The organism is Bradyrhizobium sp. BR13661 (genome assembly GCF_029892425.1).
Lineage (GTDB): Bacteria > Pseudomonadota > Alphaproteobacteria > Rhizobiales > Xanthobacteraceae > Bradyrhizobium.
This window is the reverse complement of sequence record NZ_JARXWB010000004.1, coordinates 226,924-337,452: the sequence shown is the minus strand read 5'-3', so window position 1 is coordinate 337,452 and position 110,529 is coordinate 226,924. Positions and strand designations below refer to the sequence as shown.

The 110,529-nt window shown below is 63.8% G+C and carries 113 protein-coding genes and 4 tRNA genes (2 of these 117 cut by a window edge); 74 read left to right on the top strand and 43 right to left on the bottom strand.

The genetic code is table 11. The features are described 5' to 3' along the window. Positions 1-1,069, bottom strand: the 5' portion of a protein-coding gene (locus M2427_RS09295; RefSeq protein ID WP_280705948.1) for a lytic transglycosylase domain-containing protein. Its footprint begins 1,337 nt before the window's first position; only the first 1,069 of its 2,406 coding nucleotides appear in the window; its start codon is at positions 1,067-1,069; its stop codon lies off the left edge, out of view. 295 nt (positions 1,070-1,364) lie between these two features. Here M2427_RS09295 and dapA point away from each other — a divergent pair, with 295 nt between their 5' ends. From dapA to M2427_RS09275, 4 genes are all read left to right on the top strand, one after another. Continuing rightward, on the top strand, positions 1,365-2,255 hold the full coding sequence (gene dapA / locus M2427_RS09290; RefSeq protein WP_280705947.1) for a 4-hydroxy-tetrahydrodipicolinate synthase: 891 nt from the start codon (positions 1,365-1,367) through the stop codon (positions 2,253-2,255). 27 nt (positions 2,256-2,282) lie between these two features. Beyond that, complete coding sequence (gene mscL, locus M2427_RS09285; RefSeq protein ID WP_280705946.1) at positions 2,283-2,723, top strand: large conductance mechanosensitive channel protein MscL; 441 nt, start codon at positions 2,283-2,285, stop codon at positions 2,721-2,723. A gap of 69 nt (positions 2,724-2,792) precedes the next feature. Then, complete coding sequence (smpB, locus tag M2427_RS09280) at positions 2,793-3,266, top strand: SsrA-binding protein SmpB (RefSeq protein ID WP_027530006.1); 474 nt, start codon at positions 2,793-2,795, stop codon at positions 3,264-3,266. 19 nt (positions 3,267-3,285) lie between these two features. After that, on the top strand, positions 3,286-3,867 hold the full coding sequence (locus M2427_RS09275) for a peroxiredoxin (protein WP_280705945.1): 582 nt from the start codon (positions 3,286-3,288) through the stop codon (positions 3,865-3,867). On the opposite strand, the gene M2427_RS09270 is transcribed toward M2427_RS09275, so the two are convergent. Continuing rightward, complete coding sequence (locus M2427_RS09270; protein ID WP_280705944.1) at positions 3,864-4,538, bottom strand: uracil-DNA glycosylase; 675 nt, start codon at positions 4,536-4,538, stop codon at positions 3,864-3,866. The genes M2427_RS09275 and M2427_RS09270 overlap by 4 nt on opposite strands. Then, positions 4,519-5,163, bottom strand: coding sequence for an NYN domain-containing protein (locus M2427_RS09265; RefSeq protein WP_148773836.1), 645 nt, complete (start codon positions 5,161-5,163; stop codon positions 4,519-4,521). The genes M2427_RS09270 and M2427_RS09265 overlap by 20 nt, the downstream gene beginning before the upstream one ends. 327 nt (positions 5,164-5,490) lie before the next feature. On the opposite strand from M2427_RS09265, the gene rpoZ reads away from it, so the two are divergent. From rpoZ to parC, 11 genes are all read left to right on the top strand, one after another. Then, positions 5,491-5,883 (top strand): DNA-directed RNA polymerase subunit omega, encoded by a 393-nt coding sequence (rpoZ, locus tag M2427_RS09260; RefSeq protein ID WP_027522935.1) that lies wholly within the window; start codon positions 5,491-5,493, stop codon positions 5,881-5,883. 210 nt (positions 5,884-6,093) lie between these two features. Continuing rightward, on the top strand, positions 6,094-8,382 hold the full coding sequence (locus M2427_RS09255; RefSeq protein WP_280705943.1) for a bifunctional (p)ppGpp synthetase/guanosine-3',5'-bis(diphosphate) 3'-pyrophosphohydrolase: 2,289 nt from the start codon (positions 6,094-6,096) through the stop codon (positions 8,380-8,382). Between the two features lie 46 nt (positions 8,383-8,428). Further along, entirely contained in the window at positions 8,429-9,181 is a 753-nt protein-coding gene (locus tag M2427_RS09250) for a pyridoxine 5'-phosphate synthase (RefSeq protein WP_280705942.1), read from the top strand. Continuing rightward, positions 9,178-9,597 (top strand): holo-ACP synthase, encoded by a 420-nt coding sequence (gene acpS, locus M2427_RS09245; protein WP_280705941.1) that lies wholly within the window; start codon positions 9,178-9,180, stop codon positions 9,595-9,597. The genes M2427_RS09250 and acpS overlap by 4 nt, the downstream gene beginning before the upstream one ends. 249 nt (positions 9,598-9,846) lie before the next feature. Continuing rightward, on the top strand, positions 9,847-10,611 hold the full coding sequence (gene lepB / locus M2427_RS09240) for a signal peptidase I (protein WP_280705940.1): 765 nt from the start codon (positions 9,847-9,849) through the stop codon (positions 10,609-10,611). Next, complete coding sequence (rnc, locus tag M2427_RS09235; RefSeq protein WP_280705939.1) at positions 10,608-11,504, top strand: ribonuclease III; 897 nt, start codon at positions 10,608-10,610, stop codon at positions 11,502-11,504. Before lepB ends, rnc begins: the two co-directional genes overlap by 4 nt. Next, positions 11,494-12,420, top strand: coding sequence for a GTPase Era (gene era, locus M2427_RS09230; RefSeq protein ID WP_280705938.1), 927 nt, complete (start codon positions 11,494-11,496; stop codon positions 12,418-12,420). Before rnc ends, era begins: the two co-directional genes overlap by 11 nt. A 21-nt stretch (positions 12,421-12,441) precedes the next feature. Next, on the top strand, positions 12,442-12,822 hold the full coding sequence (locus M2427_RS09225; RefSeq protein WP_280705937.1) for a hypothetical protein: 381 nt from the start codon (positions 12,442-12,444) through the stop codon (positions 12,820-12,822). Between the two features lie 68 nt (positions 12,823-12,890). Next, entirely contained in the window at positions 12,891-13,643 is a 753-nt protein-coding gene (recO, locus tag M2427_RS09220; protein WP_280705936.1) for a DNA repair protein RecO, read from the top strand. 102 nt (positions 13,644-13,745) lie between these two features. Continuing rightward, the gene (locus M2427_RS09215; RefSeq protein ID WP_280705935.1) at positions 13,746-14,024 is read left to right on the top strand and encodes a hypothetical protein; all 279 of its coding nucleotides are present in this window, start codon (positions 13,746-13,748) and stop codon (positions 14,022-14,024) included. 60 nt (positions 14,025-14,084) lie between these two features. Continuing rightward, on the top strand, positions 14,085-16,343 hold the full coding sequence (parC, locus tag M2427_RS09210; RefSeq protein WP_280705933.1) for a DNA topoisomerase IV subunit A: 2,259 nt from the start codon (positions 14,085-14,087) through the stop codon (positions 16,341-16,343). 941 nt (positions 16,344-17,284) lie between these two features. Here parC and M2427_RS09205 read toward each other — a convergent pair. The 3 genes from M2427_RS09205 to M2427_RS09195 form a co-directional block, all read right to left on the bottom strand. Then, positions 17,285-17,677 carry a DUF3551 domain-containing protein gene (locus tag M2427_RS09205; protein WP_280705932.1) on the bottom strand — a complete coding sequence of 131 codons (393 nt, stop codon included), beginning with the start codon at positions 17,675-17,677 and terminating at the stop codon, positions 17,285-17,287. Between the two features lie 114 nt (positions 17,678-17,791). Next, entirely contained in the window at positions 17,792-19,177 is a 1,386-nt protein-coding gene (chrA, locus tag M2427_RS09200) for a chromate efflux transporter (protein ID WP_280705930.1), read from the bottom strand. Then, entirely contained in the window at positions 19,177-19,995 is an 819-nt protein-coding gene (locus M2427_RS09195; protein WP_280705929.1) for a chromate resistance protein ChrB domain-containing protein, read from the bottom strand. The genes chrA and M2427_RS09195 overlap by 1 nt, the downstream gene beginning before the upstream one ends. Positions 19,996-20,260: 265 nt before the next feature. Between M2427_RS09195 and M2427_RS09190 the strand changes: the two genes are divergently transcribed. Together M2427_RS09190 and M2427_RS09185 are read left to right on the top strand one after the other, a co-directional pair. Then, entirely contained in the window at positions 20,261-21,085 is an 825-nt protein-coding gene (locus M2427_RS09190) for an N-acyl homoserine lactonase family protein (protein ID WP_280706040.1), read from the top strand. An 83-nt stretch (positions 21,086-21,168) separates the two neighbouring features. Further along, positions 21,169-22,062, top strand: a complete 894-nt coding sequence (locus tag M2427_RS09185; protein WP_280705928.1) for a DMT family transporter — start codon at positions 21,169-21,171, stop codon at positions 22,060-22,062. Here M2427_RS09185 and M2427_RS09180 read toward each other — a convergent pair. Together M2427_RS09180 and M2427_RS09175 are read right to left on the bottom strand one after the other, a co-directional pair. After that, on the bottom strand, positions 22,043-22,234 hold the full coding sequence (locus tag M2427_RS09180; protein ID WP_280705927.1) for a hypothetical protein: 192 nt from the start codon (positions 22,232-22,234) through the stop codon (positions 22,043-22,045). The two genes, M2427_RS09185 and M2427_RS09180, sit on opposite strands and share 20 nt — an antisense overlap. 31 nt (positions 22,235-22,265) lie before the next feature. Further along, the gene (locus M2427_RS09175) at positions 22,266-23,423 is read right to left on the bottom strand and encodes an MFS transporter (RefSeq protein ID WP_280705926.1); all 1,158 of its coding nucleotides are present in this window, start codon (positions 23,421-23,423) and stop codon (positions 22,266-22,268) included. Between the two features lie 167 nt (positions 23,424-23,590). Between M2427_RS09175 and M2427_RS09170 the strand changes: the two genes are divergently transcribed. Next, positions 23,591-24,850, top strand: coding sequence for an adenylate/guanylate cyclase domain-containing protein (locus M2427_RS09170; protein WP_280705925.1), 1,260 nt, complete (start codon positions 23,591-23,593; stop codon positions 24,848-24,850). Here the strand turns inward: M2427_RS09170 and M2427_RS09165 are convergent. Next, positions 24,847-26,091, bottom strand: a complete 1,245-nt coding sequence (locus M2427_RS09165) for an MFS transporter (RefSeq protein ID WP_280705924.1) — start codon at positions 26,089-26,091, stop codon at positions 24,847-24,849. The genes M2427_RS09170 and M2427_RS09165 overlap by 4 nt on opposite strands. A gap of 171 nt (positions 26,092-26,262) precedes the next feature. On the opposite strand from M2427_RS09165, the gene M2427_RS09160 reads away from it, so the two are divergent. After that, positions 26,263-27,627, top strand: coding sequence for an Nramp family divalent metal transporter (locus M2427_RS09160; protein ID WP_280705923.1), 1,365 nt, complete (start codon positions 26,263-26,265; stop codon positions 27,625-27,627). Positions 27,628-27,632: 5 nt separating this feature from the next. Here M2427_RS09160 and M2427_RS09155 read toward each other — a convergent pair whose 3' ends face one another. The 3 genes from M2427_RS09155 to hemB form a co-directional block, all read right to left on the bottom strand. After that, positions 27,633-28,409: an arginyltransferase gene (locus M2427_RS09155; protein WP_280705922.1), complete on the bottom strand. Its 777-nt coding sequence runs from the start codon at positions 28,407-28,409 to the stop codon at positions 27,633-27,635. 102 nt (positions 28,410-28,511) lie between these two features. Next, entirely contained in the window at positions 28,512-29,051 is a 540-nt protein-coding gene (locus M2427_RS09150; RefSeq protein ID WP_280705921.1) for an RDD family protein, read from the bottom strand. A gap of 125 nt (positions 29,052-29,176) precedes the next feature. Next, complete coding sequence (gene hemB / locus M2427_RS09145; RefSeq protein WP_280705919.1) at positions 29,177-30,238, bottom strand: porphobilinogen synthase; 1,062 nt, start codon at positions 30,236-30,238, stop codon at positions 29,177-29,179. A gap of 124 nt (positions 30,239-30,362) precedes the next feature. Between hemB and M2427_RS09140 the strand changes: the two genes are divergently transcribed. From M2427_RS09140 to M2427_RS09075, 14 genes are all read left to right on the top strand, one after another. Then, positions 30,363-30,866, top strand: coding sequence for a DUF6163 family protein (locus M2427_RS09140; protein ID WP_280705918.1), 504 nt, complete (start codon positions 30,363-30,365; stop codon positions 30,864-30,866). Positions 30,867-31,390: 524 nt separating this feature from the next. Beyond that, a complete protein-coding gene (locus M2427_RS09135; protein WP_188099663.1) occupies positions 31,391-31,909 on the top strand; it encodes a MarR family winged helix-turn-helix transcriptional regulator in 519 nt (172 codons plus the stop codon). A 201-nt stretch (positions 31,910-32,110) separates the two neighbouring features. Beyond that, the gene (locus tag M2427_RS09130) at positions 32,111-32,347 is read left to right on the top strand and encodes a hypothetical protein (RefSeq protein ID WP_280705916.1); all 237 of its coding nucleotides are present in this window, start codon (positions 32,111-32,113) and stop codon (positions 32,345-32,347) included. A gap of 37 nt (positions 32,348-32,384) precedes the next feature. Beyond that, a complete protein-coding gene (locus tag M2427_RS09125; protein WP_280705915.1) occupies positions 32,385-32,606 on the top strand; it encodes a hypothetical protein in 222 nt (73 codons plus the stop codon). Positions 32,607-32,855: 249 nt separating this feature from the next. Then, on the top strand, positions 32,856-34,154 hold the full coding sequence (gene glyA / locus M2427_RS09120) for a serine hydroxymethyltransferase (RefSeq protein ID WP_280705914.1): 1,299 nt from the start codon (positions 32,856-32,858) through the stop codon (positions 34,152-34,154). Positions 34,155-34,183: 29 nt separating this feature from the next. Next, positions 34,184-34,666 carry a transcriptional regulator NrdR gene (nrdR, locus tag M2427_RS09115; protein WP_027529969.1) on the top strand — a complete coding sequence of 161 codons (483 nt, stop codon included), beginning with the start codon at positions 34,184-34,186 and terminating at the stop codon, positions 34,664-34,666. Then, positions 34,663-35,811 (top strand): bifunctional diaminohydroxyphosphoribosylaminopyrimidine deaminase/5-amino-6-(5-phosphoribosylamino)uracil reductase RibD, encoded by a 1,149-nt coding sequence (ribD, locus tag M2427_RS09110; RefSeq protein ID WP_280705913.1) that lies wholly within the window; start codon positions 34,663-34,665, stop codon positions 35,809-35,811. Before nrdR ends, ribD begins: the two co-directional genes overlap by 4 nt. A 1-nt stretch (position 35,812) precedes the next feature. Beyond that, positions 35,813-36,436: a riboflavin synthase gene (locus M2427_RS09105; RefSeq protein ID WP_280705912.1), complete on the top strand. Its 624-nt coding sequence runs from the start codon at positions 35,813-35,815 to the stop codon at positions 36,434-36,436. A 75-nt stretch (positions 36,437-36,511) separates the two neighbouring features. Continuing rightward, complete coding sequence (gene ribH / locus M2427_RS09100) at positions 36,512-37,003, top strand: 6,7-dimethyl-8-ribityllumazine synthase (protein WP_092228692.1); 492 nt, start codon at positions 36,512-36,514, stop codon at positions 37,001-37,003. Between the two features lie 3 nt (positions 37,004-37,006). After that, positions 37,007-37,516, top strand: a complete 510-nt coding sequence (gene nusB / locus M2427_RS09095) for a transcription antitermination factor NusB (protein WP_280705910.1) — start codon at positions 37,007-37,009, stop codon at positions 37,514-37,516. 168 nt (positions 37,517-37,684) lie between these two features. After that, positions 37,685-38,689, top strand: a complete 1,005-nt coding sequence (gene thiL, locus M2427_RS09090) for a thiamine-phosphate kinase (protein ID WP_280705909.1) — start codon at positions 37,685-37,687, stop codon at positions 38,687-38,689. Positions 38,690-38,762: 73 nt separating this feature from the next. After that, entirely contained in the window at positions 38,763-39,371 is a 609-nt protein-coding gene (locus M2427_RS09085; RefSeq protein WP_280705908.1) for a hypothetical protein, read from the top strand. A gap of 220 nt (positions 39,372-39,591) precedes the next feature. Then, positions 39,592-41,712, top strand: coding sequence for a sodium-translocating pyrophosphatase (locus M2427_RS09080; RefSeq protein WP_280705906.1), 2,121 nt, complete (start codon positions 39,592-39,594; stop codon positions 41,710-41,712). 101 nt (positions 41,713-41,813) lie between these two features. Then, positions 41,814-41,969: a hypothetical protein gene (locus M2427_RS09075; RefSeq protein ID WP_280705905.1), complete on the top strand. Its 156-nt coding sequence runs from the start codon at positions 41,814-41,816 to the stop codon at positions 41,967-41,969. Between the two features lie 39 nt (positions 41,970-42,008). On the opposite strand, the gene M2427_RS09070 is transcribed toward M2427_RS09075, so the two are convergent. Together M2427_RS09070 and M2427_RS09065 are read right to left on the bottom strand one after the other, a co-directional pair. Beyond that, the gene (locus M2427_RS09070; RefSeq protein WP_280705904.1) at positions 42,009-43,022 is read right to left on the bottom strand and encodes a tripartite tricarboxylate transporter substrate binding protein; all 1,014 of its coding nucleotides are present in this window, start codon (positions 43,020-43,022) and stop codon (positions 42,009-42,011) included. Between the two features lie 125 nt (positions 43,023-43,147). Then, positions 43,148-43,654: an outer membrane protein assembly factor BamE gene (locus M2427_RS09065; protein WP_280705903.1), complete on the bottom strand. Its 507-nt coding sequence runs from the start codon at positions 43,652-43,654 to the stop codon at positions 43,148-43,150. Between the two features lie 98 nt (positions 43,655-43,752). Between M2427_RS09065 and M2427_RS09060 the strand changes: the two genes are divergently transcribed. The 7 genes from M2427_RS09060 to M2427_RS09030 all read left to right on the top strand — a co-directional run bounded on the left by M2427_RS09060 (position 43,753) and on the right by M2427_RS09030 (position 48,485). Then, a complete protein-coding gene (locus tag M2427_RS09060) occupies positions 43,753-44,316 on the top strand; it encodes a ubiquinol-cytochrome C chaperone family protein (RefSeq protein WP_280705901.1) in 564 nt (187 codons plus the stop codon). Continuing rightward, positions 44,316-44,882 (top strand): DUF177 domain-containing protein, encoded by a 567-nt coding sequence (locus M2427_RS09055; RefSeq protein ID WP_280706039.1) that lies wholly within the window; start codon positions 44,316-44,318, stop codon positions 44,880-44,882. The genes M2427_RS09060 and M2427_RS09055 overlap by 1 nt, the downstream gene beginning before the upstream one ends. A 297-nt stretch (positions 44,883-45,179) precedes the next feature. Continuing rightward, positions 45,180-46,241 (top strand): phosphate acyltransferase PlsX, encoded by a 1,062-nt coding sequence (gene plsX, locus M2427_RS09050; RefSeq protein WP_280705900.1) that lies wholly within the window; start codon positions 45,180-45,182, stop codon positions 46,239-46,241. Beyond that, a complete protein-coding gene (locus M2427_RS09045; RefSeq protein WP_280705899.1) occupies positions 46,238-47,218 on the top strand; it encodes a beta-ketoacyl-ACP synthase III in 981 nt (326 codons plus the stop codon). The genes plsX and M2427_RS09045 overlap by 4 nt, the downstream gene beginning before the upstream one ends. A gap of 134 nt (positions 47,219-47,352) precedes the next feature. After that, entirely contained in the window at positions 47,353-47,694 is a 342-nt protein-coding gene (locus M2427_RS09040; RefSeq protein ID WP_206733146.1) for an integration host factor subunit alpha, read from the top strand. Between the two features lie 25 nt (positions 47,695-47,719). Then, on the top strand, positions 47,720-48,298 hold the full coding sequence (locus M2427_RS09035) for a MerR family transcriptional regulator (RefSeq protein ID WP_280705898.1): 579 nt from the start codon (positions 47,720-47,722) through the stop codon (positions 48,296-48,298). A 109-nt stretch (positions 48,299-48,407) separates the two neighbouring features. Further along, a tRNA-Pro gene (locus M2427_RS09030) sits at positions 48,408-48,485 on the top strand. Between the two features lie 88 nt (positions 48,486-48,573). Here the strand turns inward: M2427_RS09030 and M2427_RS09025 are convergent. Both M2427_RS09025 and M2427_RS09020 read right to left on the bottom strand, forming a co-directional pair. Then, a complete protein-coding gene (locus tag M2427_RS09025; RefSeq protein WP_280705897.1) occupies positions 48,574-48,789 on the bottom strand; it encodes a hypothetical protein in 216 nt (71 codons plus the stop codon). A gap of 213 nt (positions 48,790-49,002) precedes the next feature. Continuing rightward, positions 49,003-49,632, bottom strand: a complete 630-nt coding sequence (locus M2427_RS09020; RefSeq protein ID WP_280705896.1) for a TetR/AcrR family transcriptional regulator — start codon at positions 49,630-49,632, stop codon at positions 49,003-49,005. A 120-nt stretch (positions 49,633-49,752) separates the two neighbouring features. Between M2427_RS09020 and M2427_RS09015 the strand changes: the two genes are divergently transcribed. Continuing rightward, positions 49,753-50,727, top strand: coding sequence for an alpha/beta fold hydrolase (locus tag M2427_RS09015; protein WP_280705895.1), 975 nt, complete (start codon positions 49,753-49,755; stop codon positions 50,725-50,727). A 128-nt stretch (positions 50,728-50,855) separates the two neighbouring features. Here the strand turns inward: M2427_RS09015 and M2427_RS09010 are convergent, their stop codons facing one another. Next, the gene (locus M2427_RS09010; RefSeq protein WP_102667339.1) at positions 50,856-51,095 is read right to left on the bottom strand and encodes a hypothetical protein; all 240 of its coding nucleotides are present in this window, start codon (positions 51,093-51,095) and stop codon (positions 50,856-50,858) included. Positions 51,096-51,485: 390 nt separating this feature from the next. On the opposite strand from M2427_RS09010, the gene M2427_RS09005 reads away from it, so the two are divergent. Continuing rightward, positions 51,486-52,457 carry an SDR family NAD(P)-dependent oxidoreductase gene (locus M2427_RS09005; RefSeq protein ID WP_280705894.1) on the top strand — a complete coding sequence of 324 codons (972 nt, stop codon included), beginning with the start codon at positions 51,486-51,488 and terminating at the stop codon, positions 52,455-52,457. A gap of 5 nt (positions 52,458-52,462) precedes the next feature. On the opposite strand, the gene M2427_RS09000 is transcribed toward M2427_RS09005, so the two are convergent. Beyond that, positions 52,463-52,591: a hypothetical protein gene (locus M2427_RS09000; RefSeq protein WP_280705893.1), complete on the bottom strand. Its 129-nt coding sequence runs from the start codon at positions 52,589-52,591 to the stop codon at positions 52,463-52,465. Positions 52,592-52,716: 125 nt separating this feature from the next. On the opposite strand from M2427_RS09000, the gene M2427_RS08995 reads away from it, so the two are divergent. Next, positions 52,717-53,832 carry an alpha/beta hydrolase gene (locus tag M2427_RS08995; protein WP_280705892.1) on the top strand — a complete coding sequence of 372 codons (1,116 nt, stop codon included), beginning with the start codon at positions 52,717-52,719 and terminating at the stop codon, positions 53,830-53,832. A gap of 34 nt (positions 53,833-53,866) precedes the next feature. Here M2427_RS08995 and M2427_RS08990 read toward each other — a convergent pair whose 3' ends face one another. Continuing rightward, on the bottom strand, positions 53,867-54,373 hold the full coding sequence (locus tag M2427_RS08990; RefSeq protein ID WP_280705890.1) for a MarR family transcriptional regulator: 507 nt from the start codon (positions 54,371-54,373) through the stop codon (positions 53,867-53,869). Positions 54,374-54,787: 414 nt separating this feature from the next. Between M2427_RS08990 and M2427_RS08985 the strand changes: the two genes are divergently transcribed. Further along, positions 54,788-56,332, top strand: coding sequence for a porin (locus M2427_RS08985; protein ID WP_280705889.1), 1,545 nt, complete (start codon positions 54,788-54,790; stop codon positions 56,330-56,332). 280 nt (positions 56,333-56,612) lie between these two features. Here M2427_RS08985 and M2427_RS08980 read toward each other — a convergent pair whose 3' ends face one another. From M2427_RS08980 to M2427_RS08970, 3 genes are all read right to left on the bottom strand, one after another. Beyond that, positions 56,613-57,101 carry a GcrA family cell cycle regulator gene (locus M2427_RS08980; protein ID WP_280705887.1) on the bottom strand — a complete coding sequence of 163 codons (489 nt, stop codon included), beginning with the start codon at positions 57,099-57,101 and terminating at the stop codon, positions 56,613-56,615. 69 nt (positions 57,102-57,170) lie between these two features. Then, entirely contained in the window at positions 57,171-57,368 is a 198-nt protein-coding gene (locus M2427_RS08975) for a hypothetical protein (protein ID WP_007603456.1), read from the bottom strand. A 200-nt stretch (positions 57,369-57,568) separates the two neighbouring features. Continuing rightward, a complete protein-coding gene (locus M2427_RS08970) occupies positions 57,569-58,510 on the bottom strand; it encodes an acetamidase/formamidase family protein (protein ID WP_280705886.1) in 942 nt (313 codons plus the stop codon). Positions 58,511-58,685: 175 nt separating this feature from the next. Here M2427_RS08970 and M2427_RS08965 point away from each other — a divergent pair, with 175 nt between their 5' ends. The 4 genes from M2427_RS08965 to M2427_RS08950 all read left to right on the top strand — a co-directional run bounded on the left by M2427_RS08965 (position 58,686) and on the right by M2427_RS08950 (position 62,691). Then, positions 58,686-59,453, top strand: a complete 768-nt coding sequence (locus M2427_RS08965) for a YdcF family protein (protein WP_280705885.1) — start codon at positions 58,686-58,688, stop codon at positions 59,451-59,453. Positions 59,454-59,542: 89 nt separating this feature from the next. Next, a complete protein-coding gene (locus M2427_RS08960; protein ID WP_280705884.1) occupies positions 59,543-60,322 on the top strand; it encodes a DUF169 domain-containing protein in 780 nt (259 codons plus the stop codon). A gap of 9 nt (positions 60,323-60,331) precedes the next feature. After that, entirely contained in the window at positions 60,332-61,510 is a 1,179-nt protein-coding gene (locus M2427_RS08955) for a saccharopine dehydrogenase NADP-binding domain-containing protein (protein ID WP_280705883.1), read from the top strand. Between the two features lie 5 nt (positions 61,511-61,515). Next, the gene (locus M2427_RS08950; protein WP_280706038.1) at positions 61,516-62,691 is read left to right on the top strand and encodes a saccharopine dehydrogenase NADP-binding domain-containing protein; all 1,176 of its coding nucleotides are present in this window, start codon (positions 61,516-61,518) and stop codon (positions 62,689-62,691) included. 46 nt (positions 62,692-62,737) lie between these two features. On the opposite strand, the gene M2427_RS08945 is transcribed toward M2427_RS08950, so the two are convergent. Next, positions 62,738-63,934: an FAD-dependent monooxygenase gene (locus tag M2427_RS08945; protein ID WP_280705881.1), complete on the bottom strand. Its 1,197-nt coding sequence runs from the start codon at positions 63,932-63,934 to the stop codon at positions 62,738-62,740. 148 nt (positions 63,935-64,082) lie between these two features. Here M2427_RS08945 and M2427_RS08940 point away from each other — a divergent pair, with 148 nt between their 5' ends. Next, positions 64,083-64,550, top strand: a complete 468-nt coding sequence (locus M2427_RS08940; RefSeq protein WP_280705880.1) for a MarR family transcriptional regulator — start codon at positions 64,083-64,085, stop codon at positions 64,548-64,550. Here M2427_RS08940 and M2427_RS08935 read toward each other — a convergent pair. The 3 genes from M2427_RS08935 to M2427_RS08925 all read right to left on the bottom strand — a co-directional run bounded on the left by M2427_RS08935 (position 64,528) and on the right by M2427_RS08925 (position 68,648). Further along, positions 64,528-65,775, bottom strand: a complete 1,248-nt coding sequence (locus M2427_RS08935; protein WP_280705878.1) for an O-antigen ligase family protein — start codon at positions 65,773-65,775, stop codon at positions 64,528-64,530. The two genes, M2427_RS08940 and M2427_RS08935, sit on opposite strands and share 23 nt — an antisense overlap. A 72-nt stretch (positions 65,776-65,847) precedes the next feature. Further along, positions 65,848-67,395: an undecaprenyl-phosphate glucose phosphotransferase gene (locus tag M2427_RS08930; protein ID WP_280705877.1), complete on the bottom strand. Its 1,548-nt coding sequence runs from the start codon at positions 67,393-67,395 to the stop codon at positions 65,848-65,850. A gap of 119 nt (positions 67,396-67,514) precedes the next feature. Further along, the gene (locus M2427_RS08925; protein WP_280705876.1) at positions 67,515-68,648 is read right to left on the bottom strand and encodes a glycosyltransferase family 4 protein; all 1,134 of its coding nucleotides are present in this window, start codon (positions 68,646-68,648) and stop codon (positions 67,515-67,517) included. A 194-nt stretch (positions 68,649-68,842) separates the two neighbouring features. Here M2427_RS08925 and M2427_RS08920 point away from each other — a divergent pair, with 194 nt between their 5' ends. Beyond that, a complete protein-coding gene (locus M2427_RS08920) occupies positions 68,843-71,062 on the top strand; it encodes an exopolysaccharide transport family protein (RefSeq protein ID WP_280705875.1) in 2,220 nt (739 codons plus the stop codon). A gap of 47 nt (positions 71,063-71,109) precedes the next feature. Here M2427_RS08920 and M2427_RS08915 read toward each other — a convergent pair whose 3' ends face one another. Then, positions 71,110-72,291, bottom strand: coding sequence for a GNAT family N-acetyltransferase (locus M2427_RS08915; RefSeq protein ID WP_280705873.1), 1,182 nt, complete (start codon positions 72,289-72,291; stop codon positions 71,110-71,112). Positions 72,292-72,421: 130 nt separating this feature from the next. On the opposite strand from M2427_RS08915, the gene M2427_RS08910 reads away from it, so the two are divergent. Further along, on the top strand, positions 72,422-73,465 hold the full coding sequence (locus M2427_RS08910; protein WP_280705872.1) for a polysaccharide deacetylase family protein: 1,044 nt from the start codon (positions 72,422-72,424) through the stop codon (positions 73,463-73,465). Between the two features lie 3 nt (positions 73,466-73,468). Here M2427_RS08910 and M2427_RS08905 read toward each other — a convergent pair whose 3' ends face one another. Next, positions 73,469-73,690, bottom strand: a complete 222-nt coding sequence (locus M2427_RS08905) for a DUF2842 domain-containing protein (RefSeq protein WP_280705870.1) — start codon at positions 73,688-73,690, stop codon at positions 73,469-73,471. A 103-nt stretch (positions 73,691-73,793) separates the two neighbouring features. On the opposite strand from M2427_RS08905, the gene M2427_RS08900 reads away from it, so the two are divergent. After that, positions 73,794-74,867 carry a COX15/CtaA family protein gene (locus M2427_RS08900; protein WP_280705869.1) on the top strand — a complete coding sequence of 358 codons (1,074 nt, stop codon included), beginning with the start codon at positions 73,794-73,796 and terminating at the stop codon, positions 74,865-74,867. 18 nt (positions 74,868-74,885) lie between these two features. Here M2427_RS08900 and M2427_RS08895 read toward each other — a convergent pair whose 3' ends face one another. The 4 genes from M2427_RS08895 to M2427_RS08880 all read right to left on the bottom strand — a co-directional run bounded on the left by M2427_RS08895 (position 74,886) and on the right by M2427_RS08880 (position 78,266). Continuing rightward, complete coding sequence (locus tag M2427_RS08895) at positions 74,886-75,218, bottom strand: hypothetical protein (RefSeq protein WP_280705867.1); 333 nt, start codon at positions 75,216-75,218, stop codon at positions 74,886-74,888. 118 nt (positions 75,219-75,336) lie between these two features. Further along, the gene (locus M2427_RS08890) at positions 75,337-76,617 is read right to left on the bottom strand and encodes an O-acetylhomoserine aminocarboxypropyltransferase (protein ID WP_280705866.1); all 1,281 of its coding nucleotides are present in this window, start codon (positions 76,615-76,617) and stop codon (positions 75,337-75,339) included. 137 nt (positions 76,618-76,754) lie between these two features. Then, entirely contained in the window at positions 76,755-77,339 is a 585-nt protein-coding gene (locus M2427_RS08885; protein WP_280706037.1) for a CoA-binding protein, read from the bottom strand. 102 nt (positions 77,340-77,441) lie between these two features. Continuing rightward, positions 77,442-78,266 carry an enoyl-CoA hydratase gene (locus M2427_RS08880; RefSeq protein WP_280705865.1) on the bottom strand — a complete coding sequence of 275 codons (825 nt, stop codon included), beginning with the start codon at positions 78,264-78,266 and terminating at the stop codon, positions 77,442-77,444. Between the two features lie 86 nt (positions 78,267-78,352). Here M2427_RS08880 and M2427_RS08875 point away from each other — a divergent pair, with 86 nt between their 5' ends. The 6 genes from M2427_RS08875 to M2427_RS08850 all read left to right on the top strand — a co-directional run bounded on the left by M2427_RS08875 (position 78,353) and on the right by M2427_RS08850 (position 82,025). After that, positions 78,353-78,781, top strand: coding sequence for a PaaI family thioesterase (locus M2427_RS08875; protein WP_280705864.1), 429 nt, complete (start codon positions 78,353-78,355; stop codon positions 78,779-78,781). Positions 78,782-78,939: 158 nt separating this feature from the next. Then, positions 78,940-79,404, top strand: a complete 465-nt coding sequence (gene rplM, locus M2427_RS08870; RefSeq protein ID WP_008137961.1) for a 50S ribosomal protein L13 — start codon at positions 78,940-78,942, stop codon at positions 79,402-79,404. A gap of 1 nt (position 79,405) precedes the next feature. Then, positions 79,406-79,885 carry a 30S ribosomal protein S9 gene (gene rpsI, locus M2427_RS08865; RefSeq protein ID WP_008547917.1) on the top strand — a complete coding sequence of 160 codons (480 nt, stop codon included), beginning with the start codon at positions 79,406-79,408 and terminating at the stop codon, positions 79,883-79,885. Between the two features lie 229 nt (positions 79,886-80,114). After that, positions 80,115-81,335: a GGDEF domain-containing protein gene (locus M2427_RS08860; RefSeq protein ID WP_280705863.1), complete on the top strand. Its 1,221-nt coding sequence runs from the start codon at positions 80,115-80,117 to the stop codon at positions 81,333-81,335. Between the two features lie 57 nt (positions 81,336-81,392). Further along, a complete protein-coding gene (locus M2427_RS08855; protein ID WP_280705862.1) occupies positions 81,393-81,629 on the top strand; it encodes a hypothetical protein in 237 nt (78 codons plus the stop codon). Between the two features lie 99 nt (positions 81,630-81,728). Next, the gene (locus M2427_RS08850) at positions 81,729-82,025 is read left to right on the top strand and encodes an antibiotic biosynthesis monooxygenase (RefSeq protein WP_280705861.1); all 297 of its coding nucleotides are present in this window, start codon (positions 81,729-81,731) and stop codon (positions 82,023-82,025) included. Between the two features lie 115 nt (positions 82,026-82,140). On the opposite strand, the gene M2427_RS08845 is transcribed toward M2427_RS08850, so the two are convergent. Next, a complete protein-coding gene (locus tag M2427_RS08845; RefSeq protein WP_280705860.1) occupies positions 82,141-83,271 on the bottom strand; it encodes an AI-2E family transporter in 1,131 nt (376 codons plus the stop codon). Between the two features lie 244 nt (positions 83,272-83,515). Between M2427_RS08845 and M2427_RS08840 the strand changes: the two genes are divergently transcribed. Then, positions 83,516-84,289 carry a gamma-glutamyl-gamma-aminobutyrate hydrolase family protein gene (locus M2427_RS08840; protein ID WP_280705859.1) on the top strand — a complete coding sequence of 258 codons (774 nt, stop codon included), beginning with the start codon at positions 83,516-83,518 and terminating at the stop codon, positions 84,287-84,289. Positions 84,290-84,477: 188 nt separating this feature from the next. Next, positions 84,478-84,930 (top strand): hypothetical protein, encoded by a 453-nt coding sequence (locus M2427_RS08835; protein ID WP_348521918.1) that lies wholly within the window; start codon positions 84,478-84,480, stop codon positions 84,928-84,930. 193 nt (positions 84,931-85,123) lie between these two features. Here the strand turns inward: M2427_RS08835 and glnA are convergent, their stop codons facing one another. Together glnA and M2427_RS08825 are read right to left on the bottom strand one after the other, a co-directional pair. Continuing rightward, positions 85,124-86,533 carry a type I glutamate--ammonia ligase gene (gene glnA / locus M2427_RS08830; RefSeq protein WP_280705856.1) on the bottom strand — a complete coding sequence of 470 codons (1,410 nt, stop codon included), beginning with the start codon at positions 86,531-86,533 and terminating at the stop codon, positions 85,124-85,126. Between the two features lie 151 nt (positions 86,534-86,684). Next, on the bottom strand, positions 86,685-87,023 hold the full coding sequence (locus tag M2427_RS08825; RefSeq protein WP_007603495.1) for a P-II family nitrogen regulator: 339 nt from the start codon (positions 87,021-87,023) through the stop codon (positions 86,685-86,687). A 378-nt stretch (positions 87,024-87,401) separates the two neighbouring features. Between M2427_RS08825 and M2427_RS08820 the strand changes: the two genes are divergently transcribed. Both M2427_RS08820 and M2427_RS08815 read left to right on the top strand, forming a co-directional pair. Further along, positions 87,402-88,901 (top strand): NAD(P)H-hydrate dehydratase, encoded by a 1,500-nt coding sequence (locus M2427_RS08820; protein WP_280705855.1) that lies wholly within the window; start codon positions 87,402-87,404, stop codon positions 88,899-88,901. After that, the gene (locus tag M2427_RS08815; protein ID WP_280705854.1) at positions 88,901-89,344 is read left to right on the top strand and encodes a GNAT family N-acetyltransferase; all 444 of its coding nucleotides are present in this window, start codon (positions 88,901-88,903) and stop codon (positions 89,342-89,344) included. The genes M2427_RS08820 and M2427_RS08815 overlap by 1 nt, the downstream gene beginning before the upstream one ends. A gap of 1 nt (position 89,345) precedes the next feature. On the opposite strand, the gene M2427_RS08810 is transcribed toward M2427_RS08815, so the two are convergent. Then, the gene (locus tag M2427_RS08810; RefSeq protein ID WP_280705853.1) at positions 89,346-90,662 is read right to left on the bottom strand and encodes a multicopper oxidase domain-containing protein; all 1,317 of its coding nucleotides are present in this window, start codon (positions 90,660-90,662) and stop codon (positions 89,346-89,348) included. A 155-nt stretch (positions 90,663-90,817) separates the two neighbouring features. Here M2427_RS08810 and M2427_RS08805 point away from each other — a divergent pair. From M2427_RS08805 to M2427_RS08770, 8 genes are all read left to right on the top strand, one after another. Further along, positions 90,818-90,902, top strand: a tRNA-Leu gene (locus M2427_RS08805). A gap of 183 nt (positions 90,903-91,085) precedes the next feature. Further along, positions 91,086-92,444: a trigger factor gene (gene tig / locus M2427_RS08800; RefSeq protein WP_280705852.1), complete on the top strand. Its 1,359-nt coding sequence runs from the start codon at positions 91,086-91,088 to the stop codon at positions 92,442-92,444. 308 nt (positions 92,445-92,752) lie between these two features. Continuing rightward, a complete protein-coding gene (locus M2427_RS08795; protein WP_280705851.1) occupies positions 92,753-93,388 on the top strand; it encodes an ATP-dependent Clp protease proteolytic subunit in 636 nt (211 codons plus the stop codon). Positions 93,389-93,836: 448 nt separating this feature from the next. Further along, a complete protein-coding gene (gene clpX, locus M2427_RS08790; protein WP_280705850.1) occupies positions 93,837-95,108 on the top strand; it encodes an ATP-dependent Clp protease ATP-binding subunit ClpX in 1,272 nt (423 codons plus the stop codon). Between the two features lie 324 nt (positions 95,109-95,432). Further along, positions 95,433-97,856 carry an endopeptidase La gene (lon, locus tag M2427_RS08785; RefSeq protein ID WP_280705849.1) on the top strand — a complete coding sequence of 808 codons (2,424 nt, stop codon included), beginning with the start codon at positions 95,433-95,435 and terminating at the stop codon, positions 97,854-97,856. Between the two features lie 70 nt (positions 97,857-97,926). Continuing rightward, positions 97,927-98,331, top strand: a complete 405-nt coding sequence (locus M2427_RS08780) for a GFA family protein (RefSeq protein ID WP_280705848.1) — start codon at positions 97,927-97,929, stop codon at positions 98,329-98,331. A 64-nt stretch (positions 98,332-98,395) separates the two neighbouring features. Next, a tRNA-Val gene (locus M2427_RS08775) sits at positions 98,396-98,472 on the top strand. 127 nt (positions 98,473-98,599) lie between these two features. Beyond that, positions 98,600-99,460: a methyltransferase domain-containing protein gene (locus M2427_RS08770; RefSeq protein WP_280705847.1), complete on the top strand. Its 861-nt coding sequence runs from the start codon at positions 98,600-98,602 to the stop codon at positions 99,458-99,460. Here M2427_RS08770 and M2427_RS08765 read toward each other — a convergent pair. Beyond that, the gene (locus M2427_RS08765) at positions 99,457-100,440 is read right to left on the bottom strand and encodes a cation diffusion facilitator family transporter (RefSeq protein WP_280705845.1); all 984 of its coding nucleotides are present in this window, start codon (positions 100,438-100,440) and stop codon (positions 99,457-99,459) included. The two genes, M2427_RS08770 and M2427_RS08765, sit on opposite strands and share 4 nt — an antisense overlap. A gap of 670 nt (positions 100,441-101,110) precedes the next feature. Here M2427_RS08765 and M2427_RS08760 point away from each other — a divergent pair. Continuing rightward, positions 101,111-102,091 (top strand): glycosyltransferase family 2 protein, encoded by a 981-nt coding sequence (locus M2427_RS08760; protein WP_280705844.1) that lies wholly within the window; start codon positions 101,111-101,113, stop codon positions 102,089-102,091. After that, positions 102,088-102,873, top strand: a complete 786-nt coding sequence (locus tag M2427_RS08755) for a ChbG/HpnK family deacetylase (protein WP_280705843.1) — start codon at positions 102,088-102,090, stop codon at positions 102,871-102,873. Before M2427_RS08760 ends, M2427_RS08755 begins: the two co-directional genes overlap by 4 nt. A 24-nt stretch (positions 102,874-102,897) precedes the next feature. Here the strand turns inward: M2427_RS08755 and pepT are convergent, their stop codons facing one another. The 3 genes from pepT to M2427_RS08740 form a co-directional block, all read right to left on the bottom strand. Beyond that, complete coding sequence (pepT, locus tag M2427_RS08750; RefSeq protein ID WP_280705842.1) at positions 102,898-104,145, bottom strand: peptidase T; 1,248 nt, start codon at positions 104,143-104,145, stop codon at positions 102,898-102,900. Between the two features lie 132 nt (positions 104,146-104,277). Continuing rightward, positions 104,278-104,607, bottom strand: coding sequence for an HU family DNA-binding protein (locus tag M2427_RS08745; protein ID WP_280705841.1), 330 nt, complete (start codon positions 104,605-104,607; stop codon positions 104,278-104,280). A 244-nt stretch (positions 104,608-104,851) separates the two neighbouring features. Continuing rightward, positions 104,852-104,928: transfer RNA gene (locus M2427_RS08740), tRNA-Asp, on the bottom strand. A gap of 201 nt (positions 104,929-105,129) precedes the next feature. Here M2427_RS08740 and M2427_RS08735 point away from each other — a divergent pair. Further along, entirely contained in the window at positions 105,130-107,355 is a 2,226-nt protein-coding gene (locus M2427_RS08735) for a tetratricopeptide repeat protein (protein WP_280705840.1), read from the top strand. Between the two features lie 95 nt (positions 107,356-107,450). Here M2427_RS08735 and M2427_RS08730 read toward each other — a convergent pair whose 3' ends face one another. Continuing rightward, positions 107,451-107,654: a hypothetical protein gene (locus M2427_RS08730; RefSeq protein ID WP_280705839.1), complete on the bottom strand. Its 204-nt coding sequence runs from the start codon at positions 107,652-107,654 to the stop codon at positions 107,451-107,453. A 217-nt stretch (positions 107,655-107,871) separates the two neighbouring features. Between M2427_RS08730 and M2427_RS08725 the strand changes: the two genes are divergently transcribed. Then, positions 107,872-108,780 (top strand): alpha/beta hydrolase, encoded by a 909-nt coding sequence (locus tag M2427_RS08725; RefSeq protein WP_280705838.1) that lies wholly within the window; start codon positions 107,872-107,874, stop codon positions 108,778-108,780. Positions 108,781-108,786: 6 nt separating this feature from the next. Here the strand turns inward: M2427_RS08725 and M2427_RS08720 are convergent, their stop codons facing one another. After that, positions 108,787-110,079, bottom strand: a complete 1,293-nt coding sequence (locus tag M2427_RS08720) for an MFS transporter (protein ID WP_348521917.1) — start codon at positions 110,077-110,079, stop codon at positions 108,787-108,789. 155 nt (positions 110,080-110,234) lie between these two features. Continuing rightward, positions 110,235-110,529 carry the end of an aromatic ring-hydroxylating dioxygenase subunit alpha gene (locus tag M2427_RS08715; RefSeq protein ID WP_280705836.1) on the bottom strand. The gene runs 896 nt beyond the window's last position, so 295 of the gene's 1,191 nt are visible here — the last part of the coding sequence; its start codon lies beyond the right edge, outside the window; its stop codon occupies positions 110,235-110,237.

Sequence of the window (110,529 nt, the reverse complement as noted above, 5' to 3'; positions counted from 1 at the left end):
CCTTGGCAAGCGCGACATAGCCAGCGCCGAGACGCCTTGCGGCGCGCATGGCCGCCTCGGTCTCGCTGCCATAGAGCAGCGCGTCCATCCGAGCCTTCTGGTCGCCCGGCGTCAGCAGCGCGCCGAACTGGTCGAGCGCGTTGTTCTCGGTGTCCTCCGACATCGGATCGCTGCGCCAGGCTTCGCGGACCAGCCGCTCGGCATTGGCGCGGTCGCCGCGCGCCAGCATCGCTTTGGCGAGCACGAAGCGGCCTTTCGCCGAAACGGGGGATTCGTTCTCGAACCACGACCAGCCAACGGAATCGTCGCGCCTGTCGTCCCACATCGCAGCTTCAAGCCGCCGGCGCAGGAAAGTTTGCGACGGCCAGCTCGGATTGGCGGAGAGGAAGGCGCGATAGCGTTCGACGCTCGCGCCATTGTCCTCGCTGCGCAGGATGATCCATTCCGCGAGTTTTCGCGCGACCGGATCCGAAATCGAAGCCGCGTAGCTGCTGGCATCGCCCGCCTTGCGCTTGCGCACGAGCTCGATGACGTTTTCGAGCGTGTCCTTGTCGGCTTGCGACGTCGAGGAGGTCGCGGCGACCGCGGCCGGCGTGACCGGCTTGATCGGCGCGGCATGCTGGCGGGTCGCTGGCGCCAGCATGGGCGCTGCACCAGGTCTGGCGGAGGCGGGGGCCGAGACGGTGGGCTTGATGGTGGCTGTCACGGCCGGCGCCGCCTGGCGGACTGACGTGTTCGCGGCTGGCCTCGATTTTGGTGCGGCAGCTGCGGCTGCGGGCTTCGATTTGTCCTTCGCAGTGTCCTTGCCGGCGGATTTCTTTGCGGCGTCCTTGGCGGGAGCGGCAGCTGCTCCCTTGCTTGCGCCCTTTGCCGTGTCCTTGGTGGTGTCCTTGGCCGATCCCTTCGTCGCGTCCTTCGCGGGCTGTTTCGCGGCCGGCTTTGCAGTTCCCTTCGTCGCCGGCTTTGCACTCCCCTTGGCAGGGTCCTTCGCCGTGTCGTCGGACGTCTCATTGGACTTGGCCAGGGCGACCTTGGCCAGGGCGACGCAGCCAATGGACAGGCCGGCCATCAGGCAAATGGCCAGACCGGCGGATCGCCACGCTGCGCGAGGAATAGAGGTCACGGCGGTTCGTCGCCCCGAATCAGTCAATTGGCTCAAGACCTATCTGTACAAGATCTGGCTGTATTTGATTGAATATGCGGACAAAATACCAACAGCCGCTTACCTTCGCCGGGTTTGCACCACCACCGCGGCAAAATCGCGGCTTAAACGGTGCGTCACACGGATGCAGGCCTTTTACGGGCGGGTGAGACCCGATATGAAAGGGGCTTGCTCTAAAACTCGCCGCGTACGGAGGAAGTCCATGGCAGCCAAGACGAAATTCCGGGGGTCGTTCACCGCCTTGGTCACGCCGTTCAAGAATGGCTCGCTGGACGAGGCGGCGTTCCGCTCCCTGGTCAACTGGCAGATCTCCGAGGGCACCAACGGCCTGGTCCCGGTCGGCACCACCGGCGAGAGCCCGACGCTCTCCCACGACGAGCACAAGAAGGTCGTCGAATGGTGCATCGAGGAGGCCAAGGGCCGTGTGCCCGTGATCGCCGGCGCCGGCTCCAATTCGACCAAGGAGGCGGTTGAGCTTGCCCAACACGCCGAGAAGGCGGGCGCCAATGCCGTGCTGGTGGTGACGCCTTACTACAACAAGCCGACCCAGGAAGGCCTGTACCAGCACTTCAAGGCGATCAACGATGCGATCGGGATTCCGATCATCATCTACAACATCCCGCCTCGCTCAGTGATCGACATGTCGGTCGACACCATGAAGCGGCTGTGGGAGCTGAAGAACATCGCCGGCGTCAAGGACGCCACCGCCAGCATGGTGCGCGTGTCGCAGCAGCGCGCCGCGATGGGCGAGGACTTCAACCAGCTCTCCGGCGAGGACGCCACCATCATCGGCTACATGGCGCATGGCGGCCATGGCTGCATCTCGGTGACCTCGAATGTCGCACCGCGCCTGTGCTCGGAGTTCCACGCCGCTTGGGCGAAGGGCGACACCAAGGCGGCGCTCGCGATCCACGACAAGCTGATGCCGCTGCACAACAACCTCTTCATCGAGAGCAACCCGGCGCCGATCAAGTACGCGATGTCGCTGCTCGGCAAGCTCGACGAGACGCTGCGGCTGCCGATGGTGCCGGTCTCGGCGCCGACCCGCGTTGCCGTGCGCGACGCGATGGTGCACGCTGGCCTGATCAATTGATGCGTTAGCCGATCGGGGAGGCCTTTCATGAGCGTCGACGAAAAGGGCAGGCGGATGCTCACGGAGTTCCGCGATTTCGCCATGAAGGGCAATGTCGTCGATCTCGCGGTCGGCGTCATCATTGGTGCGGCCTTCGGCGCCATCGTCACGTCGCTGGTCGGTGACATCATCATGCCGATCATTGGCGCTGCGACCGGCGGCCTCGACTTCTCGAACTACTTCGCCCCCTTGTCGAAGGCGGTGACCGCCACCAACTTAGCGGATGCGAAAAAGCAAGGCGCCGTACTTGCTTACGGTAGCTTTCTGACGCTGACGATCAACTTCGTCATCGTCGCCTTCGTGTTGTTCCTGGTGATCCGTGCCATGAACACGCTGAAGCGCAAGGAAGAGGCCAAGCCCGCGGAGCCGCCGAAGCCGTCGGCAGAGGTCGTTCTGCTCACCGAGATCCGCGATCTCCTCAAGAAGTGACGCGCGCGCTTCATCCAAACTGTTAGCTTAGCATCTCGATCAGGTTTTTCTGCCAGGTTTTTGAAGGTCATGGCCGATAAGAACGAACGTCCTATCAAGGTCATGGCGGAAAATCGCAAGGCCCGCTTCAACTATGCGATCGAGGATACGATCGAGGCGGGCATTGCGCTGACCGGCACCGAGGTGAAGTCGATCCGCAACGGCAAGAGCACCATTGCGGAGTCCTATGCCGATTCCAAGGACGGCGAGATCTGGCTGATCAACGCCACGATCCCGGAATACCTCCAGGGCAACCGCTTCAACCACGAGCCCAAGCGGCCGCGCAAGCTGCTGCTGCATCGCCGGCAGATCAACAAGCTGATGGGCGCGGTCGACCGCGAGGGCATGACGTTGATCCCGCTCAAGCTCTATTTCAACGAGCGCGGGCGGGCCAAGCTGCAGCTCGCAGTCGCGAAGGGCAAGAAGCTGCACGACAAGCGTGAGACCGAGAAGAAGCGCGACTGGAGCCGGGAGAAGGGCCGCCTGATGCGGGCGAGAGGATAGGACCAAGAGGAACGACGGGATGACCCAGAAGAACCTGCTCGAGGTCGATTGGAGCCAGATTCCCGCACCCGTTGACGACGGCGGCGCTGCGCATCTCAAGGGCCTGATGCTGCCTGCGGTCAGCCTGCTTGCGACTGACGATACGTCGGTGAATCTCTCCGCCCTCTCGGGCCGCACCGTCGTCTTTGCCTATCCCCGCACCGGCGAGCCCGGCAAAATCGGGCTGGTCGACGATTGGGACATGATCCCTGGCGCTCGCGGCTGCACGCCACAGACCTGCGCCTTCCGTGATCTGTTCGCAGAGTTGAAGGCGGCCGGTGCTTCCCACGTGTTCGGCCTTTCGACCCAGAGCAACGAATACCAGACCGAGATGGCGTCACGGCTGCATCTACCGTTCCCGGTGCTCTCTGACGAGAAGCTTGCGTTCACGCGCGCGCTCAATCTGCCGACCATGGAGGTCGCAGGCCTGACGCTGATCAAGCGCCTCGCGCTGATCGTCGACGATTCCAGGATCACCCGCGTGTTCTATCCAGTGTTCCCACCTGACCGGAACGCCGGCGACGTGCTGGACTGGCTGAAGGCCAATCCGGTCCGGGCCTAATCGAGGTCGGCCTTCACCTTCGCGAACACTCTGCGGAACATATCGGCCGTCAGCACGCCCGTGTTGGTGTTGTAGCGGGAGCAGTGATAGCTGTCGTAGAGCTTGAACGCGCCGGCCTGATGCACGGCGCCGTGGCCGAAAGGCGCCTGCGAGGCCTTCAGCTTCAGCGGCTTGAGCACGCTGTCGTGCGCAATCCGTCCGAGCGCGATGATCGCGCGCAGCTTCGGCATCGTTTCGAGATTGGCGACCAGGAACTGACGGCAGGTGTTGATCTCGACCGGCAGCGGCTTGTTCTGCGGCGGAACGCAATGCACGGCATTGGCGATCCGGCAGTCGACCAGCTTCAGGCCGTCGTCGGGACGCGCCTGGTAATTGCCTCTGGCAAAGCCGTATTCGAGCAGCGTGGCGTAGAGCAGGTCACCGGCATAGTCGCCGGTGAAGGGCCGGCCCGTCCGGTTGGCGCCCTGCATCCCCGGCGCGAGACCAACGATCAGCAGACGGGCCGTGATGTCGCCGAAAGGCGCAACCGGAGCATTGTGCCACAGCGGCTCGCGCGCGCGGTTCGCCTCGCGAAAGGCGACCAGGCGCGGACAGAGCGGGCAGTCACGATCGGGGACGAGCGCGGCGAGCTGGCGGCTTGACTGGGCCGCCTCACTCCTCGAAGTCGTCATCGCCCCTCGGCGCCATCGTGGTCGCGCGCTGGAGGAACTGCGGAGCGTGGTGGCGGGCCTCGCGCTCGCCGCGATCGCGCGGGGCGGGGCGCTCGGACGGATCGCGACCCAGCTTGGACTGCAATTCGACGAGGTCGGTGAAGACGTCGGCCTGGCGGCGCAGCTCATCGGCGATCATCGGTGGCTGGCTGGCGATCGTGGAGATCACGGTGACTCGCACGCCGCGGCGCTGCACGGCCTCGACCAGCGAGCGGAAGTCGCCGTCACCCGAGAACAGCACCATCTGGTCGATGTGCTCCGCGAGCTCCATCGCGTCCACGGCAAGCTCGATGTCCATGTTGCCCTTGACCTTGCGGCGGCCGGAGGCGTCGATGAACTCCTTGGTTGCCTTGGTGACCACGGTGTAGCCGTTGTAGTCGAGCCAGTCGATCAGGGGGCGGATCGAGGAATATTCCTGATCCTCGATGATCGCCGTGTAGTAGAACGCCCGCAGCAGCGTCCCGCGGCTCTGAAATTCCTTCAGAAGGCGCTTGTAGTCGATGTCGAAGCCGAGAGTTTTCGCCGTTGCGTAAAGATTGGCCCCGTCGATGAAGAGCGCGATCTTGTTGGTAGGGGAAGGTGACATTCAGTTGCTCGCGTAGTGTTCGTGAAAATTCGTTTATTGTTGGCGCGGCGACAGCAAGCCGCGCAGTTCAATTTGCTGCCGAAACCCGTCGAAACCGCAAATCCGGAGAAGTCGGGGCAATCAAGGTATAGTTATGGCGGCCGTGCATACACCCGGCGCTGCCCTTCATGGCAGCCCGGAAAACCACCCATCCCAACCCCAATGTGGGGGTAGCAGAGCCGTTTGGCGAGGCCAAATCACAAATTGGCCTTGCGAAATTGCCCCGGCCCCTATAACTAGCCCCGATCATCCACATATTTCGTCCCACCCACAACGGAGCGACAGTTCATGGCTCGCGTCACCGTAGAAGATTGTATCGACAAGGTCGACAACCGGTTTGACCTGGTCCTGCTGGCCGCCCACCGTGCCCGCATGATTTCGTCCGGTTCGCAACTAACGGTTGATCGCGATAACGACAAGAACCCTGTTGTATCCCTGCGCGAAATTGCCGACCAGACCATTTCGCCGGAGGATCTCCGGGAAGAGCTGGTGCACTCGCTCCAGAAGTTCGTCGAGGTGGACGAGCCCGAGCCGGACACCGTGCCGCTGATCGGTTCTGCCGGCGCCAGCGTCGATGCGGACGATACCGAAGTTGCCGTGGAACGCATGACCGAAGAGGAGCTCCTGAAGGGCCTCGAAGGCCTCGCGCCGCCGGAAGAGCAGCCCGAGGAGGACGAGTAATCGTCTTACTCGCGATCGTCGAATTCTTGTGATCTTATCAAAGGCCCGAACCCGCGTTCGGGCCTTTGCTTTTGTTGGTGTTTTCGTGGTTACCATAGCGTTGCCGGTTCGCGCCGCAAGCCTGTCAGTGAATTGATCGGCCGCGTCAGCGATCGGGGCTTAAGATGTATACAACGAGCTCTTTCGAGGTTCGTTTGAAGGCAGGACGGCATGGTGTATCGACGCCGCAGACCCACGCAGATGCAGGCCGCAACCGAATCGGTTGCCGTGGCCCCGACTGCTCCGGTGGCACGGCCAGCGAAGCCGCGTGCGCGGATGATGCGTCAGTATGACCTCGTCGAGCGCGTGCGATCCTACAATCCGAACACCAACGAAGACCTGCTGAACCGCGCCTATGTCTACGCCATGAAGGCGCACGGCTCGCAGACCCGCGCCTCCGGCGATCCCTATTTCTCGCACCCACTCGAAGTCGCAGCGATTCTCACCGATTTGAAGCTCGACGACGCCACCATCGTCGCCGCGCTGCTGCACGACACGATCGAGGACACCGAGGCGACGCGGGCCGAGATCGACCAGATTTTCGGCCCCGAGATCGGCGCGCTGGTCGAAGGCCTGACCAAGCTGAAGCGGCTGGAGCTGGTGTCGCGCGAGGCCAAGCAGGCCGAGAACCTGCGCAAATTGTTGCTGGCCATTGCCGACGATGTCCGCGTGCTGCTGGTCAAGCTCGCCGACCGCCTGCACAATATGCGCACGCTCGACTTCGTGCCGACCGAATCGCGGCGGCGCATTGCCGAGGAGACGCTCGACATCTACGCGCCACTGGCCGGGCGGATGGGCATGCAGGAGATGCGCGAGGAGCTGGAGGATCTGTCCTTCCGGACCCTCGATCCCGAAGCCTATTCGGTGGTGATGCAGCGGCTCGATGCGCTTGCCGAGCGCAACCGCAACCTCATCGGCGAGATCGAGGACCAGCTCTCCAACAATCTGCGCCACCGAGGTCTCGGCGCGCGGGTCTATGGTCGCCGCAAGAAGCCGTTTTCGATCTGGACCAAGATGGAACGCAAGTCGGTCGGCTTCGAGCAGCTGTCCGACATTTTCGGCTTCCGCGTGGTCGTCAATGACATTGAGGCTTGCTATCGCGCGCTCGGCATCGTCCACACCACTTGGCCGGTCGTGCCGGGGCGCTTCAAGGACTACATCTCGACGCCGAAGCAAAACGACTATCGCTCGATCCACACCACCGTGATCGGCCCTGGCAACCAGCGTGTCGAGCTGCAGATCCGCACCGAGGCGATGGACCAGATCGCCGAGCGCGGCATCGCCGCGCATGTCTTCTACAAGGAAGGCGTGGGCTCGCCGACCGAATTCCTCAAGCGCGAGTCGAACGCCTTCGCTTGGCTGCGCCATACCATCGGCATCCTCTCGGAGAGCGCCAACCCCGAAGAATTCCTCGAGCATACCAAGCTCGAGCTGTTCCACGACCAGGTGTTCTGCTTCACCCCGAAAGGCAAGCTGATCGCGCTGCCGCGCCATGCCAATGTGATCGACTTCGCCTATGCCGTGCATACCGACGTCGGCAACAGCGCAGTCGGCTGCAAGATCAACGGCAAGTTCGCGCCGCTGTCCTCGGAGCTGCAGAACGGCGACGAGGTCGAGGTTCTGACCTCGGAAGCGCAGTCGGCTCCGCCCTCGGCCTGGGAGACGCTCGCGGTCACCGGAAAGGCGCGCGCTGCGATCCGCCGCGCCACGCGCACCGCCGTGCGCGACCAATATGTCGGCCTCGGCCGGCGCATCGTCGAGCGCCTGTTCGAGCGCGCCAAGATCGAATATGCCGACGACAAGCTGAAGGGCGCGCTGCCGCGACTTGCGCGCACCTCGATCGAGGACGTCATGGCGGCGGTGGGGCGCGGCGAGATCAAGGCCTCGCACGTCGCGCGCGCGATGTATCCCGACTACAAGGAAGAGCGCGTCGCGCGCTACGGGGTCAAGAAGGGGGGCCTCGCGGCCAAGCTCAAGGAGAAGCCTCCGGAGCCGTCGCGCAGCCCCGTCGCGATCCCGATCGGCGGCAACAATTCCGGCCTGCCGGTGAAGTTCGCGCCGAACGGCGGTGCCGTGCCGGGCGATCGCATCGTCGGCATCATCACGCCGGGCGAGGGGATCACGATCTATCCGATCCAGTCGCCGGCGCTGAAGGATTTCGAGGAGGAGCCGGAACGCTGGCTCGACGTGCGTTGGGACATCGAGGATTCCGCCCCGCAGCGCTTCCCGGCGCGCATCAAGGTCGAGAACGTCAACGAGCCCGGCGCGCTGGCGCAGATCGCGACCGTGATCGCCGAGCATGACGGCAATATCGACAATATCAGCATGCAGCGCCGCTCGCCCGACTTCACGGAGACGACGATCGATCTCGAAGTCTACGATCTCAAGCATTTGAGCGCGATCCTGGCCCAGCTGCGCGCGAAGGCAGTCGTCGCCAAAGTCGAACGTGTTAATGGATAGGCGTCCTTCGTCCCCGCCTGTCCCTCCGATCTCGTGAGTTTCTTAAATGCCCGCTTCTCCGCTCCGCCTCGGCGTCAACATCGACCACGTCGCGACCGTCCGTAACGCCCGCGGCGGCCGCCATCCCGATCCGGTCCGCGCCGCGCTGCTGGCGATCGAGGCCGGCGCCGACGGCATCACCGCGCATTTACGCGAAGACCGCCGGCACATCCGCGACGAGGACATGGCGCGGCTGAAGGCAGAGATCTCCAAGCCGCTGAATTTCGAGATGGCGGCGACCGGCGACATGATGCGTATCTCGCTCGCGACCAGGCCGCATGCGGTGTGCCTGGTGCCGGAGCGGCGGCAGGAGGTGACGACCGAGGGCGGGCTGGACGTGGTCGGCCAGCATAATGCGCTCGCGCCCTATATCGCGCGGCTGAACGATGCCGGCATCCGCGTCTCGCTGTTCATTGCCGCGGACCCCGCGCAGATCGAGATGGCGGCGCGGCTGCGCGCGCCCGTGATCGAGATCCACACCGGTGCCTGGTGCGACGCCGTCACCGACGGCCATGCCGACAAGGCCGAGGCCGAATGGCAGCGGATCGTGGCCGGAGTGAAGGTCGCCAAGGACGCAGGTCTCGAGGTCCATGCCGGGCACGGCCTCGACTACGCGACCGCGGAGAAGATCGCTGGCTTGCCTGAAATCATGGAGCTCAACATCGGTTACTACATGATCGGCGAGGCGCTCTTTGTTGGTCTCGCCGAGACCGTGCGCAGGATGCGCGCCGCGATGGATCGCGGCCGGAGCCGGGCATGATCATCGGCATCGGCTCCGACCTGATCGACATCACGCGCGTGGCCAAGGTGATCGAACGCCACGGCGAGCGCTTCCTGGACCGCATCTTCACCGAGGCCGAGCGGGCTAAGGCGGAGCGGCGTGCCAAAAACGAGAAAATGGTCGTGGCGACCTACGCCAAGCGCTTTGCCGCCAAGGAGGCCTGCTCCAAGGCGCTCGGCACCGGCATCAGGCAGGGCGTCTGGTGGCGCGACATGGGGGTGGTCAACCTGCCCGGAGGTCGGCCATCGATGCGGCTGACGGGCGGGGCGCTGGCCCGGCTCCAGGCCCTGACGCCGGCGGGATCCGAGGCCCAGATCGATCTGTCGATCACCGACGACTGGCCATTGGCGCAGGCCTTCGTGATCATTTCCGCGGTGCCGATTGCCAGGCTCTGACCGCCTGATGGTTATTTTATAATTCTCATTGAAAATCAATGTCTTATTTGTTTTTGATGTGATCCTTGATTGCGTGGCCGGCGACAACCGTCTAAAAGTCCGCGAACGCAAATCAGGCTGGGCGAATTCGGCTTTACGCCGGAATTGGCCCTCACTATCAGAATCAGGACAATCTCCTTGGGCCGCGAACCGGTGGGCCGTTCGCGGGAGGAGGGCGCTCTGTGACCGCCGGCCGGAATTGAGAGAGCAATGAGCGTGACTTCAGGAACCAAAACTGAGAGCGGCGTCGGCGAGACGGTCCGGGTCGTGATCCACGCTCTCCTGATCGCGCTGGTGATCCGCACCTTCCTGTTCCAGCCCTTCAACATCCCGTCGGGCTCGATGAAGGCGACACTGCTGGTCGGCGATTACCTGTTCGTCTCGAAATATTCCTACGGCTACAGCCACTACTCGATCCCGTTCTCGCCGCCGCTGTTCTCGGGACGGATCTGGGGCTCGGATCCGAACCGTGGCGATATCGTCGTATTCCGCCTGCCGAAGGAGGACTCGACCGACTACATCAAGCGCGTGATCGGCCTTCCCGGTGACCATATCCAGATGAAGGATGGTCTGCTCTACATCAACGACACCCCGGTCGAGCGCCAGCGCATGAGCGAGTTCGTCGGTGAAGATCCGTGCGGCTCCGAAGGCGGCGGCATCTCGCGGGTGAAGCGCTGGAAGGAAACGCTGCCGAACGGCGTCTCCTACGAGACGCTCGATTGCGCCGACAACGGCTACATGGACAACACAAACGTCTACACCGTGCCGCCCGGCCATTTCTTCATGATGGGTGACAACCGCGACAACTCAACCGACAGCCGCTTCCTCGGCCAGGTCGGCTACGTGCCGCAGGAGAATTTGATCGGCCGCGCGCAGATGATCTTCTTCTCCATCGGCGAAGGCGAGCAGGCCTGGATGTTCTGGCGCTGGCCGTGGTCGGTGCGCTGGACGCGCTTCTTCAAAATCGTCCGATGAAAGACGAAGCCAAGGACATCGCGACCCAATCGATCGAGGCGCAAGCCGCTCCCGAGGGCGAAGCTGCAACCAAGACGCTTGCGCCCAAGTCTCCTGAATCCAAGTCTCCTGAATCCAAGTCTCCTGAGGCCAAGGCGCCTGCAAAGAAGAAGCGGACGCGGAGCAGCAAGGCCAAGGACAAGGCGAAGGCAGCCGCAGACGCGAACGCAGCGCTCGAGGCGCGTATCGGCCACAGCTTCACCGACCCGAACCTGCTGATGCAGGCGATCACGCATGTCTCGGCGTTGAAGTCCGGGCGCAAGCGCGGCGACAGCTATCAGCGGCTGGAATTCCTGGGGGACCACGTGCTCGGGCTCGTCGTCTCCGACATGCTCTATCACGCCTTCCCGAACGCCGATGAGGGCGAGCTGTCCAAGCGCCTTGCCGAACTCGTGCGCAAGGAGAGCTGCGCCGACGTCGCCAAGTCGCTCGGTCTGCTCGACGACATCAAGCTCGGCTCGGTCGGCTCCAGCGCCGACGCCCGCTTGCGCAAGTCGATCCTCGGCGACATTTGCGAAGCTGTGATCGGCGCGATCTTCCTCGACGGCGGTCATGCCGCGGCGGACGAGTTCGTCAAGCGCAACTGGACCGAGCGCATGCACAAGCCGCGGCGGCCTTTGCGCGATCCCAAGACCGTGCTGCAGGAATGGGCGCAGGGCAAGGGACTGCCGACGCCTGTCTATCGCGAGGTCGAGCGCACCGGTCCGCATCACGATCCGCAATTCCGTGTCGCCGTGGATCTGCCGGGGCTGGCGCCGGCTGAAGGCATCGGCGGCAGCAAGCGCGCGGCGGAGAAGGTCGCGGCCTCCGTCATGATCGAGCGCGAAGGCGTTGGTGGCGGCAATGATGGCTGAAACAAGCGGCGAGACGCCTGCCGCGACGCGCTGCGGCTTCGTAGCGCTGATCGGCGCGCCGAACGTCGGCAAGTCCACGCTGGTCAATGCGCTGGTCGGGGCCAAGGTCACGATCGTCTCGCGCAAGGTGCAGACCACGCGCGCGCTGATCCGCGGCATCGTCATTGAGAACAACGCGCAGATCATCCTGGTCGACACGCCCGGGATCTTCCTGCCCAAGCGGCGGCTCGACCGCGCCATGGTCTCGACCGCCTGGAGCGGAGCGCATGACGCCGATCTCGTCTGCGTGCTGCTCGATGCCAAGACCGGCATCGACGAGGAGGCCGAGGCCATCCTGGCCAAGGCCGCCAGCGTCAATCACGACAAGATCCTGGTCATCAACAAGGTCGACCTGGTCCAGCGCGAGAAGCTTCTGGCGCTTGCGCAGGCCGCCAACGAGCGCATGAAGTTCGCGAGAACCTTCATGATCGCGGCGATCTCGGGCGACGGCGTCGACGACATCCGCACGACGCTTGCCGAGATGGTGCCGCCGGGGCCGTATCTTTACCCTGAAGACCAGATGTCGGACGCGCCGATGCGGCAGCTGGCCGCCGAAATCACGCGCGAGAAGATCTATCAGAAGCTGCACCAGGAACTGCCCTACCAGTCCACGGTCGAGACCGACAAGTGGGAGGAGCGCAAGGACAAGTCGGTGCGCATCGAGCAGACGATCTTCGTCGAGCGCGAGAGCCAGCGCAAGATCGTGCTCGGCAAGGGCGGCGCCACCATCAAGTCGATCGGCGCGGACTCGCGGAAGGAGCTGATGCAGATCCTGGATGCGCCGGTGCATCTGTTCCTGTTCGTCAAGGTGCGCGAGAATTGGGGTGACGATCCCGATCGCTACCGCGAGATGGGCCTGGAATTTCCCAAAGAATAAGCAAGAACAGATCGGCCACTGATGAGCGTGCCCCGCAACGTCCAGCGCTTCGAAGCGCTGCTCTATGCCTCGCTGATGCTGGACTCCCTGTCGGTGGCGGTGCAAGACCGCACGCCTACCGTCGAGACGACCGAACAGATGATCATGACGACGACGCTGCTCGCCGGCGGAATGATCCTGCTGATGGTCTATTTCGTCCGGCTGGCCGCGCGCTGGCGCAAGAACTGGCCGCGCTGGGTGCTGGCGGCAGCGCTGGTGCTGTCCGTGATTTCGCTCGCCCAGATCCTCGGCGAGCGGGGCCTCGAGCTCGACAGCGCCATCGAGATCGTCTCGTGCGTGCTGACGGCGTTCGGGCTGTATTTCTCGTTTACCGGCGACGCGAAGGGCTGGTTCAACGCGTGACGATCAAATTGGTGGGCACGCTGCGCTTTGCCCACTCTACGGCGGTCGAAATGCGATAAGCTTCTGCGATGGAATGGACCGACGAAGGCATCGTCCTGGGCGTGCGGCGGCATGGCGAGAGCAGCGCCATCGTCGAGCTGTTGACGCGCCAGCACGGCCGGCATCTCGGCCTCGTGCGCGGCGGGGCGAGCTCGCGGCTGCGGCCGCTCTTGCAGCCCGGCAACAGCGTCAGCGCGGTGTGGCGGGCGCGACTCGACGAGCATCTTGGTACCTACGCGATCGAAGGTCTGAAGCTGCGTGCCGCGACACTGCTGGGATCGTCCCACGGCGTCTACGGCGTTACCCATCTGGCGTCGATCGCGCGGCTGCTGCCCGAGCGTGATCCGCACGAGGAGATGTTTTCGCTGCTCGAGCATTCGCTGGATGATTTCGACGACATCGGCAGTGCCGCCGTGCACCTCATTCATTTCGAGCTGGCCATGCTCTCCGAGCTCGGCTTCGGCCTCGCGCTCGAAAATTGCGCGGTGACCGGGGAGACCACCGACCTGATCTATGTCTCGCCCAAATCGGGCGGCGCGGTGTCGCGCGGCGCGGGCGAGCCGTGGCGCGACCGGCTGCTGCGGTTGCCGCCGTTCCTGCGCCATGGCGAGGCCGCGCATGACCTCACCGACGAGGATCTCCAGGACGGCTTTCGACTCACCGGCCTGTTCCTGCTGCGCCATGTGCTGGAACCACGCGGACAGGCCCATTCGGACGCGCGGGCTGGCTTCATCAATGCCCTGACTCGGCAGCAGGCCAAGGCAGCGCTTCCGGCGCCATGAGCCGATCGCGCTGCTGCATTGCCTGAAAAATCGGGCTACCCCTCGGAACGAAATTTGCCTGTCCGCGTTGGCCGGGCAGGTTCCACAACGGGGACAGCCCAAATGTTGATCAGGGGTTTTGCGCTGACCGCGGCGCTGCTCGCTTTTGCGCCTGACGCGATGGCCGGTGAGCCGCAACCTGGCGTGTTTCGCCGGGCCTCCTGCACATTGGTGAGGTACTATGTGGCGAAATATTCCGCTGCGGCCGCAGAGACATGGGCGCGGTCCCACGGCGCAACCGATGCCGAGATCGAGGCCGCGCGCCGCTGCGTCGCCAACACGCCGGCGCCGGCTCCGGCCAAGGTCCAGCCGACCGTGACGGCAGGCTGGGCAGGGCAATAGAAGCCCACAAGGAACCAATCCATCCTTGCCCGATTCGCTTCCACGGTTTAACCGGGCGGCATGGGAAAACGAATCGTTCCGCCGGAAGAACCGGCCGAAATTCACGAGGTGCCGCTGCGGGAAGCGCTGGAAGAGCGCTACCTCGCGTATGCGCTCTCCACCATCATGCATCGCGCGCTGCCCGATGCGCGCGACGGCCTGAAGCCGGTGCACCGGCGCATCCTCTACGGCATGCGCCTGCTCCGGCTCGACCCCGGCACGGCCTTCAAAAAATCCGCCAAGATCGTCGGCGACGTGATGGGCTCGTTCCATCCGCACGGCGACCAGGCCATCTACGACGCCATGGTGCGCCTCGCGCAGGACTTCTCCTCGCGCTATCCGCTGGTCGACGGCCAGGGCAACTTTGGCAATATCGACGGCGATAACCCCGCCGCCTACCGCTACACCGAAGCGCGCATGACCGATGTCGCGCGGCTTCTGCTCGAGGGCATCGACGAGGACGGCGTCGAGTTCCGCGCCAATTACGACGGCCAGTCGAAAGAGCCGGTCGTGCTGCCCGGCGGCTTCCCGAACCTGCTCGCCAACGGCGCTCAGGGCATCGCGGTCGGCATGGCGACCTCGATCCCGCCGCACAATGCCGCCGAGCTGTGCGAGGCCGCGCTGCACCTCATCGAGAAGCCCGACGCGAAGTCGAAGGCGCTGATGAAGTGGGTCAAGGGCCCGGATTTCCCGACCGGCGGCATCTGCGTCGATTCCAAGCAGGCCATCGCCGAAGCCTACACGACCGGCCGCGGTTCGTTCCGCGTTCGCGCCAGATGGGAACAGGAAGAGGGCAACCGCGGCACCTGGGCCGTCGTCGTCACCGAGATCCCCTTCCTGGTGCAGAAGTCGCGCCTGATCGAGAAGGTCGCCGAACTGCTCGACCAGAAGAAGCTGCCGCTGGTCGGCGACATCAGGGACGAATCGGCCGAAGACGTCCGCATCGTCATCGAGCCGAAGTCGAAGAACGTCGATCCGGCGCTGATGATGGAATCGCTGTTCCGGCTGACCGAGCTCGAAAACAAGATTCCGCTGAACCTGAACGTGCTGATCAAGGGCCGCATCCCGAAGGTTGTGGGGCTCGCGGAGTGCCTGCGCGAATGGCTCGACCATCTGCGCGACGTGCTGATCCGCCGCAGCAATTATCGCAAGGCGCAAATCGAGGGCCGGCTCGAGGTGCTTGGCGGCTATCTGATCGCCTTCCTGAATATCGACGAGGTGATCCGGATCATCCGCACCGAGGACGAACCGAAGCCGGTTCTGATGAAGGCATTCAAGCTGACCGAGGTGCAGGCCGAAGCCATCCTGGACATGCGCCTGCGCCGCTTGCGCAAGCTCGAAGAGATGGAAATCCGCACCGAGGACAAGAGCCTCCGTGCCGAGCTCAAGGGCATCAATGCGGTGCTCGCCTCCGAGCCCGAGCAGTGGAAGAAGGTCGCCGAGCAGGTCGGCAAGGTCCGCGACATGTTCGGGCCGAAGACGCCGCTCGGCAAGCGCCGCACCACCTTTGCCGACGCGCCCGAGCACGATCTCGCCGCGATGGAGGAAGCCCTCGTCGAGCGCGAGCCGGTGACGGTGGTCGTCTCCGACAAGGGCTGGATCCGCACCATGAAGGGTCATGTCGAGGATCTCTCGGGCCTGGCCTTCAAGCAGGACGACAAGCTCGGCATTGCCTTCTTCGCGGAGACGACCTCGAAGCTCTTGCTGTTCGCGACCAACGGAAAATTCTTCTCGATCGACGTGGCGAAGCTCCCAGGCGGCCGCGGCCACGGCGAGCCGATCCGCCAGTTCATCGATCTCGAGCCGGAGGCCGCGCCGGTGACGCTGTTTGTCAACAAGGGCGGTCGCAAATTCCTGGTCGCCAGCCACGAGGGCCAGGGTTTTGTCGTCAACGAGGACGATTGCGTCGGCACCACCAAGAAGGGCAAGCAGGTCCTCAATGTCGACATGCCGAACGAGGCGCGCACGGTCACCGAGGTGATCGGTGACACCGTTGCGGTTATCGGCGAGAACCGCAAGATGCTGATCTTCCCGCTCGACCAGGTGCCGGAGATGGCCCGCGGTCGCGGCGTTCGCTTGCAGAAGTACAAGGACGGCGGTCTCTCCGACGTCACTGTCTTCGAGGCAAAGGCGGGTCTGACCTGGAAGGACTCTGCGGGGCGCGAATTCTCCGCGACCATGAAGGAGCTTGCCGAATGGCAAGGCACCCGCGCCGATGCCGGCCGCCTGCCGCCGAAGGGTTTCCCGAAGTCGAACAAATTCGGCAATGTGATCGGGTAGCGCTTTCTTGTCCCGGACGCGCTGCAACGCCCTTGCGTTGCTGCGCCGAGCCGGGACCGCATGCCACGCGGATTGCTCGGAGAGATGGCCCAGGCTCAGCAGCGCACGGTCTACCGGACGATGCGTCGCATCGCCGGGGTGACGCTGCGCTGCGTCCGGGGCACAGGTCAGGGTGTGGCGCACACATATTCCAACTCGGCAATGACGGGACGTGTGGCACGGCCATCGGTCTCCAATTCTCATTTCAAACAGCGCCCGAGCGTCCGCCTTCTCGCGGCGCATCTCGCCCGAGTTTTGCCTTTCGCTTCGCGCCTTCGCAAAGACGAGGGCGCAGGGAAGGCCGGGCGCCGGCTGGCACCCGCAGGTCCGTGCGCCATGGAAATGCACACGGGGTGGACCACAGGTGTTGCCGGATCGCCCGGCCTTCCCTGCGCGATGGTTTTAACGTGTCCTTCGTGCTCTCCCCGGGGAGCGATGCACTATTGCCCCCGTCGCCCTGCAGATCACTGATGCGCGTGTCCGGTTGGACCAAGCGCATCACCACAGGACTTGACGCACAGGCTCCGGGCGTCAGGACCACACGACTTGTTCGTCCGCGCACGTCTTCGCTGGAACTCCGGGCGCTGGCGTGTGCTCACGCTCGAAACCATGCAAAGACGCTGTCAGCGTCGTGTCGTACGCGCGACGACGATTGCTCACGGCCAAGCCGCCCTGCAACGCCAACCGCGCCCGACGCCGTCGCGTCCATCGCGCCCCAACCCGCAGTTCGTGACGATCGCGATCCGCCCCTTGTCTTGGGTCAGGGTGTTTCTCTTGTACGATAAATCCGAATTTCGGTAAAGTGGAATATTTTTGGCAAGGGGGCTTGACGCGTGAGGTCGCTCCGCTCGCCGCTGTTTTGCCCGACGGCACGCGCGCGATCACGATCGGCCCATCATCCGTTACATGTATTGTCTCGTGCTTTGGAGAAATCGTTCTTTCTCGCCCGGTGCGTAACCCTGGGAAGCTCCATAGTAAGGTTCATTGAATTGATTGTACGGCGCAGCGCGGTAGCGGGTCGGCGGCTTTGGTGGTGTGTATGTTTGCCGTGAGTGACGCCGATTGTTCCCTCCGGCCGTCGCTCCGGCGTAATAAGGGTTGAGGACGCACATCTGACCGTTGGCCGACGCCCTGCATTGGTCCATCGTCGTATAGCTGCACCGATAGTATGGACTGGTTCCGCGAGAGACGACGTTCAAGCAAACGGGAAAAGCCGGATCGTATCTCTGAGCCCGGGCGTGCCCCGCTGTTAAGGCGATACTCACGGTCAAAATCGTCAAAGCCCATTTGCGCATTGGGGCTTCCTCCAAGTCGGTACTCCAAGTCGGTACTCCAGGTCGGTCCGACACACCGGTGGCACTCCGACCGTTGGCAGTATTGATCCACGTCAATGCTCGCGGAATTCCGCCCTAGATCACCCCGACCATCCGCAGCGCCACGCCGGCGGCGCAGCTCCCGCCGAGCACCGTCAGCATGCCGAGCTTGAAGCGGAAGATCGCGGTGGCGGCCGCGATCGACAGCACGAGCGCGGGAAGATCAACGCTCTTCACGACGGGCATATCGAAATCCAGCGGGAAGGCGTGCACTGGCACGGTCTCGCGGAATAGCGTGTGCAGCGCGAACCAGATCGAGAGGTTGAGGATGACGCCGACGACGGCGGCGGTGATGGCACTGAGCGCACCAGAGAGCCCGGTGTTGCCGCGCAGGCGCTCGATATAGGGGCCGCCGACGAAGATCCAGAGGAAGCAGGGCGTGAACGTGACCCAGGTCGCGAGGAGCCCGCCGAGCGTTGCCGCCAGCATCGGCGGCAGGCCGCTTGCGTCGCGATAGGCCGCCATGAACCCCACGAACTGCAGCACCATGATCAGCGGGCCCGGCGTGGTCTCGGCCATGCCGAGGCCGTCGAGCATCTCGTGCGGCTTGAGCCAGTGATAATGCTCGACCGCCTGCTGGGCCACATAGGCCAGCACCGCGTAGGCGCCGCCGAAGGTGACCAGTGCCATCTTGGTGAAGAACAGAGCGATCTGGCTGAAGACGCTGGCCTGTCCAAGGACAATCAGCAACGTAACCACCGGCACGAGCCAGAGCGAAAGCCAGAGCGCGGCGGTGCGGATCGCACGCGCGGTATTGGGACGCACGTGCTCGGGCACGGCTTCGCCAAGCATGCTGTCGATTGCAGCGCCACTGCCGCCATGGCCGTGGCCGGCGGGCGCGAATTCGGGCCGGCCGGCCCTTGCGCCGGCATAACCGATTACGCCGGCGGCGATGATGATGATCGGGAAGGGGACGGCGAAGAAGAAGATTGCGACGAAGGCGATCGCGGCGAGCGCGATCATGACGCGGTTCTTCAGCGCGCGCTTGCCGACGCGGAAGACGGCCTCGATGACGATGGCGAGCACCGCGGCCTTCAGCCCGAAGAACAGTGCCTCGACGAAGCTGACATTGCCGAAAGCCGCGTAGATATAGCTCAGGCCCATGATGGCGATGATGCCGGGCAGGATGAACAGCCCGCCCGCCATCAACCCGCCGGCGGTGCGATGCATCAGCCAGCCGATATAGGTCGCCAGCTGCTGCGCCTCAGGTCCAGGCAAGAGCATGCAGTAATTCAGCGCATGCAAAAAGCGGCCCTCGGAGATCCAGTTCTTCTCTTCGACCAGGATGCGGTGCATCACCGCAATCTGGCCCGCAGGCCCGCCGAAGCTCAAGCACGCGACGCGCAGCCAGACACGGAAGGCCTCAGTGAAGCTGATGCCGTGACCGGCATCAGCTCCTGCTTGGCTATTACGGATGTCCATCACGCCTTTACCTTGTTGGTTGGCCAGTTGTGGGTCTCGCCGGTGGCGTCCCGGCACCAACGATAAAAGGCATCATAGAGCAGCATGCCGGCCTCGAGTTGTTGGAGGTCGTCATCGTACATGCGGGACAATCCGAGCGAGGCTGCAAGCAGGCCGGGCGCCTCAGGCGCGAGGTCCGGCCGCGCCGTGTCGGCTCCGCGCACCAGCGTAGCCAGCCGCAGCAGCGCCGGCGTCGCAATGCCGAACTCCTCGATCATGACGTCGAAGGTGCAGAGCTCGCCGCGGTGGCTCCAGAACACGTTCTCGATGTCGAAGGGCGCGGCCGTGAAGCGCTCGCCGACGGCGACCACTTCGGATGGCGCGACAAACAAGAACACCGCAGCGGGATCGACGAAGCGGCGGATCAGCCAGGGACAGGCGATACGGTCGACTTTCGGCCGCGCCCGCGTCACCCAGGCGGTGCGCCCCCTGGCATCGCGCGGCGGGAGCTTGCGGGTGTCGAGCAGCGGCAGCTTCGCTTCCTTCCACCCCTCGAAGCCACCATCGAGCGTCTCGGCCTCCACGCCGAGCTGGCGGAGCCAGGCCGCCGTGCCCTGTGCGAGCTTGCCGCCGCGCAGGCAGGAGACGATGGCGGAGCGGCCGGCAAATTGGCCGCCCCAGTCCGCAACCGCCTCGTGGCTGAACCTGATAAAGCCGGGGATCAGCCGCCGGTCTGCGGCAAAATCCTCCTCCGTCCGCACATCGATCAGGACAGGAGCATTGGCCGTGCCGATCAGGCGCGACAATTTATCGGATGATATGGTCGTGAATGTAGACATGATGCGTCCTCGAAAAACGGGGGACGCGATACTTGGGCATGTCGCCTCGTGGGGAGATCGCTCGATCCCCATAAGCTCATTACAGCGAAACCGCGCCGGCCTGTCAATCAAAGGTTTCGCCGGCAAGGCGCGTTAGAAAGATATGCTGCTACGGCCTATAGTGAGTGGAAGTGGAATTCTGCGGCAGGGGCGGGGTTGATCCTCGGTCGCCGCAAGGAGGCGCTGCAAGGAGGGACCAGGGATGACATCCAGGATCATGCCGACGATCATGTCTAAATTCACGCTCGCTCTCACCGCCGCGGCACTGGTGTTGTCCTCCCAATCTGTATCCGCGCAGAAGCCGGGTGTCGAAAGGCTTTACATCATGAATTGCGGAGAGGGCGTCGCCGGCGACATCGGGCGCTGGTCGCCCGGGGTGAATGAAGGCAAGTCGATGGATTTTGTCGACACCTGCTATCTCATCAAGCACAGCCAGGGCTGGTTCCTGTGGGACACCGGCATTCCCGACGCCGTGGCCGCGATGCCGAACGGGCTTGCGCCTGCCGACCCCAAGGCGGTGAGCTGGAAGCGGCCGAAGACTCTCGCCGCGCAACTCGAGCAGATCGGCGTGAAGCCCGCTGACGTCAAGGCGATGGGTGTCTCGCACACGCACCCCGATCACATCGGCAATGTCGAGATGTTCCCGCAGGCGACGCTCTACGTGCAGAAGGCCGAATATGACTGGCCCGGTGCCAACAACGAGCCGCGCTTCAAGCCTTCGCATCCGGTCGAGCTGCTCGCAGGCGACAAGGACGTGTTCGGCGACGGCAGCATCACCATCCTCTCGACGCCCGGTCATACGCCGGGACACCAGTCGCTGATGGTGCGGCTGCCGAGGACCCGCGTGGTGTTGCTCTCAGGCGATGCCGCGCACTTCAGGGACAATTACGACAACCGCCGCGTCCCCGTGAACAATGTCAGCAAGGAGCAGTCGATCGCCTCGATGCAGAAGATCGCCGACACCATTTCAAAGGAAGAGGCGCAGTTCTGGATCAACCACGACAAGGCCCAGCGCGACACCCAGAAGCTGTCGCCGGAGTTCTATGACTAGCTTTCGCCGGATCCCTCTTGCCATCATGGTGGCAGCAGGGATGTGCTAGGCGCCGCCAAAGGCGCCGATCAGGGAGGCGAAGCGTGGGGGAGTGGCTCGGGGTCGCGATCGCGCTGGCGTCGAGCAGCATCGGCGGCACCGCCGCGGCAATCACCCGCTATCTCGTCGCCTGCGCTGATCCGGTCATGCTTGCAATCCTGCGTTGGGGGATCGGTTTCCTCTGCCTGCTGCCATGCGCGCTGCTGCTGCGCGTGCGCTGGCCGCAGTGGTCGGACTGGCCGGCCGTGATGACGCTCGGCATCTGCTTCTTCGGCCTGTTCTTCATCCTCTACAATATCGCGGTGTCCTACACGACCGCCGCGCGTGCCAGTCTCGCGCTGGCGACGCTGCCGCTCCACACCATGGTGGTCGGTGCGATCCTTGGTGTGGAACGGCTGACGATGCGCAAGATTACGGGCGTCGGCATTGCCGTGCTCGGCGTGGCGGCGGCGCTTGCTGTGGGCCTCGCACAGAGCCCGCCCGGATCCTGGCGCGGCGAGCTGATCATGACCGGCGCCGTGTTCTGCATGGCGTTCTACAACGTGCTATCGCGACCGCTGATGCAACGTTCCAGCGCGCTGGGCTTTCTCACGGTCGGAATGGGCGCGGGCGCCGCGGTACTGATGCTCGTGGGTCTTGCGAAGGGCAGCTTCGCCGCGCTCGCGCACTTCACGACGGCGCAGTGGATTGCTGGCATCTATCTCGGCGCCGGCGGCGGTGCGCTCGCCTTCATCTTCTGGGTCATGGCGCTGGCCCGCGCGACGCCGACCAGAGTGGCAAACACGATGACCGTCAATCCGATCGCGGCCACCTTGCTGGCGGCGCTGTTGATTGGCGAGCCGATCACGCCAAATCTCCTGATTGGGCTGGTGGCCGTGTTCGCCGGCATCTGGATCGCGACCAGCCAGCCGAAACGGCTTAGCTCTTCGGTGCGCTGACCGCCGGCGGGCTTGCCTCCGGCGTCTTCTTCGGCTTCAGCGAGCCGGCATAGAACGAGACCAGCCACACCAGCAGCACGGCGAGGAGATACACGCCCCAGGCCTGCGGCGGCGTCATGGCCCAGCGCAGGAGGCCTTTGAATGTGCGGGGCGGGGGGCTGTTGTCGGTCATGCCGCGCTTGTGCGCGAAAGCAGCGGCGCGGTCAATCCGGCCGCTTTTCGGCGCGGATCAGGAACAGCGCGGCCAGCGCCGACAGGCTCAGCGCGGACGAGACCATCAGCACCTTGGCGCCCATCACGTCGATCAGCAGGCCGAAGGCCAGCGGCGCGATCGCCTGCGCCATGCGTGCCGGCGCGCCGATGATGCCGAGGCGGTAACCAAAATCCTTCGGGCCGAAGATCGCGAGCGGCAGCGTCCCGCGGGCAATCGTCAGGATGCCGTTGCCGGAGCCGTGCAGAAGCGCGAAGGCGGTCGCGGCCGGCGCGCCGAAGATCGCGACGACGGCCGCGCCAATCGGGTGGGTGACGCAGGCAAGCCGTGTCGACCACAGCGGATGGAAGCGGCTCAGGACGCTCGCCTCGAGGATGCGCGCGATCACCTGGGCCGGGCCGATCAGCGCACCCGCCGCGATGGCCTCGATATGGCTCGCGCCCGTGGCTTCGAGGATGCGCGGGAAGTGCACCGCCATCGCGCCGGTGACGGTCCAGACCGCAGCGAAGACGAACGCCAGCAGGATCATGGTGCGGTCGAGCGGGACGTGCGGCTTCTCGGCCGTTGCCGCAGCCTGCTTGGCGCCCTTGATCGAAGGCAGCATGAAGAAATTGAGGGGCAGGCCGATCAGGATGTTGGCGGCTGCCCAGGCGAAACACGTATCGCGCCAGCCGATATGGGCGAGCCCCCAGGCGGTGAGCGGCCAGCCGACAGTCGAGGCGAAGCCAGCCATCAGCGTGATGCCGGTGATGGGCCTGCGCGCCTCTGTGCCATAGATGCGGCCGAGCGCGGCGAAGGCGGCGTCGTAGAGCCCCATCGCCATGCCGATGCCAAGCACGAACCAGGCGAAGGTCATCACAGCCACCGACTGCGCAAGGCCGAGCAAGACGAGGCCTGCCGCGATGGTCAGGTTCGAGGCCGACAGCACCTGCCGCCCGCCGACGAGATCGATCTGCCGGCCGATGCGCGGCCCCAGCATCGCGGAGATCACGAGCGAGGCCGAGAACGCGCCAAAGATCCAATTGGTGGAGATGCCGAGGTCGTGCGCCATCGGATCCGCAAGCAGGGCCGGCAAATAATAGCTGGAGGCCCAGGCCAGGGTCTGCGTGGTGCCGAGCGCCAGGATGATCGGAAGCTGGCGCCGGCTCATATCGCAAGATTTCTCGTCGTCGATGTCATCATTTGCATTTGCGGCCCGAGGCGAGAGCGCGTCAACAGCGTCCGCGACATATTCGATCTGCCATAGGCGGGAGCCTTGGTTTGCACACGGTCTGCGTGTGGCCTTTCGTTCGTCACGAATGCACGCCATAATGGCGTATGCAACTCACCTCCCGCCTTGCGCTGATGAACTGGCTGGCCGGCCAGGGCCTCACCGGTCTTCCCGAACCCGAACTCTTGCGCGGCTTCTGTGAGCGCTGCCGCGCCGAAGGGCTGGAACTCTCGCGCGGCCTCGTGGTCATCGACACGCTACATCCAATCTACGAGGGCCGCGCCTTCCGCTGGAGCGACACGCCGACCAACGAGAGCGACGTCCTCGAATACGGCTCGACGGCGGAGGGCGATGCGGCCAAGAACTGGCGCCGCTCGGTGTTCTATCATCTGCTCGAGCACGGCCACGACGAGATGGTGATCGATCTCGCCGACGCGCCCTCGCTCGATTTCTCGCAGATCGGCGAGCTCGCCGAAAACGGTCACCGTCATTTCCTGGCCTTCGTGCACCGCTTCGGCGAGAGCGGAGCGCTCGGGCAGATGGATTGCCTCTACTCCTGCTGGACGACGCGGCGCGACGACGGCTTTACCGAAGCCGAGCTCGCGGCCCTGCGCGATCTCGTACCGGTGCTGGGGCTCGCGATCAAATCGGCGCAGCAGGTCGATATCGTGCGGACGCTGGGGCGGGTCTATCTCGGACGTGATGCCTCCGAGCAGGTCCTGCGCGGGCGCATCACGCGCGGCGTCACCGAGCGCATCAACGCCGTGCTGTGGTATTCGGATTTGCGCGGCTCGACCGGGATCAGCGAGAGCATCGGCCCGGATGAGATCATCCCATTCCTCAACGATTATGCCCAGGCCGTGATCGACGCGATCTATGATGCCGGCGGCGACGTGCTGAAGCTGATCGGCGACGGCGTGCTTGCGATGTTCTGGGGCGAGGACATGGCGGCCGCACGCCGTGCCGCGCTGCGCGCCGAGCACCTGTTCCGCCACAACGTCGCGGCGCTGAATGCACGCCGAGCCGCGGAGGGCCGTCCGACCACGTCGGCCTATATCGGCCTCCATGTCGGCGAGGTCTTTTACGGCAATATCGGCAGCGAGGACCGGCTCGATTTCACTGTGGTGGGCCCGACCGTCAACGAGGTCAGCCGCATCGCCTCGATGAGCCGCTCGGTCGATCGCGAGCTGCTGGCCTCGGCCGAGTTCTACAAGGGCCTGGATGCCGCCGGCCGCCGCTATCTCGTCTCCACCGGTCGCTACGCGCTCCGCGGCATCGGCCGCGCGCAGGATCTCTACACACTCGATCCCGAGGTTGACGCGAGCGAGCCGGTGACGGGGAGCTACGAGCGGTATCTGGCGAATTAGGCCCGCGCGGTCGCGCTGTCGTCCACCATGGCCGGCTGCCGGTCCAGCGCCACCGCCGGCGACAACCAGATCACCAGCGCCTGCACGCCGAACACGGCGGCGGCGAGATAGAGGCACGCTTCCGCGCTCCAGACGCCGCCGACGACGGCGCCCAGCGCCGAGCCGAGCGGGCGGGCGCCGTAGCTCATGATGTTGATGGCGGAGACGCGGCCGAGCAAGCGCGGCGGCGTGACCGACTGGCGCAACGTCGTGGTCGAGATCACCCACAGGATCGGGCCGACGCCGAGCAGAAAGAAGCTCAAGGCCGCAAGCCAGGGCGAGGGCACCAGCACCGTCAGCGCCATCACCAGGGCGGCGACGAAGCCTGTCACGGGGCCGAGGCCGACCACGGTGCCGAAGGCGACGCGCTTCATCACGCGGGTTGCGAACAGCGCGCCGATCACCATGCCGACGCCGTACATCGTGAGCACCGTGCCGACGCCGGCCGCGGTCAGGCCGAGATGGCGCACGGCGTAGGGCACGAATACGGCGATCTGCAGGAACCAGCCGGTGTTGAAGATGAATTGGGTGACGAACACCGGTCGGAGCAGCGGATGATGAAACACAAAGGCCGCGCCTTCGCGGATATCCTGGAATGGATGACGGCGCGGGACTGGTGCACGCGAAGGCTCGTAGAGGCCGGAGAGCAGCACCACGGCGGCCGCCGAGAGCGCCGCCGCAAAGCCGAAGGCTGGGCTTGCGCCCCACCAGCCGACCAGCGCGCCGCCGACCGCAGGACCGCTGGCGAAGGCGATGGTGCGCGCCAGTTCGATCCTGGCGTTCGCGGCCGGCAGCAGCTCCGCAGCTACCAGCGAGGGCACCAGCGCCGGCGCGGCCACGCTGTAGACGACGGTGCCGCACACGGCGGCAAAGCCGAGCAGCGCGAGCAGCGGCAGATTGAGCGCGCCGAGCGCCAGCAGCAGCACGATCGCCGCAAGCGCCACCGCTCGCAGCGCCTCGGCACCGGCCATCAGCGAACGGCGGGAAATGCGGTCGGCGAGCAGGCCGGCCGGAATCGCGAACAGAACGAAGGGCAGGCTGAGCGCGGTCTGGAGCACGCCGGTCTGGCCTTCCGCCACGCCCAGCGTCAGCACCGCGACGATGGGCGCGGCCGCCAGCGCGATCTGCTCGGCCGATTGCGCCGCGAGGTTGGACCAGGCGAGGCGGTTGAAGGTGTCGGGAAGGCGAGGGGCATTTGACATGGCGCATTTCCTGCAAAGTCTTGATGGCGCCAGTATCCGCCTCCGACGCGGGTCAAACCCACCCGCTTCCCGACAGGGTCGGGCAAACCCGGAGCGGGCTGTGGGAACCAACGCGCCTAGATGCAGTTGCAAATGAGTTGCAATAAGAATCGACTCCGGTATTCTGACGGCATGGATGCCCGATCGCCCGATCTGACCCAGGACCTGGCCCAAGATGCTGCTGGCTGGCGCACCGACGCGCCGGCCACCAAGAGCCTCGCCGAGGTGAATGCCACCGTCGCCGTCCCCGCGGCGGGGGCGTGGTGGCGGCGGCTGCTCGCCTTTGTCGGCCCCGGCTACATGGTCTCGGTCGGCTACATGGACCCCGGCAATTGGGCGACGGACCTCGCCGGTGGATCGAAGTTTGGCTACACGCTGCTCTCGGTCATCCTGCTCTCAAACCTGATGGCGATCCTGCTGCAGTCGCTGGCGGCACGGCTCGGCATCGTCACCGACCGCGATCTCGCGCAGGCCTGCCGCGCGACCTACTCGCCGGCAGTGAATTTCCTGCTCTGGCTCGCTTGCGAGGCGGCGATCATCGCCTGCGATCTCGCCGAGGTCATCGGCACCGCGATCGCGCTGAAACTCCTTTTCGGGATCCCCCTGATCGGCGGTGCGCTGATCGCCGCGCTCGACGCTTTCCTGCTCCTCGTGTTGATGAACCGCGGCTTCCGCTTCCTCGAAGCCTTCGTCATGGCGCTGCTGGCGGTGATCGCGGTGTGCTTCGCGGTCCAGATCGTGGCCGCGGCGCCGCCCGTTGCCGACGTGCTGCATGGCTTTGCGCCGAAGAGCGAGATCTTCACCAATCCGGAGATGCTCTACATCGCGATCGGCATCATCGGTGCGACCGTGATGCCGCATAATCTCTATCTGCATTCCTCGATCGTGCAGACGCGCGCCTATGCGCGTAACGACGAGGGCCGTCGCGAGGCGATCAAATGGGCGACGACGGACTCCACCATTGCGTTAATGCTGGCGCTGTTCATCAATGCCGCGATCCTCGTCGTGGCTGCGGCGACGTTCCACACCAGCGGCCATTCGGACGTTGCCGAGATCAGCCAGGCGTTTGAGCTGCTCTCGCCGCTGCTCGGTCTCGGCATCGCCTCGACATTGTTCGCGGTGGCGCTGCTGGCCTCGGGCCTGAATTCGACGGTGACCGCAACGCTCGCCGGCCAGATCGTGATGGAAGGCTTTCTCGACCTGCGCCTGCCGAGTTGGGCGCGACGCCTGCTCACGCGCGGCATCGCCATCATTCCCGTCATCATCGTCACCGCAATCTACGGCGAGCGCGGCACGGCGGATTTACTGGTATTCAGCCAGGTCGTGCTGTCGATGCAGCTGCCCTTCGCCGTGATCCCGCTGGTGCGTTTCGTGTCGGATCGCCGCAAGATGGGGCAGTTCGCGATATCAACGTCAATCGCCGCGATCGCGTGGATCGTCGCGGGCGTGATCGTGATTTTGAACGTGAAGCTGCTAGTGGATATGCTGTTCGGGTGAGCGATCTAATCCTGCGGCTCGGACGCCGTATCCCCTTGCGCGTCGATGCGCAGCCAGCCTGAGGGCGCGAGGCGCTGCTGCGGCAGGAAGCGGGCCTTGTAGTCCATCTTCTTCGAGCCTTCGATCCAGTAGCCGAGATAGACGTAGGGCAGTCCCTGCCGGCGGGCGCGCGCGATGTGGTCGAGGATCATGAAGGTGCCCATCGAGCGCGAGACTTGGCTCGGCTCGAAGAACGAGTAGACCATCGACAGGCCGTCGCTGAGGACGTCAGTCAGCGCCACCGCGATCAGCTCCTCGCCGCGGCCGGTGAGGCCGCTGTCGGGCCCGCGCTTGCGGTACTCGATGATACGGGTCTCGACATGGCTGTCCTCGACCATCATGGCGTAATCGAGCACGGTCATGTCGGCCATGCCGCCATGGCGGTGGCGGGCGTCGAGATAGGCGCGGAACACCGAATATTGCTCTGATGTCGGCACGGCGCTGCGCTGCTCGCCGACGATGTCGGAATTACGGGCCATCACCTTGCGGAAGTTGCGCGACGGGCGGAACTCGTTGGCGACGACCCGGACCGAAACGCAGGCCCGGCACTGGTCGCAGGCGGGACGGTAGGCGATCGACTGGCTGCGGCGGAAGCCGCCATGGGTCAGGAGGTCGTTGAGATCGCCAGCGCGCTCACCCACGAGGTGCGTGAACACCTTGCGCTCATGCCGGCCCGGCAGATACGGGCAGGGGGACGGCGCCGTGAGGTAAAATTGTGGGGTGTCGCGCGAGTGCTGGGTCAAGGGACGTCGTGGGCCTCCGAAGTGGGTATCAGCATCGCGCTACGAAAGCCCCCGGTCAATCGCTTCGGTTAGTCTAGCGGATCCGCGTTAGTAGGTCCTTGATCACCAGGTTCTGGCTGTCTGAGCGACGGGCGCGCGAACGGAATTGTTGATCACCACCGTTCCCAGCACGAAATCGTGCAGCAGGCGCCGGCGGCCGTTGAACAGGCCGACCAGCACGACGAAGGGCGACAGGAACGAGACCGTCACCCAGAACAGCACCGCATGGGTGGCGCCGAGGACGAAGTAGCCCGGCGCGCCGTACCAGGTGCGCAGCTCCAGATCCATGATCCGCATCCCGATCGTCGCCGACGAGGGCCCGCCGATGCAAGCGCCGTAATAGACGATGGCCCAGATCACGGAGGCCGGCCAAGCTAGCCAGAACAGTGCCCAGCCGATGCCGAGCGTCACGACGCCGAACAGTGCGATGAAGATGTAGCCGAGGATGACGGGCACGGACATCACGACCATGTCGATCAGGAACGCAAACGCCCGCCGCGTCGCGACACCGCGGAACAGTTCCGGATGCAGATAGGGATCGTAGGCGTGTGGCTGAGCGCCGCCGTCATTGCGCCAGGCATTGCCTTGGTCCGAATAAGACATCGTTCCGTCCTCCAACGGGAAAACCCTCGTGGCAGGACATGGGAACAGGCTCTTCCCCTGCCAAGGGCGCAGTGGGATTAACAAGCCAAAATATTCCGGCGATTCGGGGGCGGGGAGGCGCCAACCTACCCCAAAGCGCGCAGTTTCTCCGCGGCCTTCGGCGCGAAATAGCTGAGCACACCATCCGCGCCGGCGCGCTTGAACGCGAGCAGGCTTTCCATCATGGCGCGGTCGCCATCGAGCCAGCCATTGTTGGCGGCGGCCGCAATCATCGCGTATTCGCCGGAGACTTGATAGGCGAAGGTCGGCATCGCAAACGTGTCCTTCACGCGGCGGACCACGTCGAGATAGGGCATGCCGGGCTTCACCATCACCATGTCGGCGCCTTCGGCGATGTCGAGCTCGACCTCGCGCAACGCCTCGTCGGTGTTGGCGCTGTCCATCTGATAGGTGCGCTTGTCGCCGGTCAGCGTCTTGGCCGAGCCGATGGCATCGCGGAACGGGCCGTAGAAGGCGGAGGCGTATTTGGCCGCATAGGCCATGATCTGCACGTCGAGCAGGCCCGAGCGATCCAGCCCCTCGCGGATCGCGGCGACGCGGCCGTCCATCATGTCGGAGGGCGCGATGATGTCGCAGCCGGCTTCCGCCTGCACCAGCGCCTGGCGCACCAGCACGGCAACCGTCTCGTCGTTCAAAATCTTGCCGTCGGAGATCAGACCGTCATGACCATGGCTGGTGAAAGGATCGAGCGCGACGTCGCAGAGCACGCCGATCTCCGGAAACTCCTTCTTGATCGCGCGCACCGCCTGGCAGACCAGATTGTTCGGATTGGTCGCTTCCGAGCCTTCCTCGTCGCGCAAGGACGGATCGGTGTAGGGAAACAGCGCCAGGCAGGGGATGGTCAGCTTCATCGCGCGCTCGGCCTCGCGCACGGCCTGGTCGACGCTGAGGCGGTCGACGCCGGGCATCGAGGCGATCTGCTCGCGCTTGTTGTTGCCGTCGATCAGGAACAGCGGCCAGATCAGATCGTCGGTGGTGAGCACGTTCTCGCGCACCATGCGCCGGGCCCATTCGGCCTTGCGGTTGCGGCGCGGACGGATGGTCAGGTCGAGGGCAGGGGAGGCCGTCGTGCCATCCCGGCGCGAAACCTCGCGCAACTCGATCGGACGTCCGTATTTGATCGCCATTACTGTTCTCCAGGCTGGAATTATTCTTATACCAGCTCGCATGGTTCCCGTCACCGCGGCTTGACCTCCCGCAAGGGAGGGGCTGCCGATTGATTTTGCGGGGCGAAACAGCCAGAAGGGGGCCATGTCCGAACTCTCCACCCGCGATGCGGCCCGCGATGGCGCCAATGCCAGGGACGCCGTCAGAGACGGCACCCGAGACAGCGCGCTGTCGGTGGCCGCGATCTCGTCGGAGCGGCCCGAGTCCGACGACAATGTCTGGACGCGGCGCCTGGTGCTGTTCCTGCGGGTGATGGCGCTGCTGTCGATCCTCAAGGGCCTCTATCACTGGGCGCAGGTGACGGGCTTCGTCGGCGGCGAGGACGAGGCTTTCGAGAACCAGTCGATGGCCTGGCAGGCCTCGACCATCTACTTCGCGGTGATCGAGCTGGTCGCTGCCGTCGGCCTGTGGCTGGCGACGCCTTGGGGCGCGGTGGTGTGGCTCACGACCGTGGTCTCGATGGCGGTGATCGAGCTGATGTTCCCGGGCATCTACGGTGGCAGCCTGATCGTCGTCGCGATCGAAGCGATCATGCTCGCGGCCTATCTCGCGCTCGCCTGGATGGCCGCGCGCGAACGGCCGCCGTAGGGTTGCAAACTCTCGTGCCCCGGACGCAACGCAACGCGGCCCTGGCGATGCGGAGCATCGTCCAGTGCGGCGTGATGCGTTGCAGAGCCGGGGCCCATCTCTCCGCGATCTCGCTTGTGGCCCTGAGTCCCGGCTCTGCGCTTCGCTTGTCCGGGACACGAAAGCGGTTACGTGGCTTGCGCGCTTGGTTGACCACTGGTTGCCTCAAATTCGAGGTAACTTTTCATTGACCTAGCGCTTTCCGCCACAGCTCTTACGCGCGGGTTTCGAAACGGGGCGGGGCTGTTCTGGAATGTGACAGAACGCGCGGACGGAGGGTGAACAGGACCTTGCGACGGTCAACAGACGGTTGCGAAAAGTGCTTGTGGCACAGGCTTAATCCGCAATTCACTGTCTTAAATTCATGATCTCTTTATTCTCTTATTTAAGCCGATCTTCAAACGGCCCCCTTAAGTTGGACCTATCAGACGGAACACAAGTTGCGTCGAATAAGTGTCGATAAAAACGACAACAGGGGAAGTGTCATGATGAAAGCCGTCGCAACTGCGGCAGATGCCGCAGAGCGCGTTTCCGGCCCGCAGGGCTCGGTGCAGTCGCTCTATCTGGAAGCATTGACTCTTGTGGAGCGGCTGCATCGCCGGCTCCTCGACGTGATCAAGGACGAGTTCGATCGTCGTGGCCGCGCCGACATCAATTCCGTGCAGGCACTCCTGCTCTATAACATCGGCGACAAGGAGCTGACCGCGGGCGAGCTGCGCACGCGCGGTTACTATCTCGGCTCCAACGTCTCCTACAATCTGAAGAAGCTCGTCGAGCTCGGCTTCCTCGACCATCAGCGCTCGCGCGTTGATCGCCGCTCGGTGCGCATTCGCCTGACCCCGCAGGGCCAGGAAGTTCGCCGCATCGTCGACAGCCTCTACCAGAAGCACGTCAAGACCGTTGAACAAGTCGGCGGCATCTCGGGCGAGGAGTTCTCGACCCTGAACAAGTCGCTGCACCGTCTCGAGCGGTTCTGGACCGACCAGATCCTGTATCGCCTCTGAGTTCTAAAAGGGATTTTGGCCAAGCCGGCCCACAACAAGACCGGCAAGCCTCTCCCTGACGTGCCTGACTTCCCCAAGCGCGCCGGCCCGGCTTGCCCCGGACCGGTGCGTTTTGACGTCTTTTTGCACTTGCGAAAAAATGGCCTGACAGGCGGAACCGGTTCTTCGCGTCGCAGTTGTCTCTCCGGATCGGAGGACGCGATGCTGGTCGAGCGCGGGATGCAGGCAATGAACGTCGAGCTCGTGAGCGATGCCTATGCCATCGCTGCGAATTATCTTCGCCGCTCCGGCGCGATCCCCGACACGCTCGTCACCAACGAACGCTTGCTCGGGATCATCGTCAAGCTGCTCCAGCACGGCGAATTCAACAAGATCAGGCTCGCCAACAGGGCGATCACGCGCTTCGAGGCGCAGTCCGGAGCGCGGGCGGTTGCCTGATCGAGCCTTCCAAAATTCTGAAAAATCAGAGGGTGCCATGGAAGCTGCCATCGACCGCATCATGAAGACCTATGACCTGCTCGCCAACCGCACGGCAGCGGCGAGCGAGGAGGCGCGGGAAAAGGTGACAAACTACCTCAATACCCTGATGGAAGCCGGCGAGAAGGATCCCCACAGGTTGACGGTCTGCGGCCTGACCTATCTGCGCCAGCTCGATGGCAGCATCGACCCCGTGAAGGCGGGGTACACCGGGCTGTAAGGGCCGGTGCCGGAGCGCCATTTAGGGTCCGAAGCGGCCCTTTAAGGTTGACCGGATCGGAGGCGGTTTCGGAGAGCCGTCTTCCTGCAAAATCCTTCAATTCCCACCATATCTTGCATAAATATCAGGCCCGACCCGCAAATGCTTGGCCGGGGACGGGCGATGTGGTAGATCGCGCATGCTTCCGACCGCCACACCAGACCCGCCCGTAGCCCGCCAAAAGGCTGCGGCGGTGGAGATATTCGCAAGATGACCCTCGCCAAAACAGCCAATGCGCCCGATTCGTTTTTCACCGCTTCGCTCGAGCAGGCCGACCCGGAAATCGCCGTCGCCATCAAGGGCGAGCTCGGCCGGCAACGCCATGAAGTCGAGCTAATCGCCTCCGAGAACATCGTTAGCCGGGCCGTGCTGGAAGCGCAGGGTTCGGTGATGACCAACAAGTACGCAGAGGGTTATCCGGGCGCGCGCTACTACGGCGGTTGTGAGTGGGTCGACGTCGCCGAGAACCTCGCGATCGATCGCGCCAAGAAGCTGTTCGGCGCCAACTTCGCCAACGTGCAGCCGAATTCGGGCAGCCAGATGAACCAGGCGGTGTTCCTGGCGCTACTGCAGCCCGGCGACACGTTCATGGGTCTGGATCTTGCGGCCGGCGGCCATCTTACCCACGGCTCGCCCGTCAACATGAGCGGCAAGTGGTTCAAGGCTGCGCACTACACCGTGCGTCGTGAGGACCAGCTCATCGACATGGACGCGGTCGCCAAGCAGGCCGAAGAGGTCAGGCCGAAGCTGATCGTGGCCGGCGGCTCGGCCTATTCGCGCGCCTGGGATTTCAAGCGTTTTCGCGAGATCGCGGACTCGGTCGGCGCGTATCTCTTGGTCGACATGGCACACTTCGCCGGTCTCGTTGCCGGCGGCGTGCATGCCTCGCCGGTACCGTATGCCCACATCACCACGACGACCACGCACAAGTCGCTGCGCGGCCCGCGCGGTGGCCTCATGCTGTGGAATGACGAGGCGCTGACCAAGAAGTTCAACTCGGCGATCTTCCCGGGCCTGCAGGGTGGCCCGTTGATGCATGTGATCGCGGCGAAGGCGGTTGCCTTCGGCGAGGCGCTGCGTCCGGACTTCAAGATCTATGCGAAAAACGTGGTCGAAAACGCCAAGGCGCTGGCCGCGGCGATGAAGAGCCATGGCTTTGATATTGTCTCGGGCGGCACCGATAACCATCTGATGCTCGTTGACCTCCGGCCGAAGGGCCTGAAGGGCAACGCCTCGGAGAAAGCGCTGGTTCGCGCCGCCATCACCTGCAACAAGAACGGTATTCCCTTCGACCCTGAGTCGCCGTTCGTCACCTCCGGTATTCGTCTGGGCACGCCGGCGGCGACGACCCGCGGCTTCGGCGTCGCCGAATTCCAGCAGGTCGGCGGCATGATCGCCGAGGTCCTCAATGCGATCGCGCAATCGTCCGACGGCAAGGCGCCGCTGGTGGAAGCTGCGATCAAGGAACGGGTCAAGGCGCTCACCGACCGGTTCCCGATCTATCAGTAAGGTCCAGGAAAACTGGCTAAGGTCAACGGATGCGCTGCCCGAACTGCAATAGTCTCGATACGCAGGTGAAGGACTCGCGTCCGACCGAGGATTCATCCGTCATTCGCAGGCGGCGCGTGTGCGTCGCCTGCGAATTCCGTTTTACCACCTTCGAACGCGTACAGTTGCGCGAGCTCACGGTGATCAAGCGCAACGGCCGCCGCGTGCCGTTCGATCGCGACAAGCTGATGCGTTCGGTCTCGATCTCCTTGCGCAAGCGCCCGGTCGAGCCGGAGCGGGTGGAGAAGATGGTCTCCACCATCGTGCGCGAGCTGGAGACCGGCGGTGAGGCCGAAATCTCATCGGAGGTGATCGGCGAGACCGTGATGGAGCATCTGCGCACGCTCGACGACGTCGCCTATGTGCGCTTCGCCTCCGTCTATCGCAATTTCCGCGAGGCCAAGGATTTCGCCGATGTGCTCGGCGAGCTCTCCGGTGAGGAGGAAGCGCGGCTCGCCGCGATCCGCAAATGATCTTCCGTATCCTGGAAGATCAGTTCGCCGCGAGGATCCGCGAGTCCAAAGATGCCGATCGCCGCTTCATGCAGCTGGCGCTGGCGCTCGGCCGGCGCGGGCTGGGCCGCGTTTGGCCCAATCCGGCTGTCGGTGCCGTCATCGTCAAGGACGGCGTCATCGTCGGCCGCGGCTGGACGCAGCCAGGGGGACGACCGCACGCGGAGCGGGAGGCGCTGCGGCGTGCAGGCGAGGCGGCGCGCGGCGCCACGCTCTACGTCACGCTCGAGCCCTGCTCGCATTTCGGCAAGTCACCGCCGTGTGCCGATGCGGTGATCGCGGCGGGCATCACACGCGTGGTGGCGGCGATCGAGGATCCCAATCCTGAGGTGGCGGGGCAGGGCCATGCGCGCCTGCGCGCCGCCGGCATCGTGGTGGATGTGGGCCTCTGCGCGGCGGAAGCCGCGTTCGATCACGCCGGCCATTTCCGCCGTATCAGGGACAAGCGCCCGCATGTGATCCTGAAGCTCGCGGTCTCACCCGACGGAAAGATTGGTGCGGCCGGCGGCAAGCCGCAGGCGATCACCGGCGAAGCTGTGCGCGACCGCGTGCATCTCCTGCGCGCGCAGTGCGACGCTATCCTGGTTGGCATCGGCACGGTGCTGGCAGACGATCCACAGCTCAATTGCCGCCTGCCGGGCATGGAAGCGCGTTCTCCGTTGCGCGTTATTCTCGACGAGAATTTGCGGATTTCCGCGTCCAGCCAGCTTGTTCGTTCTGCGCGCGAGACGCCGCTCTGGGTGATCGGCTCCAAGCTTGCGGAAGCGGCGGCCGCGACCCGCCTTGGCGCGGCCGGTGCGCAAATCATGCGCATGCCGCCGAACGGTGCAGCCGGGCTCGATCTTCCGGCCGTGCTGCATGCGCTGGCCGAGAAGGGCATCACGCGGCTGATGGTCGAGGGCGGCAGTCGCGTTGCGGCATCGTTCGTGTCCGACGACCTCGTCGACGAGATCTGGCTGTTCCGCGGAGCGGAAGAAGTGGGTCCCGGCGGCGTCGATGCGCTCGATGCATTGTCCCTGTCAATAATCACGCAGTCGCAGGCCTACAAGGTTCATGCTAGCGAGACCTTCGGCAAAGATACTCTCACCATCTACGAGCGCGCCTAACATGTTCACCGGCATTGTCACCGATATCGGCGAGATCGTCAGCTTCACGCCTGTGGCGCCGGGGCAACTGCACCGTCTGCGCATCGCTTGCAGCTACGATCAGGCCACCATCGCCGACGGCGCTTCGATCGCCAACAACGGCGTATGCCTCACCGTGGTCGCCTCCGGCGTCGCCGACGGCAAAGATTCCAAGCAAAGGACCTGGTTCGACGTCGATGCTGCCGCCGAGACGCTGGCGCTGACGACGGCGAAGCACTGGAAGCTGGGCACCAAGCTCAACCTCGAGCGTGCGCTCAAGATCGGTGATGAGCTTGGCGGCCACATCGTCGCCGGCCATGCCGACGGCATTGCGACCATCGTCAGCCGCGAGGATCTGCCCGACATGGCGCGGTTCGAACTCTCGACCACGCGCGAACTGGCGCGCTTTATTGCCACCAAGGGCTCGATCACGCTCGATGGTGTGTCGCTTACGGTCAATACTGTGAAGGACACGACCTTTTCGGTGCTGATCATCCCGCACACGCTGACGGCGACGACGATCGGCGGCTGGAAGGCGGGCTCTGAGGTCAATATCGAGGTCGATCTGATGGCCCGCTATGCGGCGCGGCTGACGGAAATGAAGTGACTGCCTGTTTGAACTTGGCTTGCCGGCTCACGGCGACTACATACGGCCCGACCCCAGAATGGACGGATTTAGACGATGGCTGACGCACGGCGTGCACCCCTGAAGGACCAGACCGACATTTCCGGCGCGCGTGCGCTGGTCGTCGAGGCGCGGTTCTATGATGACCTCCAGGATGCACTTCTGGACGGCGCGGTCACTGAACTGAAGGCGGCGGGCCTGACCCATGACGTCATCACGGTTCCCGGCGCGCTGGAGATCCCGGCGGCGGTCGCGATCGCAGTCGATGCGGCTGCGGCGAACGGCAAGCCCTACGATGCGGTGATCGCGCTTGGCTGCGTGATCCGCGGCGACACCATTCATTTCGAGATCGTCTCGCAGGAATCCTCGCGTGCGCTGATGGACCTCGCGGTCGCGCGCAAGCTGCCGCTCGGCAACGGTATTCTCACCGTCAACAATGAGGACCAGGCCTGGGCGCGGGCGCGCGCCAGCGAGCTCAACAAGGGCGGCGATGCTGCGCGCGCGGCGCTTGCGATGCTGCGCATCAAACGTCGCCTGGCGCGGGCCTGAGCCATGTCTGATTCCAAGAAAACGGCTGACACCAGGAAGCCGGCGGCGGCAGAGAAGAAAGCGAACCGGCGCGGTGCGGCGAGGCTCGCGGCCGTGCAGGCGCTGTATCAGATGGACATCGCGGGCGCCGGCATCAACGACATCTTCGCGGAGTTCGAAAGCCACTGGCTGGGCAATGAGGTCGAAGGCGATACTTACCTGCCGGCTGAAGCCGCGTTCTTCCGCGACGTCGTCTCGGGCGTCGTGCGCGACCAGAAGAAGCTCGATCCCTTGATCGACGAGGCGCTCTCGAAGGGCTGGCCGCTCAAGCGGATCGAGGCGATCCTGCGCGCGGTGTTGCGGGCGGGGGCCTATGAGCTGCAGCATCGCAAGGACGTTCCGGGCCGCGTCGTCGTGTCCGAATATGTCGATGTCGCCAATGCCTTCGTCGACCGCGAGGAGACCGGCATGGTCAACGCCGTGCTCGACCAGATTGGCCGCCAGTTTCGCGGTGACGAGTTCGGGCGGGGGTAGGTAGCGCGAGGGCGGTGAATTGATGCGATGCAGCTGCCCCATACTCCGCTGTCATGCCCCGCGAAGGCGGGGCATCCAGTACGCCGGGGCCTATCGATTTTACATGACTGTCTCTGGAATACTGGATCGCCCGGTCAAGCCGGGCGATGACAGTTGTGTGTGGGGTTGATGCCGGTGGCCGCCCCGCAAAATCTCTCCGCCGAAGATTCCCTCATCGCGCGCTATTTCAAGCCGCTGGCGACTGATCCCGGTGCGTTCGCCCTGGTGGATGATGCGGCTGTGCTGTCCTCGTCAGGCGACGACATCGTCGTCACCACCGATGCCGTGGTCGAGGGCGTGCATTATCTTGCCACCGATCCCCCCGACACCATCGCGCGCAAGGCACTGCGGGTGAACCTGTCCGATCTTGCCGCCAAGGGTGCTGCGGCCGCCGGCTTCTTGCTTACGCTGGCACTGCGCAGCAAGGAGGATGCCTGGCTCGGGCCGTTTGCGGATGCGCTCGGCGAGGACGCCAGGAGCTTCGGCTGCCCGTTGCTCGGCGGCGACACGGTGTCGACGCCGGGGCCGCAGATGATCTCGATCACCGCGTTCGGCCGCGTGCCCAAGGGTCGGATGGTCGGTCGCACCGGCGCGCGGCCGGGCGACCTGATCCTGGTCACCGGAACGATCGGCGATGCCGCGATCGGCCTCGACGTGCTGACCGGCGGCGCGGCGGCTGCGGCACTCGCGTCAGAACCGGCTGCGAGGGATGCCCTCGTCTCGCGTTATCGGATCCCGCAGCCGCGCAATGTGCTGACGCAGGCCGTGCGTGACCACGCGACGGCGGCGATGGACGTCTCCGACGGGCTCGCCGGCGACCTGACCAAACTCTGTGCAGCTTCCGGCGTCTCGGCCTCTGTTGATGTGGCGCGTGTGCCGCTGTCAGCCGCGGCGGCCGGCCTGATCGCGCGCAAGGTCATTTGCGTTGAGACGCTGCTTGCCGGGGGCGACGACTACGAAGTGCTGTGCACGGTTCCGCCGGCGCAAAGCGGTGCGCTGATTGCGGCCGGGCAGGCGGCAGGCGTTGCCGTCACGGCGATCGGCACGATTGTCGCGGGCCATCAGCGGCCGCGCTTCCTGGACAGGCAGGGCCAGGAACTCGCCTTGAAGCGTCTTTCCTACAGTCATTTCTAAGGCCGCAATCCTCGCGCCAGCCAATAATTGTATCGCATCCATTGGTGCAACAGCAGCGTAGGGGTGCGATTCGATGAATGCGGCCGCTTCGGGTTTGAGCGAGGCGCTCGCCGCTTCAGGACGGGAGTGCGGCGGCTGCACGCTTTGCTGCAAAGTCTACAACGTCGTCGCTTTCGGCAAGCCCGCGGGCAAATGGTGCTCGCATTGCAAGCCAGGTCGAGGCTGCAAGATCCACGACAATCTGCCTGCCGAGTGCGCGGCGTTCGATTGTCTCTGGAAGACCATGCCGGCATTGCCGATGCATTGGAAGCCCGATCAGGCGAAGATGGTGCTGACCGTGCATCCCCAGACCAACAACATCCAGGTCGTGGTCGATCCCGGACAGCCGTCGGCATGGACCCGGCCGCCTTATCACGGTCAGTTGCGCTTGCTGGCGAAGAGCAACATGGCCAAAGGCCATCTGGTGATTGTGTTCGTCGGCGAATTGGCGACGCTGATCCTGCCCGACCAGGATGTGCAGCTGGGCGTCCTCACGCTCGATCAGGTCGTTTCGGTAACGCTGGAGACGGGCCCCGGTGGCACCGCCTACGAGGTCCAGGTCCTCAACCGGCGCGCCACGGCCGACGGACAGACCTTGGAAGTGGCATCGACGTCCCGTCATGCCGTGAGGTCAGCCGCTTAAGAGGCCGCGGACCGGGGCGTTCGGGATTAGGTCTAAATACTTGCCCAGATCGGCTTTTCCCGCCTCATCCGGCGTTGCACCCTCAATTTGATTTTGGCAAGGTTGCGACCGACTAAGGCCGCTTGGGGGCGGCCTTGTTCAAAATCAAGGCGCCGCACCGCAATACAGATAACAAAAGGCGCCGGGGGTACGTACATCAAGGATCTGAGGCAAAAATCAAATGACAGCATTATGGTTGATAGTGCTCTGCGGAGTGCTTTCCGTCGTCTACGCGATTTGGGCGACGTCTTCGGTGTTGAGTGCGGATGCGGGGTCACCGCGCATGCAGGAGATCGCAGGAGCTGTGCGTGAAGGCGCACAGGCCTATCTCCGGCGCCAGTACACCACGATCGGTATCGTCGGCATCGTCATCTTCGTGCTGCTTGTCTATTTCCTTGGGCTTTATGTCGCGATCGGTTTTGCCATCGGCGCCATCCTGTCGGGGGCGGCCGGCTTCATCGGCATGAATGTCTCGGTTCGCGCCAATGTGCGCACCGCCCAGGCCGCGACGACGTCGCTCGCCGGCGGCCTCGAACTCGCCTTCAAGGCGGGCGCGATCACCGGCATGCTGGTGGCGGGTCTCGCACTGCTCGGTGTGACGCTGTACTTCGGCTTCCTGGTGCATTCGCTGAAGCTCGCGCCTGACAGCCGTACCGTCATCGACGCCATGGTGGCGCTCGGTTTCGGCGCCTCGCTGATCTCGATCTTCGCCCGTCTCGGCGGCGGCATCTTCACCAAGGGTGCGGACGTCGGCGGCGATCTCGTCGGCAAGGTCGAGGCGGGTATCCCCGAGGATGATCCGCGCAACCCTGCCACCATCGCCGACAACGTCGGTGACAACGTCGGTGACTGTGCCGGCATGGCCGCCGACCTGTTCGAGACCTACGCGGTGACTGCGGTCGCCACCATGGTGTTAGCTGCGATCTTCTTCGCCAAGACGCCGATCCTCTCCAACATGATGACGCTGCCGCTCGCCATCGGCGGCATCTGCATCATCACCTCGATCATCGGCACATTCTTCGTGAAGCTCGGGCCGAGCCAGTCGATCATGGGCGCGCTCTACAAGGGCCTGATCGCAACCGGCGTCCTGTCGCTGATCGGCATCGCCGGCGTGATCTACTATCTGATCGGCTTCGGCAAGCTCGACGGCGTCGACTATACCGGCATGTCGCTGTTCGAATGCGGCATCGTGGGCCTCGTCGTCACCGCGCTGATCATCTGGATCACGGAATACTACACCGGCACCGACTATCGTCCGGTGAAGTCGATCGCGCAGGCGTCGGTCACCGGTCACGGCACCAACGTGATCCAGGGCCTCGCCGTCTCGATGGAAGCGACCGCGCTGCCCGCGATCGTCATCATCGCCGGCATCCTGGTCACCTACAGCCTTGCCGGCTTGTTCGGCATCGCGATCGCGACCGCTACCATGCTGGCGCTGGCCGGCATGGTCGTCGCGCTCGACGCCTTCGGCCCGGTGACTGATAACGCCGGCGGCATCGCCGAAATGGCGGGCCTGCCCAAGGAGGTGCGCAAGTCGACCGACGCGCTCGACGCGGTCGGCAACACCACCAAGGCGGTGACCAAGGGTTACGCGATCGGCTCCGCCGGTCTCGGTGCTCTGGTGCTGTTCGCGGCCTACAACCAGGACCTCAAGTTCTTCGTTGCGGACAGCGCGCACCACGCCTATTTCGCCGGCGTCAATCCGGATTTCTCGCTGAACAATCCATACGTCGTGGTCGGCCTGCTGTTCGGCGGCCTCTTGCCGTATCTGTTTGGTGCGATGGGCATGACGGCCGTGGGCCGTGCGGCCGGTGCGATCGTCGAGGAGGTGCGGCGTCAATTCCGCGAGAAGCCGGGCATTATGCAGGGCACCGACAAGCCTGATTACGGCAAGGCGGTCGACCTGCTCACCCGCGCGGCCATCAAGGAGATGATCATCCCCTCGCTGCTCCCGGTGCTGTCGCCGATCGTGGTCTACTTCCTGATCTACGCGATCGCCGGCGGCGGCGCGGCCGGCAAGTCCGCGGCATTCTCCGCGGTGGGCGCGATGCTGCTCGGAGTGATCGTGACGGGCCTGTTCGTCGCGATCTCCATGACCTCGGGCGGCGGCGCCTGGGACAATGCCAAGAAGTACATCGAGGACGGTCACTTCGGCGGCAAGGGCTCTGACGCCCACAAAGCGGCCGTGACCGGCGACACCGTCGGCGATCCTTACAAGGACACGGCGGGCCCCGCGGTGAACCCGATGATCAAGATCACCAACATCGTGGCTCTGCTGCTGCTGGCGATCCTGGCGCACTGAGCCCGATGGCTTGAAAGAGAAAACCCCGCGGTGCGAGCCGCGGGGTTTTTGTTTGGCAAGAACCTCGTTCGCTGCATGCGAACAAACACGGAGATCAATCCATGTCGCTCTCATCCGCCCGGAATTATGCACTCCGCGCCGCCAAGTCGCAGGACCAGAAGGAGGCCGCAGAATTGTTATCCAAGGCCATCTTGGAGCTCGCCCTGGCGATCGAGACCACCGAAGCCAAGGTCAAGAAGATCAACAAGTCGTCCTAGGCGCGATGCAATTTTGATGGACCGGACGCTCTCACAGCGTCATTGCACGTCCATCTGCAGCCCTTCCTTCTGGATGATGCCGGCGAACTTCTTCGTTTCGGCGTCCACGAAGTCGGAGAATTGCTGCGGCGTGCCGTAGTCGGCGCGCGCGCCCATGGCGGCGATGTTCTTTCTGATGTCGTCGCGCTCCAGCATCGCCTTGACCTGGAGGTTGAGTGCGTCGAGCACGGGGGCGGGGACGCCCTTCGGCAGGAACACCGAGAACCACGACGACACGTCGAAATTCGCAAGCTCGGGCGCGCTCTCGCGCATGGTCGGCAGGTTCGGTGCGAGCTCGCTGCGCTCAGTGGTGGTGACGCAGAGGCCGTTGAGCGTGCCGTTCTGCACTTGGGGCAGGCTCGGATAGAGATTGTCGAACAGGATCTGGATGTCGCCGGCGAGCGCGGCCTGAAGCGCGGGTCCGGCGCCGCGGAACGGGATATGTGTCATCTTCAGCCCGGTGAGCTGCAGGAACCACGCGCCGGTGAGATGAGGGCTCTGGCCGACGCCTGATGAGGCGTAGCTGAGCTTGTCCGGATTGGCCTTGAGAAAGGCGATCAGTTCGGCGACCGACTTGATGCCGGTCTTCGGATGCGCCGACACGATGTTCGGAATCCGGATCATGTTGGTCACCGGCTGGAGCTGGTCCGGCCTGTAGGTGAGATTCTTGAAGATGCTGTAGGCGATCGCGTTCGGACCGGGATTGCCGATCAGGATGGTGTGGCCGTCAGCCTTGGCGCGAACCACCTCGGCGGTCCCGATCGTGCCGCCGCCGCCCGAGCGATTCTCGACCACCGCTGTCTGGCCCCAGGCGGATTGGAGATGAGCCGCGAGCAGCCGCCCCATCACGTCGGTCGATCCGCCCGCTGCAGCCGGCACGATGATGCGGATGTTCTCGGTCGGTTTCCAGTCTGCAAGGCTCGATCGCGGCAGGATGGCTGCGGCGGTCAGGCCAGCGGCTCCCGCAAGCACGCGACGACGCGACAACAACTTGGTCTCAGATGTCTTGAGCACGAATCCACTCCCAGCTTTTGTTTTGAAGAGAGCGTAGGGAACCCGATCCACAACGGCAAGTCGCGCGCGACCGCAAGCGCCGCGCAGAGAGCGGCACGACGCCGCAGGCCGAAATGATCCCAATCTCAGTTGAAGCTGAGCAGCTTGAACAGCGGCGCGAGGTAGCTCATCTCCTGACCCGACGTCGGCGTGGTCCGGCTGATGGAGTCGAAGATCTTGCCGTCCTGGAGGCCGTAATTCGCAAGCCGGCGCACGCGCCGGTTCTTGTCGAAATAGATGGCGATGACGCGCTGGTCGACCACCTTCTGGTTCATGAAAGCGACCACACGCTCCGAGCGCTGCGAGATGTAGTAAAACACTTCACCGTCCAGCGTCGCGACCGTGGAGGGGGTGCCCATCACGATCAGCACCTGGTCCTGGCTCGCACCGATCGGAATTTGCTCGAGTGCGCCGGGCGGCAGGATATAGCCCTTCTGGAACTGCTCACCGGTGCAGCCCGCGAGCGCAGCGCCAACCAAAGTCGCGGCGGCGAGCATGCGCAGGCCGCGCCAACGCGAATTCAGGCCGCGCCAGCGTGCATGAAGGCCGCGCCGCTCGTTTGCGCGCAGGCCGGTCTGGTTCGTTTTCGTCATAGCGGAACTGATTCCGTCCCCTTGCGTCGCGCGAGGCGCTGAAGTACCGGGCGGGGCGTCTTAATGCAACTCACGCGCGCCCGCTTGCGGAAACCACAATGCTTTGGCCGTTCAATCACTTCAGGAAACCCCGGCTAACCCCGGCCGGCACCATTGAAGCCATCTATGGCATGATCGTGACGCAGGCGCGAGAACCCATATTTTACCGGGACTTGGGCGTGCCGGATACCGTTAACGGCCGTTTCGACCTGTTGCTGCTGCACCTCTGGCTGTTGCTGCGGCGGCTCAGGACTGTCGCCCAGGGCGGGACGGAGCTGGCGCAGGCCCTGTTCGACCGCTTCTGCGAGGACATGGACGACAATCTGCGCGAGATGGGGGTGGGCGACCAGACCGTCCCGAAGCGTATGCGGGCCTTCGGCGAGGCCTTTTATGGCCGGGTCCAAGCTTACGACCAAGCTTGCGACCAGGCGACCGAGACAGGCGCAGAAGCGCTGGCGCAGGCGATCTGCAAGAATATCTTGAATGGCACCGGGATCGACCAGGCGCGACGGCTCGCTGCCTATGCGGTGGCGGCGGATGCCGAGCTCGGCCAGACCGGCGATGCCGCGCTGCTGCGCGGAGTTTTCAGGTTCCCCGCACCGCTTCGGGAGGATGAGACATGATGAATCGACCGATGACCGGACCGGATCCCTGGCGCTCGCCTGTCATAGTGGCGCAAATTCCCGATACGGGGCTGCACCGTCAGCTCGAAGCCTCGCCTGCCGAGCGTCGGGCGATGGCCGATCTCGCAGGCCTGCGCGACATCCTGTCGGCTCATGCCGACTTCGACGTTGAGCCGAAGAGCGGCGGCCGGATCCAGGTCACGGGCCGCGTCCGGGCTAGGGTCGGCCAGACCTGCGTCGTCACACTCGATCCGATCGAGAGCGAGATCGACGAGGAGGTCGATCTGACCTTTGCGCCCGAGGCAGAAACCCGGCGGCTCGAGGACCTGATCGAGGAAGGCCGGGACGACGAGGAGCCGGCGGAGGTCGCCGATCCGCCGGAGGCCATCGTCAACGGACTGATCGACCTCGGCCGGATTGCGACCGATGCGCTGTTTCTGGCGATCGACCCTTACCCCCGCAAACCAGGTGTCGTGTTCAAGGCAGAGGTCACCGCACCCGGCCCCGAAGACCATCCCTTCGCCGCGCTGAAGGCGCTCCAGGACAACAAGAAGAAGGGCAAATAGCCCGGCATTCCCCGTAAGACCGCTGTGTTGCGCGGAGTGAGGTCTTTGCCGGGCTGGTTTGACAATTTGTCATATCCTTTTGATTTTCTTGTCATTTCTTCAGATTTAAATGCCGGCCGAAGGATCGCCCTTAATCCAAAAGGCTGGGGGCAAGAGGTTGTTTCGGGATAACAAAACGCTATTGTCCGCCCCGGTTCGGGTGCGGCGTGGCGCTTGGCCGGTCGTTCATATCCATGACGACCCATTCCGCGGCCCCGCTGATCGACGACCGCGCCAGACCAGGTTTCCGGGATTTTGATGCCAAGCAAGGTTCGTATCGCGCTTGACGCCATGGGGGGCGACGTCGGCGCCCCAGTCGTCGTTCCAGGCGCGGCCATCTCGCTCGGCAGGCATCCCAAGACCGAGTTTCTGCTGGTGGGGGATCGCGCCAGGATCGAGCCCGAGCTCGATCGTTATCCCGCGCTCAAGGTCGCTTCGAAGATCCTCCATACCGACGTTGCGGTCAGCGGTTCGGACAAGCCAAGCCAGGCGCTGCGCCGCGGCCGCAAGACCTCCTCGATGTGGCTTGCCATCGACGCAGTGAAGAAGGGCGAGGCGGATGTGGCCGTCTCGGCCGGCAACACCGGCGCGCTGATGGCGATGGCGCGCTTCCATCTGCGCACGCTGCCCGGTATCGATCGCCCCGCGATCACGGCGGTGTGGCCGACCATGCGGGGCTCCTCCGTCGTGCTCGATCTGGGTGCCACGATCGGCGGCGATGCACGCCATCTGGTGGCGCTCGCGGTGATGGGGGCGGCCATGGCGAGCGTGGTGTTCGACAAGAAGCGCCCGACGGTCGGCCTGCTCAACATCGGGACCGAGGAGATCAAGGGGCATGAGGAGATCCGCGAGGCCGGCGAGATCCTGCGCACGATGAACCTCCCGGAACTCGATTATGTCGGCTTCGTCGAAGGCGACGGCATCGGCAAGGGAATGGCCGACGTGATCGTGACCGAGGGGTATAGCGGCAACATCGCGTTGAAGGCCGCCGAGGGAACCGCGCGCCAGATGGCGGACTTGCTCCGCAACGAGATCCAGCGGAGCTGGCTGTCCAGGATTGGTTATCTGTTTGCCCGCAATGCCTTCCAGGCCTTGCGTGACAAAATGGATCCGAACAAGTCGAACGGCGGCGTGCTGCTCGGGCTGAACGGGCTGGTGGTCAAGAGCCACGGCGGAATTAATGCCGAAGGCTTTGCCTATGCGATCGATGTTGGCTATGAGATGGCCAAGTTCGATCTTCTGAACAAGATCAATCAGATGCTCAACCGCGATGGGGGTGCGCTCGGTTCAGTGCCAACCGCGCCGGAGGATGTTTCGTGACCAAGATTCGTTCGGTCGTGCTGGGCTGCGGCTCCTATTTGCCGGAGCAGGTGGTGACCAATGCTCAGTTGGCGGCGCGCATCGACACCTCCGACGAGTGGATCGTGCAGCGGACCGGCATTCGCGAGCGGCACATCGCGGCCGAGGGCGAGTTCACGTCGCATCTTGCGATCAAGGCGGCGCAGGCCGCGCTCACCGACGCGGGGCTCGACGCGCAGTCGATCGACCTGATCGTACTGGCGACCTCGACGCCGGACAACACGTTCCCCGCAACCGCGGTCGCCGTGCAGCACGCCCTCGGCATCAATCACGGCGCGGCGTTCGACCTGCAGGCCGTGTGCTCGGGCTTCGTGTTTGCACTCGCGACCGCCGACAATTTCCTGCGCACCGGCGCCTTCAAGCGCGCTCTGGTGATTGGCGCCGAGACCTTCTCGCGCATCCTCGACTGGAACGACCGCGGCACCTGCGTGCTGTTCGGCGACGGCGCCGGCGCGGTCGTGCTGGAGGCGCAGGAGCAGCCGGGCCAGGCCGCCACCGACCGTGGCATCGTGACCACGCATCTGCGCTCCGACGGCCGTCACAAAGCCAAGCTGTTCGTCGACGGCGGGCCGTCCTCGACCCAGACGGTCGGTCACCTGCGCATGGAAGGCCGCGAAGTCTTCAAGCATGCTGTCGGGATGATTACCGACGTCATCGTCGACGCGTTCGAGGCGACCGGCTTGAATGCCGACCGTATCGACTGGTTCGTACCGCACCAGGCCAACAAGCGAATCATCGACGCCTCAGCCCACAAGCTCCACATCGCGCCGGAAAAGGTGGTGCTGACGGTGGACCGTCACGGCAACACCTCGGCCGCCTCGATTCCTTTGGCGCTGTCGGTGGCGCGCAAGGATGGCCGCATCAAGCGCGGCGACATGGTTCTCCTGGAAGCGATGGGCGGAGGCTTCACCTGGGGCTCCGCGCTCGTGCGCTGGTAGAGCCACATCAGATAAAAATTTGCCGGAATCAGCTGCTGATATCAATGCTTCTGCATTGATGAGCGCTGTTGACCGCCGTATCGTAACCTCCTAATTTCAGACAACAATTGTTCGCCGTGATGTGGGGCAGGGCGATGACCGATCAAAGTAAAACCGTAACGCGTGTGGATCTCTGTGAGGCCGTCTACCAGAAGGTGGGACTGTCGCGCACGGAATCGTCCGCCTTCGTGGAACTCGTGCTCAAGGAGATCACCGACTGCCTCGAAAAGGGCGAGACGGTGAAGCTGTCCTCGTTCGGGTCCTTCATGGTCCGCAAGAAGGGTCAGCGCATCGGCCGTAATCCGAAGACCGGCACCGAGGTGCCGATCTCGCCGCGCCGGGTGATGGTGTTCAAGCCGTCGGCGATCCTGAAGCAGCGGATCAATGGCCAGCATCGGGCCAATGGCGACGCCAGCAAGGCGCAACCCGAGGCGTAATCGCCCAACGGATAAGGATTGGCATTTGGACAAGGCGCCGGATGCGTTCCGAACCATCAGCGAAGTAGCGCAGGAACTCGACATTCCGCAGCACGTGCTGCGGTTCTGGGAGACCCGCTTCTCGCAGATCAAGCCGATGAAGCGCAGCGGCGGCCGCCGTTATTACCGCCCCGACGACGTCGATCTGCTCAAGGGCATCCGCCGGCTGCTCTACGGGGAGGGCTACACCATCCGCGGGGTGCAGCGGATCCTGAAAGAGCACGGCGTCAAATCGGTGCAGGGCCTGGCCGACGGGTCGGCCGCGGTTTCGTTCGGGGCGATCGAGGACGCCATCGGCGCGAGCCTGATCGAGCCGGACGAGGAGCCGCCGATCAAGGGCGTCGCCGATGCCGACGATGACGACTACCAGGGTGATGAGGAAGAGGGCATCGACTTCCGTTTCACCGAGGTCGATGACGAGGACATCCTCACGACCTTCCGCAAGGGCGGCACCTCCGCCGCGCCGGCCGGCCCCAGCGCACTGGACCGGGAACGGCTGGAACGGGTGCTCGGTGACCTCGTCGCCTGCAAGACCATGCTGGAACAGGCGCTGAAGGACGGCTGAGGCGCCATTTCGTCGGCTTTGCGGTCCTTGCAGGGGCTTTGGGCGCAGACACCAAAATGGTGCGGCTCGCCTTGCGCAAAGCGGCGATCCTAGCTAATGGAACGACGTTCGGAGCGTGGCGCAGCCCGGTTAGCGCACTAGTCTGGGAGACTAGGGGTCGGAGGTTCAAATCCTCTCGCTCCGACCATTTTCTTCAGAAATCGACCAATCGTTTGCATGCGCGGATCAGCGGGCGGTCTCCTGTCCTCTGAACAATCCGTGTTAGTGGCTGGCGATCAGCAGCGGCTGCGCGGACATTGCTCGTCCGCGGGAGCCTTGCCGCGGACCCAGGTCGGAACGGCGAAGGCCAGTTGATATTGCCCCATCGTGTCCACGAAAGAGGCTTGCGCGATCTCCAGGCGCTTGGATAGCCCGCTGGTATTCAGGTCCAGGGCCGCGTCGAGGGCCAAAAGGGACATCGAGACGCATGCAATCGTCACTGCGATGGCCATCGCCTTCCATTCTGGTGATTTAATCATCTGATTTACTCATGTATTTACCTGCCCGGATAGATAGGGCTTCCGCGCAGGATTCAACCCCCGTGCGGTTCGCGCACGCGTTCTTGAAGTGCGACAGTTCTGCAACGAAGCGACGCGTGTCGTCGCGAATCGATCGGTGATCTGATTCGCGACGTCCAGCCACGAGGCCAGGTCCGATGGCGAACGCTACGCTGGAGCCCGCAGATATCCGACCACCATGCGCGTCGTCTCGTCCACCAGCGTCCTGACCATCTTGTCCGGCAGTATCTCGGCCTGGTTCAGCACCACATTGTGCGCGACGGCCTCGATTGCGCTGACGCAGATGAAGGTCGCGACATCGAGGTCGATCCTGCGCATCTCCTTGCGGCGGCTGTCGAGATAGGCGCGCACGAGGGCGTGGACCTCGCGGTTGAAGGCTTCGACGTCGAGTTTGCGCGCGCGGGGGATCTGCTCGGCGAGCACGCGATGCAGTTTGGGGTTGATGCGATGCGCCTCGATCGCGACGGTGACGAGGCGGCGCACGGCCTTCTCGATCGGCATGTCGGCGAGTTCGGTGAGCGTCGCGCGCACGATACCCATGATCTCCTCGTTGTGACGATCGATCACGGCGGCGACGAGCGCCTCCTTGCCGGGAAAATACTGGTAGAGCGAGCCGACACTGACGCCGGCGATTTCGGCAATCCGGTTGGTGCTGGTCCTCTCGAAGCCTTCCTTGACCAGAATGCGAGCAGTTGCCTCGACCAGTGCGTCGACCGTGGCGCGGGACCGCTCCTGCGAGGCGTTTTTTCGGGGTGTTGTGGGTGATCTGCGGGCCACGGCCTTGTGATCCGAATGCGAGTAGGAAAAGCGAGCGAATGCTCACATTATATCGGAAAGTGGCGACGGGTCAGCAAGCCTCTTGTCGCCGCCTCGAACGAGTCGGATGGGGATGTGGCCATGAGCGTTGCCAGGATCGTGTCGGCTTTTCAGTTTTGTCCGCTCGGCTGCGCGGTCGGAGCAAAGGCGTCGACCGATCCCGCGCCGAGCTTGCAGAGCCGCCTCTTCAACGTGCTGCTGCGCCAGCTGCCATACAAGGAGCAGCTTGCCTCGGCCGAGGCCGTGCAGGCGCATGTGCAGAGGCTTGCCTCGCAGCCGGCCTCGTTCGAGCCGGCGGGCCTCGGCCACGGGGTCGAGGCGGTGCTGACGAAGATGGGCGGATGGCCGGTCTATTACACGGCGCCGTCATCCGGGCACGAAGGCTGCAACCACGTGATGTTCCTCCATGGCGGTGGCTACATCAACGAGATCGTGCCCGCGCATTGGCGCTTTGTCGGACAGATGACGCGCCAGGCAGGCGTCGTCTGCGTCGTGCCGATCTATCCGCTGGCGCCGCGCGCGACCGCGAAGGACGTCGTGCCGGCGACGGCCGAGCTGCTGCGGATGTTGCTCGAGGATGCCGGGCAGGCCAAGGTGACGGTGGTCGGCAATTCCGCCGGCGCGGGCCTTGCTCTCGCTGCATGCCAATGGCTGCGCGATCATGGCCATCGGCAACCCAACCGGCTGGTGCTGATTTCGCCGGCGGCTGATGCGTCGGTCAGCCGTCCCGAGCAGGTGGAGATCGCACCGCGCGATCCGATCCAGGACATTCCGGGGATCCTCGAGGCGGGACGGCTCTATGCCGGCGACCTCGATGTCGGCCATCCCTTCGTCAGTCCACTCAACGGCGCTTTCCGTTCGCTCGCCCCGATGACGATCTTTTCGGGAACGCGCGATCTGCTCTACCCCGATAGCGTCGATCTCGCAGCGCGCGCGAGGGGCGCGGGCGTGCCTGTCGAACTGCATCTGTGGCGAGAGCAGCCGCACAATTACGCGCTGATGCCGACGCCGGAAGGACGACGCGCCCGCGCGATGATTTTGGGTGCGGTGGCTTAACGAGAGACCGTGATCGCTGTCACAGAGTGTGCGCAGCTCATGAGAGTCCCTGCGCTGATGGTGCCCGCGCGGAGGGACACATAGCGGCCCCCGGGGCGTCTCCTCGATATCAGTAGTTTTGCGGGGCCTTAGGCGTGGCCCTTGATCTCGTAGTGGCCCGGCACGCATTTGTAGCGCTCGAGGCGCCAATTCGCGTGATAGATCGGATGTTCATCCATCCATTTGGCGAGCGGAGCCTGTGCGCCGACGGCACATGCCATCATCGACATGTCGGGCGTCATGTTGCTGTCGGTCACGATCTCCTCGACACAGCTGCCTGAGGCAGCAGCGCCGAGCCGGCAGAGTACGGCAACGACGGTTATGAACATTCCAGTCACCTCATCGGTAGTTTCGACCACGAGGAGGATGCAAGCCGAGTGCCACAGCCTGTGTCGGAAACGACACGCTGGCTGGGCCTGCTCGCCCCAGTGCCCCATTTGATGATTCGGATTGTAAAAAAATTGCCACTAAACCGAAGCCGGACAAATACGGGGAACCCGATTGGCCGCCGACCTGTGGCGGCAGCGCCACTGTGGCGGGGCAGCCATGCGCAAGCGACGACGGAATAATCCGCGCGTCGAAATAAGCAGCGCTGGTCGCAGCCGTCGCGTCGATCTGCTTTTGCGCTTGGATGCGGCGCTGCTACATTTTGCGCGCGTCGCATGCGCGGCGCGCCAATGACGAAGAAACAGGCCGACGAGGGGAGGGGCTGAAGTCCCATGAAGGAATTTGCTGGAAAGATCGCCGTCATCACCGGTGGCGGCACGGGCATGGGGCGCGAGCTCGCCCGGCAGCTCGTTGCCGAGGGCTGCAATGTTGCGATGTGCGACATTTCGGAAGCCGCGATGGCCGAGACCAAGCGGCTCTGCGAGGTCGAGAAACTGCCGCAGGGCCTGCGTGTCACGACCCATGTCGCCGACGTCTCGATCGAGGATCATCTCAAGCGCTTTCGCGACGAGCTAGCCGAGCAGCAGAAGACCGACAGGATCCATTTGCTGTTCAACAATGCCGGCATCGGCGGTGGTGGCAGCCTGTTCACTAACACGCGCGAGCAGTGGGAGCGCACCTTCAATATCTGCTGGGGCGGCGTCTATCTCGGCGTCCGTACCTTCCTGCCGATGCTGGTTGCGGCGGACGAAGCCCACATCATCAATACCGCCAGCGTCAACGGCTTCTGGGCCTCGATCGGCATGGGCAATGCGCACACCGCCTACAGCTCGGCGAAGTTCGCGGTGAAGGGATTCACCGAAGCCCTGATCAACGATCTCCGTCTGCATGCGCCACATGTCAAATGCTCGGTGGTGATGCCCGGCCACATCGGTACCTCGATCGTCTCAAATTCACGCAAGGTGCAGAGCGGTGACGGATCGGAGCGCCTCAGCGCCGACGAGGTCGTGCTGACGCGCAAGCGCATGGTCGCGGCCGGCGTGCCAGATGCTGACAACATGTCGGACGAGCAGATTCAGGGTGTTTTCGCGGAGCGCGCCCGCAGCTTCCTGGAGGATGCGCCGACGACCGCCGCACAAGCCGCCAGAATCATCCTCGACGGTGTGAAGGCGGAGCGTTGGCGTATCCTGGTCGGCGAGGATGCCAGGCTGCTCGACGAGCGCGTGCGCGCGACGCCGGAGCAGGCTTATGACAGGGCCTTCTACGAAACTTTTGCCCAGGAAGCCGGCTGGCGGCTTGGCTGAGACTGTCAATAACCGCGCGCGTAAGTAGGTATGATGGCCATCATCGCAAGAGGTGTGATGGCCATTTGCTCAGAAAATTTTACCTGCTGCCGGCGCGCGCTCGCCCCCTCATGACGATACGGAATGTCAAGCATGCGCGATATTCCCGCGTTCAAGCGATGGTGATCTCAAACATCTCTCATTTGAAGCACGCCAGCTTGGTCGGTGGACTGAAATAGTTTAGCAATCAGGGGTAACGCCACGATCAAGCGTAGCTCCAATGATACCCGCATCGCTCTCCGACGACTTCATCCTCTGCCCGGAGAGAGAGGATATCTCCGCCGAATTCACCCGGCTGCTCACCGCGGCGCAGGAGGGTGGCGCTACCATCGCCGAATGCCTGATGATTGCGCGGCAGCTGAAGCGCGGCGATGAGCAGTCCTGGCATCGCGAGTGGAAGAAGCTGGCGCAGGCCAATCGGCAGCGCGCCGAGGCGGCTTTCGCGGAAGGCCATATGGTCACTGCACAGCGCAACTGGCTGCGCGCGATGAATTACTACAGTGCGGCCGCAATGCCGCTCGATTCCGCCGACGAGCGCCGCTGGGTCGCCGTGCTGGCGATGCAGGAATGCGCCCGCCGTTTCCTCAAAGCGCGCGGCCCGGCCGGCGAGGTCGTGACGATCCCGTGGGTCGAAGGACACTCGCTGCAGGGCTACTTCCTGCCTGCACCTGCGACGAACGGTCGCGCTCCGACCGTGATCTGCATCGGCGAGCCCGGACATCGCAAAGAAGAATTCCTGGTCAAGCTCGCTCCGCATGCGCGTGAGCGCGGATTTGCGATGCTGGCGCTCGATCTGTTCGGCGACGAGCGTGACGACTACATGGACGTGCTGTTGCAGCGTCGGGATATCGAGAGCTCGATCGCCAGCGTCATGGACTACCTGGAGCTGCGCAGCGACGTCGATTTTGATCGTGTTGCGATCGTGGCCGATGGGTGGGGCTCATCTTTCGTTGCCCGCGCGGTGTTGCAGGAGCCGCGGTTTGCTGCGGCCGTCTGCGATGGCGGTCTGTGGGATCTGCACGAGCGGTCGTTTTTCGCCAGCCGTTTCGCCATGAAGGATCTCAGCATTGTCCCGGTACCGCATGCTCCCCTGATGGCATCGAGCGCCGAATGCCCGGTGCTGATCACGCTGGGTGAGGAGGGGTGGCTCGAGGCCGACCGGGCGCAACAGATCGTGCAGAAATCCCGGCTGGGCAGCTCGGACATCGTGCTGAAGGTGTTCACCGCAGCGGAAACCGGCGCGGCGCAGGCGCATGCCGACAATCCGAGCCTTGCCAACGAATACATCTTCGACTGGCTCGAATCGCAGCTCGGCGCCGCCAGCAAGCGGATCTGAGTGCGGCCGCCGGGCCGAGAAGCGGAGCTGCGCCTCAGAAGTCGAGCGAGACCCTGACGCAGGCCTTTTCCAGCCGGTTTTTCAGCGTCGCGAGCTTGGTGGTGAACTCTGCCAGCTCGTTCTCGTCGAACTCCTGGAAAACGAATTCGCGAATCGTCTTGTACTGCTCGTTGAGGCTCGCGATGTGCTTCTGCGTCTTCTCGACGAGCGACAGTCGCACCACGCGGGCATCGGTCGGTGAGGGGCGGCGGCGCAACAGGCCTTTCTTCTCCAGCAGCTTGGACTGGGTGGTGACGAAGGACGGGTCGACGTGAAGCAGCTTGGAGACCACGTTGATGGGCACGCCATCATCCTTGTCGAGGTCGGAAATCGCCATCAGGATCAGCCATTGCGGCCCGCTGATGCCGAGCGTCCTGGCCCAGAACTGACGCAGCTCCTCCAGATACATGTTGATCGACGATATCTCCCAGGTAAACCGCCTGATGATATCGAGATTGCCGGCGGGGCGGAGGCGCGCCCCTTCTTTCCTCGTCGCTGACACAGCGTCACTCCCGGAAGCTGATTCATTCTGGCCAGTGTTTGTGGCGGGCATAGTCCACGCAAGTCTGCCCTGACGCAAGTGCAGAGCAGGGTAATTGTGTCACGGAAATTACAAATATGATCCGGTCAGCTTTTGGGGCGCTCCGGGGGCAGTGTTGCTCCGCAGACACAGGGTTAGTGAAACCACAAAGCTGATCTAATAAACTATTTTGATTAACGGAACGGCGCAGGCATATTGGTCCGTGACGGTGGGGGGTTCTCGATCGTCCCGTTGCAGGTGGTTCGCTCACGTCCCTCGCGTCTCAAGCGGGTGTGTCCGAAAACGCGAAGCGGCCGAGCGGATTTGATGAAGAGACGGGGATCTGGGGGGCCTTACGGTCCGGTCTCCGTAAAATGAACAACTTGGAGGTTTTCAATGAAAGTGGTGAAGAGCCTTTTGCTCGGCACTGCGGCGGGTCTGATCGCCGTCGGTGGAGCTCAGGCGGCTGATCTTCCGGTCAAGGCGAAGGCGGTCGAATACGTGAAGATCTGCTCCCTGTACGGAGCTGGTTTCTACTACATGCCGGGCACCGACACCTGTATCAAGCTGGGTGGCTACATCCGTGCGGACGCGATTCTCGGCGGCGCCGGCGACTATGGTTTCAATCAGAGCGCGAGCTCTGTGAACGGTGGGTCGAACAACCGTCTGACCAACTACTATTACAGCCGCGCTCGTCTCGACCTCAACATCGATACGCGCACGGCCACGGAATACGGCGTTGTCCGCACCTATGCTGACATGACGTTCACCTACAATACGGCAGACGTCACCGGCAGCAGCCCGGCGTCGGTCACCTCCAGTGCGCCTTCGCTCGGTCTCTACCACGCGTTCATCCAGTTCGCCGGCTTCACCATGGGCCGCACGGTCTCGATCTTCGACGCTCCGTGGCAGAGCTATCCAGCTGGCGGTCCCGATACCATTCCGGGCGGCAGCAATCACACCAACGGTATCAACCAGTTTGCCTATACTGCTGACTTCGGCCAGGGCATCACGGGTTCGATCGCGTTGGAAGAGGAGACGACGGCGTCGAACGGCCAGTCGAACCTGTGGAACGTCACCGGCTTCACGGCGTCCAGCTCCGTTAACGGCGCAGGTGCCATCGTGACGACGTCTGCGGCTGCGAACGCTGCTGCCGCGCTCATTCAGGGCAACTACGGCGTCCAGGCTTGGGGTGGAACGCGCGTCCCCGATATCACCGGCGCGGTCCGCGTTGACCAGGCTTGGGGTCTGGCCCAGATCTCGGTTGCGGCGCATGACCTCCATCCTGGCTACTTCGGTACGACCGAAGCCACCGGTCATCCGTCGGACAAGTGGGGTTGGGCAGTCCAGGGTTCGTTGTCGATCAAGAACATCCCGACCGGCGCGGGTGACTCGATCAACCTGCAGGCCGTCTACACGGATGGTGCGACCCGCTACAACTTCCAGAGCCTGTTCCCGCAGAGCTTCTTCATGTACAGCGGTAGCAGCTCGGCGTACCAGAGTGTCGGCTTCGCCGGTCTTGCTGACGGCGTCTTCGGTGGCGGCAACGGCATCGATACCGTCAAGACCTGGGGCGTCCGCGGTGGCTACACCCACAACTGGAGCCCGAACTGGGCGAGCGCCATCTACGGTGGTTACGCTTCGCTGAGCTACGGCTCGACGGGCAAGACCCTGATCTGCGCCAACTTCGCGACGATCGCCGTGGCCGGTTCGACCTGTAACCCGGACTTCAACTTCGGCGTCCTCGGTGTCAACACCGTGTGGACCCCGGTCAAGAACCTGGCGTTCACCGCTGACGTGAGCTGGTCGCGCCTGGACCAGAAGTACTCTGGCGCCATCACTGCTCCGGCGGTTTCCACCGCCGCCAAGCCGGGCGCTGTGTACGAGCTGAAGGACCAGAACTCGGTCACCATGATGCTGCGCGCTCAGCGCAACTTCTGATCATCGATCGCGTCAATCGATCGGAGAACCTCGGCGGGCAACCGCCGGGGCTTTTTTCTGGAGAAACGCTGATTCCCTGAATCAGAAATCTCCTACGCGGGCGACGAAGACGAGCTATGCAATTCGATCGCCATCAATCTTATTTACTTACCTGAGTTGATCAGCTATATAGCTGCTCAGCCGGTTTCGAAAAGTCACGGCTCTTAGCTTCACGCTAAGCCTCCAGAAACCTCCGGTAGTGCCCTGCCGGAGGTTTTTCGTTGTGGGGAGGCGCGCGGCTTCAGCCGCGCATGACTCGCGCGCGGGAGTTCGGCCGATATGCGAGGCGGCTGTGGCCGGCGCAATAGGGCTGGCCATCGTGCGCGGCATTGCCGCAGAAGCAAAAATCCTCCGCGCCCGGCGTCGAGATCGGCCAGCGGCAGCGGTTTTCATCGAGCTCCAGCAGCGAGCAGCGATTGGCTTGGTCGATCGGGCCGGTCACCACGGGCGCGTCCACTTCGCCGTAGATCGTGGCGAGCATTTCAAATTGCAGCCGGGGCACCGCTTTTGGCGCGCGCGGGGGGGAAACCCTGTTCAGATTTCGATCTTGGAGCCTGCGCTCGTCGACCGAGCGGCCGCGGGTGAGATTCAATCGCGACAGCTTGCCGATCACGGCGTTGCGGCTGACGCCAATGTCGGCGGCAATCTCGCGGCAGGACAGGCCTGCGGCGAAGTGCTGTTTCAGAAGTTCAATTCGTTCGTTGGTCCAGGTCGGAGAGAGAATAGGCATTTGTAACGGTCCCAGGTTGCGACATCTGGCCATCAGCAGCTCGAGATCCGCCCGCTTCTCGCTCGGTGCTCACGTCCTGCCATTGTCGCGAATCGACAAAAGTCCGTCCTTGATGGCGAGACGGATACCTTCCTCGATCAAGGTACGTGCGACGCCGGGAACGCTGGTGCCGTGGGTGCCCTGTCTCACCAGTTTTTCGAGATAGGTGATGGTCGAGAGCGCCAAGGTTACGGGAATGCGGTCAGTCTCGGCTTTTTCGGTGGCCATGGCCCGAACGCTAGCCTCTTACTCAGGTACATAAAAGTAACGATTAAGACTCTATTTAGGTTCGGGGCAGGAAGTCAAATCCGGGGTTTTGCGGTGGCAGAGCGCATTGGAATCGCTGCGAAAAATTGGCACGTGCCGGCGCGCCGCGCGAAATGCCGGGCAGCGGCGTGGCGTCAGCGCTTAGGAGGTATGGGCCCGGCTTAGCCGTGCACGATCGTCTTTTCGATCATGCAATGAATGCCCTTGGAGCCGTTGACGGTCTGGGTCACCCGCAAATCGGCCGCGAGGCTGCACAGCATATAGGCATCCTCGCGCGACAGGCCTCTGATCTCGCCGAGCAGCACGATCATGTCGCGCAGCGCCCGCACCGCGCATTGGTCGAGATCGGGGTCCATCGCCATGGTCATGTAGTGCGTCGGCGTCTCAGCGCGGGGATAGGCGAAACGCAAATCCTTGCGCAGCGTCAGGCGGAAGCGGCCCTGGAGCGCGGTTTCGATCGCGGTGACGCAGACCTCGCCGTCGCCCTGCGCGCCATGGCCGTCGCCGCAAGAGAACATCGCGCCCGGGACGAACACCGGCAGATAGAGTGTCGCGCCGGCGCCGAGCTCCTTGTTGTCGAGATTGCCGCCCATCGCGCGCGGAACGAGCGAGGTAATGCGCCCCCAGGCCGCTGGCGGCGAGACGCCCATCACGCCGAAGAAGGGCTTGAGCGGCAGGTCGAGGCCCCAGGGCATCCGGCCGACCATCCGCGCCCGATCCAGCGGGATGTTGAGGAGGCGCGTTTCGTGGAAATCGTCAGGCAGGGTGCCCGACAGCGGCTTGATCAGATTCCAGCCCCAATCCTGCCGAAGTCGGATGTCGATGATATCGACCTGGAGTACGTCGCCAGGTTCGGCGCCGTCGACGGCGACCGGGCCCGTCAGGATGTGGCCGGGCAGCATGCGCTCGTTTTTGGCATGAACCTCGAACAATTCGGGCGGAATGTGAAACTTGCTGCGGTCGGGCAGCATGTCAGGGCCGCCGCTGATGGTATCGACAGTCACTTCATCGCCGCTGGCGATGGTGAGCACGGGCTTGAGCGCGGCTTCGAAGAAGCCCCAATGGCAGGTCTCGGGGCTTGAATGCAGGTGATGGTGGGTCATTTGCAGTGTCCGTCCGGTTTCATCGGATCTTGCTACGCCCGGGCTTGACCCGGCAATCGATCCTCTTCCAAGAAGATTTCTGAAGATAGGCGGGCAGGTCAACCCCGCTCATGTACGATGATTTTCAGCGAGGTCTGTCCTGTTCTTCATTCTTTCCAAGACACTTGGCGCCGCGGTGCTGCCGGTCAATCTTCTGGTCGAACTCGGGATCATTTCGGTCTTGCTGATGGCAACGCGCTTTGCCGGGCTTGGCCGGAAGCTGGCCGCGACCACGCTGGTGCTGCTCGCGCTCGCCGCCTTTTCGCCGCTGGGCGAACTCTTGCTCTATCCGCTGGAGTCGCGATTTCCCCCGTGGGATCCGTCGCGTGGTGCGCCCGACGGCATCGTCGTGCTGGGTGGCTCCGTCGATACCGATCTGTCGGCGGCGCACAACACGCCTGTCGTGCCACACGCGGCCGATCGGCTGTTCGCAACCGCGGAGCTCGCGCGAAAATATCCGAATGCGCGCGTCGTCTTTACTGGCGGCTCGGCGAACCTGGTCTCTGATAACGCCAAGGAGGCCGATTATTCCGCGCCGATCCTGGAGAATTCGGGTGTCCGCAAGGATCGCCTGATCCTGGAACGGGAGTCGCGGAACACATACGAGAATGCGATGTTCACGAAGCAACTTGTGTCGCCCAAGCCGGGCGAGCGATGGCTGCTGGTCACGTCGGCTTTCCACATGCCGCGCTCGATGGGAATCTTCCGCAAGGCGGGTTTCGACGTCGAGGCCTATCCCGTGGACTGGCGCATGGGTGGGCGCGCGGATCTCTTCACGTTCACCAATATGAGTCTGGATGGGCTCGGCCGAACGGATGTCGCCGTGCGCGAATGGATCGGCCTCGTGGCTTATCGCCTGGCGGGCCGGACCAGCGATTTGCTTCCAGGCCCCGCCAAGGACTAGAAGAAGTCCCGCCAAGGACTAGAAGTCCCGCAAGGACGAGAAACAATCACCAAGATGATCGGCGCATGATCGCCGGCGCGGAGGACGCCATGCAGCAGAGTGCGGAGACAATCGACCTTGCCGGCCTCGTCGCCGATCTCAACAATCTGCTGCGGCTGAAGACCACGGTCATCGGCATGAAGCTGTTCGCGCGCGCCGAAGACATGGAGGCGATCCCGAAGATCCGGCGACCGAACGCCATCCATACCACCGACCAGATCGTCAGCATGGCTTCCCGTCTGGGGTGGACCGTCGGCATCACCGGCGACGACCTCGTCGGCGCGCAGTGCCGCGCGGTGATTGGCCTTAGCCCCCACGACGAGAAATGGCTCGCGGGCGAAAACTATGTCGGGGTCTGGCATGGCACCGCCGAGGATGCACGCAAGCGCCAGGAGGCACTGGACGTGGTTCCGTTCGGCCAGTATCAGGCGCTGGCCGTGAGCCCGCTTGCGAGCGGCAGGCTTGACCCTCCCGATATCTGCCTCGTCTACGCGACACCGGGACAGATGATCATCCTGATCAACGGGCTGCAATATACCGGCTACAAGAAATTCGAATGGGGCGTGGTCGGGGAGACCGCTTGCGCGGATTCCTGGGGGCGCGCGCTGAAATCAGGCGAGCCCAGCCTGTCCTTGCCATGCTATGCCGAACGGCGCTATGGCGGCGTGCCGGACGAGGAAATGCTGATGGCGCTCAAGCCGCATCATCTCGCCAAGGCAATTGAGGGCATGAAGGCGCTGGCCAAGAACGGTCTGCGCTATCCGATCCCGCCCTACGGGATTCAAAGCGACGTCCGTGCCGGCATGGGCGTGAGTTACGCGAAGAAGTAAAGGCCAGTCATGAGCTCTGCGAAATTCGACATCGTCGTCTACGGCGCGACCGGTTTCACCGGCCAACTCGTTGCCGAATATCTGGCGGCACACTACAAGCACGACAAGCAGCTCAAATGGGCGATGGCGGGCCGCAGCCTCGACAAGCTCAAATCCGTGCGCGATGCGATCGGCGCGCCGGCGGACACGCCGCTCATCGTTGCCGATGCGTCCGACGCCGCCTCGCTGAAGGCGATGGCGGAGCAGACCATGTCGATCATCACGACGGTCGGTCCGTATCAGCTCTACGGAGAGGAACTGCTGGCGGCCTGCGTTGCGACCGGCACCGATTATTTCGATCTTTGCGGCGAGCCGATCTGGATGCGGCAAATGATCGACAAGTATGAGGCTGGCGCAAAGGATAGCGGCGCGCGCATCGTATTCTCTTGCGGCTTTGACTCCGTGCCGTTCGAGCTCGGCACGTTCTTTGTGCAGGAAGAGGCCAAGCGCGTGTTCGGCGCACCGGCTGCGCGGGTGAAGGGCCGCGTGCGTGATATGCGCGGCACGCTTTCGGGCGGCACCGCAGCGAGCGCCAAGGCAACCTTCGACGCGGTTGCCAAGGACATCAGCCTCGTCGCGATCCTGAACGATCCGTTCGCGCTGACGCCGGGCTTTACCGGTCCGAAGCAGCCGAGGGGTAACAAGCCGCTGATCGAGGAGGATCTGAATTCCTGGGCCGCGCCGTTCATGATGGCGCTGATCAACACCCGCAACGTTCATCGCGCCAACATGCTGATGGGCTTTCCCTACGGCCAGGACTTCGTCTATGACGAGATGGTTCTGACCGGTCCCGGGGAGAAGGGCGAGGCCAACGCCAAGCGCGTGATGGCGGCGAATGCGGAGAAGACCGGCCCAAGCGCCCCGAAGCCGGGCGAGGGGCCGTCTAAGGAGGAGCGCGAGAACGGGCTCTTCAACTTGCTCTATGTCGCGATCGCGCCCGATGGCCGCATGGTTCGCGCCGGCGTCACCGGCGACCGCGATCCCGGCTACGGCTCGACCTCGAAGATGATCTCCGAATGCGCGATCTGCATGCTGCGCGACACGACCGATGTCGCTGCCGGCTTCTGGACTCCGGGCGCAGCGATGCAGCACAAGCTGATCAAGCGGCTGCGGGACAATGCGGGATTGACGTTCGACGTGGAAGCGTGAGGTCCGTGATCTCGAAGTTCGACATCGTCGTCTACGGCGCAACCGGATACACCGGCCAGCTCGTCGCCGAATATCTCGCTGCGAACTACGTTGGTGACGGGGCGCCGACATGGGCGCTGGCGGGACGCAGCAGAGACAGGCTTGCGTCCGTTCGCGAGGCGATCGGCGCACCCGCCGATACACCTCTCATCGTTGCGGACGCCGCCGATCCGGCGTCGCTGCGGGCGATGGTTGCTCAAGCCAAGCTGGTCGTCACCACGGTCGGTCCATATCAGCTTTACGGGTCTGATCTGCTCGCCGCCTGCGTCGCCGATGGCACCGACTACATGGATCTCTGCGGCGAGCCGATCTGGCTGAAGCAGATGATCGAAAGGCATGAGGCGGACGCCAAGGCGAGCGGCGCGCGCATCATGTTCTCCTGCGGCTTCGATTCCATGCCGTTCGAGCTCGGTGCGTTCTTCGTGCAGGAGGAAGCTCGCCGCGTGTTCGGCGCGCCGGCTCCCCGCGTCAAGGGCCGCGTCCGCGACCTCAGCTGGAAGTTCTCGGGCGGCACCTCGGCGAGCGCGCGGGTCACCTTCGAAGCGGTGGCGCAGGATCTCAGCCTGGTGTCGATCCTCAAGGATCCCTTTGCCCTCACGCCGGGCTTCGAAGGGCCGAAACAGCCGCGCGGAAACAAGCCTGTTTTCGAGGAAGACCTGCAATCATGGTCGGCCCCGTTCGCGATGGCGACGCTGAACACACGCAATGTCCATCGCTCCAACATGCTGATGGGATTCCCTTATGGCCCGGATTTCGTCTATGACGAGATGGTGCTGACGGGGCCGGGCGACGTAGGGCAGGCCAACGCCAGACTTGTCATGGCGACCAACAGCGAAAAGACCGGCCCCAAGGCACTTCGACCCGGCGAAGGGCCGTCGAAGGAAGAGCGCGAGAACGGTCGTTACGATCTGCTCTATGTCGCGATCGCACCCGACGGCCGTCAGGTTCGCGCAGCAGTGAAGGGCGATCTCGATCCCGGCTATGCGTCAACGGCCAAGATGATCTCCGAATGTGCGATCTGCTTGCTGCGCGATACGCCCGATGTTCCGGCTGGTCTGTGGACGCCGGGCGCAGCGATGCAGCACAAACTGATCAAGCGGTTGATCGATCATGCCGGGCTGAGGTTTGAGGTGGAGGGCTAGGCGCTTTCTTCGCCTCGCTGCGCTTGCGAGAGAGGGGGAGAGAAAGTTACGCCGCCCTCGCATCATACGCGTACATGAAATCCATGCTCTTTGCGCCCAGCGGCAAGAGCCATTTGATCATCTGATTGCGAATGAACGCGCCGGCGGCGCTGAGTTCGCGCTTGTTGTTGCCGTTGCGGCGGGCGAGGGCGACGATCTTCTCGGCGCGGGGACGGCGCTCGGCCTCGAAGGCCTGGAAGGTGGCGCCGAGCTCCTGCCTCACTTGCATCAGGCGGGCGAGCCGCATTGCATCTTCGAGTGCGAGCGAGGCGCCCTGGCCGGCATGGGGGCTGGTCGCATGCGCGGCATCGCCGATCAGCAGTGAGCGCTTGCGCGACCAGGTCGGCAGGGTCGCGACGTCGAGCGTGTCGGTGACGACGATGTTCTCGGCCGCCTCGATGATAGCGGGGATCGGATCGTGCCAACCGTGATGAAAGCCGCGCAGATGCTGCTTCAGCGTCTGCTGGTCGAGGGCACGGAACATGGCGGCATCCATGCCGTGCGCCGGTTGCGTGCTCCACCACATCGCGCCGTCCTTCGGGTCCGGGCTGCAATAGCCGTAGCCGAAAAAGCCGCTCTGCCCGAACGTTGTCTCGACATTCCAGCCGGTCGCCCGGCCATTGAGGACTGCGTGGGGCACGAAGCCGCCGAACCCGATCAGGCCGGTGTTGAAGGGCTTTGGCCCATCCGGCACCACCTGACGCCGCGTAACCGAATGCACGCCGTCCGCGCCGATCAGGAAATCGCCCTCGGCGGTGGTGCCGTCGGCGAAATAGGCGATAATAGGCTGATCGCCGCGGTCCTCGATCTTGATCAGGCGCTTGTCGAAATACAGCGAGACGCAGGCGCACCAGGCCTTGTCGACCAACATCTCGTTCAGCGTGCCGCGGCAGACATTGACCGCGGGCTGGCCAAAGCGTCGCGCCATGTCGCGATTGATCGAGCCGAGCCGTCGGCCTTCTTGCGAGTAGAAGTCGAACGATTCCGCGATCGAGCCGCGGCTGATCAGCTCGCCGGCGAGCCCGATCTCGTCCATGACATGCATGCCGTTCGGCGCGATCTGGAGGCCGCCGCCGATGCCCTTGGAGTAGGGCCAGGCTTCGTAGATTGCCGATTCGATGCCGGCGCGGCGCAGCAGGATCGCGGCGACGGGCCCGGCGATGCCGGCGCCGATGATCAGGGCCTTGCGGGGACGATGAGACATTGGCTTGCTCCCGACGTTTCCGTGGTGCTAGGAGGAATTAAGGTCGGTAAATCTCTTAGTTACTAAGATATATATCGACTAAGATATGGGGCCGAGCTTGTCAAGGACGAAAGCGCGCATTGCGTTATTGGGTGAACTGGAAGAGTCGATGCGCCGGTCCTCCGCGCAGGGCGTGCTCTACGGACAAACCGTCGCGAACGTGGCTGGAATTGCCAATTCCGATCTCGAATGCATGGACATCCTCTATCTCGAGGGACGCGTGACCGCGGGCCGGCTTGCCGAGGTCACGGGGCTCACGACGGGCGCCATCACAGGGGTGGTCGACCGGCTCGAGAAAGCCGGGCTCGTGCGCCGCGAGCGGGACGAGACCGATCGCCGCAAGGTCTTCATCGCCGTCGTGCCGGAGGCCGCCATGAAGATCGGCCAGCTCTACGTGCCGATGCAGCAGGCGATGGAGAAGGTCTTCAGCACCTATACCGATGAGGAGCTGCGCCTGCTGCTGCGCTTCGCCAATGAGGGCTACAAGAGCATCCTTGCTGCGACCGCGACGCTGAAGGGGCTGCTCGACACACCGCCGGAGAAGCGGCCCGACCTCAAGCTGAAGAAGCGTCGTTAGTCTTGTAGGCCTGTGCGGCCGCGATCATGCCCCACATCGCGCCCAGCATCATCCAGAAGTGGCGCCAGTGGTCGGTGTCGATCACGAAGCTCTCGCCAACGGTGCCGACGAAGGCCGAGAACACTGCCAGATAAGCGCGCTGCCAGGGCACGCGGACGAAGATGTGACGGAAGCCCGTGATCACGGTGGTGAAGACCAGCGCGGGATAGCACACGCCGGAGAGCCAGCCGCCGGACATGAAGGCGTTCAAGTAGGAATTGTGGGTGTCTTCGGGGAAGAAGCGGTGGAATTGCAGCGGGCCGATGCCGAATGGCAGGTCGAGCGCCATTTCCGCACCCAGGATGTGCCGGCCGAAACGGCCGAAGCGGCCCTCGTCATAGCTCTGGTCGAAGCTTGCGCGCTGCTTGAACATCTCGGCGATGGAATCGAATGACAGCAGCACCGCGATCAGCGCAAGGCCCAGCACCACCGCGACGATGGCCATGATGATGATGCGCGAGCGCTGCGCATTGGTGCGGCTGGTCAGCACCATCAGCGCCAGCATGAAAGCCGAGGTCAGGAGCAGTCCGCCCCACGCGGCGCGGGAGAAGGCGAGCAGGATCGCCAGCGACATGATGCCGAAGGCGATGACATTGCGAGACGCCTTGAGCAGTTTGTCCGAGACGACGCTCTGGAGCGCAAACAGTGCCGGCAGGATCAGGAAGGCGCCGAGCACGTTCGGGTCCTTGAACGTGCCGCGTGCGCGCTCGTAGAGCGTCAGCAGATCGTGGCCGCCGGGAACGAGGTTGAAATAGCCTGATATGGCCGAGAGTGATGCGATCATGGCGCCGACCACAAGGCCGCGGCGCAGCATGTCCAGCCGCGCGGCCGTGTCCTCCGAGGTGACCATGGCGAAGAAAACCACGGTCACGGCCATGTACCAGGAGGTCGCGATCCAGCTCACGACCTCGGACTGTGCATACAGCGGGATCGCGCTGATGGTGTAGCCGAAATTGAGCAGGACCAGGGCCAGCACCAGCGGCATCAGCACGAGCCTGAGCCGCAGGCCTGTCGCGAAGAACGTCACGGTGGCGAGCAGCGTCGCGATCTCGTAGGGGCTCGGCTCGATGAAGACGATCGCGCCGGACGCGCCGACCAGCCACACCAGCGCGCGCTGAAGGGCCAGCACGCCGGGCGCAGCCGGTGCGGCTGCGGTCATTTCCCCGGCTGTCGCCGCATACGCCATCAGGCACTCACGCTATCGGTACGCCACAAACACTCTGTCATGGACCCGGCCTTTCCGGGGCATGACCACAGCTCAATACGCGTTCTCGTTCTTGGTCAGCAGCGAGATCGGCGTCTTCAGGAGAATGAAGAGATCGAACAGCACCGACCAGTTCTCGATGTAGTAGAGGTCGAACTCGACGCGCTTCTGGATCTTCTCTTCATTGTCGATCTCGCCGCGCCAGCCGTTGATCTGGGCCCAGCCGGTGATGCCGGGCTTGACGCGGTGGCGCGCGAAATAGCCGTCGACGGCCTCGTCGAACAGGCGGCTCTGGAGCTTGCCCTGCACCGCGTGCGGGCGCGGGCCGACCAGGGAGAGATTGCCGGACAACACCACGTTGAAAAGCTGCGGCAGCTCGTCGAGGCTGGTCTTGCGGATGAAGCGGCCGACGCGGGTGACGCGCGGATCGTTCTTGGTCACGACCTTCGACGCCGTCGGGTCGGCCTGGTGGTGATACATCGAGCGGAATTTGTAGACGTCGATGCGCTCATTGTTGAAGCCGAACCGCTTCTGGCGGAACAGGACCGGGCCGGGGCTGTCGAGCCTGACCGCGAGCGCCACCAGCGCCATCACCGGAAGCGCCGCAAGCAATGCCAGGCCGCCGACGAGGCGGTCGAACAGCCATTTCATGACCAGATCCCAGTCGGTGATCGGCGCTTCGAACACGTCGAGCGTCGGCACCTCGCCGAGATAGGAATAGGAGCGGGGACGGAAGCGCAGCTTGTTGGTGTGCGCCGAGAGGCGGATGTCGACCGGCAGCACCCAGAGCTTTTTCAGCATCTCCAGGATGCGCGTCTCGGCCGAGATCGGCAGCGCGAACAGCACGAGATCGACCCGGGTGCGGCGGGCGAATTCGACGATGTCGTCGACCTTGCCGAGCTTGCGCGCGCCGGCGCAGGTGTCGAGCGCGCGGCTGTCATTGCGGTCGTCGAACACGCCGAGCACGTGGATGTCGGAATCCGCCTGCGCCTTCAACGCCTCGACCAGCTCCTCGCCGTTGCGGTCGGAGCCGACGATGATGGTGCGGCGGTCAAGCCGGCCCTGGCGCGCCCAGCTGCGCACCAGCGAGCGCAGGACGAGACGCTCCGCAATCAGCGCGGCAAGGCCGAGGAAGTAGAAGGCGGCAAGCCACAGCCGCGACAGCTCGCTGCCGAACTTGGCAAAGAAAGAGATGCCGATGAACATCAGGAAGACGAACGACCAGGACGAGATCATCCGCGTCATCTGACGAAGCTGACCGCGGAAAAGCTGAACCTGGTAGATGTCGGCCGCCTGAAAACAGACCACGGCAGCGACCGCGACGGCGACGATCTCGGCAGGATAAGCCCAGCTGAAGCCGGACATCGGCATGACATAGCCGACATAGAGCGCGACGCCGACGAAGCTCAGCAGCGCGAAATCGAGGGCGCGCACGGCGCCGGCGATCACGATCGGCGAATAGGCGCGGGCAACTTTCTGGTTGACGACTTCGAGCGCGGCCGGAGTGAGGCGACGGCGGCGTTCGACAAAGGACTGGTCAGTCGCCTGGGCCGCGGCGCTGGTCGCGGCATCGAGCATCGAGCGTGCGTTGAGCGTTTCCACGGGCGTCCACGTCCATTCCAAAGACCCGCGACGCAGTAATGCGTTCCGGGCAAAGCATCCCCTGGTCGCCTGGAGTATCGGACAAATCGGAAGATTCTCTAAAGCAGGCGGAGAAATAGTTAATGATTGGCAAATGCGTCGCGGTAGCCGGCGAGCACGCCGTCGACCATCGCCTGCTGGGAGAAATGCGCCGAGATGCGCTCGCGCAAGGCGGATGCGCGCTGCGCGGTTCCCTGCGGGTTGTCGAGCGCGGCCGCGATCGCCTCGGCCATGGCTTCGGCGTTGCTGGCTGTGAACAGCGCCGGGCTCTCGCTGCCGAAAATCTCGGGAATGCCGCCGACGCGTGCCGCGATCATGGGGATGCCGGCGGCGCCGGCCTCGATCACGACATAGGGCATGGAATCGCCGCGCGAGGGGACGACCAGCAGTCGTCCCTTGGAGAAGCCGTAGCGCGCCTTGACGTGGCCGATGAAGCGGATCGCGCGCGTCAGGCCGAGCCGCTCGACCTGCGCCTTCAGCGTGGCTGTCTCCTCGCCATCACCACCGAGCGTCAGCGTGACCTTCTTGCCGCTCTCATGCAGCCGGGCCACCGCATCGACCAGAAGATCTGCGCCCTTGATGTGCCTGAACTCGCCGACATAGGCGAGATCGGTCGCGTCATCGGCGATGATAACAGGCTCGAACTCCTCCGGTGTCACACCATTGAAGACGCAATGCACGACGCCCTTTGGGGTGCCGACGATGCGCTGGTAGGTGTCGCGGGCAAAGGCGCTCTCGAACAGGAACAGATCCGTCGAGCCCATTAGCGTGCGTTCGAGACGGGCGTAAAATTCGCCCTTCAATGTGTGCAGCGGATAATGCAGCGAGCCGCCATGCGGGGTGTAGATGCGGATGCTGTCGTTGGAACGCCGTCGCATGCGGACGAAGGCCCCGGCTTTGGCGCCGTGGCCGTGCATGACGTCGGGTTTGAGTCGGCCGATCAGGCGCTGCATCCGCAGCCACACCAGAAAATCATCCGGCGAGGGCTCGCGGCGGATCGCGAGCCGGTGCACGCCGAGCTTCAGGCGCGGTGCAAGCTCCGCCAGCGCCTTTTCGGCGCGCTCACCGCCGGTGAGGCTGTCGGCGAGAATGCCGACATGGTGACCGCGATCGACCTGGCCGTTGGCGAGGTCCAGGATGTGGCGGAAGATACCGCCGACCGGCGCGCGCACCGCATGCAGAATTCGAAGCGGCTGGTCAGGAGAGGGGGGCATGATCAAAACCAGCGCTCGACGCCAACAAAGCTCTCGAAATATCAAGATGAATTAAGGGGCCTCGTGGTTAACAAACGGTGACGAGGCTGCGTGCGTCGCTCGCAAGTTGTCTCGATTAACCCAGCGGCAACCTTAATGGAGTGTAATCGGCTCCATTGAGGTACACGAGTGGCGTTGCCCTGCGGGAGTGTTCGATGCGTTTAGCGTTCTGGCGTGCCGGCAAGGACAAGGCCGTCGTCGAGCGGGCCGTTTCGAAGGCCATACCCGGGGCAAAGCCGGGGGGCGACGCCAGGCCCGCGCCCGATGCCGCGAAGCCGGCGTCAGCCGAATCAGGTGACATCGACCTCCATGCGCTCGGCGGCGCGCTTGCGCGCAAGCGCGGCTGGATCATCGTGCCGACTGTGTTGGCGCTCGTCGCGTCCGTCGCCATCGTCAACCTCATCACCCCGCGCTACAAATCCGAGTCGCGCATCCTGATCGATGGCCGCGAGAACGTCTTCCTGCGCCCGAGCAGTGATCGCAGCACCGAGGAACGGCAGGCGCTCGACCCCGAGGCCGTCACCAGCCAGGTCCAGCTCGTGCTGTCGCGCGATCTTGCGCGTGAGATCATCAAGAAGAACAAGCTGGCGGAACGGCCGGAATTCGATCCGGTTCTGCAAGGCATTTCGCCGCTGAAGTCGCTCGCAGCGCTGGTCGGCATCGGCCGGGACCCGTTCTCGATGACGCCGGAAGAGCGTGTGCTTGACGCTTATTATGATCGCCTCCAGGCTTACGCCGTCGACAAGTCGCGCGTCATCGTGGTCGAGTTCCAGTCGCAGGATCCCGAGCTTGCCGTCCGTGTCGCCAACTCGATTGCTGACGGCTATCTCGTGCTCCAACAGAATGCGCGCCAGGATCAGGCGCGCAACGCCAGTCAGTGGCTGTCGGGCGAAATCGAAAATCTGCGCAAGAAGGTTTCCGAGGCCGAAGCCAAGGTCGAAGATTTCCGTTCGAAATCGTCGCTTTTCGTCGGCACCAACAATACGACGCTGTCAAACCAGCAGATGGGCGAGGTCAACACCCAGCTCAACAATGCGCGTGCGCTGAAGGCCGATGCGGAATCCAAGGCGCGGCTGATCAAGGAGATGCTTCAGAGCGGCAAGCCGATCGAGGCATCCGAGGTCGTCAACTCCGAGTTGATGCGGCGCCTGTCGGAGCAGCGGGTAACGCTGCGCGCACAGCTCGCCGAACAGTCGTCCACGCTGCTCGGCAATCATCCGCGCATCAAGGAATTGAAGGCGCAGCTCGGCGACCTCGACAATCAGATCCGCGACGAGGCGGCCAAGATCTCGCGCTCGCTGGAAAACGATGCGCGGATCGCCGGCGGCCGGGTCGACGGCCTGACCACGAGCCTCGAACAGCTCAAGAGGCAGGCGACCTCGACCAACGGCCAGGACGTGCAGCTTCGCGCGCTGGAGCGAGAAGCCAAGGCGCAGCGCGACCTGCTCGAGACCTATCTTGGCAAGTACCGCGAAGCCAGCACGCGCGAGAGTATCGATTCCGCGCCGGCTGAGGGTCGCATCATCTCGCGCGCCATCGTCTCCAACATGCCCGCCTATCCGAAGAAGCTGCCGATCGTGCTGATCGCGACGCTGGCGACGCTGCTGCTGTCGTCCGGTCTCGTCGTCACCGGCGAGCTGCTGCGCCAGACCGCGCCGCGCGCCGTCGCCACGCTCGCGCCCGCGGCGGTTCGCCGCGCGCCTGCGGTTGACGAGGCGGAGATGGATCCGGCGCCGCTCCAGCCGGGCATCACGGCCGATGCCGATGTCAGCGCGCTCGCCGAGATCGGGCAGCTGGCCGAGAGCCTGAGGGCAGCCGGGGCCAACGCGAAAAAGGTCACCGTCCTCGGTACCGCCTCGGGTGAGGCCATCACGCTTTCAGCGTTGACGCTGGCCCGGCATCTGGCGCGCGACGCGCGCGTCGTGGTGATCGATCTCGCCGCATCCTCGCCGACCTTTGCTGCCGTCTCTGTCGACGCTTCGGCGCCGGGCCTTGCCGAATTGATGCAGGGGCAGGCTTCGTTTGCGCAGGTCATCACCCGCGACAAGCTCTCGCGGCTGCATCTGGTCATGGCCGGCCGTCCCGGCTTCGACCACAGCCTGCTGCAGTCGCCGCGCGTGACGCTTGCGGTCGACGCCCTGTTGCGCGCTTACGACTATGTGGTGCTCGACGCCGGCACCGCTTCCGAGCTGCCGGCCGATCTCTTGACGGCGAATGCCCGCGCCGTCGTGGTTCCCGATGCCTCGATGGATACCGATGCGCGCACGCTGATGTGCGAGCAGCTCAAAGCCGTCGGCTTCAGCGACGTGACGATGCTGGCCCGGCCGGTGCAGACGTCGGATGCCGCTGAGACGCCGCGCGTGGCGGCGGCGTAGGTCCGAGAGAAGGCGGCTCCCAGGCGATAGAGTTAGAGCCGGGTCTGCTACCCGAACGCCTGCCGCAACCTGCGCGCCAGGTCGAACAACATCTGGTTCTGCTTCACCAGGCGCTTGCCGCGGTTCAGCGAGGACATCGCCATCGCAACGAGCCTGCCGCGTGAGGTCAGCGGCACGAAGCTGTCGAAAATGTCCTCGTCGCTCTTGCAGAACATGCGCTTGTAGTCGTCCGAGCCGATGCCGAGGTCGAGTGCGTGGTAGCCGCGCTCGCCGCAGCGGTCGATAATGTAGCGCATCAGGATCAGGCCCGGGCTATAGCGGGCGTGCTCGGACAGCGTGTAGGTGTTGAACATCATCGAGAAGCGCTGACCGTCGGCGACGCCGGCGAAGATCGCGATCACTTCATCGTCGCACTCGAGCGCATGGATGTCGATGACACGGCCTTCGCCACGCGGAGCATGGCAGGCGCTGCGGATGAATTGCTCGACGCCGGGGTCGGCAAATACGTTCGGCAGCTTCTGCTCGGCCATCCTTGCCGGCTTGATGCGGAAGAACCAGTCGAGCAGGCGCGTAACGTCCGCCTCCGTTGTGGCAAGGTGATAGCGGTAACCGGAGAGCGCCTGGAGCTTCTTCTCCTTGCTCTTCAGCCGGCGGCGGAACGAATTGGTGATCCGGGATGCCGGCGGCCCGCCCGGCTCCATCACGAGCAGCGGGCAGCCGTTAATGGGGCTCTGCTGCGACAAGAGAGCGAATGGGTTCTGCTGATCGTGCCAGCGCTTCGGCTGCTGAGTCAGAGCGAGGACGTCCACCTGATCGCGCAGCGGTGCAAACAGCGCATCGAGATCGGCGGCAACGACTTGTGCCGCGAACTCGGCATTCCACAAGCCCATGTTGAACGTGGTGTGCTTGCCGCCCATGAAACAAGCCGTACGCACGCCGTGGCCTTGGCGCAGTGCGAGCGGAAGCAGGGTGAGGGGATTGTGCTCGGTGTCACGGGCGATCACGACGAAGGGGCGGGCGCCTTCGTGGCTTCCGACCAGCCGCTGCCAGGGGCTCAATAAATCGAACCGCTGATAGGGGGTGGAAAGATGGCCGGGCTCTTCGAAAGCGCGCCAGACTGCCTCGGCCTGGCCGAGATCAGTGACGACCTCGACATGCGCGATGCGGCTCGCTTTCGACCGCGCTGGCGATTCTGCCGTCGGGCTTTGCATCGCCGCAGCCATGGTCATTCGCGAAACCTGTCGAGAAAGCTGAAAAATACCCAGTTCGGCCTGTGGCCGACCTTTGCAAACAAATGTCAACAAAGGGTAATGACAGTGGCCGACGGTACGGGCTGCCGGCGAGCGCGAAGGTGGGATATTGGCATCCGACGACAGATGGCTGGAGCGGTTGCGGCTCGAACTGGCATGGTTCAGCGGCCAGCCCTTGCTGCGCAGCCGCGGTGCAGGCGCGATCCTGCACCTTCAGCACGTGCGTCCTCGCCGGAGCGGTGCATTCCAGCCGCTGCGCGAACACGAGGTCACGCCACAATTTCTCGACCGTGCCATTCGCGCCCTCAAGCGCTGGAACTATGACTTTCTCGGCATGGACGAGGTCTGCCGGCGCGCCGTGACACTGCCGGAGAAGCGGCGCTTCGTTGCGCTCACCTTCGACGGCGCATCCAAGGACCTCATCAGCTTTGCCTTTCCGGTGCTGGCGCGCCACGCCGTGCCGTTCACGCTCTACGTTCCCACCGCGTTTCCCGATGGCGTCGGCGAAGCGTGGTGGCTCGGGCTGGAGCAGGTGATCGCGCGCGAGAGCCGGATCAGCCTGATGATGGGCGACAAGGAACAGCGCTTCACCGTGACCGGTATCGCCGAGAAGCAGGCATTGTTTTCGCATCTCGAGGGCTGGCTGCGTTCGCTCTCGCCGGCGGATCTGTCGGTTGCGATCGCCGATCTCTGCACACGTTATCGCATCGATCTCGCCGCCCTCTCGCGCGAGGCATCGATGGACTGGGAGGATCTGGCCAGGCTCGCTGCGGATCCACGGGTGACGATCGGCAGCGCGACCGTGAACTATCCCGTTCTCGCCAACATGAAGGACCCGGCCGCGCTGCGCGAGATGACGATGGGCAAGGCGGTCGCGGAAGCATCGTTCCGCCGCGAGATCCGACATCTGGCGTTTCCGTTCGGCGACCGCGCTTCGTTTCGACGCAACCATGTCGTGATGGCGGAGGAGGCCGGCTTTGTCAGCGCCGTCTCGACGATCCCGGGAATCGTGGATTCGGAAGGGCGGACCAATCTGCGCGCGTTGCCGCGGATTTCCTGGGACGGCAGGGTGCGCTCGCTGCGCATGCTGCGGGTGCTGGTGTCGGGAGTTGCCTTCGCGCCGGTGAAACCGACGGGCAGCGCTACGAGCTAGAGGCTACGAACCGGATTTGGCGCGATCAGGCCGCTGCATCCAGCTCACGATTGGCATTGCCGGCAGCACCCAGCCCATTCCAACCACCACGTAATAGATTGCCTGCCGCCATCCGGACTCGGCGATCCATGGCATCTGCGCCGCCGCCATGCCGAGCAGCGCCCAGACGGTGGCCAGCATCAGGAGCAGGATGGCGCCGAGGAACTTGCGTGTGCAGATCGTCATAGCGGGGACTTGCGGCTTTCGCGTAACTTGCGCTGCGGGAGCGGGGGACTATAAGGGGCACGCAGTCCGGTTCAAGCCTTCAAGTCCTGGTTTTGCCTCTGAAATGACGACGATTTCCGCCCCGACCAACCCGCATCGCGCCGTGCGCTGGTGGCTGATCACCGTGGCCGGCCTGATCGCGCTGATGGTGCTGGTCGGCGGCGCGACACGACTGACGGAATCCGGTCTCTCGATCGTCGAGTGGAAGCCGGTCACCGGCAGCCTGCCGCCTATGTCGGAGGCGCAATGGTCGGATGCCTTCGAGGCCTACAAGAAGATCCCGCAATATCGCGAGCTCAACGCCGGGATGTCGCTCTCCGAGTTCAAGCAGATCTTCTGGTGGGAATGGAGCCATCGGCTGCTCGGCCGTTTCATCGGCGTCGCCTATCTGCTGCCGTTCCTGTTCTTCCTGTGGCGCCGCGGTCTGTCCGGTGAATTGAAGCGGCGGCTGTGGCTGCTGTTCGCGCTCGGCGGCCTCCAGGGGGCGGTTGGCTGGTGGATGGTGGCATCCGGGCTCTCAGAGCGGGTCGAGGTGTCGCAATATCGGCTGGCCACGCATCTGGTGCTGGCGCTGCTGATCTTTGCCGGCATCGTCTGGACGGTGCGACGGCTTGCTGATCGGCCGCAGCTTGCAGTCCCAGTGCGATTGCGGCTCACGAGCGCCATACTGGTGGTCGTGACCTTCATTCAGATCTATTTCGGTGCGCTGGTCGCAGGCCTGCGCGCGGGACGCGCCTACAACACCTGGCCGCAGATCGACGGGGCGTTCATTCCATCCGCAGAGCGGCTATGGTTTGAGACGCCGTGGTGGCGCAACATGTTCGACAATGTGCTGACGGTGCAGTTCGAGCACCGCATGGCGGCTTACTTGCTGTTCACGCTGGCGGCCCTGCACGCATTCGATGCGGTGCGCACGCGGGCCGGCTCTGCAGCGAGCGGTGCGCTGTGGCTGCTCGCGGCCGTGAGCCTGCAGGCGGTGCTCGGCATTCTGACGCTGCTGAACCAGGTGCCGATCGATCTCGCACTGTCGCACCAGGCCGTTGCGATCGTCGTGCTGGTGTTGGCGGTGATGCAGGCGGAACGGCTGGCGTCGCGGCAATCGACTGAGGCGCAATTGCTTGCGGTCCCGGTCGGCTGATCACTCTCAGCCCGGCGATCAGCAATATCCATAGATGCCGCACGAGTAGGGCAGGCGCCAGAAATAATCGACCTGCTTCCCGCCATAATACGAGCCCTGATAGTCGTAGTCCCAGGGACGCCCGTAATAGCCTGGCAGCGTGTGCGAGCCCGGCAACAGCGGCGTTCCGGGCAGATTGCTGATGTAGCTGCCGACGCCGTCGGCCGGCGAGATCAGCGCATCCGGATCGGTCTCGACATAGACCTTTGGTGGAGCTGTGGCCCGTCGCTTCGGATGAGCAGGCAGATCGGCGGCAATTGCGGCTGAAACCGTCAGCGTTGCCGCAAGGGCAGGTACCATCCAGCGCAGCATCATCGGCTCCGAATCAAAGGTGATCCAGTGATGATGTATGGAGCACGTATGGTTAATGACTGTTAACCGGCGCAGTCGTTCCGGGGCGGTTTTGCGCACCGCCCCGGAACGAGAGCAGTTACGCGCTCAGCGCCTGCTCCAGGTCCGCGATCAGGTCTTCCTTGTCCTCGATGCCGACCGAGAGCCGCACCACGTCGGGGCCGGCGCCGGACTTCACCTTGGCCGCGTCGTCGAGCTGACTGTGCGTGGTCGAGGCCGGGTGAATGACGAGCGAGCGGGTGTCGCCGACATTGGCGAGGTGCGAGAACAGCTGCAGCTTCGACACCAAATTGACGCCGGCGTCATAGCCGCCCTTCAGGCTGAAGGTGAACACGGCACCCGCGCCCTTCGGCGCATATTTGCGCGCGAGCTGGTTGTACCTGTCACTGGCAAGGCCCGCATAGCTTACCGAGGCCACCGCGGGATGGCCGGCGAGGAATTCGGCGACCGCCTTGGCGTTGTCGCAGTGCTTCTGCATGCGCAGCGGCAGCGTCTCGATGCCGGTGAGGATCATGAAGGCATTGAACGGCGACAGCGCCGGTCCGAGGTCGCGCAGGCCCAGCACACGGCAGGCGATCGCAAAAGCGAAATTGCCAAAGGTCTCCTGGAGCCGGATGCCGTGATATTCCGGCCGCGGCTCCGACAGCATCGGATATTTGCCGCCGGTCGACCAATCGAAGGTGCCGGCGTCGACGATGATGCCGCCGAGCGAATTGCCGTGACCGCCGAGGAACTTCGTCAGCGAGTGCACCACGATGTCGGCACCGTGGTCGATCGGACGGATCAGATAGGGCGATGCCAGGGTATTGTCGACGATCAGCGGCACGCCGGCCTTGCTCGCTACCGTCGAGATCGCCTCGATGTCGGTGATGCTGCCGGCGGGATTGGCAATGGACTCGATGAAGATCGCCTTCGTGCGCGGCGTCACCGCGCGCTCGAAGCTTGCGACGTCATCGGGATCGGCCCACACCACGTTCCAGCCAAAACTCTTGAACGCATGCGTGAACTGGTTGATCGAGCCGCCATAGAGTTTTCGGGCGGCGATGAACTCGTCGCCGGGCTGCAGCAATTGCTGCAGCACCACGACCTGTGCCGCATGGCCAGAGGCCACCGCAAGCGCGGCGGTGCCGCCTTCAAGCGCGGCGACGCGCTCTTCCAGCACCGCGTTGGTCGGGTTGCCGATGCGGGTATAAATGTTGCCGAACGCCTGCAGGCCGAACAGCGAGGCGGCGTGGTCGGCATCGTTGAAGACGAAGGATGTCGTTTGATAAATCGGAGTCGCGCGCGCACCGGTGGTTGGATCGGGCTGTGCACCGGCATGCACGGCGAGGGTCGAAAATCCCGGAAGGCGATCGCTCATTGAGGCGTCCTGTTCTTGTGGTCTGAAATCGCGCGGCATGCTGATCGGCGCCGTGCCCGGCGTCAAGCTGCGGCTTCACATCGTAACGGTCATGCTACCGATTGACGCGTCCGCGAAACAAATCCTTCGCAAATGCGTCAGCTTTGCTCGCTCTTGTTTTTGGCTGCGCGATTGGAGGCTGCGGTGTCGCCGCCGCCGACACTCATCCGATCGAGGGATAGACGCATGCCCTGCGTCGGCGCCGGTGCGCGCTTGGAGCTGAGCGTGCGCGAGTTGACGCCCATCCAGGAGATTTCGGACGATAACCGGCCATATTCGATCTTCGGGCAGCGGTTCATCACGACCTTGATACCGGCTGCCTCGGCCTTTTCCGCAGCCGCATCGTCACGCGCGCCAAGCTGCATCCAGATCACCTTCGGCAACGGATCGAGCAGGAGGGCTTCCTCGACGACGGGCATGATGTGGCTGGAGTTGCGGAAAATGTCGATCATGTCGACGGGACGTCCGATGTCGCGCAGCGAGGCGACGAAGGGCTTGCCGAGCAGGTCCTTGCCGACATGGCCGGGATTGACCGGGATCATGTCGTAGCCGCGCTGCGCCAGATATTTGAACGCGAAGTAGCTCGGCCGCACATTGACCGGCGAGGCGCCGACCATCGCGATCGACTTCACGCTGTTGAGGATGCCGCGGATGTAATTGTCGGGATAGGCGTCGTGATTCATGTGATCCTTCATTCGTCATTCCGGGGCGATGCGAAGCATCGAACCCGGAATCTCGAGATTCCGGGTCGGCTCTTCGAGCCGCCCGGAATGACGGTGTGACAACTACTCATCCCGCCATGTCGGCGTGCGCTTCTCGATGAAGGCGCCGATGCCTTCCTCGGCGTCGCGGGCCATCATGTTCTCGGTCATCACCTCTGCCGCATAGCGATAGGCATCGGCAAGGCTCATCTCGGCCTGGCGGTAGAACGCCTCCTTGCCGAGCTTGACCGTGTAGGCCGATTTGAGCGCGACCTGTTGCGCCAGCGCAATCGCGGAGTCGCGTTCGGTACCGGCGGGGACCACGCGATTGACGAGGCCGATCTCGCGGGCGCGCGCGGCCGGGACCGGCTCGCCCGTCAGCAGCATCTCCATCGCCTGCTTGCGTGGCACGTTGCGCGACAGCGCCACCATTGGCGTCGAGCAGAAAAGGCCGATGTCGACACCGGGCGTGGCGAAACTCGCCGTATCAGATGCAATCGCAAGATCGCAGCTCGCGACGAGCTGGCAGCCGGCCGCGGTCGCGATGCCCTGGACGGCTGCGACCACGGGCTTGGGCAGATGCACGATCGCCTGCATCATCGCGCTGCAGGCATTCATGGTCTCGGCGAAGAAGGCGCGGCCGCGATCGGGGTCGGCACGGCGCGCGGTCAGTTCCTTCATGTCGTGCCCGGCCGAGAAGGCGGGACCATTGGCCGCGATCACGACGCCGCGGACGGCGTTGTCGTTGCCGATGTCATCGAGCTCGGCGTGCAGGGTCGCGATCATCGCCGTCGACAGGCTGTTGCGCGCCGCCGGCCGGTTGAGGGTCAGGACCGCGATGGGGCCGACTATTTCGCGCAGCAGAATTGGCTGATGCGGGGAGGGGGCGCGGGCGGCCTGGGTGGACATTGCGGCGTTTCCGGTTGGATTATTGCGATTGGATGATGCAGATAGCCTAATGTAACAGGGGACGTGAAGCGAGGGTGGGGAACGGCATGGCGACAGCGAAAATGAGCGTGGCGGAGCTCGAGCAGTTTCTCCGCGACGAATTTCCCCAGGCCTTCAGCGGCGACGACATCACGATCGAGAGCGCGGATGGCCAGACCTGCCTTCTGCGCCAGCACTATAGCGAACGGATGCTGCGACCGGGTGGAACCGTGTCCGGTCCGACGCTGATGGCACTCGCCGATTTCGCCATGTACGTGGTGCTGCTGTCGGCGATCGGGCCGATCGGGCTCGCGGTGACCACCAATCTCAACATCAACTTCCTGCGCAAGGGCCAGCCGGGGCAGGACGTGCTGGCGGAGGCCCGGCTGCTCAAGCTTGGCAAGCGCCTTGCGGTTGGGGAGGTGAACCTGTTGTCCGGGACTTCACCCGATCCCATTGCCCATGTCACTTCGACCTATTCCATTCCAAATGTTTGAGCTTTTCGCAGGTAATATCGCACCATAATTTTAAGTTATTGATTTTGCTTTATTAATTTCATTCGCCGGGCATTGACCGTCGCGCGTCTCTTCTCTAGAAACCCGCCCAGTCCGGTGCGGTGTTCGCGCCGATATCTCCCGTCCACGGAAACTCCGATATGAAAACCTTTTCGGCAAAGCCGGCTGAGGTGACGAAGAAGTGGGTGCTGATCGACGCCAAGGGTCTGGTCGTCGGCCGTCTCGCCACCATCGTCGCCATGCGTCTGCGCGGCAAGCACCTCCCGACCTACACCCCGCACGTTGATTGCGGCGACAACGTCATCATCATCAACGCCCAGCATGCGGTCCTCACCGGCCGCAAGCGCGAGCAGAAAACCTACTACAAGCACACCGGTTACGTCGGCCACGTCAAGGAGCGCACTGCGCGCCAGATCCTCGAGGGCAAGCATCCCGAGCGCGTGCTCGAGAAGGCCGTCGAGCGCATGATCCCGCGTGGTCCGCTCGGTCGCGTCCAGATGGGTAACCTCCGTGTTTACGGCGGCGCCGATCATCCGCACGAGGCCCAGACGCCCGAGAAGATCGACATCGCGAAGTTGAACCGCAAGAACACGAGGGCCGCATAACATGGCCGAATCCATCCAGTCGCTCGACCAGCTCTCGCAGCTCAAGACCGCAGCGGCGCCCGATGCGCCCAAGCACGAGAAGAAGGTCGACAAGTTCAACCGCGCCTACGCCACCGGCAAGCGCAAGGACGCGGTCGCCCGCGTCTGGATCAAGCCGGGCGCCGGCAAGGTCACCGTCAACTCGCGTGAGGTCGAGGTCTATTTCGCCCGTCCGGTGCTGCGCATGATGATCGAGCAGCCGTTCTCGGTGGCCGCCCGTTCCGGCCAGTACGACGTGATCTGCACCGTCGCCGGCGGCGGTCTGTCCGGTCAGGCTGGCGCCGTGCGTCACGGCATCTCCAAGGCTCTGACCTACTTCGAGCCCGAGCTGCGCAGCGTGCTCAAGAAGGGCGGCTTCCTGACCCGCGACTCCCGCGTGGTCGAGCGCAAGAAGTACGGCAAGGCCAAGGCCCGCCGGTCCTTCCAGTTCTCGAAGCGTTAATCGCTTCGGTCACATTCGCCGCGAAAGCGGCTTCAATGAGATGCAAAAAGGCGCTGATTTCAGCGCCTTTTTTGTTGTTCGTTTGTGCGCAAATTGAACGCGTGTTTCCCGAAAACTTGGGGCCGCGTGAAAACCTGAATGGAACTCGCCGGACATAGCGTCGCATCTGGAAGGGCGCGCAAATCGGATGTGCCGATCGCGTAACTGCTATGTTTAGAAGGGGGCCGACATGATGTCGCTCGATAGCATCACGCTCTATTTGGTCGCCACGATGATCGCCGCTTTGCTCGGCGCCATGATGGTGTTTTTCGGCAAGCAGGAGAACAGCCCCGCGCTGAAATGGTGGGGCACCGCCTATCTGCTCGGCGCGGCTTCCGTCGCGCTGTGGACCGCGACCGGCGACAAGCTCGGCCAGCATCTTTACCTCGCGCTCAATGCCGTCGGCTTCGTCGCCTGCGGCATGGTGTGGAACGCGGCGCGCGTCTTCCACGGCCGCAAGCCGAACTGGCCGGGTCTCGTGCTCGGCGCGCTCGCCTGGGTCGCGGCCGCGACGCTGCTCGATCCCACAGCGTCGATGCTGCGCATGCTCATCGGCGCCGGCATCGTCTCGATCTATGCGGCGCTGACCGCGAGCGAGCTCTGGGTCGAACGGCGCAAGAGCCTGCAACGGCGCTGGCCCGCTTTCGTCGTGCCTGTCATGCACGGCTGTGTGCTGATGCTGCCGATCCTGCTCGGCAGCTTCCTGCGTCCGAACGATTCCGGCTTCTCCGGGAGCGTCTGGGTCACCGTATTCGCGGTCGAGCTCGTGCTCTACGCCGTCGGCACCGTGTTCGTGATCTTCATGCTGGTGTCCGAGCGCACCGTCACCGCGCATCGCACCGCTGCGTCGACCGATCCCTTGACCGGCATGCTCAACCGCCGCGGCTTCTCGGAAGCCTGCGCGCGGATGATCGAGCGCGAGGCCAAGGGTGGCCGCCCGGTCACGGTGATGATCTTCGACATCGACCATTTCAAGTCGATCAACGACCGCTTCGGCCATCCCGCCGGCGACGAAATGCTGAAATTGTTCTCGGCCGTGGTCGTCAACAATCTCCGCATCTCGGACCTTTCGGGTCGCATCGGCGGTGAGGAATTTGCGGCACTTCTGCCCTGCGCGCTGGAGGAAGGCGTGCTGGTCGCCGAGCGCGTGCGCGAGGCCTTCGAGACGTCAGGCGTGGTGGTCGATGGTGGTGCGGTCGACACCACCGTCAGCATTGGCGTTGCGGGCGGCCCCGCCGGCACCGAGCTCGAGGTGCTGCTCGCCTCGGCCGACACGGCGCTCTACCAGGCCAAGCGCGGCGGCCGAAACCGCGTCGAGGCGGCGGAGGAGCTGCCGCTATCGCTGGAGAACTGGCGCCGCCAGAGCGCCGCGCGGATCGGTGTACCAAAGACGCAGCCGGCGACCGCCTGAGATGGATTGTGTTTGCGGTAATCGTCTGTTTACCATTCGGTTCCTACCATTGCGGTCATGGAATCGATCCGTCGACAGAACCCGCAAGCTGCCCTGATGTCGCTCGAAGCCGCAGCGAGCTCGGCACGCGGTGGTTTCGCCTGTCTGTTCTCGACTGCGGACGAATACGAGACGGCGCTCATCGCCGAGCGTCGCGCACAGGGGCGCTACACGCAGGCCCGCAGCTTCTGGCCGGTCGCATTGTTCATCGGTTGCACGATGATCGTCCTCGGCACCGCGCTGCTATTTGCCTGAGAGCGGCGCATTTTCGGCCGGGCAGGGCGCCGTTTCGGCGCCTTTTTCTTTGGCCCCGGCTGCGGTAGATACGGCCACCAAACAAAAGGGGTGGAAACGATGATCACCGAGATCGCGCAAATCGACGTCAAGCCGGGCAGCGAGAAGGATTTTGAGGCCGCCGTCGCCAGGGCCAAGGCCGCCTTCGGCCGCTCCAAGGGCTTTCACGGTTTTGAGCTGCACAAGTCGATCGAGAAGCCGCAGCGCTACCGGCTGATGGTCAAGTGGGCCACGCTGGAGAACCACACCGTCGATTTCCGCGGCTCCGAGAATTTTACCGAATGGCGCGGCCTCGTCGGCCAGTACTTTGCCTCGCCGCCCGAGGTCGAGCACACCGAGACCGTGCTGACGACCTGATCGAGGTCACTCCGCCTCTGTTGTTTGAGCATGATCTTCGCGCAAATGCGTTCCGCTGATGTCGCGAGGGAAAACCACTGCGCACTTTGCGCTAACGCGGCCCTTCGGGTCCGGATCATGCTGCCAGGGGCGGCGCCTCATACGTCTTGAAGTGGTCGATCATGACCTTGGCGATGGCGACGAGGGGCAGCGCCAGCGCGAGGCCCCAGATTCCGAAGACGACGCCGAGCAGGATCTGGAACGCGAACAGCGTCCCCGGCGGGATGTCCAGCGCCTGGCGCTGGAGGAGCGGCGTCAGCACATAGCTCTCCATCGCATGCACGCCGAGGAACAGGATCAGTGCCGATAGCGCCGGGATCCAGCCCGAGGCGAGGCTCGCCAGCACCACGACGACGCCGGCGATGATGGCGCCGACGGTCGGGATGAAGGCGAGCAGCCCGGCCTGGATCCCCAGGATGAACGAGCCGGGGATGCCGATGATGGCAAGCCCGATCCAGGTGACGAGGCCGACCGCGATCATCACGATCATCTGGGCGATCAGCCAGCGCTCCAGCGTCTCGCCGATGCGGTCGACGATCAGGGTGGCACGGATGCGATGCCTGGCCGGAGTGAGGAACAGCAGGCCGTCGTGATAGACGCCGGGTTGCGCTGCGAAGGCGAGCCCGAGAAACAACACGATGAAAATGTTGCCGACGGCGCTGATCGCGCCGAACAGCAGCTTGAAGGTCTGACTGACGATCGCTCCACCGCTGGAGGCAAGTGCGCCCGCGCCCGGCAACGGTCCGCGCGAATTCTGGTTCGGCGCCGGCGACGCCGCCGCATCGGCCGGGGACGCAGCGGAGGTGGCATTGCCGAGGTCGAAGACGCTGGTGTCGATGCCGTGGCTCTCGAGGTACGATCTCACATGCGAGATCTGCGACTTGATGGTGGTGCTGAGCAGCGAAGCCTGCTGCGCAATGGTCGCGCCGCCGAGATAGGCGACGCCGGAGAGCATGACCGCCAGGGCGACGCAGACGATTGCCAGCCGCAGGGTATGCGGTAAGCGGACATGGCGGCCGAGCGCATTGGCGAGCGCGTTGAGGCCGACGCCGAGCAGCATGCCGGTGAAGATCAGCAACAGGGTGGTCGCAAAGTACCAGGTGAAGACCAGCATTGCGGTGAACAGCACGACGGCGATGCCGCCAAGCGCGATCGCCCAGGCGAGATCGGTGCGGGTTTGGGGCTGTTCATCTCTGGAGACGGTCACATCAGGTCCTTTTCCGAGCGGGCGGCACGCACTCTTTCGTGAAATCTGACCGGGGATCAAGCCGGGCCGTACGCCCGAAGACCGCGGCGGCAGCCATAAGCCAACGCCGCGGACCCTGCCGGGGGCCCCGACGTCTGGGATTTGCGCGAAAATAGCATTGCCGTCCCGCGATCCCTTCTGTTGAATTTGTTCCATCCGGGAGGCATGTTTGGGAATCTTTTTCGGCGGGAGGTCGGAACGGAAGATGAGAAAGCCGGTCGTCGGCGTGATCGGGAACGCCCATCGCGTCGAAAATCGATTTCAGGTCCAGATGGTCGGCGAGCGCAATCTGCGCGCGGTGGCCGAGGTTTCCGGCGGCTTGCCGATGATGTTCGCGGGCTCCCCTGATATCACCGACATCGCCGCATTGCTCGATGCCGTCGACGGCATCGTGCTGACGGGTGCCCGCGCCAACGTGCATCCGACCCGCTTCAACGTCGACCCTTGCGAGAAGCACGAGCCCTACGACATCCACCGCGACGAGGTCGCGCTGGCGCTTTCGGTCGCCTGCGTCTCGCGTGGTATCCCGCTGTTCGGCATCTGTCGGGGTCTGCAGGAGATGAACGTCGCCTTCGGCGGCTCGCTGCACCCCGAGATCCGCGAAATTCCCGGCCGCATGAACCACCGCATGCCCAGGCTCGAGAATGGCGAGATCCATCCCGATCCGACCGTCGTGTTCGCCGACCGTCACGACGTCGACCTCACGCCGGGCGGTGCCTTTGCGAAGCTCCTCGGCTGCGAGAAGATCCGGGTCAATTCGCTGCACGGGCAGGGCATCCTCGATCCCGGCAAACGCGTCCTGATCGAGGGCACCGCCGAGGACGGCACCATCGAGGCGATCCGCATCGCGGAGGCTCCAACCTTCGCACTCGGAGTGCAATGGCACGCCGAATACGACCCGCAACGCAACCCGATCAATCGCAAGCTGTTCGAGGCGTTTGGCGAGGCGATGGTGGCGAAGCAGAAGGCGGTGGCTTAGGCGGCTGCGCGGCGGTGAATGGCATCCCGATGATCCGCCACACGACCATCGCTGCTCTTGTCCTGTTCGCAACTCCTGCGCTCGCCCAAACCACGCCGCTGTCGGATGGACCGGTCACCTGTTCATCGCCGGTTTCGGCCGGCGATTCCGCAAAGAGCCTGATGCAGCGCTACGGCCAGGAAGCTGTGATGGAGGACAATCTCTCCACAGGCGTGGAGGACATCACCTACCGGGGACTTGTCCTGTTGCCGCGTAGCGTGGACTGGCGCATCGAGGTGGCCTTTGCGGACGAGACGATGAGCCGCGTCGCGCGCCTCACCTTGCGCAATTCCGCGAAGGCGAGCCACTGGAATGTGGCCGGTGTGACCATCGGCTCGACATTGGCCGAGGTGCAGAAGATCAACGGCAAACCGTTTCTCGTTCACGGATTTGACTCGGATTTCAGCGGCTTCGTCGTGAGTTGGAAGGGCGGAAAGCTCGATGGGAAGTTGCCGGGTGGCTGTCGCGTAGGCGTGCGTTTCGGCAAGGACAACAATTCCGCGCCAGATTTGTCAGCGGAGAGGATACCCTCTGACAATGGCAAGCTGCTCAAATGGGGGCCAGTCGTCGAGCAGATCGAGGTGAGCTTTTCGGACAAGTGAGCAAGCGACGAACTGCGCTCGCAATATCTCTGACGCAGTAAACCAATCAGCAAGAATTGCTGCGCGGTGATTTTTGCGATTCCGATTCGTTCCTTGAGAACGAAGTGGAGTCAGATGCAGAACGAAAGTTGATGGCTCAAACAAAAAGGCGCCCCGAAGGGCGCCTTTCGCATGTGGTGATCGATCGAGCCACTTAGCCCGAATAGTACATCTCGAACTCGACCGGATGCGGGGTCATTTCGAAGCGGGCGACTTCGGTCATCTTCAGCTCGATGTAGGCGTCGATGAAGTCGTCGTCGAACACGCCGCCGGCCTTGAGGAAGCCGCGGTCCTTGTCGAGGTTCTCGAGCGCCTCGCGGAGCGAACCGCACACGGTCGGGATCTGCTTCAGCTCTTCCTTCGGCAAATCGTAGAGGTCCTTGTCCATCGCCGGACCCGGATCGATCTTGTTCTTGATGCCGTCGAGGCCGGCCATCAGCATCGCGGCGAAGCCGAGATAGGGATTGGCCATCGGATCGGGGAAGCGCACCTCGACACGCTTGGCCTTCGGCGAAGCGGTATAGGGGATGCGGCAGGAGGCCGAGCGGTTGCGCGCGGAATAGGCGAGCAGCACGGGGGCCTCATAGCCCGGGACCAGACGCTTGTAGGAGTTGGTCGACGGGTTGGTAAAGGCGTTGATCGCCTTGGCGTGCTTGATGATGCCGCCGATATAGTGGAGGCAGGTCTCCGACAGGTCGGCATATTTGTTGCCGGCGAACACCGGCTTGCCGTCCTTCCAGATCGACTGGTGCACGTGCATGCCCGAGCCGTTGTCGCCGTAGACCGGCTTCGGCATGAAGGTGGCGGTCTTGCCGTAGATGTGCGCGACCTGGTGGATGCAGTATTTGTAGATCTGCATGTGGTCGGCCATCAGCGTCAGCGTGTCGAACTTCATGCCGAGCTCGTGCTGGGCGGAAGCGACTTCGTGATGGTGCTTCTCGACCTTGACGCCCATCTTGGCCATGGCGCCGAGCATTTCGGAGCGCATGTCCTGCACCGAGTCCTGCGGGGGCACCGGGAAGTAGCCGCCCTTGGTGCGGATGCGGTGGCCGAGATTGCCGCCTTCATATTCGGTGTCGGAGTTGATCGGCAGCTCCGAGGAGTCGAGCCGGAAGCCGGTGTTGTATGGATTGGCCGAATAGCGCACGTCGTCGAACACGAAGAATTCGGCTTCGGGACCGACGAACACGCTGTCGCCCACGCCCATCGACTTCACCATGGCTTCCGCCTTTTTGGCGATGCCGCGGGGGTCGCGGTTGTAGGGCTCGCCGGTGGTCGGCTCGAGCACGTCGCAGGTGATGACCATGGTGGTCTCGGCGAAGAACGGGTCGATCGTCGCGGTCACCGGATCGGGCATCAGGCACATGTCGGACTCGTTGATCGCCTTCCAGCCGGCGATCGAGGAGCCGTCGAACATCGTTCCTTCGGCGAATACGTCCTCGTCGATCATGCTGACGTCGAACGTCACGTGCTGCCACTTGCCGCGCGGATCGGTGAAGCGCAGGTCGACGTACTTAACGTCGTTGTCCTTGATTGCTTTCAGGACGTCTTTGGCGGTCTTCATGCATACCCCTTTTGGCTCTGCGGGTCGGTTTCCAGGTGAGCAGATTCGTTCTCGCTTTCGGCGAGTTTTGCGCAACCGCACAAACGAAATCAGGCCGCCGAAGCAGCCTTTTTTCTTTCAGAGTGTCGCAAAATGCGGGATAGCACCCGGCTCAGATAGCGTCCAGCCCGGATTCGCCGGTTCGGATGCGGATCGCCTCTTCGATATTGGAGACGAAAATCTTGCCGTCGCCGATGCGCCCGGTTTGCGCGGCACGGCGGATCGCGTCGATCGCGCGTTCCACCAGGTCGTCGCCGATCACGATCTCGATCTTCACCTTGGGCAGGAAGTCGACGATGTATTCTGCGCCGCGGTAAAGCTCGGCGTGACCCTTCTGGCGACCAAAACCCTTCGCCTCGGTCACGGTGATGCCCTGCAGGCCAACTTCCTGAAGCGCTTCCTTCACCTCGTCGAGCTTGAACGGCTTGATGATGGCTTCGATTTTCTTCACTGCGCGCCTCCCGGCCTTTCGATCAATTAGCAACGTCTTCGTCAGGATGCGCTTGTCTCACGCACGAGTTTTGTCGTCGGCATGCCGGGACCTGACCAGCCCGGCAACAACGGCCGGCCACACCCAGATAAAGCCAGTGAGCACGACGAACCGAAGCGGCTTCCTCGAAAGCAGGGTCTATGCCAAGTTGCAAAGGCTCTGATTATTGGAGCGTTATCAGCCTATTAACGAGCATCTCTGATGGTGGAGCCAACTGGCACAAAATAGCGAAGACTACGGAATAGGCAAACAGTTCAATCTCTGTGCAGATCAAGGTTTGATGTTTCGAAGCGGCACAGGAAATGCCTGTTGAAAAGGCGTTTGGACCAGGGAAGTGGCATGGAAGTTCTGACCAACGCCGAAATGCAGCGGGCCGACCAGCTCTCGATCGCGGCCGGCACGCCCGGCTTCAAGCTGATGCTGAGCGCGGGGCAGGCGGTGGCGGAAGCCGCGGGCGCGCTGGTCGAGCAGGGGGCGATCCTGATCGTCGCGGGCCCCGGCAACAACGGCGGTGACGGTTTTGTCGCAGCCGCCGAGCTCGCCGCGCAAGGGCGCGAGGTCTCGGTCATCCTGATGTGCGAGCGCGATCAGCTGCAGGGCGATGCGGCTTCGGCCGCGCGCGGCTGGAAGCATCCGGTGCTGCCGTTCAATCCGCAGGCGATCGGCAAGCCGGCGCTGATCATCGATGCGCTGTTCGGCGCGGGTCTCAGCCGGCCCGTCGACGGCGAGGCGCGCGCGATGATCGAGGCGATCAACGCCAACGGCGCGCCGGTGCTCGCCGTCGATTTGCCGAGCGGCATCAACGGCACCAGCGCGGCAATGCTCGGCGCGGCGGTGAACGCCACCGAAACCGTCACCTTCTTCCGCAAGAAGCCCGCGCATCTCTTGTTACCCGGCCGCATGCATTGCGGCCGGGTGCGCGTCGCCGATATCGGTATCGAGGCACAGGTGCTGGACGAGATCGCGCCGCAGATTTTCGAGAACGATCCGGATTTCTGGGGCGCTGCCTTCCCAGTGCCGCGCATCGACGGCCACAAATATGCGCGCGGCCATGTGCTGGCGGTGTCGGGCGATGCCGCCGCGACCGGTGCTGCACGGCTTGCCGCTCGTGGCGCCTTGCGCGCCGGCGCGGGCCTCGTGACGCTCGCAACGCCGCGCGATGCCCTCGTGATCAATGCGAGCGCACTGACGGCTGTGATGGTTCGCCCCGTCGACACCGTGGTCGAATTCGCCGAGCTGCTCGGCGACGTCAGATACAATACCTGCATGATCGGCCCCGGCGCCGGCGTCGGTGATCGCACCTGCGACATGGTTCATACCGTGATCGCGGCGCAGCGCCGTGTCGTGCTCGATGCGGATGCGCTGACGAGCTTTGCAGCGAATCCCGAGCGGCTGTTTGAATCGATCAAGTCCGCGCCCGACGCCAAGGTCGTGCTGACGCCACATGAGGGCGAGTTTCCGCGGCTGTTTTCCGACCTCAGCAACAAGACACCCGGGCGTTCGAAGCTCGAGCGCGTGCGCGCCGCGGCCGAACGTTCCGGTGCCATCGTGCTCTTGAAGGGCCCGGACACCACGATCGCCGCGCCGGACGGCCGGGCCACCATTGCCGCCAACGCGCCGCCCTGGCTCGCGACCGCCGGCGCCGGCGACGTGCTCGCCGGCATCATCGCAGGCCTTTTGGCCCAGGGCGTGCCGGCGTTCGAGGCTGCCAGCATCGGCGTGTGGATGCACGGCGAGGCGGCAAGCGAAGCAGGGCCGGGGCTGATTGCCGAAGATCTCACCGAGACGCTGCCGGCCGTGCACCGGCGGATCTATAGCGCGCTCGGGATCGAATATTGATGCTCAGGCAGCTTGAGCATACCGACATGGGCGCGGCGGCGCAGGTCCATCGGATCGCGTTCGATCACGCGATGCCATGGCTCGCCGGTCTGCACACGCCGGACGAGGACCGCTGGTTCTATCGCGAGCGCGTCTTTCCGACTTCTCATGTCTGGGGATGCTTCACTGGCGACGAGCTGAGCGGGATCATCGCATTCCGTGATGGTTGGATCGAGCAGCTCTATGTCCGTCCCACCGCGCATGGGCGCGGCATCGGCACCGAACTCCTCGACGTCGCGAAAGGCGCTAACAAGCGGCTCGAGCTCTGGACCTTCCAGCGCAACGCGCGGGCGCGGCGTTTTTACGAAGCGCGCGGCTTCGTGTTGGGAGAGGAAACGGACGGAACGCGGAACGAAGAGAAGGAACCCGATGCGCGGTACGTCTGGACGCGAGCGGGCCGCTGACTCACTCCACCCCGTACCACCGCACCAGTCGCGGCGCGGCCCAGTCGGTCGCGACGGATTCGATCAGCCAGCGTCCCGGCGATGTCGCGGCGAAGGCGATGCGTTCGGTCTGGCCGGGCTCGATGGCGAGCGTGTCGAGCCAGTAGGGCTTCCAGCCATCGTCGAGGCGGTCGAGCAGGCGGAAATGGTGGCCGTGAAGAGCGAAGACGGTGGTAACGGGAGCGGGGTTCTTCAGCGCCAGCACGATGGTGCGGCCGGCTTTGGTGCGGAAGGCGGGTAGGGAGGCTGTGGAAAAGCTTGCGGTCCGCGCCCAGCCGGTGTCGGGCGCGCCGAGCGCGACATCGAACCGCAGGGCTCCCTTGAGGTCGAGCTTTTCAGGCAGGTCGTTCGACGGAAGCGGTCGCGCCGGCTCCAACGGTGCGCTCCGCTCAAACCTGCCGGAGACCTTCAGGTTGCCGACCGTATGCGCCGCCTTTCCGTCATGCAGCAGGAATACAGCCGATTTGGTCGCATCGACGAAAGCGTCAGCCCTCGCACCGGGGGCCAGCACCAGGGCGCCATTGCGCGCCGGGAACGGCTCGGCAGGCTGGCCGTCCAAAGCCATCACCCGGACTTCGTGGCTTTCCAATTTGATTGCCAGAACAGAGCGTTGCGAGCCATTGATGAAGCGCAGCCGCAGCCGCTGATTGCCTGAGGCTGAGAGTTCGAATGAAGTGTGTCCGTTGATCGTATAGAGCGGGGTCGTGTCCTTCGGGTCCTGACCCGGGGGCACGGCGGCGCCATCCGGCCGCAGGTGCCATTCCTCGATGAGCAGGACCTCGTCACGATCGACGGCGATCGGGCTGGTCTCCGCAGCAATAATCGGAAGCGGCCGTGAGGGTTGCTTCAGTCCGCCTTCGAACAGCCGCAAGTCAATCAGCAGGGTTCCGGCGCTTGATATTGAAATCGTTGATGTTTCCGTGGCCCCTGGGGCTGTGGGCATGCGCCCGCGCTGGGGATCGGCGACGGCCGCGCCGTTGAGGCCGTACCAGGCCGGCGCCAGCGGTACGGGTAGGTCATTTCGAAACACCACTTCGCAGAGGTCGCCGCGCTTGAGACGGACACCCCTGGTATGGCTTGCGGCGGCAAGCTCCCAGATCGCCGTCGCTGACCGGCCTGGCCTCAGATCCAGGGTCGCTGGCTTGGCCTGAAGGAGGACCTGCGCGGTCGGGAGCGGGGCTGCGCCAGCCGTCATGAACCCGGCCGCCGAGGCGCCGAGGGAGGCACCCAGCCGGGCCAAAACCTGGCGCCGATCGAGGTCAAAAATCCGCGGTTTCATGGGGCTGATCCGGACCACGCCGCGCTGGATAAGTCCAGCCATCGAGCCTACTTGAAGGATGCCTCCATCAGGCCATTTTTTTGCTGCGAACAGTCGGGCACATGCTATAAGCCCGGCCGCCCGCGGCATCGCGGCCGGTCTAGATGCAAATTCACGCGGGCGTGGCGGAACTGGTAGACGCGCTGGATTTAGGTTCCAGTGACGAAAGTTGTGGGGGTTCGAGTCCCTCCGCCCGCACCAAGCGCTTATCGCGTTTGCACGGATTACTGAGGGGCCTTGGCTCCCACGCGGATGTTTTTCCGTTTGGGGCCGGGCTCGATGAACCCCCGGCGTTGAGGCGTTTTGCCTCGCGCTGGATCGATTAATGACAGCGTCCCGACGCGGATAGCGTGCCGGGACCGAACGAGAAGAAGATTGGACGCCATGCAGGTCACAGAAACCCTCTCGGAAGGTTTGAAGCGCGAGTTCAAGATCAGCGTTCCCGCGTCTGATCTCGACGCCAAGGCTGGCGCCAAGCTCGTCGACCTCAAGGACAAGGTGCGCCTTAACGGCTTCCGTCCCGGCAAGGTGCCGGTCACGCATCTCAAGAAGGTCTATGGCCGTTCGGTGATGGCCGAAACCATCGACCAGACCATCCGCGACACCAACACCCAGCTGTTCTCCGAGCGCGGCTTCAAGCTCGCGACCGAGCCGAAGATCACGATGCCGACCGAGCAGGCCGAGGTCGAGGAGCTTCTCACCGGCAAGACCGATCTGACCTACACGGTCGCGATCGAAGTGGTGCCCGCCATCGCACTTGCCGACTTCAAGACCTTCCAGGTCGAGAAGCCCGTCGCTGACGTGTCCGATTCGGATGTCGACGAGGCGATCAAGCGCATCGCCGACAGCAACCGCGGCTATGCCGACAAGGGTGAGGGCGCCAAGGCCGCTTCCGGCGACCGCGTCACCATCAACTTCAAGGGCACCATCAACGGCGAAGCCTTCGAGGGCGGCACCGGCGAGGGCATCCAGGTCGCAATCGGATCCAACACCTTCATCCCGGGCTTCGAGGAGCAGCTGATCGGCATCGGCGCGAACGAGACGCGCACGCTGAAAGTGTCGTTCCCCAAGAACTACATGAGCGAGAAGCTCGCCGGCCAGCCGGCCGAGTTCGAGACCACCGCGACGCTGATCGAGGCGCCGCAGGATCTCACCGTCGACGACGAGTTCGCCAAGACGCTCGGCCTGGAATCGCTGGACAAGCTGAAGGAAGCCGCGCGCGAGCGCCTGGTTGCCGAGTACGCCGGTGCGACGCGCCAGCGCGTCAAGCGTGCGCTGCTCGACCGTCTCGACGAGGCGCACCGCTTCGAAGCGCCGCCCTCGCTCGTCGACGAGGAGTTCAACCTGATGTGGAACTCGGTCAAGGCCGAGATGGATTCCGCCGGCAAGACCTTTGCCGACGAGGACACCACCGAGGACAAGGCGAAGGAAGAGTATCGCAAGATCGCCGACCGCCGCGTGCGTCTCGGCCTCGTGCTCTCCGAGATCGGCGAGAAGAACAAGATCACAGTGACCGACGACGAGGTCGGCCGTGCCGTGATCGAGCGTGCCCGCCAGATGCCCGGCCGCGAGAAGGAAGTCTGGGACTTCTATCGCAACAACGCCCAGGCGCTGGCCCAGCTTCGTGCGCCGATCTATGAGGACAAGGTGGTCGACTTCATCCTCGAGCTCGCCAGCGTGACCGAGAAGAAGGTCTCGCGCGAGGACCTCTACAAGGACGAGGAAGAAAAGACTGCAGCCTGAAGGCTTTGAAACAGTCTTCTATTAAGGATGATCAGCGAACAGGCCCAGCTAGCCAGATGGCCGGCTGGGCCTTTTTGCGAGAATCAGCTTCAAGTGCCAAAGGGGACCAGGTCGATTAAGCCTTAATTCGCTCCGCACTTGTCTGGCGCGAATTGGGCTATATCTGTCGGTACCTACGCGTTCTACCTCTACCAACTTCCTGCATCACGGGACGTCCATCGGCCTTCCGGCACATCCAGTCCGACTGGCAGCCAAGAAACTGCAGATCAAGACTGGCGATGTCCGCCTCTAAAAACCCTGGGTGACTCATGCGCGATCCGGTTGAAACCTACATGAACCTCGTGCCCATGGTGGTCGAGCAGACCAACCGTGGCGAGCGCGCCTACGACATTTTCTCGCGCCTCTTGAAAGAGCGCATCATCTTCGTGACCGGACCGGTCGAGGACGGCATGTCGACGCTGATCGTCGCGCAGCTCCTGTTCCTTGAGGCCGACAATCCGAAGAAGGAAATCTCGATGTACATCAACTCGCCGGGCGGCGTGGTGACGTCGGGTCTGGCGATCTACGACACCATGCAGTTCATCCGTCCGGCGGTCTCGACGCTGTGCACCGGGCAGGCGGCCTCGATGGGCTCGCTCTTGCTCGCCGCCGGCGAAAAGGACATGCGCTTCTCGCTGCCGAATTCGCGCATCATGGTGCACCAGCCCTCCGGCGGCTTCCAGGGCCAGGCGACCGACATCATGCTGCATGCGCAGGAGATCCTGAACCTGAAGAAGCGGCTCAACGAGATCTACGTGAAGCACACCGGCCAGACCTACAAGGCGATCGAGGATGCGCTGGAACGCGACAAGTTCCTCACCGCGACCGACGCCAAGGAATTCGGACTGGTCGACAGGGTCATCGACAAGCGCGCCGAAGAGCCGGCTGCAGCGAAGACCCCGTAGCACTACCGGGACCGCAACAGCGATCCCCGGATTGAGCGGGGATCGTCAGCACGGCGTTCACGTTGGGAACGCGTTCGCAAGGGCGCAAAAAACCATTTTGCGCCCTGCGACAAGCAGAAAGTTCCGCTTTCGTGCTCGTTTTTTCGTGGTAATCCAGCAACGTCGGGGTGATTTCGGTCACTTCGCCCGTGCCAAGACCTGAAATCACGGTATTGTAACGGGTAGCCGGCGTCCCCCGATTAGCGAATTCTTGATAGTCGGGTGACAGCATGGTTCGCTACGAGTGATCCGCTATGATTGTGGAGAATCGAGTGACCGTGATTCGCACGGGAAGTAACGCGTAGGGTCTTTTTTGGTACGGAATTTGCTCTATTTGAATCCCTTGCCCGCCAACGTTTCGGGATGGGACGATCGAGCGGACGGGATCGAACCGCGGACGGAGACATGAATGAGTAAGGTCGGCACGAGCGACTCCAAGAACACGCTATATTGCTCGTTCTGCGGCAAGAGCCAGCACGAAGTCCGCAAATTGATCGCGGGTCCCACGGTCTTTATCTGCGACGAGTGCGTCGAGCTCTGCATGGACATCATCCGCGAGGAGAACAAGTCCTCGCTGGTGAAGTCGCGCGACGGCATTCCTACGCCGAAGGAAATCTGCAAGGTGCTGGACGACTACGTGATCGGCCAGAACCATGCGAAGAAGGTCCTGTCGGTTGCGGTCCACAACCACTACAAGCGCCTCAACCACCAGACCAAGCACAACGACGTCGAGCTCGCGAAGTCGAACATCCTGCTGATCGGTCCGACCGGTTCGGGCAAGACGCTGCTCGCGCAGACGCTCGCCCGCATCCTGGACGTGCCGTTCACGATGGCGGATGCGACCACGCTGACCGAGGCCGGCTATGTCGGTGAGGACGTCGAGAACATCATCCTGAAGCTGCTCCAGGCCGCCGACTACAATGTCGAACGCGCCCAGCGCGGCATCGTCTATATCGACGAGATCGACAAGATCAGTCGCAAGTCCGACAATCCCTCGATCACGCGTGACGTGTCGGGTGAGGGCGTGCAGCAGGCGCTGTTGAAGATCATGGAAGGCACGGTGGCTTCGGTCCCGCCGCAGGGCGGCCGCAAGCATCCGCAGCAGGAATTCCTGCAGGTGGATACCACCAACATCCTGTTCATCTGCGGCGGTGCGTTCGCCGGCCTCGAGAAGATCATCTCGGCGCGTGGTCGGTCGACCTCGATTGGTTTTGCGGCCCAGGTGATGGCGCCGGAAGATCGCCGTACCGGCGAGATCTTCCGCCACGTCGAGCCTGAGGATCTCTTGAAGTACGGCCTGATCCCGGAATTCGTCGGTCGTCTGCCTGTCGTGGCGACGCTCGAGGATCTGGACGAGGCCTCGCTGAAGAAGATCCTCACCGAGCCGAAGAACGCGCTGGTGAAACAGTACCAGCGGCTGTTCGAAATGGAGAACATCGAGCTGACCTTCGCCGACGAGGCGCTTGGCGCGGTTGCCCGCAAGGCGATCGAGCGCAAGACCGGCGCGCGTGGTCTGCGTTCGATCCTCGAAGCGATCCTGCTCGAGACCATGTTCGACCTGCCGGGCTTGGAAGGTGTGGAAGAAGTCGTGATTTCCCGCGAAGTTGTGGAAGGCACGGCGCGTCCGCTCTACATCTACGCCGATCGCTCCGATCGCGCGGTCGAGAACGCCAGCGCCTAAATTGCGGCGCTGGAACGCTCCAAACGTCTTTCATGGTAGCGGCTGCGGAATGCTTTTCCGCAGCCGACGTTGCGTCGCTTACAGCTGTGCGTAAGCGCCTGATGGCGCGTGCTTTTCAATGACTTGACACCCCCCGGGTCGATAGCCACCTAATGTCGATGGCGAGCGAGAATTCTGTTCAAGATTCGCCTCAGTTCCGATCCGGCAAGCCCGGTCCAACCTTCGAAGGGTAGACCGGTTTTGTGGATCACGTCGGCACCTTGTGGCGGTTGCGCATGAGAGACGCGGACTGCGTGCGAGGGGGCAAAGCAAAAGGAAAAGGCCATGACTAATCCAAAACCCCGGCCAACCATCGTCCATGGCGAGACGCACGCTTATCCCGTGTTGCCGCTGCGCGATATCGTCGTCTTCCCGCACATGATCGTTCCGCTCTTCGTCGGTCGCGAGAAGTCGATCCGCGCGCTCGAAGAGGTGATGAAGAACGATGCGCTGATCATGCTCGCGACGCAGAAGAATGCGTCCGATGATGATCCGGCGCCCGATGCCATTTACGAGACCGGTACGCTTGCAAGCGTGCTGCAGCTCTTGAAGCTTCCCGATGGCACCGTGAAGGTGCTGGTCGAAGGGCTCGAGCGTGCGCGCGTGCAGAAGTACACCGATCGCGCCGACTATTATGAAGCCACCGCAGTTGCGCTCGCCGACACCGATGCGAAGTCGGTCGAGGCCGAAGCCTTGGCGCGTTCGGTCGTGTCCGACTTCGAGAGCTATGTGAAGCTCAACAAGAAGATCTCGGCCGAGGTGGTCGGCGTCGTGCAGGCGATCACTGATTTTGCCAAGCTCGCCGACACCGTCGCCTCGCATCTCGCTGTCAAGATCGCGGATCGGCAGGGAATTCTGGAGACGCTGTCCGTCACCACGCGCCTCGAGAAGGTGCTGGGCCTGATGGAGAGCGAGATCTCGGTGCTGCAGGTCGAGAAGCGCATTCGCTCGCGCGTCAAGCGTCAGATGGAGAAGACCCAGCGCGAGTATTATCTCAACGAGCAGATGAAGGCGATCCAGAAGGAGCTCGGCGACGACGACGGTCGCGACGAGCTCGCCGATCTCGAAGAGAAGATTGCCAAGACCAAGCTCTCCAAGGAAGCGCGTGAGAAGGCGCAGCATGAATTGAAGAAGCTGCGCCAGATGTCGCCGATGTCCGCGGAAGCGACCGTCGTGCGCAACTATCTGGATTGGCTGCTGTCGATTCCGTGGAACAAGAAGTCCAAGGTGAAGAAGGATCTGGAAGCAGCCCAGGCTGTTCTGGATGCGGATCACTATGGACTGGAGAAGGTCAAGGACCGCATCGTCGAGTATCTCGCGGTGCAGTCGCGCGCCAACAAGCTGACGGGCCCGATCCTGTGCCTCGTCGGTCCGCCCGGCGTCGGCAAGACCTCGCTCGGCAAGTCAATCGCGAAGGCGACGGGGCGTGAGTTCGTGCGCGTGTCGCTCGGCGGCGTGCGCGACGAGGCCGAGATCCGCGGTCACCGCCGCACCTATATCGGCTCGATGCCCGGCAAGATCATCCAGTCGATGCGGAAGGCAAAGTCGTCCAATCCGCTGTTCCTGCTGGACGAGATCGACAAGATGGGCGCCGATTTCCGCGGTGATCCGTCCTCGGCCTTGCTCGAGGTTCTCGACCCCGAGCAGAACGGGACGTTTGCCGACCACTATCTGGAGGTCGATTACGATCTGTCGAACGTCATGTTCATCACGACCGCGAATACGCTCAATATTCCCGGCCCGCTGATGGACCGCATGGAGATCATCCGGATCGCGGGTTACACCGAGAACGAGAAGGTCGAGATCGCGCGCAAGCACCTGATCCCGAACGCGGTGTCCAAGCACGGCCTGGACTCCAAGGAATTCTCGATCGATGACGACGCGCTGCTGCTTCTGATCCGCCGCTACACCCGCGAAGCGGGCGTGCGTAACCTGGAGCGTGAGCTCTCCACACTCGCCCGCAAGGCGGTGAAGGAGCTGATGATCTCCAAGAAGAAGTCGGTCAAGGTCACCGAGAAGACTCTGGAAGAGCTGCTCGGCGTGCCGAAGTACCGCTTCGGCGAGATCGAGAGCGAGCCGCAGGTCGGCATCGTCACCGGCCTTGCCTGGACCGATGTCGGCGGCGAGCTGCTGACCATCGAAGGCGTCATGATGCCCGGCAAGGGCAAGATGACGGTCACGGGCAATTTGCGCGACGTGATGAAGGAATCGATCTCGGCGGCAGCGTCCTACGTCCGCTCGCGCGCGATCACCTACGGCATCGAGCCGCCGCTGTTCGACCGGCGCGACATCCACGTGCACGTGCCTGAGGGCGCGACGCCGAAGGATGGTCCGTCGGCGGGCGTGGCCATGGCCACCGCGATCATTTCGGTCATGACCGGCATCCCGGTCCGCCACGATGTCGCGATGACCGGCGAGATCACGCTGCGCGGCCGCGTGCTGCCGATCGGCGGCCTCAAGGAGAAGCTGCTGGCTGCGGCCCGCGGCGGCATCAAGACGGTGCTGATCCCCGAGGACAACGCCAAGGATCTCACGGAGATTTCCGATGCGATCAAGGGCGGCATGGAGATCATCCCGGTCTCGCGACTGGATGACGTCATCGCCAAGGCGCTGGTGAAGAAGCCCGTGCCGATCGTCTGGGAAGAGGACACCAAGGTGACCGTGAAGCCCGACGGCGACGAAGCCGCCGGCGGCCTGACCGCTCACTGAGATCGCAGCTTGGAAAGATGATAAAACGGCGCCTTCGGGCGCCGTTTTTGTTTTGTCGGAAGGGGACACGATGCAGGTCGACGGGCAATGCCATTGCGGCAAGATCACCTTCGAGGCCGAGGTCGATCCTGAGGCGGTCTCGGTCTGCCACTGCCGCGACTGCCAGGCCCTCACGGGCTCGCCGTTCCGGGTCACCGCGATCTGCACGGCGGCGGACGTCAAGCTCACGGCCGGCACGCCCAGGATCTACCGCAAGCGCGGCGACAATGGCCGCATGCGCTTCCAGCACTTCTGCGGCGACTGCGGTTCCCCGCTGTTCACCAGCGGCGAGGGCGACCAGGCCGACGATTGGGGCATCCGCTGGGGCTCGATCCGCCAGCGCGACAAATTGCGCCCGGTCCGGCAGATCTGGTGCCAATCGGCCGCCGTGTGGATCGACGCGGTCCCGCTGCTGCCGGGAAGGCCGGGGGATTGAGGGTGCGAGATCCCTCGTTCCAGACTTGCCCGCACGGGGCCGGTAGGGATAAAGAAGCGCCGTGGGGCGGTTAGCTCAGCTGGTTAGAGCATCTCGTTTACACCGAGAGGGTCCGCGGTTCGAATCCGTGACCGCCCACCAGCCTTCGCTCGCTTCGCGAGCTTCGGCTTGGCGAGCCAGCCTCACACGTCATTGGCGCGACGCGACGAAGGCTGCCGCGCCATAGCCGATCGGCGACGACGGGCGATATCGAGCGACAGAGGCCTTTATGCAGCAGCCCAGCGGACACGAGCAGAACGTCGACCAGATCGCCTATTGGAACGGCCCGAGCGGGCAGCGCTGGGCCGATCGTCATGCGGCGCAGGAGAGCCTGCTCGGGCCCATTGCCGACGTGCTGATCGACCGCGCGAGACCGAAGCCCGGCGAGCGCGTTCTTGACGTCGGCTGCGGCTCGGGCGCGACGACCTTTGCATTCGCGAAAGCCGTCGCACCTGATGGCTTTGCGCTCGGCCTCGATGTGTCCGATCCGATGCTGTCGCAGGCCCGCGCGTTTGCGCCCAAGGGGCTGCCGCTGGAGTTCGTGCTGGCGGATGCGACGGTGTATCCGTTCGAGCCTGATAGCTTTGATCTGCTCGCCTCGCGCTTCGGCGTGATGTTCTTTGCTGATCCGATTGCGTCCTTCACCAATCTTCGCCGTGCGCTGAAGCCGACGGGGCGCCTCGCTTTCGTCTGCTGGCGCGAGCCGAAGGACAATCCGTGGATGATGGCGCCGCTGATGGCGGTCTACAAACACGTGCCGAAGATGCCACCGGTCGGGCCGGAAGAGCCGGGCCCGTTTGCCTTCGCCTCGGAAGGGCGCGTGACGCGCATCCTGAAAGGGGCGGGCTTCGTGGACGTTGCGATGGAGCCGCATAATCTTCCGATGGACATCGCCATCGGTGGAGGCCTCGATGCCGCAGTCGGCGGCTCGCTCCAGATCGGTCCCGCCAGCCGCGCACTCCAGGGCCACCCGCCGGAGACGGTCACGGCCGCCAAAGCCTCGATCCGCGAGACGCTCGCGCCGTTCCTGAAAGGGCAGAGCGTGGCGCTGCAGGGCGCGATCTGGATCGTGACGGCGAAGGCGACCTAAACCACATCATCCGGCGCCAGCGCGCAGCCATTGTCCGGATGCGTCTCCACCTGCAGCGTTGTGTGGCCGATGCGGAATGATGTCTTCAGCTGCTGCGCAGTCTCCGTCAGGAACGCATCGACAGTGCCTCCAGGCATCACGAGATGGCATGTCAGCGCCGTCTCGGTGGTCGAGATCGGCCAGACATGGAGATCGTGGATCGCGGAGACGCCCGGCCGCGCCAGCAGGAACGCCTTGATGGCGACGAGGTCGGTGCCCTTCGGCGCTGCCGCCATCGACATGTCGATGGAGCCGCGCAGCAGGCTGGTGGTGCCCCACAAAATGCTGGCGCAGATGACGAGGCTGGTGAGGGGATCGAGCCAGAGCCAGCCGGTCCAGATGATCAGCGCCGCCGAGACCACAACGCCGAGCGAGACTGCGGCGTCGGCGGCCATGTGCAGATAGGCGCCCTCGATATTGATGTCGTCCTTGCGGCCGCTGGCGAACAGCGTGGCGGTAAAGCCGTTGACGAGGATGCCGACGCCGGCGACCACCATCACGGTGACGCCCGCGACCGGCTCGGGCTCGCGCAGGCGCAGGATCGCCTCCCAGCCGATCGCGCCTGTTGCGACCAGCAGGAACACGGCATTGGCGAGCGCCGCCAGAATGGTGGAGGCGCGGAAGCCATAGGTGAAGCGGCCGCTCGGCGCGCGCCGCGCGGCGATCGAGGCGCCCCAGGCCACGACCAGGCCGAGCACGTCGGACAGATTGTGGCCGGCATCGGCGAGCAGCGCGGTGGAATTGCCGAGATAGCCGTAGACCGCCTCGGCCACGACTAGCGCGGTATTAAGTGTGATGCCGATCGCAAATGCCTTGCCGAAATTGGCGGGCGCATGGACGTGGGCGTGACCATGACCGTGGGAATGATCGTGGTCGTGCCCATGATCATGCGCGTGGCCGTGGTCATGGTGGTGATGACCATGATGGTCGTGGTTGCCCAAACCTAGCGCTCCCCGGCGTCAGCCAAATCAGGCGCCATCTTAAGCGTTTCGTCTGCGCCGTCACGCCGGAATAGCACGTAGAGCGCCGGCAGCCGTTGAGCACGGCAACACCCGACAGTGCGATGAAGCCAACCCCGGCGCTGATTGACAGCGGATCACCGCAGCCTGCGGCTTCTCGTCGCGCAATCGATGAGATCGCGGAGCGATGGACGGACATCCATGTCAAGCGCGCGCCGTCCGACGCCCCCGCCGCCAGGACATGGCTGCCACGAGCGTCGCCTGCAGGCTGCCCCGGCTCCACGGGCGGCCAGATCAATCGCTCTGCAAATCGCGCTCACGAGGGCACTTCGAGGCACCTGAACTCTCGAAGTGCTCGAGGTCTCGATCCAGCCTCGACCCAACATGATATAGTTATTGCAACATTGTTACACGAGGGAACTTGACGATCGCATCGATCGTCCCGCCTTGACGCTCAAGCTGTCGCAGGCAATTCGCCTTCGCATGGCGAACATAATTCATATGCTATACGCTTGTGATGACCCAGCTGCGACGCGCCAAAGCTACGTTGTTTATTGCACTCCGGCGGGAATATTCTGGCAGCACATTTGTTTGGGAGGTTTCCAACCCTCCTTCAGGTTCACTTGTATAGACGAGAAGCAGCGCCGCCTTAATGACTGTGCAACCGGTCTCCTTAACGGCGATTATCCTGACCTTGAATGAGGAGCCTCACCTCGAGCGAGCCATTCATTCGATCAGTCATATCGCAGAACGTATTTTTGTCGTCGATTCTGGCTCAACAGATCGAACCGTCGATATCGCGCGCCAGATGGGCGCTGACGTCGTGGATCATCTGTTTATCAATCAGGCCTACCAATTCCAGTGGGCGCTCGATAACCTGCCCATTCAAAGTGACTGGATCCTGCGCCTCGATGCCGACGAGGTGCTCACGCCCGGGCTCGCTGCGGAAATCGCGAGCCGGCTACCCTCGTTGCCCTCCGACGTGACGGGCGTCGTCCTGAAGCTGCGCTACATATTCCAGAACCAGAAGATCAATTTCGGCGGCCGAGGACTGCGTTTGCTGCGCATCGTGCGCAGGGGAAAATCCGCTGTCGAACCTCGCTGGATGGACGAGCACCTTGTGGTGAAGAGCGGCCGCATCGTGACGTTCTCTGGAGAGATGTTCGATCACAATCTCAAGGACCTCACCAGTTTCGTCAAAAAGCACAACGGCTACGCGACGCGTGAAGCCATCCAGCTGATGCTCGAGCGATACCCGAGTGCGGATGCGAAAGATGCGACCATCCGCGGCGGCGTGACCAAGCAGGCGAGATTGAAGCAAGTGCTGCGAGACAAGGTGTACAATCGACTCCCGCTCTCGGTTGGGCCGATCGCGTATTTCCTGTATCGCTACGTGTTCTTGCTTGGGTTCCTCGACGGGAGGAAAGCGCTCACGTATCATCTTCTCCAGGGATTGTGGTATCGCTTCCTGGTCGCCGCCAAGGCGCTGGAATATGATCGGTCGATCAGCAAGATCACCGATTACGGTGATCGGATCGAGTTGCTTGGGAAACTGACCGGCCATAACATCGCGCTTTACGAGAAAGCGGAGAAATACGCAGGTCTCTCACGGGACTTGGAGCGTCCCACGTGAATATCATCATCAATGCCGACGACTTCGGCCTTTCCGAGGAAACCGTCGCAGCCACTGCGGAGTGCTTCAGGGCGGGAGTGCTGACGAGTGCAACGATCATGGCAAAAATGCCGGGATCGAAATCAGCCATATCGTTTGCGCGGGCGCATCCCGAGTTCAGCTTTGGTGTCCATCTCACGTTTGCGGCGGAGTCCGACAGCTCGAACGAAACTGCCGTTGCCGACCCGCGCCTCGTGCCGACCCTCGCTCATCCCGACGGCCGGTTCCGGCCGACGCCGGCCATCCGCCTTCTGGCGTTACAGGGGCGCATCCCCGTCCACGAAATCGTGACTGAAGCCAGCGCGCAAATCGGCCTGCTGCGAGACATGGGAGTGCCTCTGTCTCATGTCGACTCCCACGGTCACCTGCACAAGTTCGCGCCGTTCCGGCGCGCGCTGGCGACGGTACTGCCGCGGTTCGATATCCAAAGGGTTCGCGGCGTTCAGGACATCTACCTGAAGAAGCCGTACACCAGCCCCACTTACTGGTTCGGAAGATATTGGGGGCGCGATCTTGCCCGGAGATACAGGACGACGGACCATTTCTTCATGCCGACCAGCAGCAGCGAACATGCCGGGTGGGGCCCAAGGCTGCTGGACAGGCTGTCAGGACATGCCATCGAGGTCGGCGTTCATCCGGGGCACGACGAGGCTTGGCGAAAAGACGAGTGGGCCGGCGCCGTCGAGTTTGCGACCCTTGCGGTCGCGGGCGGGCACCGGCTGACAACGTGGAATGACATTTGAGGTCGCGCGGCGCCCGCAACCTCCCTATGCCCGTTCCTCCCAGATCATCGCCAGATGCACGATGGTCTGAACCGCCTTCTCCATGTCCTGCCGGCTCACCCATTCCAGCCGCGAGTGGAACGCGTGCTCGCCGGCAAAGATGTTGGGGCAGGGCAGGCCCATGAAGGACAGCCGCGAGCCGTCGGTGCCACCGCGGATCGCGGTGCGCATGGGTCGCAAGCCGGCTCGGCGGATCGCCTCGATGGCGTATTCGAGAATGTGCGGGTGACGGTCGATCACCTGCTTCATGTTGCGGTACTGCTCGCGCACCTCGAACTTGTAGCTCGAGCGCGGATAGTCCTTCATGACGTCCTTGACGATGCCCTCGAGCAGGACCTCCTTCTCCTTCAGGCCCTCCTCGGTGAAGTCGCGGACGATGAAGGAGAGGGTTGCCCGCTCCAGCGCGCCTTCGATGCCGACCGGATGCAGGAAGCCTTGCTTGCCAGAGGTCGTCTCCGGGGAGCAGCCCTCCTTGGGCAAGCGCTCGACGATGGCGGCCGCGATCTTGATCGCGTGCTCCATCTTGCCCTTGGCATAGCCGGGGTGGGCGCTGACCCCATTGATGGTGATGGTGGCGCCGTCGGCCGAGAAGGTCTCGTCCTCGACCGAGCCTGCACTCTCGCCGTCCATGGTGTAGCCGAAATCGGCACCTAACTTCTTGATGTCGACATTGTCGACTCCGCGCCCGATCTCTTCGTCCGGCGTGAACAGGATCTTGATGGTGCCGTGCTTCACATCGGGGTTGTTGATGAAGAAATGCGCGGCATCCATGATCTCGGCGACACCGGCCTTGTTGTCGGCACCTAACAGCGTGGTGCCGTCGGTGGTGACGATGTCGTTGCCGATCTGGTTCTTCAGCGCTGGATGTTCGGCGAAGCGGATCACCTGACCGGTGTCGCCGACCAGAGTGATGTCGCCGCCGCGATAGTTCTTCACGACCTGCGGTTTCACATTCTTGCCGGTGACGTCGGGCGAGGTGTCCATATGCGAGCAGAAGCAGATCACCGGCACTTTCTTGTCGGTGTTGGCCGGGATCGTCGCATAGACATAGCCGTAATCGTCGAGATGGGCGTCCGCGACGCCCATGGCCTTCAACTCGGTGACGAGCACGCGGCCGAGATCTTTCTGCTTCTCGGTCGAGGGCGAGGACGGGGAATTCGGATCGGACTGGGTGTCGATGGTGACGTAGCGCAGGAAGCGCTCGGTCACGGTATGCGTGAAGGTCAGGGACATTTCTGGTCAAACCACCGGGGCTTTTGGAAGCAGGTCTCGTGGAAGCAGAGCCTGGGAAGCAGCCGGTATACCAGAAAAGCGGGCTGCGTTGCGGCCGGACGAGGACGGATCAGGCGTAACGGAATGCTGCGCTCAGATCGCTTCCTTGAGTTCCTTGACCGGCCGGAACGCGACCTTCTTGCTGGCCTTGATGTGGATGGCCTCACCGGTGGCAGGATTGCGGCCGGTGCGGGCCGCCCGCTTGCGGACCTGGAGGATGCCGAGGCCGACGATGCGGACCCGGTCGCCCTTCTTGAGGTGCTTGGTGATCAAATCGATCATGTCGGTCAGGACGGCCTCTGCGTGCTTCTTCGAGAGGTCCTGGCTTTCGGCGATGTCGGCCGCCAGGTGCTTGAGCGTGATCGTGGCTGGCGCCATTGTCTTCTTCGCCGAATCCTTCTTAGCCGAATCCTTCTTAGCCATGTCCTGGCCTCCTCGGGGGCGTGCGGAGCTTTTCGGGCTCCCAAACTGCCAAGTTCCCGCAGGCGTAGACGATTCGGGATGGGACTGACTATGCCGCCATCCATGAAGCTCGATTTTCGCGTGATGTCCCAGACAAATCCGCGCGTCCCGCAGGTCTCGCCGGAGGCGAACGAGCGAGATGCGGCGCCAAGCCGTCAACCGGGCTGAGGATATTCAGTTAAGCTTTTGAAGATATTGCCAAAAATGGCGCGAGAGACGGGGCTCGAACCCGCGACCTCCGGCGTGACAGGCCGGCGCTCTAACCAACTGAGCTACTCCCGCGTGACGCGTATGTGTCCGCGCGGAACGAGGGGGGACTTAAAGGGGGGACATGGTGAAGTCAAGGACGTTGCGTTCACGGGGCCAAACCTCGTGTGGAGCAGGGCGGGTCCGTATCGCTACGGCCAGGACCGCTGCCCGCGGGCTTCGAATCAATCAATGGTGTTACAAGCTCCACAGGCATTTTCCCGGGGGATATCAGGCTTGACCGTCGGCTCGCGCGCCTTCCAGAACGCAAGGCTCCAGAAGAAATTCAAGAAGGAGGCGGACGCCGCGCTGGCTGCGGCCCAGCAGGCCTATACCAGGGGGCAGCTCGCCGACGTCGAGACGCTGTGCCGGCGGATTCTGGAGGTGCTTCCCGAGCATTTCGACACGTTGCATCTTTTCGGGGTCACTCTCAGCGCCGATCCGAAGCGGCTGGAGGAGGCCGAGCAGGTCCTGCGCGCCGCAATCGCGGTCAGCCCGCGCGCGGCCAACGTCTATTGCGACCTCGGCACGGTGCTGTTCGACCTGAAGCGCTTTGCGGATGCGCGGGCCGTTCAGGAGAAGGGCCTCGCGCTCAATCCGAACTTCCCGATGGCCCTGACCAATCTCGGCAATACACTCATGCATCTGGCGCTGCCACTGGAGGCGATCGAGCTGCACGAGCGTGCCATCCGGTTCAAGCCCGACTACGCCGATGCCTTTTGCAATCGCGGCATGGCCGAGCTGCGGATCTGGCACTCCGAGCAGGCTTTGAAAAGTTTCGAGCGCGCGCTGGCATTTCAGCCGAACCATCTGGAGGCCCTGGCCGGCCGCGGCATGGCCTTGCTGGAGTTGCGCCACTACGCCGCTGCCGAAACTGCCCTGAACACCGCGCTGGCGATGAAGCCCAACAATGCCAAGGTGCTGGCACATCGGGGACGGCTCCATCTGCGGCTGCTGCGCCTCGAACAGTCCGAGCGCGACCTCGAGGCCGCGCTCGGGCTTGACCCCAATCTCGAGATGGCACTGCGCGAAAAGGCGCGTGTCTGTCTCCTGCTGAACAAGCCGACGCAGGCGATGGCGGCCTGCAAAAGGCTGCTCGAGCAGAATCCCAAGTCGGAGACGGCGATCAGCGTGATGGGATCGTGCTACGCCAGCTTCGGGGACATCGCGACCGCGATCGAACATTTCGATCGGGCGCTAGAGCTCAAGCCCGATTTCGAGGATGCGATCCACAGAAAGATCTTTGCACTCGATTTCCTGCCCGAAGCGGACTTCGCGATGTTGCAGGCCACGCGCAGATACTGGTGGGACAATATCGGCGGCAGGATTCCGCAACGGACGCTTCGGCCGCGTGACCTCGATCCCGACAGGCGTCTGGTGGTGGGCTACGTCTCCGCCGATTTCAGGCGCCACTCGGCCGGCTTCATCTTCATGCCGGTGCTGCGCCATAGCGATCACGCCAATTTCGAGATCGTCTGCTATTCGTCATCGCCGCTTCAGGACGAGATCACCGATGAATTCCGCTCGGTCGCGGACCGCTGGGTCGATGCGGTTGCGCTGAGCGATGATCAATTGACCGACCGTATCGAGGCCGATGGGATCGACATCCTGGTCGATCTCTCCGGTCACTCCGCCGGCGCTCGCCTTGGCATGTTCTCGCGCAAGCCCGCGCCGATCCAGATCTCGGCCTGGGGCGCGCCGACCGGCACGGGCCTGAAGACCATCGACTATATCTTTGCGGATCCGGTCGCGATTCCGGAAGCAGCGCGGCCTGAGTTCGCCGAGAAGATCCACGACCTGCCGTGCATGCTCACGATCACAGAGCCTGCACCGGGCTTGTACCGGCCGGACCTGCCGATGCTGCGCAACGGCTATGTCACATTCGGCAGCTTCAACCGGATCGACAAGATTTCGAACGAAGTGCTGCCGGTGTGGTCGAGGCTGCTGCGTGAGCTGCCGGGATCGAAGCTCATCATCAAGCACTCCGGCCTCGACGATGCCGGCCTTCGCGACAGCCTGGTTGCCCGTTTCGTCGAACATGGTGTCGACCCTGATAACGTGGTCTGCCTGGGGGCGAGTATCCGCGAACAGCACCTCACCGAATTCGCCCGGGTCGACATCTCGCTCGATCCGTTCCCGCAGAACGGTGGCGCCGGCACCTGGGAGTCCCTCCATATGGGTGTGCCTGTCGTTGCCAAGCTCGGCCAGACGACGTCGGGGCGGGCGGCGGGCAGCATCCTCAAGGCGGTCGGGCTGGACGACTGGGTCGTGGAGGACGACGAAGCCTACATCGCGGTCGCCAAGCGGTTTGCGGGCGACCCGGCCGCCTTGGCCGGGCTGCGGCAGCAGCTGCCGGCCCGGATCGCGGCCTCTGCGGCGGGCAACGGCGCGATCTACACACGCCATGTGGAAGCCGCCTACCGCCAGTTCTGGCGCGACTATTGCGCGGCGCAGGCCCATTGATTCAAGGGCTTGGCCTTAGATCTTGAGGCTCTGCCAAAACAGCAAAAGGCCGCCAAAGGCGGCCGTTGCGTATCAAACCGGACCTTTTTCGGGAGTTAGCGGATCTCCGACGTCCCCGAGCTCGTGATCACCACCGGCTTGCCGGCCTTGATCACGTGGGTGGACTGGGCGGTCTGGCTGAAATCGGCATTGGTCCGGGCTGCGATCCCGAAGCCGGCCACTGCGATGCCGGCCACCAGCGCCACCACCACGATCTTCAGGTGGGTACCCCGATCTGCAGAGTGAATTGAGTGGTTCATCGAAGCCTCCCGACGGGCTTTGGCGCCGTCTGTAGGCTGATGTCTTAAGGGGTATCTGTTTCCGGATCGTTTCGCGGGTTCCGCAAAATGGTTTCATCTGTGGCAATTTCGCCTGATGGCGTTAGGCGGTCTTACCTGCCGCGTAATCGCGGACACCAAGTCCCTTCGTCATGATCGCTTCCATCGGCCGCGAAACATCCGGCAAGGGAGAAGCACCATGAACCGTCGAACCGTCCTCGAAGCCACATTGCTTGGAACCGCCTTTGCGGCGGCATCGGGCGCCAGCGCGCCCGTGGCAGCGGCCCAGCAGACAGCACGGTCGCCTTATGTGACCGCAAAGGACGGCACCAGGCTGTTCGTACAGGACTGGGGCAGCGGCAAGCCAGTCGTGCTGCTGTCGGCCTGGACCTTCGACGGCAGCACCTGGGGCACCCAGATTGAAGCCCTCACAGCGAAGGGATTCCGCTGTGTTGCCCCCGACCGGCGCGGGCATGGCCGGTCCGAGATGCCGTCCACAGGTTATGACCTGGAGACCCTGACCGACGACGTCGCCGCGGTGATCGAGGCGCGTGATCTGCGTGACGTCACGCTGGTCGGCTTCTCGATGGGGACGGTCGAGGCGGTGAACTATCTGGGTCGATACGGGTCGGACCGGATCGCAAGGGTGGTCCTGGTCGCGCCAACGACGCCGTTCCTGGTCAAGACCGAGGACAATCCGGATGCGGTTCCGAAGGCGATGATCGAGGCTGACAACGCCGCCGTCGGGCGCGACTTCGCCAAATGGATCGCGGCGAATGAAGCCCCGTTCTTTCTCCCAGAGACGCCCGAGATCACGCGGGCCTGGATCCGCGAGATGATGCTCAGCGTGCCGTTGCCGGTGGCGCTGGCCTGCCGCAAGACCATCAGTTTCTCGGATCTCCGTGCGGCGGCGGCCGGGATCGATCGGCCGACGCTGATCCTCCACGGCGACAAGGATGCCAGCGCGCCGCTGCCACTCACGGGCGCCAAGACCGCAAAGCTGATCAAGGGCAGCAAGCTCGTTGTCTACGAAGGCGCGCCGCACCCACTGCCACTGACGCATGGCGAGCGGCTGGTTGCGGACATGCTCGCCTTCATGGCGGCGTGAGGGCGCTCAGCTCGCCCTGACGATATCGGCGCGGATGGTCCGCGCCGCCCAGATGAACAGCAAGGCGCCGAGCGTAGTCGTGGCAGCGGCCGAGAGCAGGGAATAGCGCACGGCGTCGGCGCCGTAAGCGTCCTTCAGCGCGTCGTTGACCACGCCCACGGCGAGCGGGCCGACGCCCTGGCCGAAACAGGTCGCGGTGAGCGCGATCAGGGCCGAGGCCAGAGCCCGCATGCTGGGCCTGGCTACGGTTTGCGCGATCGCGAAGATCGGCCCGAGATGGAACCCGACCAGGAACGAGGTCAGCGCCAGCATGGCGACCATCATCGTAAAGTCCTGCGTCAGCATGCAGACCGCAAAGACGGGGCCGGCGAGGCCTGAAGTGATCGCCGGCGCCCACAGCTTCCAGCGGTCGTCGCGACGGCTCACTTGCGCCACCACGAAGCCGCCGAGCAGGGTTCCGGCCATGCCGGCGAGACCCTTGAAGGTGCCGGCATAGGTGCCGATCTCGGCGCTCGACAGATGGTGCACGCGCGCAAGAAAGGGCGGAATCCAGGCTGCGGTCGCGTAGTTCGTGTAGGTGGTGAGGCAGAAGCCGACCAGCACGATGATAAAGCTTTGCTGCGAGGCGAGGAAGCGCAGCGTCGGCCCGAGCGGTTCGGGCACGAAGCTCTCCTGCATCGCGCCGCGCTTTGGCTCGGAGATCGTCAGCCACAGGATCAGCGCGAGCAGGATGCCCGGCACGCCCGCGACGTAGAAGGCCATGCGCCAGCCGTAGTGCTGGTTGACAGTGCCGCCGATGAAATAGCCGAGGAAGACGCCGAGATAGGTGCCGATGGCGTAGATGCCGAGCGCGCGCGGGCGCTCGTTCTTGGCAAAGAGGTCGGCGACGATCGACTGCGAAGCGGGCGAGCCCGCGGATTCGCCGATGCCGACGCCGATCCTGGCAAACGCCAGCGCGGTGACGCTCGAGGCCATGCCGCACAGCGCCGTCATCGCGCTCCAGAACGCGAACGCCATTGCCACGATGTTGCGCCGATTGAGCCGGTCGGCGACGCGCGCGATGGGAATGCCGAGCAGGGAATAGAACAGGGCAAAGCCGAAGCCCGCGAGCAGGCCCATCATGGTGTCGCTGAGCGAAAACTCCTTCTTGATCGGCTCGATCAGGACGTTGAAGATCGTGCGGTCGAGAAAGTTCAGCGCGTAGATGATGGTGAGCAGGCCCAGCACGTAATAGCGCCGTGGCGAGGGCGTCGCCGCAGCGGTCGTTTGCGCCGACATTTGTGACGTCACATCGACCATCGCTTCCCCCAATTAGTCTTTGTTGTCGTTGTCGGCCAGCTCTTCTCGGAGAGCTGGGATAGCAGAGCGTTTTCAAGCGAAGTGGGTACCGGTTCGCGTGAAGAAAACGCGTCAAACAAAAATGAGAGCCCCGCCCGATCTTATCGGGCGGGGCTCTACCCCTCGCGGATGTAATTCCCCGCTTCGAATTCGACTGGCGCGGCGCCCGCATCGAAGGATATGCCGACGGGATCGCGACCTGTTTCCATCGCTTCCAGCTGCTCAGTCAGCATCCGCCGGATCATCAGGATGCCGCGGTCGCTCTGGCCGAAATGTTCCTCGGAATGAACGGTCACCGGGCCCTGGCCAACCTGGGCCTCATAGTCGCCAGGAAACTGCTGGTGCTCTTCTTCCGTCATGTCCCACCAGAACTTGCCGTTGAACTTCGAGCGCATGCGGCCGATGTCACCG

What these genes read in the sequence shown, in the direction of transcription:
- dapA (WP_280705947.1), top strand. Translation starts at nt 1,365, where the DNA reads ATGGCAGCCAAGACGAAATTCCGGGGGTCGTTCACCGCCTTGGTCACG.
- mscL (WP_280705946.1), top strand. Translation starts at nt 2,283, where the DNA reads ATGAGCGTCGACGAAAAGGGCAGGCGGATGCTCACGGAGTTCCGCGAT.
- smpB (WP_027530006.1), top strand. Translation starts at nt 2,793, where the DNA reads ATGGCCGATAAGAACGAACGTCCTATCAAGGTCATGGCGGAAAATCGC.
- M2427_RS09275 (WP_280705945.1), top strand. Translation starts at nt 3,286, where the DNA reads ATGACCCAGAAGAACCTGCTCGAGGTCGATTGGAGCCAGATTCCCGCA.
- M2427_RS09270 (WP_280705944.1), bottom strand. Translation starts at nt 4,538, where the DNA reads ATGACGACTTCGAGGAGTGAGGCGGCCCAGTCAAGCCGCCAGCTCGCC.
- M2427_RS09265 (WP_148773836.1), bottom strand. Translation starts at nt 5,163, where the DNA reads ATGTCACCTTCCCCTACCAACAAGATCGCGCTCTTCATCGACGGGGCC.
- rpoZ (WP_027522935.1), top strand. Translation starts at nt 5,491, where the DNA reads ATGGCTCGCGTCACCGTAGAAGATTGTATCGACAAGGTCGACAACCGG.
- M2427_RS09255 (WP_280705943.1), top strand. Translation starts at nt 6,094, where the DNA reads ATGGTGTATCGACGCCGCAGACCCACGCAGATGCAGGCCGCAACCGAA.
- M2427_RS09250 (WP_280705942.1), top strand. Translation starts at nt 8,429, where the DNA reads ATGCCCGCTTCTCCGCTCCGCCTCGGCGTCAACATCGACCACGTCGCG.
- acpS (WP_280705941.1), top strand. Translation starts at nt 9,178, where the DNA reads ATGATCATCGGCATCGGCTCCGACCTGATCGACATCACGCGCGTGGCC.
- lepB (WP_280705940.1), top strand. Translation starts at nt 9,847, where the DNA reads ATGAGCGTGACTTCAGGAACCAAAACTGAGAGCGGCGTCGGCGAGACG.
- rnc (WP_280705939.1), top strand. Translation starts at nt 10,608, where the DNA reads ATGAAAGACGAAGCCAAGGACATCGCGACCCAATCGATCGAGGCGCAA.
- era (WP_280705938.1), top strand. Translation starts at nt 11,494, where the DNA reads ATGATGGCTGAAACAAGCGGCGAGACGCCTGCCGCGACGCGCTGCGGC.
- M2427_RS09225 (WP_280705937.1), top strand. Translation starts at nt 12,442, where the DNA reads ATGAGCGTGCCCCGCAACGTCCAGCGCTTCGAAGCGCTGCTCTATGCC.
- recO (WP_280705936.1), top strand. Translation starts at nt 12,891, where the DNA reads ATGGAATGGACCGACGAAGGCATCGTCCTGGGCGTGCGGCGGCATGGC.
- M2427_RS09215 (WP_280705935.1), top strand. Translation starts at nt 13,746, where the DNA reads ATGTTGATCAGGGGTTTTGCGCTGACCGCGGCGCTGCTCGCTTTTGCG.
- parC (WP_280705933.1), top strand. Translation starts at nt 14,085, where the DNA reads ATGGGAAAACGAATCGTTCCGCCGGAAGAACCGGCCGAAATTCACGAG.
- M2427_RS09205 (WP_280705932.1), bottom strand. Translation starts at nt 17,677, where the DNA reads ATGCGCAAATGGGCTTTGACGATTTTGACCGTGAGTATCGCCTTAACA.
- chrA (WP_280705930.1), bottom strand. Translation starts at nt 19,177, where the DNA reads ATGGACATCCGTAATAGCCAAGCAGGAGCTGATGCCGGTCACGGCATC.
- M2427_RS09195 (WP_280705929.1), bottom strand. Translation starts at nt 19,995, where the DNA reads ATGTCTACATTCACGACCATATCATCCGATAAATTGTCGCGCCTGATC.
- M2427_RS09180 (WP_280705927.1), bottom strand. Translation starts at nt 22,234, where the DNA reads ATGACCGACAACAGCCCCCCGCCCCGCACATTCAAAGGCCTCCTGCGC.
- M2427_RS09175 (WP_280705926.1), bottom strand. Translation starts at nt 23,423, where the DNA reads ATGAGCCGGCGCCAGCTTCCGATCATCCTGGCGCTCGGCACCACGCAG.
- M2427_RS09170 (WP_280705925.1), top strand. Translation starts at nt 23,591, where the DNA reads ATGCAACTCACCTCCCGCCTTGCGCTGATGAACTGGCTGGCCGGCCAG.
- M2427_RS09165 (WP_280705924.1), bottom strand. Translation starts at nt 26,091, where the DNA reads ATGTCAAATGCCCCTCGCCTTCCCGACACCTTCAACCGCCTCGCCTGG.
- M2427_RS09160 (WP_280705923.1), top strand. Translation starts at nt 26,263, where the DNA reads ATGGATGCCCGATCGCCCGATCTGACCCAGGACCTGGCCCAAGATGCT.
- M2427_RS09150 (WP_280705921.1), bottom strand. Translation starts at nt 29,051, where the DNA reads ATGTCTTATTCGGACCAAGGCAATGCCTGGCGCAATGACGGCGGCGCT.
- hemB (WP_280705919.1), bottom strand. Translation starts at nt 30,238, where the DNA reads ATGGCGATCAAATACGGACGTCCGATCGAGTTGCGCGAGGTTTCGCGC.
- M2427_RS09140 (WP_280705918.1), top strand. Translation starts at nt 30,363, where the DNA reads ATGTCCGAACTCTCCACCCGCGATGCGGCCCGCGATGGCGCCAATGCC.
- M2427_RS09135 (WP_188099663.1), top strand. Translation starts at nt 31,391, where the DNA reads ATGATGAAAGCCGTCGCAACTGCGGCAGATGCCGCAGAGCGCGTTTCC.
- M2427_RS09130 (WP_280705916.1), top strand. Translation starts at nt 32,111, where the DNA reads ATGCTGGTCGAGCGCGGGATGCAGGCAATGAACGTCGAGCTCGTGAGC.
- M2427_RS09125 (WP_280705915.1), top strand. Translation starts at nt 32,385, where the DNA reads ATGGAAGCTGCCATCGACCGCATCATGAAGACCTATGACCTGCTCGCC.
- glyA (WP_280705914.1), top strand. Translation starts at nt 32,856, where the DNA reads ATGACCCTCGCCAAAACAGCCAATGCGCCCGATTCGTTTTTCACCGCT.
- nrdR (WP_027529969.1), top strand. Translation starts at nt 34,184, where the DNA reads ATGCGCTGCCCGAACTGCAATAGTCTCGATACGCAGGTGAAGGACTCG.
- ribD (WP_280705913.1), top strand. Translation starts at nt 34,663, where the DNA reads ATGATCTTCCGTATCCTGGAAGATCAGTTCGCCGCGAGGATCCGCGAG.
- M2427_RS09105 (WP_280705912.1), top strand. Translation starts at nt 35,813, where the DNA reads ATGTTCACCGGCATTGTCACCGATATCGGCGAGATCGTCAGCTTCACG.
- ribH (WP_092228692.1), top strand. Translation starts at nt 36,512, where the DNA reads ATGGCTGACGCACGGCGTGCACCCCTGAAGGACCAGACCGACATTTCC.
- nusB (WP_280705910.1), top strand. Translation starts at nt 37,007, where the DNA reads ATGTCTGATTCCAAGAAAACGGCTGACACCAGGAAGCCGGCGGCGGCA.
- thiL (WP_280705909.1), top strand. Translation starts at nt 37,685, where the DNA reads ATGCCGGTGGCCGCCCCGCAAAATCTCTCCGCCGAAGATTCCCTCATC.
- M2427_RS09085 (WP_280705908.1), top strand. Translation starts at nt 38,763, where the DNA reads ATGAATGCGGCCGCTTCGGGTTTGAGCGAGGCGCTCGCCGCTTCAGGA.
- M2427_RS09080 (WP_280705906.1), top strand. Translation starts at nt 39,592, where the DNA reads ATGACAGCATTATGGTTGATAGTGCTCTGCGGAGTGCTTTCCGTCGTC.
- M2427_RS09075 (WP_280705905.1), top strand. Translation starts at nt 41,814, where the DNA reads ATGTCGCTCTCATCCGCCCGGAATTATGCACTCCGCGCCGCCAAGTCG.
- M2427_RS09065 (WP_280705903.1), bottom strand. Translation starts at nt 43,654, where the DNA reads ATGACGAAAACGAACCAGACCGGCCTGCGCGCAAACGAGCGGCGCGGC.
- M2427_RS09060 (WP_280705901.1), top strand. Translation starts at nt 43,753, where the DNA reads ATGCTTTGGCCGTTCAATCACTTCAGGAAACCCCGGCTAACCCCGGCC.
- M2427_RS09055 (WP_280706039.1), top strand. Translation starts at nt 44,316, where the DNA reads ATGAATCGACCGATGACCGGACCGGATCCCTGGCGCTCGCCTGTCATA.
- plsX (WP_280705900.1), top strand. Translation starts at nt 45,180, where the DNA reads ATGCCAAGCAAGGTTCGTATCGCGCTTGACGCCATGGGGGGCGACGTC.
- M2427_RS09040 (WP_206733146.1), top strand. Translation starts at nt 47,353, where the DNA reads ATGACCGATCAAAGTAAAACCGTAACGCGTGTGGATCTCTGTGAGGCC.
- M2427_RS09025 (WP_280705897.1), bottom strand. Translation starts at nt 48,789, where the DNA reads ATGGCCATCGCAGTGACGATTGCATGCGTCTCGATGTCCCTTTTGGCC.
- M2427_RS09015 (WP_280705895.1), top strand. Translation starts at nt 49,753, where the DNA reads ATGAGCGTTGCCAGGATCGTGTCGGCTTTTCAGTTTTGTCCGCTCGGC.
- M2427_RS09010 (WP_102667339.1), bottom strand. Translation starts at nt 51,095, where the DNA reads ATGTTCATAACCGTCGTTGCCGTACTCTGCCGGCTCGGCGCTGCTGCC.
- M2427_RS09005 (WP_280705894.1), top strand. Translation starts at nt 51,486, where the DNA reads ATGAAGGAATTTGCTGGAAAGATCGCCGTCATCACCGGTGGCGGCACG.
- M2427_RS09000 (WP_280705893.1), bottom strand. Translation starts at nt 52,591, where the DNA reads ATGCTTGACATTCCGTATCGTCATGAGGGGGCGAGCGCGCGCCGGCAG.
- M2427_RS08995 (WP_280705892.1), top strand. Translation starts at nt 52,717, where the DNA reads ATGATACCCGCATCGCTCTCCGACGACTTCATCCTCTGCCCGGAGAGA.
- M2427_RS08985 (WP_280705889.1), top strand. Translation starts at nt 54,788, where the DNA reads ATGAAAGTGGTGAAGAGCCTTTTGCTCGGCACTGCGGCGGGTCTGATC.
- M2427_RS08980 (WP_280705887.1), bottom strand. Translation starts at nt 57,101, where the DNA reads ATGCCTATTCTCTCTCCGACCTGGACCAACGAACGAATTGAACTTCTG.
- M2427_RS08975 (WP_007603456.1), bottom strand. Translation starts at nt 57,368, where the DNA reads ATGGCCACCGAAAAAGCCGAGACTGACCGCATTCCCGTAACCTTGGCG.
- M2427_RS08970 (WP_280705886.1), bottom strand. Translation starts at nt 58,510, where the DNA reads ATGACCCACCATCACCTGCATTCAAGCCCCGAGACCTGCCATTGGGGC.
- M2427_RS08960 (WP_280705884.1), top strand. Translation starts at nt 59,543, where the DNA reads ATGCAGCAGAGTGCGGAGACAATCGACCTTGCCGGCCTCGTCGCCGAT.
- M2427_RS08955 (WP_280705883.1), top strand. Translation starts at nt 60,332, where the DNA reads ATGAGCTCTGCGAAATTCGACATCGTCGTCTACGGCGCGACCGGTTTC.
- M2427_RS08945 (WP_280705881.1), bottom strand. Translation starts at nt 63,934, where the DNA reads ATGTCTCATCGTCCCCGCAAGGCCCTGATCATCGGCGCCGGCATCGCC.
- M2427_RS08940 (WP_280705880.1), top strand. Translation starts at nt 64,083, where the DNA reads ATGCGCCGGTCCTCCGCGCAGGGCGTGCTCTACGGACAAACCGTCGCG.
- M2427_RS08935 (WP_280705878.1), bottom strand. Translation starts at nt 65,775, where the DNA reads ATGGCGTATGCGGCGACAGCCGGGGAAATGACCGCAGCCGCACCGGCT.
- M2427_RS08925 (WP_280705876.1), bottom strand. Translation starts at nt 68,648, where the DNA reads ATGCCCCCCTCTCCTGACCAGCCGCTTCGAATTCTGCATGCGGTGCGC.
- M2427_RS08920 (WP_280705875.1), top strand. Translation starts at nt 68,843, where the DNA reads ATGCGTTTAGCGTTCTGGCGTGCCGGCAAGGACAAGGCCGTCGTCGAG.
- M2427_RS08915 (WP_280705873.1), bottom strand. Translation starts at nt 72,291, where the DNA reads ATGACCATGGCTGCGGCGATGCAAAGCCCGACGGCAGAATCGCCAGCG.
- M2427_RS08905 (WP_280705870.1), bottom strand. Translation starts at nt 73,690, where the DNA reads ATGACGATCTGCACACGCAAGTTCCTCGGCGCCATCCTGCTCCTGATG.
- M2427_RS08900 (WP_280705869.1), top strand. Translation starts at nt 73,794, where the DNA reads ATGACGACGATTTCCGCCCCGACCAACCCGCATCGCGCCGTGCGCTGG.
- M2427_RS08895 (WP_280705867.1), bottom strand. Translation starts at nt 75,218, where the DNA reads ATGCTGCGCTGGATGGTACCTGCCCTTGCGGCAACGCTGACGGTTTCA.
- M2427_RS08890 (WP_280705866.1), bottom strand. Translation starts at nt 76,617, where the DNA reads ATGAGCGATCGCCTTCCGGGATTTTCGACCCTCGCCGTGCATGCCGGT.
- M2427_RS08885 (WP_280706037.1), bottom strand. Translation starts at nt 77,339, where the DNA reads ATGAATCACGACGCCTATCCCGACAATTACATCCGCGGCATCCTCAAC.
- M2427_RS08880 (WP_280705865.1), bottom strand. Translation starts at nt 78,266, where the DNA reads ATGTCCACCCAGGCCGCCCGCGCCCCCTCCCCGCATCAGCCAATTCTG.
- M2427_RS08875 (WP_280705864.1), top strand. Translation starts at nt 78,353, where the DNA reads ATGGCGACAGCGAAAATGAGCGTGGCGGAGCTCGAGCAGTTTCTCCGC.
- rplM (WP_008137961.1), top strand. Translation starts at nt 78,940, where the DNA reads ATGAAAACCTTTTCGGCAAAGCCGGCTGAGGTGACGAAGAAGTGGGTG.
- rpsI (WP_008547917.1), top strand. Translation starts at nt 79,406, where the DNA reads ATGGCCGAATCCATCCAGTCGCTCGACCAGCTCTCGCAGCTCAAGACC.
- M2427_RS08860 (WP_280705863.1), top strand. Translation starts at nt 80,115, where the DNA reads ATGATGTCGCTCGATAGCATCACGCTCTATTTGGTCGCCACGATGATC.
- M2427_RS08855 (WP_280705862.1), top strand. Translation starts at nt 81,393, where the DNA reads ATGGAATCGATCCGTCGACAGAACCCGCAAGCTGCCCTGATGTCGCTC.
- M2427_RS08850 (WP_280705861.1), top strand. Translation starts at nt 81,729, where the DNA reads ATGATCACCGAGATCGCGCAAATCGACGTCAAGCCGGGCAGCGAGAAG.
- M2427_RS08840 (WP_280705859.1), top strand. Translation starts at nt 83,516, where the DNA reads ATGAGAAAGCCGGTCGTCGGCGTGATCGGGAACGCCCATCGCGTCGAA.
- M2427_RS08835 (WP_348521918.1), top strand. Translation starts at nt 84,478, where the DNA reads ATGGAGGACAATCTCTCCACAGGCGTGGAGGACATCACCTACCGGGGA.
- glnA (WP_280705856.1), bottom strand. Translation starts at nt 86,533, where the DNA reads ATGAAGACCGCCAAAGACGTCCTGAAAGCAATCAAGGACAACGACGTT.
- M2427_RS08820 (WP_280705855.1), top strand. Translation starts at nt 87,402, where the DNA reads ATGGAAGTTCTGACCAACGCCGAAATGCAGCGGGCCGACCAGCTCTCG.
- M2427_RS08815 (WP_280705854.1), top strand. Translation starts at nt 88,901, where the DNA reads ATGCTCAGGCAGCTTGAGCATACCGACATGGGCGCGGCGGCGCAGGTC.
- M2427_RS08810 (WP_280705853.1), bottom strand. Translation starts at nt 90,662, where the DNA reads ATGAAACCGCGGATTTTTGACCTCGATCGGCGCCAGGTTTTGGCCCGG.
- tig (WP_280705852.1), top strand. Translation starts at nt 91,086, where the DNA reads ATGCAGGTCACAGAAACCCTCTCGGAAGGTTTGAAGCGCGAGTTCAAG.
- M2427_RS08795 (WP_280705851.1), top strand. Translation starts at nt 92,753, where the DNA reads ATGCGCGATCCGGTTGAAACCTACATGAACCTCGTGCCCATGGTGGTC.
- clpX (WP_280705850.1), top strand. Translation starts at nt 93,837, where the DNA reads ATGAGTAAGGTCGGCACGAGCGACTCCAAGAACACGCTATATTGCTCG.
- lon (WP_280705849.1), top strand. Translation starts at nt 95,433, where the DNA reads ATGACTAATCCAAAACCCCGGCCAACCATCGTCCATGGCGAGACGCAC.
- M2427_RS08780 (WP_280705848.1), top strand. Translation starts at nt 97,927, where the DNA reads ATGCAGGTCGACGGGCAATGCCATTGCGGCAAGATCACCTTCGAGGCC.
- M2427_RS08770 (WP_280705847.1), top strand. Translation starts at nt 98,600, where the DNA reads ATGCAGCAGCCCAGCGGACACGAGCAGAACGTCGACCAGATCGCCTAT.
- M2427_RS08760 (WP_280705844.1), top strand. Translation starts at nt 101,111, where the DNA reads ATGACTGTGCAACCGGTCTCCTTAACGGCGATTATCCTGACCTTGAAT.
- pepT (WP_280705842.1), bottom strand. Translation starts at nt 104,145, where the DNA reads ATGTCCCTGACCTTCACGCATACCGTGACCGAGCGCTTCCTGCGCTAC.
- M2427_RS08745 (WP_280705841.1), bottom strand. Translation starts at nt 104,607, where the DNA reads ATGGCTAAGAAGGATTCGGCTAAGAAGGATTCGGCGAAGAAGACAATG.
- M2427_RS08730 (WP_280705839.1), bottom strand. Translation starts at nt 107,654, where the DNA reads ATGAACCACTCAATTCACTCTGCAGATCGGGGTACCCACCTGAAGATC.
- M2427_RS08725 (WP_280705838.1), top strand. Translation starts at nt 107,872, where the DNA reads ATGAACCGTCGAACCGTCCTCGAAGCCACATTGCTTGGAACCGCCTTT.
- M2427_RS08720 (WP_348521917.1), bottom strand. Translation starts at nt 110,079, where the DNA reads ATGGTCGATGTGACGTCACAAATGTCGGCGCAAACGACCGCTGCGGCG.